This is a genomic window from Synechococcus sp. W4D4 (assembly GCF_047716805.1).
GTDB lineage: Bacteria > Cyanobacteriota > Cyanobacteriia > PCC-6307 > Cyanobiaceae > Vulcanococcus.
On sequence record NZ_CP180404.1, the window covers coordinates 540776 to 652054 of the forward strand.

Below are 111279 nucleotides of genomic sequence, written 5' to 3' on the forward strand. Positions count from 1 at the left end.
TCATCGGCAATTCGGGCTTGACCACAACCGCTGCATCCTCTGCACCCGCTGCGTGCGGGTGTGCGCTGAGGTGGAGGGCGCGAGCGTCTGGGATGTGGGCTGGCGTGGGGAGCGCTGCCAAATCATTGCCGGCTTAGCTGAGCCTTGGGGTTCCGTTGATGCGTGCACGAATTGCGGCAAGTGTGTTGAGGTTTGCCCCACGGGAGCCCTGTTTCGAAAAGGCGAGGGCTGCGAAGAGAAACAGGACGACCCAGCGCGCCTGACTGCACTCATGCAGGCTCGCCTGCGCCGGGAGCAGCCATGACTCGCTTCTCCGGTGCCAAGCCCCGTCTGGCGACCGTTTGGCTGAGTGGCTGTTCCGGCTGCCACATGTCCTTTTTGGATCTCGATGAATGGCTCATTGAGCTGGCCAACCAGGTGGAGATCGTCTACAGCCCGATTGCCTCTGACCAGAAAATCTTCCCCGAGGCCGTGGACATCACGCTGGTGGAGGGGGCTGTGGCCACGACCGACAACCTGGACTTGCTGAAGATTGTCCGCGCGCGCAGTCGCACCCTGATCAGCTTTGGCGACTGCGCCATCAGCGGCAATGTGACCGCCCTGCGCAATGCCTCTGGCGGCCCTCAGGCGGTGCTTCAACGCGCCTATCTCGAGTTGGCTGAGAACACCGCCCAGCTGCCCCATGCACCCGGCTTGATCCCGGACCTTCTGGAGACGGTGCGCCCCGTCCATGAGCTGGTGCCGGTGGAGGTTTACCTACCGGGATGCCCCCCATCCGCGCAGCGGATTCGTCTCGTTCTTGAGGCGTTGTTGCAGGGGAAGTCGCCGCGCTTGGAGGGCCGCGATCAGATCCGATTGGGGTGACGTGTTTTCGATGCGAACGATCCGTATTGATCCGGTGACCCGCATCGAGGGCCACGCCAAAATTTCAATCCAGCTGGACGACCAGGGAGCCGTCGAGAGCGCCCAGCTGCACGTCGGAGAGTTCCGGGGCTTTGAGGCGTTTTGCCGCGGACGTCCCTTTACGGAAATGGCGGGAATCACCGCCCGTATCTGTGGAATCTGTCCAGTGAGTCATCTACTGGCAGCGGCGCGGACCGGTGACAAGCTCTTGGCGGTCTCGATTCCACCGGCGGCTGAGAAGTTGCGTCGCTTGATGAATCTTGCCCAGATCATTCAGTCGCACGCGCTCTCTTTCTTTCACCTGAGCAGCCCTGACTTGGTCTTGGGTTGGGATAGCGATCCTGCGCAGCGCAACTTGTTCGGCCTGATTGCCGCCAACCCGGATCTGGCTCGCAATGGCATCCGCCTGCGGCAGTTTGGCCAGGGCGTGATCGATCAGCTGGGGGGTAGGAAGATTCACCCGGCCTGGGCCGTGCCAGGTGGGGTTCGCAGTCCCTTGAGCCGCTCCGGCCGAGATCAGATCTGCAGCGGTTTGCCCGAAGCCTTCGTCGTGGTGGATCACGCCTTGGCGTTGTTGAAGCAGTTGCTCGATCAGCAACTGCGCGAGGAACTGGAGGTCTTCGGGGCTTTCCCTTCTCTGTTTCTTGGCCTGGTGGCCCACGGGGATCGCTGGGAGCATTGCGATGGCCCTAGCTGTCTCGGCATTCGCGTGATCGATAGCGAGGGGCGGCGGTTGGCCGATGGCCTGCAGCCTGAGCACTACTCCAGTTGGATTGCCGAGTCCGTCGATGCCTCGAGCTACCTCAAAGCGCCCTACTACCGGCCCTTGGGACCGGAGGCTGGCGCCTATCGCGTCGGTCCACTGGCCCGCCTGAATTTGTGTGAGCGGATTGGCACCGACAGGGCTGATCGGGAGCTGATGGAGTTCCGTCAGCGTGGTGGCCGGGTGGTGACGGCCTCCTTGCTGTATCACCTAGCGCGCTTGGTGGAAATCCTGGCCTGTCTCGAGCAGATGCAGCAGTTGCTCGATGATCCTGAGATCACCGCAACCCATGTGCGTGCCTACGCGGAGCTGAATGGCCGTGAGGCTGTGGGGGTTGGCGAAGCGCCTCGCGGCACCCTGTTGCATCACTACTGCGTCGATGACAACGGTCTGATCGCGCAGGTGAATTTGATCATCGCTACGGGGCAAAACGTGCGGGCGATGAATCGCACCATCACCCAGATCGCTCAGCACTACCTCCATGGATCACGTCTCCAGGAGGCGCTGCTGAATCGGGTGGAGGCTGGCATTCGCTGCTACGACCCCTGCCTTTCCTGCAGCACCCACGCCGCCGGTCAAATGCCTCTGCAGCTGCAGCTTTGGAGTCGTGATGGCCAGCTGCTCCAAGAGCTCATGCGGGGATGAGGAGCTGCACATGAGTCAGGCACTCCCCCTGATCGTCGGCATCGGACAGGTTCTCCGTGGCGATGACAGTGCTGGCCATCGCATCGCCATGGCCCTGCAAGAGGAGGATCCGGCTGGCTTTCGCGCCCTCGCCGTGCACCAGCTCCTGCCCGAGCTCGTGGCTCAGGTGCATCAGGCCAGTCGGGTCTTGTTTATCGATGCCACGGTTGATCCCCGGCGTTGCCTGCAGTGGGCGGCTCTCGCCGTTGAACCTGTTCAGGCGGCACTGCTGAGCCAGCCGTTCAGTCATCAGCTCAATCCCGAGGGGGTGCTGGCCTTGACCCTGGCGCTCTATGGCCATCACCCACCGGCTTGGCAGTTGCTGATCCCCGCTCTCCAATGGCGCCACGGTGATCGGCTCTCTCCCTTAACGGCGACGAGCTGTTCCGCCGCCTTGGCCTTGGCTCGTGCTTGGGGAGTGGGCCATGCATGAATTGGCGCTGATGGAGGAGCTCTATCGCTTGGCCTCTGAAGCCGCTCAGCGGGAGGGGGCCAGTCGCATGGAGCGGGTGCACCTGCGGATTGGAGATCTCTCCGGAGTCGATCCTTCTGCGCTTCAGCAGGCCTTTTCCGTGGTGGTCTCCCAAGGCTCCTGGGGTGAGCCAACGCTTCAGCTCGAGCGCGTCCCCACGCGTTGTTTCTGCAGGTCGTGTCAGTCCCCCTTCGCTCCCAGGGATTTGATCTATGCCTGCCCGCTTTGCGGGCTGTTGTGCGCTGAGGTGCTCCAGGGACGAGAGCTGGAGTTGGTGGCTTTGGAGGTGACCTGAATGTGCGGAACCTGTGGCTGCGAACCCGATCCGGCCCCCCGACGTCTGGTGCTCCAGCAACGACTGCTCAGTCGCAACAGCCTTCAGGCAGAGCTGAATCGCGCGCAGTTTCGTGCCAATCGCGTGCTGGCGGTCAATGTCCTGTCGGCACCGGGTTCGGGCAAGACGGCACTCCTTGAGCAGATGGCACGGTTGTGGCCGATGGGTCCACTGGCCGTGATCGTGGGGGACCTGGCGACCGAGCGCGATGCCCAGCGCCTTCAGGCCGCTGGTGCTCGTGCGCTTCAGATCTGCACGGGTGACCTCTGTCATCTCGATGCCGCCCTGGTCAGTGCGGCCTGGGGTGAGCTCGGGTCGGATGATCTACGGCTGTTGATGATCGAGAACGTGGGGAATCTGGTTTGCCCGGCGGCTTTCGATCTCGGCGAACAGCTCAGGATTGCGATCCTCTCCGTCACCGAAGGGGAGGACAAACCCCTGAAATACCCGGCCCTTTTTAAGGGGGCGGATGCCGTCGTGCTCAACAAGATCGACTTGGCTAAAGCGGCTGATTTCGATCGACAACTGGCCATCGCCAATCTGGCGGCGGTTGCGCCTCAAGCCCGCTTGTTTGAAACCTCCGCTCGCCTGCAGCAGGGGCTCGATGGCTTGATCAGCTGGTTGATCGATGAGCTTGAGCACTGATCAGGCCCTGTCTTTGGAGCTGCAGGGGTTGGTGCAGGGCATTGGTTTTCGCCCCGCCGTTGTCCTCCGCGCCAGACGGTTGGGCTTGAGGGGGTGGGTGGCCAATAGTCCCAAGGGTGTTGTCCTCGAGGCCCAAGGTCCCAGGGCTCTGCTGCAGCAATTTTTGGATCAGTTGCTGGAGCATCCGCCGGATCTTTCCAAGATCACGGCCGTCCAGAAGCGTTGGCAACCCATCGTCGAGCTGGCCGACGAGTTCCAGATTGTTCCGTCCTCCCGCGGCGGATCCGTCTCTGCCTTGCTCAGTCCGGATCTGGCGATTTGCCTGGCCTGCCAGGCGGAGTTGATGGATCCAGCCAGCCGCCGTTTCCGTTACCCCTTCATCAGCTGTACCCACTGCGGCCCCCGTTACAGCGTGGCCCGGGCCTTGCCCTTCGAGCGAGAGCACACCAGTTTTTCGGCCTTCCCCCTCTGCGATGCCTGCTCCAGGGAGTACGCCAACCCCGTCGATCGACGCTTCCACGCCCAGACGATCAGCTGCCCGAACTGCGGCCCGCAATTGTTTTGGAATGGAGCTCGCCTTGGGCTGGATGACGCCCTTGAAGCTGCTGTTGCCCTCCTGCGAGAGGGTCAAGTTGTGGCCCTTCAAGGCATCGGTGGTTTTCAGCTCCTGGCTGATCCCCGTTCCCGGGAGGCGATCGCCTCACTCCGGCTTCGAAAAGGGCGGCCTGAAAAACCGTTCGCCTTGCTCAGTCAGCCGCAGTGGCTCGATGACCTGTGCCATGGGGTGGAATCTGAGCTGGGTCTGTGGCACTCCCATGCCGCCCCGATCGTGTTGATGAGGCGGCGCGAGAACGCCGCCGTTGTTGATGGGGTCATGGGGGCTAGCCCTTGGCTTGGGCTCATGCGTCCTGCGGGAGCCCTGCAGCACTTGTTGCTGGATCACTTTGGCGCTCCCCTGGTCGCCACCAGTGCCAACCGATCCGGAGAACCCATTGCGGCCAACGCCGAGAAAGAGCACGGACTGCTGGCACAGCTGGCCGACGCGGTCTTGAGTCACGAGCTCGCGATCCTGAATCGCATTGACGACAGTGTCATCCGCCTGGCGGCCAATGGACCGTTGGTGCTCCGTTTCGGACGAGGCTTGGCGCCACGGGCGATCACGCGGAGCACTGCAGCCCGCCAAACCCTGGCCCTGGGCGCCGAATCCAAGGGGGCACTGGCGCTCTCCCAAGCGGATCAACTGATCCTCAGTCCTGACCTGGGTGAGACCAGCAGTTGCACCGGTGCTGACCATTTGGAGGCGACCACCAGGCAATGGCTCCAGCTCCATCGGCTAACGCCAATCCAACTGCGCTGTGACCAGCATCTTGGCTATCGCTCGAGCCAATGGGCTCAGCACTGGAGTCATCAAGATGGCTTGCCCTTGCAGACCGTGCAGCACCATCAGGCCCATCTCCTCGCGGTTATGGCTGAACACGGCATCAGGGAGCCAGCGCTTGGGGTGGTGTGGGATGGCAGTGGCCTGGGGGCCGATGGAACGCTCTGGGGCGGTGAGGCTTTGCTGGTGTCTGGGCATGGCTACCGCCGCTTGGGTCATCTGCGGCCCTTTGGCCTGGTCGGGCTCGAGCGTGCCCAGCGGGAACCCCGTCGAGCGGCCCTTGGACTATTGGTTGAGGCCTATGGCGTCGACTGGCGCGAACGGCTCAGCAGACTGCCGCATCTGCCCTGGTTGTCGGCCTTTGAGTCCGATGAAGGCGCCCTGCTCGAGGCGTTGCTCCAGGGCGGCACCCAAAGCGGGGCAGTGGTTGTGCGCTGCTCGAGTGTGGGCAGGTTGTTTGATGCGGTTGCAGCTCTGCTTGGTGGCCCCCAGTGCTGCAGCTATGAAGCGCAAGCTGCCCTTGCCCTGGAGGCGTTGGCGATGAGCGCTCAGGAGCAACAGGTTGATCAGGTCAAAACAGCCTCAGCCCGTCGCTATGGGTTGCGACTCCACCATCAGCAAGCTGAAACGCCCTGGCACTGGGATTGGCGGCCATTACTGGAGGCCATTCTGAGCGATTTGGAAGCAGGACTTCAGCGACCCTGGATTGCCTTGTACTTTCACCAGGCCTTAGCGGATGCGATCGCTGAGTTCGCACGGCTGGAGGGTGCTCCGCAACTTCTGTTGGCGGGTGGTTGTTTCCAAAATCGAGTGCTGTTGGAGTTGACCCTGGAGGCCCTTCAGGCGCGAGGCATTTGCGGGGTGTGGAGTCAGGCCTTGCCCTGCAATGACGCGGCGATCCCGCTGGGGCAACTCATCGCTCTGCCCTAGATCCACTGCAGCAGCGGCTGGAGGAGCCGGACTCTCCCTAGACCCAGATCAATGCGGCTGGGTTGTGCCATGTGCCTCGCCATTGCTGGCGCGTTGGTCAGCACCAACAACCACCCAGACCCCCTTTGGCGCATGGGGGAGGTGTGCTTTTCGGGGGTGATGCGGCAGGTGAGCTTGGCCTGCGTGCCTGAGGCCCAGGTGGGTGATCAGTTGCTGGTGCACGTGGGACTGGCGTTGAAGGTGATGGAGCCAGAGCCATGAGTGCGGCTCAAGCCTGGATGGATGGCAACGAGGCGGTCGCCCATGTGGCCTATCGCCTCAATGAAGTAATCGGCATCTATCCGATTACCCCTGCCTCTGCCATGGGGGAGTTGGCAGATGCCTGGGCCGCTGAAGGTCGGCCAAATCTCTGGGGGCAGGTGCCCGAGGTGGTGGAGATGCAAAGCGAAGGGGGTGTCGCCGGCCTGGTGCATGGGGCCCTGCAGGCCGGGGCCTTGAGCACCACCTTCACCGCATCACAGGGACTGCTCTTGATGCTGCCCAACCTCTACAAAATTGCTGGTGAGCTCAACGCAGCCGTTATCCACGTCGCCTCCAGGGCCTTGGCGACCTCGGCGCTCTCGATCTTTGGAGATCACAGTGATGTGATGGCAACCCGCGGAAGTGGATGCGGTTTGCTCTGCTCGGCCTCTCCGCAGGAGGCGGGGGATTTTGCCGCCATCGCCACGGCCGCCAGCTTGCGGGGCCGGGTGCCCCTGATCCATTGGTTCGATGGCTTTCGGACATCCCACGAGATGCAGCGGGTCGATCGGATCGATGACTCGGTCTTGCAGGTCCTGATGGATGCCTCAGCGATCGCTTCCCACCGGGCTCGCGCCCTGACGCCGGATCACCCCGTCCTGCGTGGCACCAGCATGAATCCGGATGTGTGTTTTCAGGCCCGGGAGGCGGCCAACCCCTACTACGAGCGGATGCCGCTCGTGGTGCAGGACGTGATGGATCAGTGGGCTGATCTCACGGGCCGCCGCTACCGCTTAGTCGACTACGAGGGCGACCCTCAGGCCGAGCGCGTCCTGGTGCTAATGGGAAGTGCTTGCGAGACCGCTGGATCCACCGCCCAGGCTCTGGTTCAGGCCGGTGAGCGGGTTGGAGTGCTGAAGGTGCGTTTGTACCGCCCCTTTGCTCCGCAGGCTTTCTTAGGGGCTTTACCCACCAGCACTCGGCGCATTGCCGTCCTGGATCGCTGCAAGGAACCCGGTAGCCAAGGGGAACCTCTTTATCTCGATGTTCTGGCGGCCATCAGTGAGCACTGGCGCGGTTCGGAGCGGCCTGAGGTTCTGGCCGGTCGTTATGGCTTGGCGTCAAAGGAGTTCACCCCGGCGATGGTCAAGGCGATCTTCGACAACCTGGCGGCCCCTCAGAGCCGGAACCACTTCACGGTGGGCATTGTTGATGACCTCACCCACCACTCTCTGCCTGTTGACGCCGACTACGAGTTGGAAGATCCCGATGGGTTGCGAGCGGTGTTTGTGGGCCTTGGCTCCGACGGCACCGTTGGAGCCAATAAGAACACCCTGAAGATCATCGGGGAAGCCACAGGTCTCTGCGGCCAGGCCTACTTCGTTTACGACTCCAAGAAGGCCGGCTCTGTCACGGTCTCTCACCTGCGCTTCAGTCCAAGGCCGATTCGCTCGAGCAGCTTGATTCGTCGGGCCCAGGTGGTGGCTTGCCATCACTGGGATCTGTTGTCGCAGTTCGATCTGCTCGATTTGGCCTCCGAGGGGGGCACTCTGCTGCTGAACGCCCCCTACCCAGTTGAGCGCTGTTGGGGAGAGCTTCCTCAACGCATTCAGCAACAGATCCAGCGCAAGGGGCTACGGGTGTTTGTGGTAGATGCCACGGCGATCGCTGAACGGCATGGCCTCGGGCCAGCGATCAACACCGCTCTTCAGGCCTGTTTCTTTGCCGTTTCGAAGCTGGTCCCGCTGACGGCTGCGACTGCAGCGATGCGCGACGCGATTCAGGCCAGCTACGGCCGCAAGGGAGAACGGATTGTCACGGCCAACCTCGCGGTGATCGAAGACGCCCTCGCTCAGGTCCAGCAGCTGAGGTACCCCGAGCATGAGGACGGCGCTGAGCCATTGCCCGCCATACCCCTCTCGGCGGCGATGCTCGAGGCCCCGGCAGAGGTGCGGGAACTCCTGCTGCCGCAGATCCAGCGTGCCGGTGATGCGATGCCTGTGAGTGCCCTGCCCTGTGATGGCACGTTCCCAACGGCTACCAGTCAGTGGGAGAAGCGCAATATCGCGGAGCAGGTACCTGTGTGGGAACCGGATCTCTGCGTGCAATGCGGCAAGTGCGTCTTGGTCTGTCCCCATGCGGTCATTCGGGCCAAGGTGGCTGGGGCTGAGGCCTTTGCGGGGGCCCCGTATGGTTTTCTGCAGACTCCAGCCCGCCACCAGCATTGGCAGGGTCAAACCTTCACCATTCAGGTTTCGGCAGAGGACTGCACCGGCTGCAGCATCTGCGTTGAGGTGTGTCCCGCCCGAGACCGCGAGTGGCCTCGCCGCAAAGCCATCAACATGGCGCCCCAGCGACCACTGCGGGAGTCCAGTCGAGCCAACTGGAGCTTCTTCCTCGGCCTGCCGGATGTCGAGCGCAGCACGCTGAACCCGTGCCAGATCAAAGAACAGCAACTGCAGCAGCCGCTGTTTGAGTTTTCTGGGGCCTGCGCCGGCTGCGGTGAAACCCCTTACCTCAAGCTCGCCAGTCAGCTCTTTGGTGATCGCATGGTGGTGGCCAATGCCACCGGTTGCTCGTCGATCTACGGCGGGAACCTCCCCACGACTCCCTGGGCGGTGAACGGCGAAGGGCGAGGGCCGGCCTGGAGCAATTCGCTCTTTGAAGACAACGCCGAATTTGGAATGGGCTTTCGGGTGGCGTTTGATCAACGCCACAGTCGCGCCTGCTCACTCCTGCAGCTCTGCCGAGATCAGCTCCCGGATGCCTTGATTCGGGAACTGCTTCAGGCCGATCAACGTGATGAGGCCGGAATTCACGAGCAGCGCGCCCGTGTGGCAGAGCTCAAGACGCATCTAACGCACCCCTGCGGAGCGGCCAAGGAGCTTTTGGACCTGGCGGATGACCTGGTCAAACGCAGCGTTTGGGTTGTTGGTGGTGATGGCTGGGCCTACGACATCGGCTTCGGCGGCCTCGATCACGTCTTGGCTAGCCAGCGGGATCTGACGGTGCTTGTTCTCGACACCGAGGTGTACTCCAACACCGGGGGGCAGATGTCAAAGGCGACCCCCAAGGGCGCCGTGGCCAAATTTGCCAGTGCGGGCAAGACCACAGCCAAAAAGGATCTGGGCCTGATGGCGATGTCCTACGGCCATGTCTATGTGGCCAGCGTGGCGATGGGGGCCCGCGATGAACACACCCTTCGGGTGTTCCTGGAGGCGGAGGCCTACCCAGGTCCCTCACTGATCCTGGCCTATTCCCATTGCATCGCTCACGGCATTGACATGGCCCGGGGCATGGCTCACCAGAAGCAGGCGGTGGAGTCCGGACGTTGGCTGCTTTACCGCTACGACCCCCGTAGGGACTACCCCCTGCAGCTCGATTCTCCAGAGCCAAGCATGCCGCTCGATCAATCCCTAGAGGCCGAAAATCGCTTCCGCATGCTCCGCTATAGCCATCCCGAGCAGGCGAAACGACTCATCCAGGAGGCGGACTCTGACCGTCGTCGTCGCTGGGAGCTGTATCAAACGCTGGCTCAGAGGAAGGGGCCATGACCAATCCTTTGGCCACGCGCTATCTGGGATTGGAGTTGCCCTCCCCGCTGGTGGTGGGTTCGGCGGCGCCCCTCAGCCTTGATCTCGACCGGCTTGAGCAACTGCAAGAGGAGGGGGCCGGGGCTGTGGTGCTCCGCTCCTTATGTCTTGATCAGGGCGAACGGGATTGGCAGGAGTGGTTGCACCATCAACGGAATGCTCGTCAGAGCCATCCAGAAGCGGAGAGCTACTTGCCCTGCACCGAACCGCTTCATTTGGGCTTGGATGGCTACCTGGAGGAGATTCGCTCCGCGCAGTCCCGGCTGTTGATCCCCGTGATTGCCAGTCTCAATGGTTGCCATGGCGGCCCCTGGGTTGAGGCCAGTCAGGCCGTCCAGCGAGCAGGAGCCCATGCGATCGAGCTGAACCTGTACACCGTTCCAAGCCAGACCCAGCGGAGCAGCGCAGAGCTAGAGGACGAGCAAATCCAGATCGTCCAGCAGGTGACGGCTGCGGTAAGCCTGCCCGTTGCGGTGAAGCTCAGCCCCTGGTACACGGCGTTGGCCTCGATGGCTCAGCAGTTCTCCCAGGTGGGAGCGCAATCCCTGGTGTTGTTCAACCGCTTTTACCAACCAAACGTGAATATCGAGACCCTCGAAACGGTGTCTCAGCTTGATCTCAGCAGCCCCGTGGATCAGCGTCTTGCCCTGCGCTGGATCGGATTGCTGTATCAGCGGGTGCCCCTCGCTTTTGCGGCGAGTGGCGGGGTGGCCACGGGTGACGATGTCGTGCGGATGGTGATGGTTGGCGCGCAGGTCACCCATGTGGTCAGCGCCCTACTGCGCCATGGCCCTGGGCATTTGCAGAGGATGCGCGATCAGTTGCTGCAGTGGCTGGAGCAGCATCGAGTCGAGCGCCTCTCCAGTTTGCGGGGAAGTCTCTCTCTGCTGCGCTGCCCTGATCCAGAGGCGTTTGAACGCGCCCAGTACTGGCGAGCGATCAGCAGTTACAGCCTGCCGCGGGAGCAGTTGATCTGATGCCTACTACCCAGGCCCTGCTGGAGCAGATCCATCAGCGCTGCACCCGTCCCTGGACGCTGATGGAGGTCTGTGGTGGTCAAACCCATGCCCTATTGCGTCATGGCATTGATCGCTTGTTGCCAAGGTCGATCGAGCTCATCCACGGCCCGGGCTGCCCCGTCTGCGTCACCCATACCCAGCTGGTGGATCAGGCCTTGGACTTGGCTACCCGAGCGGATGTGGTGCTCTGCTCCTACGGCGACATGTTGCGGGTGCCCGGCAGTGATGGTCGCGATCTACTCGGTCAACGGGCCCTGGGAGCAGATATACGAGTGATTTATTCGCCACTCGATGTGCTCGAGATCGCTCGATCAGAGCCCGATCAGCAGGTGGTGTTCTTTGCCGTTGGATTCGAAACCACCGCCCCAGCGACCGCTCTCCTGGCTCAACGCACCCTGGCTGCGGGCGTTTCAAATCTGCGCCTACTGCTGGCCCATGTGCGGGTGGCCCCGGTGTTGGACCAATTGCTATCGGATCCGGTGTGTGCCGTGCAAGGGGTTCTCGCCGCCGGCCACGTCTGCACGGTGATGGGGATGCCGGAGTACGCGGAGCTGTCCCTGCGTCATCGGTTGCCGATTGTGGTGACCGGCTTCAGCCCGGAAGCGCTGTTGCGGGGCATCCAGCGCTGTATCGATCAGCTGGAGCGGGGGGCCTACGGAGTGGAGAACGCCTACGCCGATGCGGTGGAACACCGAGGCAATCACGAGGCCCGTCGCCTACTGGAGGAGGTGTTTGAACCGATTGATACGTCATGGCGCGGCCTGGGCTCAATCACGGCGGGGGGATACCGGCTTCGGCCCCCCTTTGATGCCCTCTCCTTGGTGCCCTCCAGCTTGGAGGTGAAGGAGCCTTCGCCGGACCTCTGCCCGAGCGGTTTGGTTTTACGCGGTCTTCTGAATCCCTGTGACTGTCCCCGCTTTGGCTGTGAGTGCACCCCTGAGAAGCCCCTTGGAGCACCGATGGTCTCGTCAGAAGGTGCCTGTGCGGCCTACTACCGCTACGCACGCTGAGCCATGGTTCTGGGGGAGACGATCCAATTGGCCCATGGCGGAGGAGGTTCCCTCAGTCACCAACTGATCGAAGAGTTGTTGGTGCCTGCCTTCGGCCCGGCCGACGGGGTGCTGCACGATGCAGCTGTCTTGACGAGTCCTGGGAGACGGCTGGCCTTCACCACCGATTCCTACGTGGTGCGCCCTCTGTTCTTTCCAGGTGGTGACATCGGTCGTCTGTCGGTTTTGGGCAGCGTGAACGATCTGGCCATGGCCGCTGCTCGCCCCGTTGCCATGAGCTTGGGTTTGATTCTTGAGGAGGGCCTGGCCATGGCCACCCTTGAGAGGGTGGTCGACTCCATCCGCCTGGCGGCACAGGAGTGCGGCGTGCCGCTGCTCACCGGGGACACGAAGGTGGTGGAGCACGGCAAAGCGGATGGGTTGTTCATCAACACCAGCGCCATTGGGGTGCTGGAACACCCCTGCTCCAGTCATCCATCGCTTGTACGTCCAGGGGACGCGGTTCTCGTCAGCGGCGATCTCGGTCGCCATGGATTGGCGATCCTGGTCTCACGTGGTGAGTTGGGATTGCGTTCTGGGTTGGAGAGCGATTTGGCTTCCCTTCAGCCATCGGTGCAGGCCTTGCTGCTGGCGGGGGTGGAGCTGCACTGCTTGAGGGATCTCACCCGTGGCGGCTTGGCCAGTGCCATCGATGAAGTGGCACGCGCTGCTGGCTGTGAAGTGGAATTAGACGAGGAGGCAATCCCCATTCACCCTTCGGTCGCTGCAGCTTGCGACCTCTTGGGTCTTGATTCTCTGGCGATGGCGAATGAGGGCCGGATGCTGCTGATTTGTCCCCCATCGGCGGTTGACCAGGTGCTGAATGTGCTCAGGCAATACAGACCAGAAGCGGCCTGTGTTGGTGAGGTGATGCAGCCTCTCGATCACGCTTCCTCGCTGCGACAACGGCATCCGGTTTCCCTTCGCAACAGCTTGGGCGTTCTACAACCCTTGGAGGTGGGTCGTGGTGAGCATTTACCTCGGATTTGTTAGGGCTCTTGTTTTTGATCGCTCTCGACGGTGGCTAACAGCCTGCGCCCTCATCCGGCTTTAGCGCAGAGCGGATTGAGTACAGCTGCATTCAGCTGCAAATTCGCTATCAATCTGACTCAGATTATCAGTGGATTGGCATGGACTGGGCGAAACCACCATTCCTAGTCGATAGTTTTTGCCAAAAGGGCTATTGGGTGCGATGAGCGAACTGATTACTGTTGAGCTGACGGAACAAGAGGCTCGTCTTTTGCTCAATACCATTCGGGCAAGAGCGATTTATAAACCAGTCAAGCTGCCCCTCGGTGGTGCTGTTTGGTATCCCTGGATGGATGGGTTGCTACAGAAACTCAAAGAAGCTTTGCCGCTCGATGAATTCAAATACTAAGGGCAGTCTTTTCTGACCGCCCTTGAGCCAGTGACAGGGCTTAAACTACACCGTCCTAGTCTGGGCTCCTACTTCGTTTATAACTCAATCAGGACCTTCTTGGGATTCGGTTTGCCGCACAGGAGTGAGCACTTTGCTGCAGGGTCCGAAGGCGAGATTCCTCCATCATGACGCAATACCGTCATTGTTAAGTGGCTGGCGATGCCTCACTCCTGAGCCCAGCTCTTTAGAGCAGCCCATGACCATGGACAGAGGAGTGATCGATGCTTGAACGTCAACTGTTGTGGAAGAACCGTGCACAGGCAGGACAAGAGCTCATCGCTCGCCTGGGGTCCTGGCACGCCGATCCCAAAGGCTTGGTGGTGGGATTGCCCCGTGGTGGGGTTGTTGTTGCGGCTGAGTTGGCTCGTGCCTTGACCTTGCCGATGTGCAGTTGGGCGGTTCGCAAGTTGGCGCACCCCCATGCTCCTGAGGTTGCTGTGGGTGCCATTGCCCCCGGTGGGGTCTTGGTGTGGGATGAGCCTTACTTGCGCCAGTTACACCTGGATCCACAACTGCGGCGAAGCCTCGTTCTCCAGGCTGACTCTGAGTTGCAACGGCGGCAACGTATCTATGGCGATCCGCCCCTGGCTTCATTGCGTGACCGCCACCTGCTCGTCGTGGATGACGGTGTGGCAACAGGGATGACGGTGACGGCTGCTCTGCAGTCCTTACGCCAGGGGCATCCGAGCCGGATCAGCTTGGCTGTGCCTGTGATCGATCGAACGATCGCGGTTCGCCTGCGACCCCTTCTTGATGACTTGATCGCCTTGGCGGAAGTGGATGATCTGGTGGCTGTTGGATCTTGGTATGAGTCCTTTGACGCTGTTGATGACCGTCAGGTGCAAGCGCTTATGTCTGCTTGTAGTGCGGAGTTAGCCAGCAGCGCGGCAAAGGTTCACCCGACGGGAAGATCAGATCGGATTTGAGCAGGTCCCCAGGTTCTTGAAGTTCCTCCCCCGCGTGAAGTCGGCCCAAGATTTGTGGTGCAAAGGGATCGAAGAGTTGCTTGAGCTCCATCACCTCCACCAGTGAGTTGTCATCACGTGTTTTCAGGAACACAGCATCAATTCAATGGTGCTCCACTGGTCTAGGGCTGTTAGCAGATCCTGCAGGATCCTTCTCTGCTGCATCGGCGCAGCAGAGCGCTTTGAGCTGAATGTCTCTTCCTTTTCTCTGGATTTGTTCAGCAGATCAGCTGCATCAAGACATATTGCCTGCAGGAGATCCATAGCTTCGTGATAGGTCTCCACTTGGTTGCGGCGATGAAGCACCAGCACATTGCAACGCTGCAAGCTCTTTATGCCCATCCAGTGCCCCACAATCTGCAACTGCCCTCGGTGGAGGCACTGTTCGTGGACCTTGGTGCCAAAGTCAAGCACCTTCCAGAGCACCGTCTGAGGGTGCACCTGAGCAACGGAAACACGATGGTCTTGCATGCTCCGCTGGACGAGGATGCCATCTCGCGGATCCGTTGGTTTTTACAACTGGCTGGAGTGACTCCAGAGCATCCATTTCCAACCCCTTCACAGGTCAAGGGTGAGCATGCCAATCGGTTGGTGATTCACCTTGATCATCGCGGGGCTCGCCTGTGGTGGCTTCGTGGTGACAACGTGCAGGCCGCAGATTTGCGGCCCCATGGTCTTTGGCGTAGCCACCAGCGGTTAAGTCATCGGCACGACCGCGATGTGGCTGGGCAACGGGCACCGCTGGACTACGAGTATTTGCGGGCTCTGAGTGAGGCAATCGATCAAGCCGATCGGGTTTTGTTGCTGGGCCATGGCCATGGACAGAGTGATCTTCGAGAGCTTTTGAAGCACTACATCGGTGTACACCATCCAGCGCTCTTGGATCGTGTGGAGACGATCTCGGTGGATGACACCGCTTGTACGGATGCTGAGCTACTGGCGATCGCACACAAGCATTTTGGCAACCAACGGCATTGTCATGCTTCTGGCGCGCAGGGACAGGAGAGCTATGAGGCGACGACCTGGTGACGGCACTGGCATGAATCTCTTGATCGAAGTACAGGTGCATAACAGAACGGACGATGCGGCGTTGTGATGAGTCCTGCTCCTACCCGTTCGATTTCATCGAGGCCGTCCTGGAACGCAGACTCTGAATCCATCAGGGGACTCGGAGGCTGTGTGGCAGTGGGGGGCTAGGCCAGCTTGCATCGAGCACCGAAAACCGCGTGAATCCAGCGGTTGACTCCTGCAGGGCCACCAAGGCGGAATGAGGCAGTGGTGGGTTGATTCCAGGGGCCTACCCGAACCCCCACTACCCCAGGCCATTGCTGGAATACATCTTCATCGGTGTCATCGTCTCCGAAATACAGCTTCAGGGGTAGGCGATGGTTTGCGGTTGACCACACCCCTCGTCGACGAGCATCACGCTCGAGGCGTTGGGCTGCTTCCGCTTTGCCATGGGCAAAAGCCGGTCTGATCTCCAAAACCCGTCGTCCCCTTCGTAATTGCAGTAAAGAGGTCCTTTTCAGTTCCCCAAGCAAAGGTGCAAGTCGCTGTTCCATCTCAGCTTGTTTCGCCGGACTCAGTTGGCGCCCGTGCAGGCTCAGGCTTAAGCCCTTGTGCTCCACCCATGCGCCCGCAAGTCCTTTCAGGCGTTCTCTGGCCTCTGCTTCAAACTGATCGAGATGTCCCTGTAAAGCAACCGCGCGAGGGTCTTGCCAAAGATCTCCGCGCAACTTCAGTTCTAGACCATGGTTTCCTGCGAGATTGATGCAACTTTGATCCATAGGCAATCGACGGGAAAGATCCGCGAGCGAGCGCCCACTAATCACTGCAAGATCGACACCGCTCAATCGGCTGAAATCCTCTAGAACCTTGGCCAACCTGGGCTGAATTGTGCAGTGCTCAGGGTTGGCCCGAAGATTGACCAAGGTGCCATCAAAATCGAGGTAGAGCAGGATTGTTGGAGCCTTGATTGCTAAATCAGTTAGCAATTCAATTCCCATCATGCTTGTTCTAGTAAAAACCAGAGTGATTCGTAAGGGGCTAGATTTAAAAAATAGGGCTGATCCGTTATCACAGGGAAGCCATGGACTCCATTGCAGTGCATGGGCCGAAAACTGATATGACTGGAAAGGTCAATCTCCACAGGCTGCACAGCATTTGAGAGGTTGTGTAATAACAAAGCGGTCGTTCCTTGATGGCTACGGGTGAAACTCAGTACGCTGCGGTTGTTTGAACGCAGAAACTGAATGTCTCCACGGCTAAAAAGAGGTTGACTTCGCCTCATCCTGATTTGGTGGCGTAGCCAATGCAAGAGAGAAGCAGGTGAACGTAACTGAGCATCGACATTGACGGCTTGATAGTTGTAAATGGGATCGGTGATGACTGGTTGGTAGAGCATTGAGGGGTCAGCACTCGAGAAGCCAGCATTTCGATCGTCACTCCATTGCATTGGTGTGCGCACACCGTTGCGATCACCCAGAAATATATTGTCCCCCATTCCAATTTCGTCGCCGTAGTAGATCACGGGTGCACCGGGAAGGCTCAATAGCAAGCTGTACATCAATTCAATTCTTCGTCGATCGTGATCTACCAGGGGAGAAAGCCTTCTCCTTATCCCTTCATTGAGCTTCATGCGGGGATCATTTGCGTATTCGCTATAGAGGTAATCGCGATCAGCATCGGTTACCATCTCAAGTGTTAGTTCATCATGGTTGCGCAGAAAAGTAGCCCATTGGCAGTTATCTGGTATTTCGGGGAGCTGGGAGATGCAGTCAACGATCGGTTGACTGTCTTCTTTCCTTAGAGCTAGAAATAGTCGTGGCATCAACGGGAAGTTGAAGGCCATATGAAATTCGTCTCCATTTCCAAAGTATTGAACAAGGTCATCTGGCCATTGATTGGCTTCTGCCAGTAGCATCCTGCCGGGATATTCGCTGTCAATTAGTTGTCTCATTCGGCGGCAAAAAGCGTGAGTTTCTGGCAGGTTTTCGCAATCTGTTCCTTCCCTTTCAAAAAGATAAGGAACAGCATCCACTCGAAAGCCATCAATGCCTAGATCAAGCCAGAATCGCATTGTATTGAGTAGGGCTTCTTGAACTTCCGGATTGTCATAGTTAAGGTCGGGTTGGTGTGAGAAAAACCGATGCCAGTAGTACTGCTTAAGTTGATGATCCCAAGCCCAATTTGAGTCCTCCGTGTCAGGAAAGATAACCCTTGCTTGGGAGTAACCCTGATCATGATCACTCCAGACATAGTATGAGTGGTATTTCGAATCACGTACTAGTCTTGCCTGTTGAAACCAAGAATGCTGATCAGAGGTATGGCTGATGACCAGGTCGGTAATGACATGGAGATCTCGTTCATGGGCTGCCTCTGTTAATTCTTTAAGATCACGAAGGCTTCCAATCGACGGATCTATACTAAAGAAATCTGATACATCATATCCATCATCACGAAGTGGTGATGGAAAAATCGGCATCAGCCATAGGCAACTTACGCCCAGATTCTGGATATAGTCTAGTTTTTCAATTAAACCCTGCAAGTCCCCCTTTCCATCCTTGCCACTGTCTTTAAAGCCACGTACATAGACCTGATAGAAGATTGCATCGATGAACCAGCTTGGTTTGTTATCTGATGCGTGGAACTCAGGCATTTGATTGTCTATGGATTGGACTATGGATGTTTGCTAGGGCTAAACTGTTAATGTGCTTACGTCTGACTTCAGAGCCTTGCGCTGCCTGACTCGCTGGATGTCAGAAACAATCGAGCTGCCCCATTGATAGATATTCTGATCGGCCACTTGTTTTCTCATCTGAGTCATGCGCATGCGCCTTTCTCGCTCTGGCATCAAAAGCGCCCGCTGCATGCTCTGAGCCAGGGCCTCTACGGAATAGGGATTGACCAGTAGCGCACCCGTCAGTTCCTGCGCGCTGCCAGTGAATCTGCTGAGTACCAGAGTTCCATCACCATCAGAGCGAGAAGCAACGAACTCTTTTGCCACCAGATTCATCCCGTCGTGTAGAGAGCTGACGACACAACAGCGTCCCAAACGCAGTAGAGCAACGCGATCGATCAAACTTCGGTCTTCAATCTTTAGCTGAATCGGCCTCCATCCGCCGTCTGCCCAGCGTCGATTAATCTGCCTAGTCAATGCTTCAATCTCTTGACGAAGGATCCGATATTCACTAATTGTCCCACGTGAACTAACTAGTAGTTGGACAACTTGAAGTCGCCCTTTTAGAGATGGATCAAGTTGCAAAAGGCGATCAATGGCATGCAGTCTTTGCATTAAGCCTTTTGTGTAATCCAGTCGCTCCATGCCAACAATCAACAGCTGATCAGTTTCTAGGTTCAGTTCACTGATCCATTGCTTCATGCTTAAGTCAACCTCATCGCTTGCTCCAATCTCATTCCAATAGTCAAAGTCGATACTGATTGGGTAGCTGCCAACAAGTGTTCGATGGCCGTTTTGTGAGACTTGTTCTTGTTCTAGATCAACCCGCGCTTCGACTAGCCGGTCAGCTGCATCAAGAAAGTTGTGCGCGTGGGATTTGCTCTGGAATCCCAGTAGATCATTCCCAAGTAATCCATGTATGAGTTCATCGGCGTAGGGAAATGTTCTTAACACCTCTCGGTTTGGCCAAGGTACGTGCCAAAACTGAACGGTAATTAGATTTGGATTTGCTTCACGCAGTATCCGTGAGACAAGGCTTAGGTGATAGTCCTGTATAAAGACCAAGGCTGGCTTTCCTGCGGCCTCTTCAAGAATCACCTCAGCAAAACGCTGATTAACTTCTCGGTAGACTTGCCAGTGGTGATGCTCAAACAAGGGTGCTACAAATGCAACATGGCAAAGAGGCCATAATCCGCGGTTAGACAAATTTGAGTAGTAGTCTTCGACTTGAGCTTTGCTAAGCCATACGCGCCGCAGGCGATACTGAGGCATATCTGGTGGAACATTTACGGCATCTTTTTCATCGACTGTGCAACGATCGGCATTTCCGCTTCCATGGGCAATCCACGTCCCACCCGTTGCTTCAGCGAATGGCTCTAATGCGGTAACCAAGCCGCTGGTCGGGCGATTGGCTTCAATCCATCCATTGTCGCAATGAGAATGGACCCAAGGTTCTCGATTGGAGACCAACAACATCGGGAGCTCTCCGAAGCTGTTCTGTAGTAACTCCTGAAGTTGTTGTCGTGTGCAGTGATTGGTATTATTTGATTCACCGATACTCATCGGCACATTCGTGGACTGCATGAATATCAGGTGGATGCCTTCTTCATGATGGTCTTGTTTTCAAGACGAGGTCTGTCGCTCCTCACTTAAGCCGCAGTTCCTCAGCGTTATCTGTGCAGACCAGTACTTCCAGTGATGCTTTTTGACCGTGACCTACCGCACCTCCGCCTCCCTTCACAAGATCTCGAATGATTCACTGGTCCTTCGTCTGCCTACGACCGATGGACTTGCACTTGTTCTTTACCTTGGAGTGATGCTTGACGGACTGATCGAGTGAAACCTTGTTAATTGCACAAGTTAAGGCACCGCGCTAATACGGCTACACGAACCAGCTCAGATCCGCTAATCCTTAGCTTCTGAGCAATGATCTTGCGATAAGTCGCTACGGTATTCTGTGAAAGTTCGAGTGATTGTGCGATCTCCTTGTTGACGCGTCCTTTACCTAGCTCACATAACAGGCGCAGTTCTCTTGGAGCCAGTCGACTTAGTTCTTCTAGATTAACCTTTGCCTTTATTTGTTTGTCTAGGTGTTGAGCTGCATTCCATCGTCGAAGTTCTTCGTTCAGCTCATTCCATCCCTTTGATTTGTCAACGACCCCTATTGTAAAAGGGAGAAGCTTGACGGGAATGTCTCGTTGTTCTCGAGTTGTGCTGATAAAAATGATCCGCCCCGATGGATTCGTCTTAATGAGTGCTTCTGCTACGTGTTTCGAATCGATGCCTCTCGATATCCACTCGCTGATCAGCAGGTCTGGCTTTTCATGTTCGATCCAAGTGATGGCGGATTCTGTATCCGTGAACAGTTCCAGCACATGGAAGTCCCATGCTTCAGCAAGAAGACTCCCTAGCGCAAGGCACATGGTGTTCTCGTGGAGAAACAGTGCCTTCAATGGGTTCTACAGCCTTCTATATCCTTTCTACATCATGGCCGGCTGACGTTTTCCTGGGCGCGATGCTTCACTTCATCGCCCTGTCTGCGTTCTTGGCATTCTATGTCTGCGGTGACACACTCATGGGGTCCTGATTTTGGGACGTGTCCCTTGTGCGGGACTTGAGATTTAGGCCGAGATTCGCCGAGGGTTGGATCAACGACCCCTGGGGCATGAGCCAACGTGTTGAAACCATCCGTCATGCGCTCTAGCCAGCGACTATCGATCACCCTTCCTCATTTCTTATTTGAAGCGCTTGTCCGCCGAAGTGATGCCGAAGGTCGTTCGTTGAGCAATCTTGCGGCCTATCTCCTTGAGAGCAGCCTGAGTGGCGTTAAAGGACCTTCCGCCTTACCAATGTCTTCTGGATCTCGACCGCAACCAAAGGGAACAAGCTCAGTCCGCTGATCACAAGCCATAGATCGACTGGTAGTGGCCCAGTTCCGAGGGCTGCTGACCCCACACCCCAGTTCATCATCCAAACGTGGAGTGCGAAGCCACCGGCTGTACCCGCTACGACCACCGGTGAGTGCCAGGGCGGATCCTGGAAGACGGACTTTCTTTCCAGTCTGCTGTTACCGGCTTGCACCGTCTCAAACATGACCATCTGAAGCAGTAATGCGTTCCGCGCCTGTTCGACACCCCAGCCGTGTTTCAGTAACTCAGAAAATAAAATAAATCCGACTCCACCCATAACGACAGCCGCAAGCGCAGTGCGTTTGATTAGCAGCCCATTAAACACCGCTTCCTGCGGCGGCCTGGGCCTTCGTTTAAGCACATCTCCCTCTTCCGGTTCGAATGCAAGAGCAACATCTTGGATCCCATTGGTGACGAGGTTCAGCCATAGCAATTGAACTGGAAGAAGTGGTAGTGGGAGCGAGAATCCAACGGCTAGTGCGAGTACTGTGATTTCTGCTGCGCCACAAGACACAAGAAGGACGATGACCTTTCGAACATTGTCGTAAGCAATTCGCCCTTGTTGGATTCCATCTACGATTGATGGAAAACCATCATCAAGCAGGATCAAATCAGCCGCATCACGCGCAACGTCTGTTCCTGCACGTCCCATTGCGATGCCGATTTGAGCTGCACGGAGGGCCGGAGCATCATTCACACCATCCCCCGTTACCGCAACGAATTCACCAGCTTTCTGTGCTTGCTCAACCAATAAGAGCTTTTGATGTGGGGATACCCTTGCATAAACATTAGCTCGAGAGACGATTCTTTTTAGGCTTTCTGGACTGGCTGTCTCGATTTCAGCCCCAGTGACGACATCAAGGGTATTTTTGATGATCCCTAATTCCTTCCCAACGATTCCTGCAGTCGTAGGGTGATCTCCCGTGACGATCCAGACTCTGATACCGGCCTGGTGGCATTGATCAATGGCTTCCTTTGCCCCTCTGCGTAGGGGGTCTCTTAATCCGATCACACCCAATAGCTGTAAGTTCCCTGGTTCAGAAGGTGTTGTCTCTTCTAGGGCACTCTTACTGGTGGTTCCTGAAGCTAGGGCGAGTACTCGTAGTCCTCGATTCGCTAGTTCTTCAGCTGCCTCAATTCCCCACTGTGCCTCTGGCTGACACATTGGGATGATTCTCTCAGGCGCTCCTTTGACCGCCACCATGACTTCCCCATCATTTCTTTGGTGAAAACTTGCTGCATAACGCTGCTCCGGTTCGAAGGGAATTGTGTTGCACTGCGGCTGCTCAAGCAACTCCTTCTGCTTTGATACACCGAGTTCAATTCCCATGATCAACAATGCTTGATCAGTCGGATCTCCACGCCCTTCCCACCAGTCGTCCTTTTTATAAACCTCGCCCTCATTACAGAGTACAGCGCAGCGAGCTATCGGAAGTAATCTCTCCAGCTGTCTGGGATTTTCTCTTTTTTCTTTCTGGTGAAGATCTAGTCTAATTGGAGGCTCTCCCCTTAATACTACCTCTTGAACTGAGAGTTGATTGTAGGTCAGTGTTCCTGTTTTATCACTTGCAATTAGGGTGCAACTTCCAAGACCTTCTACGGCGGGAAGTCGACGGACAATCACCTTCTGTTTTGCCATTCGATGGCTTGCTACCGATAAGGCGACCGTTAATGCCACCGGTAATCCTTCAGGGATAGCGGAGACCGCTAGAGCTACTGCCAGTTTTAATGCCGTTAAAAGGTCTGTTCCCCCTTGAGCAATCGATAGCCAGCCAACAGCAGCGGCAGAGATGATCACGAATACACCAACTCTCTTACTGAAGAGATCCATGCGAACCACAAGAGGTGGTTTTCCTGGTGGCACGGTTTGAAGATCTGATGCGAGGTCTCCAACCTCGGTTGTTTTACCGGTTGCTACAACGACTCCAAGTCCTCTCCCCCGACTGACTGTTGTCCCTGCATAGGCCATGGTGCCCCGCTCAGCCAGGGGGGTTTTCGCTGCTATGAACCCTTTCGCCCTTTTTTGTACCGCTCCTGATTCACCAGTTAGTAGCGATTCGTCGATTTCAAGATTGTGGCTATCGACCAACCTCACATCGGCGGGAACGACTTGACCGCTTTCGAGCCATATTGCATCACCAATCACAAGACTTTCTGAATTGAGTTCAACCTTCTTTCGATCACGTAAGACGATTGCTTGCACTTTGATCAATTGGCGTAGTGCAAAGCAGCGAGCATGTGCTTTCCATTCCTGCAAGCCACCTATGACTGCATTGACGGCTACCACTGCACTGATCAATAGTGCATCTTTCTCGTCTCCTACGATGGCAGAGAGTATGGCTGCCACGCCAAGGACAGCAATGAGCGGACTCTTCAGCTGTCGTAAGAGTGTGTGTATAAGGTTCGGTGATGCAGGTTGAGGTAAGACATTGGCTCCTGTCTCCTGCAACCGTCTTGTTGCTTCTTGAGTACTCAGTCCCTCAATGCTTGATCCAACTAACTCCCAGACCTTATTGGCATCGATGGCATGCCAGGGACTTTCTGCGTCGCTAATCTTCATTCTTGTTGTGTCTGTCTGACTTCTCCATACATTGCAATAATTGCTCCGTAAATGGGCTTTACCCTTTGAGTCAGACTTTCGACCTCATCCTCAGTATGTTTTGTTTTCCTTGAGTGTTCGAATATATCTTCTAATTCACGCTTGAGTTCGGAGATTCTGACCGTATAACATCCTGTTGTTATGCGGATGGGTTCTTCTTTGCTCACAAACATCTATTGATTATCGTCTTGCATTCTCAGTGATTGCCTTTGACTGAAGTCTCCAGCTGTTTTCACCTGTGACTTCAAACAGCATTTGCCTTACCCCTGCATGCATCTCACTGCCATCCGACATTCCTTTTAAATAACCAGCGAGAAACCACAGGGTTTGAGCCGCATCGTCCCCATTTAGGAGTTCCTCAAGGCTCTGTCCTTTGAACCCCACTTCCCAGTCACCAGCAGTCATGGCAATCTCATTGCGTGTGGAACCACTACTTTCTTACCCCCTAGGATCTGTTTGTGACCTTTGCAGCATTGATGCGGCAAATGTGCTTAGGCGAAGGGAAATACGCTTTTGATTTGTTGGAACACGCCTTGATTGGTCATCAGCTCGGTTGCTAATCCAATAACAAAGCCCAGCATCGCCAAGCGCCCGTTCCATCGTTCAGCTTGTTCGGTCCAACCCCAGTTGATTTTCTTGTTCATGTCCATCATGTATTGACCTACTCATGCAAGCTGCTTCTCGCGTCTGTGAGAATTCATTTCCCCAAATTGCTGCTGAATGGGTGCTAAGTGCTGCAGCTGTTATCGCGCTCCGATCCGCCCCTCGAGTGCTTGCTCCAATAGGTGAGCACACAGGTTGCTCAGGCTCCGCCCCTCCTCTGCAGCGATCGCACGCAGTTTTTCGTGTGTATTACTGCTGACGCTGACGCAAACCCGTGCTGTCCGGGCTCCGCTCATCGAAGCTTCCACAGCGTCCGAGCGCGCACGATCCATTGACCTGAGACCCAGTCTACATAGCCTATAGATTCAAGCGTCTCTTCTGGGTGGTTCAAGGGCCTTTAGCCGGTTTTCCAGCTCCTCCAGGCGCGATTCAACGTCCCCCATGACCTCCAACCCCAAATCACGCCGTACCAAGCGGGTGATGTAGGCCGTAGTGCTGATGCCCAAGCTGTTCGCTCGTGCCTTGATCTGCTCCAGCAGCTCTGGTGGCAAAACCATTGACAGTTGCTTGCGTGTCATCAGCTTTGCCTAGAGCGTCTCTGGGTTGAACTCGCTGCGTTCTGCATCACTTTGCCACACCATGCGGCTCGATGGGGCCTTGCTGCTCTGGGGCCGGCTTCATCGGATCCTTCGATTCGGTTCGAGTTGCACGCCTATCTGATTGATTGCATCCCTACTTAACCCAGTTACTCCAAGCGGCTTGAGCAATTCTCCGATCTGCCTCATAACTGATGCTCTTTGATCTTTATCTCTATTTCTTTTCTGGTAGGTCTTATTGATGTCCCTAAAGTGTTTTTCGCTTGCTACCTATTGCCACATTGAATATTTCCTCAGTGTATTTTATCTTTTGCGCTATTTGATGCGCGCTCGGTGCATTTCCTTATCTTGATCCTTTCGCGATAACTCATCTCTTTGTTCGCCAGTTCATTCTTAGCTGCTTTCTTGTTGCGGTAATTCTGTGCTTTATCGGCTGCACTTTCTTCCCTCCGCTGACTGTCATTTCTTAAATCGGATTGGTCATAATCCTACGATGAACCATCAGCACTGCCAGACATGTTCCTATTGGGATCAAGCCAATGGGCTGCAAAACTCTAATCTTGGTAATCTTGCACCATGTACTCGTCATGCACCAGCTCACTATCGTATGGAGTCAATAGAAATTAGTAATGGAGCGCGCAACTTCTCCTCCATTTCCTCTGATCTTTTTTCTGCAGACTTTCAATTGCCGATAGCCTTTTGGCCGCATACCTCTGGCAACCAATGCTGCGGTGATTACACGCCCTGCGATCTTGATGAGTCTCTCAGACGAACTCGCACTCAATCAGCACCACTGATCTGATCCTAGCCTTGAAGGCAAAACAGTGGTTTTAGCCGAGCGATTGGCCGTGCAAGTCCTACTTGCTCGGCCAATTCATCCGCCCCTGCTCCATATGGTGCACTGGAGAGTGCGAGCTCTTCTGATTGATCGACTCCACACAGAATGGTTGTATGTGAGCCCATTGCTCCCCCGAGAATCAGTGGTCGTCCCATTGACTCGTATTCCCCATTTTCTGTGTAGTGCGATGGACCATTGGCATGTACAGCACCCCTACGCCAAATCCATAGATCTACGCTGTCATGACCAATGACATGCTGCTCTCGCTTGTAGCTATTCGAGGACATATCAACAATATTTGTGATTTGACTATCAGGCCATATACTCCCAATGGCTTCTCGTACGAGATGAGTTAATAGCTGTCGATAAGCTGCAGCAGCATTGAGACAGGCATGCATTGACCCAAGTAGTTCTTTGCCGTGTTGAGACTCAATGGGCTGCCATAGGTCTTTTCCGAGAATCACTGTTTCTTCGCGACATATCTTTTGACTCAGACCTGCCGATCCGGCCTCAATCAAAACGAGTACATCTGCTTCCCCTAAACCTAATGCGTTTAACCGTTCTAGATCAAAGGTCTGATCTATCACTTGTATCTCTAGATGATGATTTCCATTGCCAATATGACTGAGTCGATCCTTAAATGCCATTTTTGCCTGTGCCGAGATTGCCCCCGGATCGGCGTATTGCATTCTTCCCAGATCTTCGCATCTTACTAGATCTTCAAGGTATCCAATTCCCTGTTCTGTTATCCAGTGAGCCCCATTTCTCAATAGACGTTCGATCGAGTCCATTCCATAGTTCTCAAATCCTCGATTCTTCAGGCCTTCTACGATTCTAGTCTCTAGTACATGAGCTAATTTCTCCCTCTCTTCTTCCACTACATCACGTTTGAGATTTGTTTTTAGAAGGCGACTCCCCCAGGCATTATCAATTTCGATAGCACCAGGTCGAATGAGTGATTCCCTTCCCTTTCTAAATGCTGCGACATATCCATAGAGCGAACCAAACCTCCTATGCGTGTTGGGCATTAACACCACAGGTGTCATTAGCCCTGGCAAACCTGCAATCTCGCATGCTTCTTCAATTAGGGACTCATCAAATGTCCTTAATCGTTTTTCAGAACCCAGAAATCTAATAGCTACATTCATCCTATCCCTTGGTTCCAAGACCCATTGCCAGTTCTGATATTGTTGCCACTCTCCTTTTGGTCCCTTCACAAATCTCTGCCTCTGTTCTTCATTCATCTCGTCTTTACCTGTCTATCCATCTTGTTCTTATTAGCTCTAGCTTCCTACCTTCTTCACCAATAATGCCGTACATCTGATCCAGTTTTGCTTCTCACTCTGTTATCTGCTTTTCTTGATTCTACCTTTCGTTGGCACTTAGCAACATACAAGCTTTCTCATGGACCTCGCAAAATGGGAGCCCCTTACCGACATTCAGTCCATCCTTGATCGAACCCTGAGTTGGCCTGGTGTCAGGATTGCTTCACCGAGTTCACTTGATATCGGCCCACGGGTTGATATCTTTGAAAGCGATTCTCAGTATCAAATCAAGGCTGATGTCCCCGGGCTTCAAAAGCAAGATATTACTGTCAGTCTTTCAGGTAATCGACTAACGATTCAGGGTGAGCGTACGCTCGAAGATCGTGAGCTTCGACCCCGCTTCCATCGTCTTGAGAGAGCCTATGGCAGTTTTTGCCGCAGCTTCTCTTTGCCAGACGATGTCAACACCGCTGAGATCTCGGCCACTTGTGAGCATGGCGAGCTAACGGTCACCATCGCTAAGCATGATGTCTCTCAAATCGAGGAGGACCGTCCGGTTCCAGTCAACTAGATCCTTCAGCTAATCCTAACCGCCTACATTACGTAGGCGGTTCTTATTGGCTTAGCATTCTTACAACCTGATTACGTCCATTGCCTTTCGCTAAGTCAAGTGCATCCTGACATCGCTTTAATATCTCAAAAAACGAGTTATCGGTTGTCGACATATTGGTCAAACCGCCACTCATTAATGGTTGATAGTCCGAATGATCAAAGACACCTTTCTGCTCTTCTAAGACTACTCTTATCCTCTCTGATAACTCGAGGCATGACTCCATCTCTCTGTCTAGCATTAAGACAGCAAACTCGTTATCACCAACTCGGCCAAATAAATCACTTTCCTCGAGTAAGGACTTTACCGCACTACAGATTTCCTTTAATACCCGATTCCCCGCCTCATGTCCCCATCGATTGTTGATTTGACCAAAGTTATCGATGTCAAATAACAGTAGGCTTAGCCCTTTCCCTTTGTCTTTCGCTTCTTGCGTCTCGATCTTTGCAAGTTGCAAAAAGCTCTCTCTGTTGAATACTTCAGTCAGTGGGCAGATCAAGGCCTTGCGCCTTAACTCCAGTTCACGTATTACCAATTGAGCTAATAATTCTAAGATCCTGACTTCTTTCTCGTTCAGTTCTCGTTCCTTGTTATCGACAATGCACAGCGTCCCCAAATTGTGACCTCTAGTTGACTTCAGTGGTGTTCCTGCATAGAAGCGTATATACGGTGAGCCTGTTACAAGTGGATTTTGTCTGAAGCGATAGTCGACTTTTGCGTCTGGAACGATCAGAGACTTGTCCTGATTGATTGTGTAAGCGCAGAATGCTACTTCTCTCGGCGTTTCTGTCACATTCAATCCGTTACTAGCCAAAAACCACTGACGTTGCTGATCCACCAAAGATATCATTGTTATTGGAGCATCAAAAACTTCTGCGGTCAGACTCACAATCCGCTCGAAATTCTCATCATGGTTTGTGTCTAGTACCCCATGTCTTCTTAGGTCTCGGAGTCTTTGTTCCTCGTCTTTTGGTACTGGATAGCTCGCTGCCCTCATGGTCATTCTTCCTCTGCCGCAGCTCTTCTTTCTTCCATCCTTATCTTGGCGTTTACCACACCCAGCTTCTTCTTTTCTTCTTTCTGTTCTCTGCCTTTCAATGACTGTTCTTCTTTTTTGCCTGTTCTAATCTCTTTGCTCAATCCTGCCTGAAATCTTGTTTTACTATCTATCCCCTTCCTCCTCTCTTTATCCCCTCTTGCTTCTCTGTGGCACATATGGTCTATCTCTCTACTATTCTCTTCTAAAATCTGTAGTCTTTCGTTCCTGGCACTTTTCTCTTCCCTTCCCCTGGACCTCGTCCCACATCCCGAGTGCCTCGGCATCCCCTTGGTGAATCTGGACTCTGCCTTGAGTGCAGTTTTTGCCTGAATCATATTTGTTTCTCCGTTACTCTATAGATAGCTGACTCTTGCGGTTATGAACCGCTTTTCGGTAGATCTGCTCAGTATCTGCTGCATATCCTCCTCTCATCTAGTTCTTACGACCTTCCATTCTTTTCTTCTCCCTTTTTCTCGGCTTCTTAATCACATGAGATTCCTTCATCCTCCTTTGACCTCCCCCTTTTTCTCTCTTGGTTCACAACTCCATGTCACCTGATTCATCCTTCCCCTATGCCTCACTTCGCTTCATTGTTCCCTCTACCTTCTGCAGCATGCTGCGGATCCGTCCTGCTTTTGACTCTGTTCTCTGTATTTTGACCTCTCTAAAGCTTCTATTCTCATGATTGGTAGGGGAGACCTTCCAGTTCACCAATCCTCTCATTCTCCATTTTCCTATGAATGACCGCGTTCGTGTGCTCCAGCGTCAACCACGCCGTATTTCTATTACCTTGAGCTATCACGTTCATGAGGAACTCTTAAATCGATCCGAGGAGGAAGGACGTTCTGTATCCAATCTCTGTGCTTTTCTTCTCGAAGACGCTCTGCGTGACAGCCACAAGCAATCACTGCCTGCTCAACCGCTTGCCCAAGCTACGAGTAATAAGTTTGAGCGTGGTGCTCCTAACGCCTACCGTCGTCTCTGACCCTTTCCTTTTAGCCTGTGGCCCCAAGGAGTTAGACATTCTTTGGGGCTTTGGCCTGTTCACTCCAGGTTGTCAACTCTGGATTCAGCATGGGCATAATCTTCTTCCTCAATTTGATGAGCGCGTAACGTTCGAGGCGCTGCACTTGGTCTTTTGAGCGACCCATCAGCTTTGCGACATCAGCGTAGGACCGTTGTTTTTCTTCCCCATAACGCAGCCTTATCACATCAAACTCTGGTGCTGACAGAATCTCCATCTGATCGTGCATCCAGGTGTAGTCTTCTTCGATTTCTGGCCCAATCCCATCTGACACTGTATCGAGTAAGGTCATCGACCCATCTGAACTTGAAAGCTGTTGATCGAGTGACACAGTGTTGCCACGATAGTTTACTGTCAGCGCGTGCAAGATTCTCTTGGACGATTCACCTAATGCTCCCGCCAGCTCCTCCAATGTCGTCCCATCCTCACTTACGCTCTGAGCCATGTGAACCTTTTGCGCCAGGTTAGTCAGCGTTGGAGGTATCCGCATATTTCCACTATGTTCTTGCAAGTGTCTATTAATTGACTGCCTTATCCACCAGTACGCATATGTAGAAAACTTATATCCCCGACTGGGATCATATTTCTCTGATGCTCTCAGCAATCCTAGGTTTCCTGCCTGAACAAGATCCATCGGGTCATGACCGTATTGACTTAGCCGTCTTTTGTATTTCAGGCAGACAGTCACCACCAAACGCAAATTTGCTGTGACAATCCTATTCATTGCTCTCTTCCCTCTCTTCTCTAACGAGCGCGAGGGTCCGTCTGTCTCCTTCCACTCCTTCACAATTAAGCCGAGATGAATCTCCTCCTGCGCCGTCAATAACGGTACCCTTCCAATCGTACGTAGATAGTCCCCGAAGGTATCGCCCATGATCTGGTTAAAGGCTGGCTCTTAGCTTGCCTTCAATCTTCCGTTCTTTTCCATCGCTGCAGCTCAGTTGACCTTTGAATGCCTCAACTTGCAGCGCAGGACATTCCTCATCTCTAGTTCTTGCAGGTCTCCATGACCGATAAGTATCAGTTCTCTCTGGCCTGCTCAGTACCACTTGCCACAGCTGACCTTGTCGCGATCTAAAAAAACCTGCACAACTCAGTAGGTAGAACTTCCAGAATCGGTAGCCTCGATCGTCAAGAACCAAATCTTGGTTTTGTTTTGATTGAAGTAGGTTTTCATGCCAACAGCGCAAGGTCCTTTCGTAGTCGGTGCCGAAGCTTTCCCAGTCTTCAATGATGAACTTCTTCTCTAGTCCTTTGCAGAGATCCACCGCTGATGGAAGTCGGCCCCCAGGAAAGACATAGCGATCAATCCACTCATCCGTCCGGTGCGTTGTCTCGATTGAACCAATTGTGTGGATGAGTGCCAATCCCTCCGGTCTTAAGGCCTTGCTGACCACGTTACAGAACCTTTTATCGTTCAGCCTTCCTACATGCTCATACATGCCAACCGAAGCAATCTTGTCAAATGGCTCCTCACCTAAGTCATTGAGATGCCGATAGTCACATACCTTGACCCTGATGTCTTGCCATGTCGTTCGCTCCTTGAGATATGCAGCCTGCTCTCTCGACACTGTTATTCCAGTGACTCTTGCTCCGTAGTTCTCGGCTGCATGTTTCGCCAGTGAGCCCCATCCGCATCCCAGGTCTAATAGCCTTTCACCTTCTTTCAACTCTAGTTTCTTGCATATCAACTCTAGTTTTGCTTCTTGTGCTTGGTCTAGGCTCTTTGCATTACGCCAATAGCCACAGCTGTAGGCCATCGTTTTCCCTAGCATCGCTCTATATAGCTCTGGATTGATGTCGTAGTGCTGGCTCGTTCTTTGACGTGTTCTTTCTTCTGACTGCTGATTGACAAGTCTCTCTTGCACCCATCTCCAGCCTTCAGTTGTTCTCGTCCACCAGCTCAAAGGTCGATTCGCCTTAGCCCTTAATAGACGGTTAATCAGTTCGCAGAGATCATCACAGTCCCAGTCTCCATCCACATATCCATCGCCAAACCCCAAGGACCCTCGACGTAGGATCTCCCCATAGAGTCTTGGGTTGTTGACCTGAACATCCCACGGCCGTCTTCCATTGAAATGGACATCTGCAGCCTCAGTAGCTGATGTCAGTGCCAAGGGAATCTTCATGGCCATTTCCGATTGATATTAACTAACCTCTATTTTCGGAACTGCGTTCGCCTTGTTTCAGATCTGCTGCAGTTTCAGCGCAGCATTAGGTCTTCGACGGTCTTCCCTGCAGCTCAGTCGTTCAGCTTTTAGCTCTCTTTGTTTCTTGGATCGTTTTGCATTCACTCCTCTGTTCACTTATCGGCATCACTAGTTGATGTTCCTGTCCTTCTGTTCCTTCTATTCGGTGCACCCTTCTTGGTGCTTATCTGCTGCACCGTGATTGACTGTCATTTCCTTCATTAGATTGATTTGCTTCTGTTCTCTTTATGGCGGCTTTCTCTTCCGTCCCTTCAGTGGTGAAGGCCCTTCGTCATGAATTGAATTCTTTAAGTGGAGCTCCCACCCGTTTTGGTTATCTCCGCCTTCTGATCCTTTTACTTACCCTGGCTTTAGGCACATTCCTTTATTGGGTCCCTCATTTCTTATTGCTTCGTGCCATTGGCTTATTTCTAATTGCAGCTGCAGTAACTTTTTTGTTGATTGCAAGCCATGAGGCATGTCATGGAACACTGCTCGGGTTGCCTGCTCTTGAGTTTGTTTTCTCATTGCTGATTGGGTGGCCCATGGCTTGGCCTTCCTCCAGTTATCGCCTCCTTCATCTTCGCCACCATTCTTGGAATTCCATCGATCCCCGTGACCCTGAACGTGTCCAGCCCCTCCCAGGCACGTTGGGCTCGCTTGGTTGGAAGGCTCGTCATCCTCTGTGGTGGCATGTGTTCGTCCTTGGCGGTATCGGTCTGATTGTTCATACATTTCATGCTTCCTTCGTCTTGCGCTCAACTGATTTTCGTTTAAGCCGATGTCTGTTCGTTGACCTCGCCGGTATTGCCGTCACACAGGCTCTATTCCTTGCTCTCGCAACCTACCTTCACTGCCTTCCCCAATATCTCTTTTCATGGATTGTTGTTGAACGTCTGGCTGGCGGTTTCCTTCAGCTACGTGCTCTTATCGAGCATTGGGGTTTAGCCGCCAATTGCCCTCATCCCATTCTGACGCAGCTCTACGCTTCAAGCACCATTCATGTCCCTAATTGGGTCAACTTTTTCATGGGTGGCCTTCCTTATCACAGTGTCCACCACGCTTTCCCTGCGATTCCTGCCTCTGCTCTCCCTGCTGCGACCCGTCGAGTGGAAGCTCTAATTGCTTCTTACCAGCTCCGGCCTCTGCCGACTTATCCAAGTTATTGGGCTGCCATCCGCACTTTGGCTTGATGTATTTCGACTTCGTGATTGCTTCATCGCTTAATGCTCCCTAGCGTTGAAGATCTAATACCTCATCCTGGCTACTTCTATTCTTCTTCTATGATCTGTCTTGCATCGTCCAGTTTGGTTCATTAATTCTTAGGCGAATCAACTCCTGGCCCCTTCACATCTTTCTGGGGGGCGTACGCCCTTTGACCCCAGATGGCGATGTCTCAGTTCGTGCCCTTGTAGTTGGCGAAAGGTATCGGCCTTTCCACCCTTCCTATAAAGCGCCCTGGCTCCGTGGACGACAGCAAGCTCTCTCTGCTGCATCTCCCACCCCTGAGTTGGCTGCTCAGGCTCTACCACGGGTTCATTCGGCAGTCCCTCGCCATCCAAATTCTTCAGGGCCTTGTCGCGGGACTCCTGGCGGGACGCCTGCTCCCGCCTCCACTGCTAGGGCCCCTTAGCCCCGTTGGAGATGGCTTTCTGCGTCTTTTTCAGATGCCGGTCTTGCCTTTTCTGAGCGTTTCTTTGATCGCTGGTGTCGGTCGTTTGCACCTGGCTCAGGCCAGCCGCCTGCTCGGCCGTTCGGCCCTGGTCCTGATCAGTTTTTGGGCTGTCGTACTTCTTGCGGTCCTCCTCGTGCCCGTTGGGTTCCCGAGTTGGCATGACGCTTCGTTTTTTAAGCCAAACCTGCTCCAGGCCCCGAAACCTCTCGATCTCACTGAACTCTTCATTCCTGTCAATCCCTTTGCAGCCTTTGCTGATACCCAGATCCCGGCTGTTGTTTTGTTTTCACTCGCCCTTGGGATCGCACTGATTGCCGTACCCAAACGGCAACCATTGATTGATGTCTTTGATCGGATTGCCGACGCCCTGCTTGGGATCTCTGCGTTTGTGGCTCGTTTTACCCCGGTTGGTGTCTTCGCCATCCTTGCGACGGCCACTGCATCCATGGAGAGTTCACAGCTACCACGCCTGGCTGTTTATGTCGTTTTGCAGGGCGGCATCGCTCTTCTCATGGCTGGTCTTGTCTTGCCCTTGGTGATTGCGGGTGTGACGCCGATTCCCGCGCGTCAGCTTTTGCGCCGGTTCCGAACTCCACTCACCATTGCATTCGCCACAGCGAACATGCTCGTGGTCTTGCCGATGCTGGTCGAGCTCTCTAAACAACTCCTGTTTGAAGCCCGTGCTGCCCTGGCGAGTCCAGGGGTCAGTGATCAGGAGATCAAAGATCAGGTCGACCTTCCTGTTGAGGTCCTCGCCCCCCTTGCTCTGGTGTTTCCAGATATGGGTCGCCTGCTCTCTCTCGCTTTTGTTCCCTTCGCGGGCTGGCTCACCGGTAACGCCATCAGCTTCCAGGAGATGCCCGGCTTTCTGCTCACTGGCTTGGCCAGTGCCTTTCTTGAGGGGATCTTGGCCATGACCTTTCTCCTGGACCGTATGGGCTTGCCCAGTGATTTGGTCCAGCTCTACATCGCGATTGACCAAGTTGCAGTGGCTCGCCTCGGCACCTTGCTGGCCTGCATGAGTGTCATCGCCTTGGTGATCATCGGCACCTGGGTTTCCCTGGAGGGCTTCCCGAAGCATTTCAACCGTCTTCTGCCGGCCGCAACGGCCCTGGCGGTTCTCCCTGGTTTTGTCCTGTTGAGCCGTGCCAGTTTTCAATGGCTACCCAAGCCTGGCAATAGCGACCGTGATCAGTTGATGCACCAGGGTTTTGCCCTGGCCAAGGGCCGCGCTTCGGTCGTGGATGGATGGTCCCCTGTTGAGCGGCCCGGCAATTGGCAAGCCATTCGACGTGCCAGGGCGATTCGCTACTGCGTCCACGAGCAGGACTACCCGATGTCGTATCGCAACGCTGCTGGCGATCTAGTCGGAGCCGATGTGGAGATGGGCATGCTCTTTGCCAAGCAGATGGGCCTGAAATCCAGCTACGTGCTGATTAATCGCGTCGGTCAGCAGAACCAACCCCGTCCTGACACCCTCGAGGCCCTCGAGCGCGGCTACTGCGACATGAAGCTTTCGAGTGATGTCATGGCTCCGATGGATGCGGCCCGTACCCGCTACACCGATTCCCACCTGACCTATGGCGTTGCCCTTTTAATCAAGGGATCAGCCCTCAGTAGCAAACGTGCCTGGAGTGATCTGACCGAGCTCAAGGGTCTGCAGGTGGGCCTCGCTTTTGACGATCCGTTTCTGTTGCGCTTGGTGAGTGGTTGGTTGCCGCAGGCGAAGTTCATCAGTTCCCAAGGAACTCCTGAGCTGCTTGAAGCCCTGCAGGCGGGGCGGCTGGATGCGGTGTTGGTGACTGCACAGCAGGGGGCGTCCTGGAATGTTCTGCAGCCGAACCTCACTCTTCTCGTACCGCAGCCGTTGAGAAGCCTGCCGGCAGCTCGCCAGTTGCCGTTGGGAAGCGAGCCCTTGGCGGGAGTCTGGAATTCCTGGCTGCGCTTCCAAGACATGGACGGGACCCGCAAGGTCGTCTATGCCCATTGGGTTGAAGGTGTCGAGCTGCCGAAGCGTTAGGGGTGCCGCTTGCAAAGCACGGGAAACCGTCTTCTTGGACACGCCCAAGGGGCGTAACAAGGCTTTACACTTGCTACACGTTTCGTAACGACGTCTCCAATGGCTGACTCCAATTCCCGTTTCGGCTTCGTCAACTTCGCTGAGACCTGGAATGGCCGCCTGGCCATGATGGGCTTTGTGATCGGCCTGGCCACCGAACTGCTGACCGGCCAGGGCATCCTGACCCAGATCGGCCTCGGCTGATTGCCGTCCTCATCGGCATGACGAAGCCCCCGGCGCTCAGCGCCGGGGGCTTTTTGCTGTCTGGAGCGCCCGCTCAGGGCTGCCAGTCGGCAGCCGGGGGCTCCTTGTCGCTGTCCTTGAGGGACGGGAAGAGCTCGCGGATAGCCGTCGTCAGGGTCGAGCGGGCTTCCTGGCGGAAGGCTTCGGCGGCATCGGACGGCAGGACTGGGTAGCTGGTCTCGTTGTTGCCGTCACCGCGCAAGGGTTTCCAGCTGGTCTTCTCGTTGCGCTTGAGCTCCTCGAGAACATCGACGAAGCCGAATTGGCTGACGCGGCCTGCGGCAGCTGCCTTGCTGGCGAGCTGCTCGCGAATGGCGATCAATTCCTTGGCCTTCAAGGTGTCGGGTAAGCCCAGGACCGGCTGGTAGTAATCGATGGCCCGCAGCTCTTCCTGCAGCAGGATCGGCCAGGCGGCCAGTTCCGCTTCACCCAGGCCCGCGGCGTTGTCGCTTGTGGCCATGGCATCGCGGTAGAAGGCAAGCCAGCGGTAGTAGGACTTGTCCTGAAGCTTCTTCTTCTCGGCTTTGCCGGTGACGATCTTCGGCAGGGCGGCTTCGGCCTTGCGCAGGAAGATGCGGTCCTCCCGCTCGAGGTTGATGGCGCCCCAGCGATGGCGGTATTCCCAGAGCTCTTCGTACTTACGGCAGTCTTCGGGGCTCCAGCCCAGTTCCTTTAGCTCGCCGGACCGGTGGTTCTCGCTCGTCTGCACGCTTTGATGCTTGGCTTTGGGTCACCCTAGGCCGATAGGGTCAGGTCAGGCAGGCCTTCCCATGACAGACCCCTCTCAGCAACTGGATCTTCAGGCGGTCGATGGTGGTCCGATCGGGGTCATGATCTGCGGCCACGGCAGCCGCAACAAACAGGCCGTGACCGAATTTGCCCAGCTGGCCGAGGGGCTGAGACGCCACCTTCCGGATGTTCCGGTCGAATACGGCTACCTGGAATTTGCCCGCCCGATCCTGCGCGACGGGCTCGACAGCCTGCGGGCCCAGGGGGTCAAGCGTGTCCTGGCGGTGCCCGGAATGCTCTTTGCCGCCGGCCACGCCAAGAACGACATCCCTTCTGTTCTCAATAGCTACGCGGCTGAGACCGGGCTGCGCATCGATTACGGCCGGGAGCTGGGGGTGGATCTCAAGATGATCCAGGCCGCTGGCGCCCGGATCCGGGAAGCCCTCGATGGGGCCAACACCCAAGCCGAGGTGCCCCTGGCGGAGACCCTGCTGGTGGTTGTGGGCCGCGGTTCTTCGGACCCCGATGCCAACTCCAACGTCTCCAAGGTGACGCGGATGCTGGTGGAGGGCTTTGGCTTTGGCTGGGGCGAGACCGTCTACTCGGGCGTCACCTTCCCCCTGGTGGAGCCCGGTCTGCGCCACGTGGTGCGCCTGGGTTTCAAACGGGTGATCGTCTTCCCCTATTTCCTCTTCTCGGGGGTTCTGGTCAGCCGCATCCGCCAGCACACGCAGCTGGTGGCGGCCGACCACCCCGAGGTGGACTTCGTGGATGCCTCCTACTTAGGGGATCACCCCTTGGTGATCGACACCTTTAAGGAGCGGGTCGAGGAGGTCGTCCGCGGCGAGACCCAGATGAACTGTTCGCTTTGCAAGTACCGCGCCCAGGTGCTGGGCTTTGAGACCGAGGTGGGCGCCCCGCAGCAGAGTCACCACCACCACGTCGAGGGCCTGATCGAGGGTTGCACCCTCTGTGAGCTCGAGTGCACCGGTGCCTGTCAGCCCGATGGCATCCCCATTCCTCTGGGGCATCACCACCATCACGACCACGACCACGACCACAGTCACGATCACAGTCACGATCACGATCACGGGCATACCCACAGCCCCTATCCCCACGCTGAGCACCCCCTGGGTCCGCGCACCCTCTACAAGCCGCGCGCGAAATCGGAAGAAAACCCCTCGATATGACCCTGCTCAGCCGTCTCGGATCCATGCGGGTCCCACGAGACTGGCCCGAATAAGCCCTGCTTATCATTTCCGTGTTTCCCCAGGGCTTTCGCCTTTTCCCCAGGGAAAAGCGATGTTTTCCACAGCTTGCGCGACCTGCATGCTTGCGTTAGTGCTGTTCCTGGGGATTGCGTGGTTTCGTTCGCTGGCCGCTTGACAGCCCGCCGAGACTGATTAGTCGACGCTTTGAGCGGTCCGAGAATCAATCTGAGACCCCCGTCTGGGGCTGCTGTCTCAGTCTGTCTCTCCCGACGTTGTCGCCTTTGACACGCGCTTTGACGGGGGCTGTCGCTTTGTGGCTTGCTGGTGGGCGTCAGAGGAGTGAATTGTTGGAGCGCAGCCGCTTGGATCACCAGGGTGTTGATGGCCTGCAGGCCGTTGGTGCACAGCACAAGCCCGAGCGGAAGGCCTCCGGTCACCCCTTGTTCGGTGAAGACCAGAACAGGGCCCACCTCAGCCGCTGCCTCAAGCAGCCTGAGTCCGTTGCGGCTGAGCCCGAGCCAGGGCCCGACCCAGAGCAGCCCCAGGGTGCCCCGCGGATCAGCCTGGAGGCAGAGGTTCCTGAGGCCCTCTTCGATGGGATGAAGGCTTTCTTGAGCAACCGTCCTGACTGGGATCAGTACCGGGTGATCACCTCGGCCCTGGCCGGGTTCCTGTTCCAGAACGGCTGCAGCGATCAATCCGTCACCCAGCACTATCTGAACGGTCTCTTCGTCAGCGCCGCCGATTCCTGAGGTCCGCCTCAAAGATCCCCGCGTTTCAGTGCCGCTGCGGCGTGGTCACAGGCCCTCCAGGTGAGGGCCATTTCTGTGAGCGTTGGGCTCTGCCAGCCCGCACTGGGCCAGCAGCTGCCGTCGGTCACCAGCAGGTTCGGGGTGCGCCAGAGCTGGTTCCAGGGGTTCAGCACGCCCTGCTCTTCCCGCTCGGCCATTGGCGCGCCCCCGAGTTCATGGATGTAGTACCCCGGAGGCGCAGCCCCCGGTGAGAGGGCCAGGCTGCCCTGCACCAGCGGTTCAATCAGTGGCATCACAAAGAGATCCGAGAGCGGCTTGATCTGCCCCCCCGCAGAGCGGACCACCGCCTGCATCCGCTCTCCCATGTGCGTGACCATCGCCTGCTCGTTTTCGCCCCAGCGGCAGTCGATGTGGGCAATCGGGATCCCCCAGGCGTCCCGGCGCTCCGGGTGAAGGCTCACTTGGTTATGGGCTTGGCTCAGGACCTCGCCATGGCCGATCAAGAAACCCACCGCACTGCCCCGCTCGCGCAGCAGCAGTTGGGGTGGATCAAAGCGCTGGATGCCGCACCAGAGCCCATAGCCCCGCTTGAATTGTCTCGACTCCAGGGTGTTGGGGATGAAGCAGCTCCCCGCACCGGAGAGTTCGCTGCTCCCAGGGGCCGGCTGATCGGGGATCGAGAAGAAGCAGCTGCGGGAGATGTGATCCATCAGGCCCAGCCCGAGCTTGCCACTGACGTCCTCCAGTCCGCTCTGCTGTTGGGAGTGGAGCAGCAGCCTGAGGCTCTCGATCGTGCTGGCGCAGAGCACCACCAGGGGCGCCTCGGCGCTGAAGTGCACCCCGCTGTTTCGATCGATGGCCTCGACACCTTTGGCGCGGCCGCTGGCGCGATCGATCAGCACGTGGCTGACCACGCTGTTGCTGCGGAGCTCCACCCGGCCGCTGGCCAGGGCGATCGCTAGGGCGCCCCCTTGGGAGCAGGAGCGCGGCCAGGGTGCCCCGTTGTTGCGGTGCAGCTCAAAGCCGCGGGACTGGATCAAGGGAAGGTCCAGGTCCCGCTGGATGGAGCGTCCCAGGTGTTCCTCGGCAGGCGTCAGGGGCAGCGGGGCTTGGAACTCCCCATCGGGAAGCTGAGCCAGGCCGTCCCGATGCCCCTTGACCGCCAATAGGGTCTCCAGCTGGGCGTACCAGGGGGCAAGGTCGCTGTGGCCGATCGGCCAGTCCATCCCATGGCCATCCCGGCTGCTCCCCTTGAACTCGTAGTCGGAGAGCCGCAGGGTGATGCCTCCCCAGGTGAGGCTTTTGCCCCCCACTTGTCTCCCCCGGGTCCAGAGGAAGGGCCGATCGCCGGGGGTGGAGTAGGGGTTGCGCTGCTCATCGACGAACAGTTCCGGGTTGGCTTTCCAGTAGCCCGGGTGATTCGCGGCGATGCGCTGCCGGCCACTGCTGATGTTGCTGAGGCGTTTAAGGCTGTTCAGCGGCTCGCTGCCAAAGGCCCGCTTCGCGCTCAGCTCCGGGCCGGCCTCCAGCACCAGAACCCGCATGCCCGCTTGGGCTAAGGCCATGGCTGCCACCCCTCCGGTGGCCCCGGAGCCGACGACGATCGCGTCAGGGTTGCTTGAAGCCATCATGGTTTCAGCCATTAAAAAAGCCCCGGCGCTTCAGAGAAGGCCGGGGCTTTTGGAGTTGGTGGCGGGGGGCGGATTTGAACCACCGACCTTCGGGTTATGAGCCCGACGAGCTACCAGACTGCTCTACCCCGCGGCGTCCCAGAAACCTTACAGCACAGCGGATCCCTCCGGCAATGGAGCCAGGATGGATGGAGCCGTTTTCTCCCATGGCGCTGCACCTCCTGCTGGATTCGGCCGACCCCAGCGCCTGGGATCACTGGTTGCCGACCTCCCTGTTTGCCGGGGTGACATGCAACCCCACGCTGCTCAAGCGCGCGGGGCAGCCCTGCAGCCTGGAGAATCTCCGGACCTTGGCTGAGCGGGCCCTGGCCCATGGTGTGCAGGAATTGCACCTGCAGGCCTGGGGGACCGACCTGGTGGGCTGCGGTCGCGCCCTGGCCCAGATCGCCCCGGATCGGATCTGGGTGAAGCTGCCCATCACTCGGCCTGGCCTGGAGGCAGCTCGAACCCTTCAGCAGGAGGGCTGCCGGATTACCTTCACCGCTTGCTACGAACCCCAGCAGGTTCTCTTGGCGGTTGCCCTGGGGGTGGACTACGTCGCCCCCTACCTCGGGCGTATTAGCGATTTGGGCCGTGACAGTCACGCTGAGCTGATTCAGATGCAGCGCTGCATCGATGCGCTCGGTTCGACTCTGCGCCTCCTGGTGGCCAGCCTGCGCAGCCCTTCAGACCTGCCGCGTCTGGCGGCCGAGGGACTGAACACCTTCACCATCAGTCCAGCCATCGCCGAGGCGCTCTTCAGCGTTGAGGCCACCGAAGCTGCAGCGGCCCAGTTCGAGCTGGACGCGCTCTAGTTGCCGTTATCGAAGCGCAGCTCGCCGCTGACCTCGAGCTTGACCGCGGGGTTGGGGACCAGGAACTGAGCGCTGAGCTCCTCCAGGGTGAGAGGCGTGAGCCACTCCAGTTGTTGCATTAGGTGCAGGGCTACCGCCTGCTTGGCCCGCCGGGCTCCGTCTTCCACCTTGATTGCTAGTCCCAGGCCTTCGCCAACGCGACTAAGGCACTGGATTCCTTCGGCTCCACCCTTGCTCAGCACCTGGCCATGGCTGCTGCGCATCACGGCGGTGTCAAAACGCCCCTCACCGGCGATCAGATCGGGGTGGGCCAACATTGAGCGCGACAGGCGCTCCAGTTCAGGGTGCTGACCGGATCCGAGATGGGCAAAGAGCAGCGCCATTTGGGCTAGCTGCAGTTGCAGGGTTGGTGCCCCGCAGTCATCGCGGGCGGTGATCAGCTCCGCGGCGGGCATCCCCAGGAGTTCTCCGACGCGCTTGAGCACCTGTTGCTGCAGGGGGTGCTCGATCTGGAGGTAGGTCTCCAGTGGCCATTGCATCTTGCGGCAGGTTGCCAGAAAAGCGGCGTGCTTGCCGGAGCAGTTGTGCTCGAGCGGACTCTGCCTGCCCGCGGGGGTGGGGCACTGCAGCTGCTCGCTCTCGAGGTCGGCCTTCCAGAGGATCTTGAAGGCTTCGCGGGCCTGGCCGGCTTCACCGCCATGGGAGGCACAGGCAATCGCAAGGGCGCGGTCGTCGTGCTGGCCGAGATCGGCTGCTCCACTGCTGACAAAGACCTGAGCCTGGAATGGCTTGAGGGCTGAACGGATAAAGCTCAGTTGCTGCGGATCTCCAGCCCGCATCAGGACGCGGCCGCGCTGGTCGCAGACCACGGCGTGGACGCGGTGCAGCGATTCGCCAATCCCATTGCGTTTTAGGCGCACCTCGAGGGGTGGCACCCCAGGACGGCTGCCGAAGCTGCTGGAGAAGGTCATGTCAGAGAGCCTGACAGAGTCCGGTCGAGAGCAACAGCAGTCCTGCGGTCGTGGCCAGGGCCAGCTGGATCTTGCGCAGCACCGGTTTGACCTCGTGGGTGGCGACCAGAAGATCCTGTTGCCGCCAGGCCAGCGGTTTTTCCCACACCTGACCGTCGTACCAACCCGATTCCTCGTACTCCACCTGGGTGGAGGTCAGGCGTCGCAGCACGGTTCTCCATCCCAGCCATTGGCGGGTGAGCATGAGCAACGGCACCACGCAGGCCCCAGCGGCACCCGCGGCGGTCAGCGCTGCTGGATCGTGGCGTAGCTGAAAACTGCCGGTGGCGAGATAAAGCGTGAGCGGCATCGCAATCAGCCAGCTTTGAATCAGCGGCTGGGCGATGTTCTGCTGGGCCCAGGCGAAGAACAGGGAGTTCTGCAGCTCCTTGTACTGCTCCAGCGGGCGCTGCTCTGGGGGGACCGGACAGGGAGTGCTGTTACTCAGCCCTTGGGAAGGATCGCTGCCAGCCATTGAGTGTCCGGCTCAGGCCGGTGGAGCGTCAGGCGAGCCTACGAAGCTCTCCTTCTCACCGTGGCCCCAGAAAGACTCCAGGTCGTAGTAACTGCGCTCATCGGGGGTGAGGCAATGAACGATGACCTCGCCGTAGTCGAGCAGGACCCAGCGTCCTTCGTTTTGACCTTCCTTCCGCAGGGGTAGACGTGCGGTGTGCTCCTCGAGCTTGTCTTCGACAGATCGGGCCATGGCGCGCACCTGGACATCAGTGAAGCCACTGGCAATCACGAACCAGTCAGCGATCGAAGAGATCTCCTCGACCCGGATCAGAACAATGTCGGTTGCCTTGCGGTCATCGCAGGCGTCAGCTGCCAGCAGGGCCAGCGCTTTGCTGTCGTCGAGGTCGAGCCGGGGCCGGTTGGGTTCGGGACTGGGCTTGGTGGCTTGGGCCTCAGCCATAAACGTTCTCGCTGCTCACGGATTGTCGGGAGCCCTGTTGCTGGGCCATCTCGGCCCGGGCTTTCCCTGCACTCTTGCGCAGCGCCTCCAGCCGATCCTCGTAGAACCCCCGCTTTTTCTTCTTGCGGGTCTGCTCCACCAGTTCCTTGAGGGCACCGCCGAGGCTCTTGTAGGCGTTGGGCAGGGTGTAGCCAAAGCGGCAGGCCAGATCGATCGCCCGTTCATCGGCGGCGATGGCGTCCTGCAGACGCTTTTCGGAGTTGTTTTTCAAATAGAGGCGATAGCCCGCAAAGCCGGAGAGGCCGAGGGCCATCAGCAGCAGCAGGCCGTCCTGCACCCAGAGTTCACCGATGGCCCCACCCAGGCCAATGGCCAGTGCGGCCATCTCCCAGCCATCACGGGGAACGGAGTCGTTCTGGATTCGTCCCACCTCATGCCAGAAGAGGAGGTTGCGGTGGTCGATCGCCAGGGCATCCCACTTTTGAAGGTCGAGCTGAACCTCCACCTCATCCCGGCCGATCTCTTCGATGGTGATCAGCGGCGGGTCTGCCGAGGCCGCGGCTTCTACAAACACCCAGCTCTGCATCTCGGGAGGCAGCAACCCCTTCAGGCGCTGGAGTTCGCTCATGGGGACGCATTCAGGCGTGTTGCCGACAACACTAGCCACGGCTGGATCGTTGGCTGGGTCTGCCTTAACAGCAAGGGGTTTCGACCGCGTGAGAGGCTGGATGGGTTTGGCTGCCGGCCCCCTCCTATGCCCCGTCGCACGGATCTGCGTCGCATCCTGCTGCTGGGGTCAGGCCCGATCGTGATCGGTCAAGCCTGTGAATTTGATTACTCGGGGACGCAGGCGTGTAAAGCCTTGCGGGCCGAGGGTTTTGAGGTGGTGCTGGTGAACAGCAACCCCGCCTCGATCATGACCGATCCGGACATGGCGGATCGCACTTATATCGAGCCCCTCACCCCTGATGTGGTCCGGCGGGTGATTGAGCAGGAGCGCCCCGATGCTCTCCTGCCGACCATGGGCGGTCAGACGGCCCTGAACCTGGCGGTGGCCCTTTCCAAGGACGGCACCCTGGAGAAGTACGGCGTTGAGCTGATCGGCGCCAACCTCGAGGCGATCGAGAAGGCGGAAGACCGGGACCTGTTTAAGCGGGCCATGGGACGCATTGGGGTGGGTGTTTGCCCCTCAGGAATCGCCACGACCTTGGAGGAGGCCGAGGCCGTCGGTGATCAGATCGGCAGCTATCCCCGGATTATTCGACCCGCCTTCACCCTGGGCGGCAGCGGTGGGGGCATCGCTTACAACCCCGAAGAGTTCAGGGCCATCTGTCTGAGCGGCCTGGATGCCAGCCCCGTGAATCAGATCCTGATCGAGCAGTCCCTGCTCGGTTGGAAGGAGTTCGAGCTGGAGGTGATGCGCGACACCGCCGACAACGTGGTGATCGTCTGCTCCATTGAAAACCTCGATCCGATGGGGGTGCACACCGGTGATTCGATCACCGTGGCTCCAGCCCAGACCCTGACGGACCGCGAATACCAGCGTCTGCGTGACCAGTCGATCGCGATCATCCGGGAAATCGGAGTGGACACCGGCGGCAGCAACATCCAGTTCGCGATCAATCCCGCCAATGGGGACGTGATCGTGATTGAGATGAATCCGAGGGTGTCTCGCTCCTCGGCCCTGGCTTCGAAGGCCACGGGGTTCCCGATCGCCAAGATCGCTGCTCGCTTGGCCGTTGGTTACACCCTCGACGAGATCCTCAACGACATCACCGGCAAGACCCCGGCCTGTTTTGAGCCCACGATTGACTACGTCGTCACGAAGGTCCCCCGCTTTGCCTTCGAGAAGTTTCGCGGCAGCCCGGCGGTACTGACCACGGCGATGAAGTCTGTGGGCGAGGCCATGGCCATCGGTCGCAACTTCGAAGAGTCCTTCCAGAAGGCCCTGCGCTCCCTGGAGACCGGCCATGCTGGCTGGGGTTGCGATCGCCCGGATCCCAGCCCCGAGCGCTCCGATCTTGATCGGGAGCTCCGCACCCCTGCGCCCGATCGGATCTTTGCGGTGCGCACCGCCATGGTGAATGGCTACAGCGATGCCGACATCCATCGCATCTCGGCCATCGATCCCTGGTTCCTGGCGAAGTTGCGCCGGATCATTGAGGCCGAACAACGGTTGCTGAAGGGCCAGAGCCTGGCTGCGCTGGATACCGCCGCACTATTGGAGCTCAAACAGCTGGGCTTCTCCGACCGTCAGATCGCCTGGGCCACTGGCAGCAAGGAATTGGAGGTGCGCTCGCACCGCCAGGGCCTTGGGGTGAATGCGGTGTTCAAAACCGTGGACACCTGCGCCGCGGAGTTTGCCTCCAGCACCCCGTATCACTACGCGACCTATGAGCGGCCGATGGAGCGCTTGCTGGCGGACGGAAGCCTGGAATTAATGGCTCCGGAGTCGGAGGTCCAGCCGGAATCGCGCCGCAAGGTGATGATCCTTGGGGGCGGCCCCAACCGCATCGGCCAGGGCATCGAGTTCGACTACTGCTGCGTCCACGCCTCCTTTGCTCTGCAGGAGGAAGGGTTCGCCACCGTGATGGTGAACTCCAACCCGGAGACGGTCTCCACCGATTACGACACCTCCGATCGTCTCTACTTCGAGCCCCTCACTTTTGAGGATGTGCTCAACGTCATCGAGGCCGAGAAGCCGGAAGGGGTCATCGTTCAGTTCGGCGGCCAGACCCCACTAAAGCTGGCGATTCCGCTGCTGCGCTGGCTGGATTCCCCCGCCGGTCAGGCCACGGGCACCCGCATCTGGGGCACCTCCCCTGAATCGATTGACAACGCGGAAGACCGCGAGCAGTTCGAAGCAATCCTGCGTCGCCTCGACATCCGTCAGCCTCGCAATGGCCTGGCCCGCAGCGAAGCGGAGGCCCGGGTGGTGGCCGAGCGCGTCGGCTATCCCGTGGTGGTCCGCCCCAGTTACGTCCTCGGTGGCCGCGCCATGGAGGTGGTCTACGGAGAGGACGAACTGAACCGCTACATGATTGAAGCGGTGAACGTCGAGCCCGATCATCCGGTCTTGATTGACCAGTACCTCGAGAACGCCACCGAGGTGGATGTCGATGCCCTCTGTGATGGCACTGGCAAGGTCGTCATCGGTGGCCTGATGGAGCACATCGAGCCGGCTGGTGTTCACTCCGGTGACTCAGCCTGCGCCCTGCCTTCGGTGAGCCTGGAGCAGGACGCCCTGGCCACGATCCGCCAGTGGAGTGAGGCCCTGGCCCTGGCTCTTCAGGTCAATGGACTGATCAACCTGCAGTTCGCCATCAAGGACGGTCTCGTCTACATCATTGAGGCCAACCCCCGTGCGTCCCGCACGGTGCCGTTTGTGGCCAAGGCCACCGGCGTTCCTCTGGCCAAGGTGGCCAGCCGGATCATGTCTGGCAAAACCCTCGAGCAGATCGGTCTGACCAGCGAGCCCAAGCCGCCCCTTCAGGCGGTCAAGGAGGCGGTGCTGCCCTTCAAGCGCTTCCCCGGTGCCGACTCAATCCTGGGTCCCGAGATGCGCAGCACCGGTGAGGTGATGGGCACGGCCACCAGCTTTGGCCTGGCCTACGCCAAGGCGGAACTGGGGGCCAACGAAGCCCTACCCACCACTGGCACGGTGTTTCTCTCCACCCACGACCGCGACAAGTCAGCGCTGCTGCCCGTCGCCCAGCGCTTGGACCAGATGGGCTTCCGCCTGGTGGCCACCGAAGGCACCGCCCGTGCTCTCTCAGCAGCGGGGCTCAAGGTGGAGACCGTGCTCAAGGTGCATGAGGGCCGCCCGAACATTGAAGACGCGATCCGCTCCGGTGAGATCCAGCTGGTGATCAACACCCCCGTCGGCCGTCAGGCTGCCCACGACGACAAGTACCTGCGCCGCGCCGCGATTGACTACGCCGTGACGACCGTGACGACCCTGGCTGGTGCCCGGGCGGCGGTGGAGGGCATCGCTGCACTCCAGGCCCAGGAGCTGCAGGTGCGCGCCCTGCAGGACATCCACGGCTAGGGGGGGATTGCCCCGTAGGGTGAATCTTCTGTCGCATGTCTCGCCGTGACCGTCGCCCCAAGCTCTGCTCCGGTTAGCTCTGGTTCCGACTGCACGGCTGCCTTCCGGGCGGCCTACGAAAACCGCTACACCTGGGCCCCTGGCTTTGGCGGCTACAGCGGCAGCTGCATCTGGGAGCAGGGCGACCAGCGCGTGGAAGGCACCTTCAAGGTCGGCGCTGACCTCAAGGCCCAGGTGGAGGGCATTGAGAACGAGGAGATCCACAAGGCGATCGCGTCCCAGCTCTGGGAGGTCTGCATTCACCGGGTGCGCCGCAGCTTTGAGCAGACCCACGGCGAGAACACCTTCACCGCCGGTGAGACCGATGCGGTGGGCACTGAGGTGATCGTCGGCGGCAAGAACGATGGCGATCGCTACCGGATCAAGGATGACGTGGTGACGATGGTGCACCGCCACATCCACGGCACCGTGGTGACGATCTTCACCGAGAGCACCACCGACACCGGTAGTGGCTACCTCAGTCACACCTACACGAGTCAGTACGCCGATCCCGCCAGTGGCGAGGCCCGCGGCGGCAAGAGCAGCTTCACCGACACCTTTGTTCCCTTGGCCGGCGAAGGCCCCTGGGTGCTGAGTGAGCGGGTGGTGGAAACTGAGGCCTTCGGTGATAGTCCTGCAGGTCGTCAGGTCTTTCGTTTCGAAGCCCTGAGCCCCGCCTGAATCGTGCCACCATCGCCGGATCCTCTGGTGATGGATGGAACAACTCATCAAGGCCATCAACGACCCGATTAACGGGGTCGTCTGGGGCTGGCCCATGGTCACGCTCATCGCAGTCACCGGCATCGTGTTGATGCTGGGGTTGCGCTTGATGCCGCTGCAGCGCATTGGCTATGGCGTGCGGATGCTCGCCAAGCCCGCTGCGGCTGGAGAGGCTGGAGATATCAGCGCCTTCGGTGCCTTGATGACGTCCCTCTCGGCGACGATCGGTACGGGCAACATCGCCGGGGTCGCCGGAGCGATCGCCATCGGTGGTCCCGGGGCGGTCTTTTGGATGTGGGTGATCGCCGTCTTCGGCATCGCCACCAAGTACGCCGAGGCGGTCCTCGCCGTTCGCTACCGGGAAGTCGACGGCCTGGGCAACCACGTTGGCGGCCCGATGTACTACATCCGCAATGGCCTGGGTCCCAACTGGCAGTGGTTGGCGGTGCTCTTCGCCATCTTCGGGATGTTGGCGGGCTTCGGCATCGGTAATGGCGTCCAGTGTTTTGAGGTCTCCAGTGCCCTGGCGGCGGCTGGGATTCCCCGGGTGGCCACCGGTTTAGTGCTGGGCGGTTTGGTCTTTGCCGTGATTGTTGGCGGCATCAACCGGATCTCCCAGGCCGCTTCGGCTTTGGTGCCGGCGATGTCGATCCTCTATGTCCTGGCCTGCCTGGTGGTGCTGGGCCTCAACATCAGCGATGTGCCGGCTGCCTTCGGCACGATCTTCAGCAATGCCTTCAATGGACAGGCTGCCGCCGGTGGCGCCTTCGGCCAGGTGGTGCTGATGGGCTTCAAGCGCGGCATCTTCTCCAATGAAGCCGGTCTGGGCAGTGCTCCGATTGCCCACGCGGCAGCCCGCACCAATGACCCGGTTCGTCAGGGGACGGTGGCCATGCTCGGCACCGTGATCGACACCCTGATCATTTGCACCATGACCGCCCTGGTGATCATCACCACGGGTGTCTATGGCAGTGGTGAGTCGGGCTCCAACCTCTCGATCCTGGCCTTCAACACCGGCCTGAGCGGCTCGGGTTGGGTCGTCACCGCCGGCCTGGTGATCTTTGCCTTCACCACCGTTCTGGGCTGGAGCTTCTACGGCGAGCGTTGCACCGAATTTCTGTTCGGTGAGCGGGCGATCAAGCCCTTCCGCTTCGTCTGGGTTGCAGTGGTTGTGATTGGTTCGGTGGCCGGTGATCGCGGTGTGGTCTGGGGGGTGGCTGACACCCTCAATGGCCTGATGGCTCTGCCCAACCTGATCGCCCTGCTGCTGCTCAGCGGCACGGTCTTCCAGCTGACCCGTGAGTACAAGTTCGAGCGTTAGGCCTCCAGGTTGCAGTTCACCGCTAGCTCAAAGGGCACACAGCTGTTGGGTTGCTCCAGCAGCTGGCTGGTGAGGGAGGCGAGGTCCTCGCTTTGGGTCATCTGCTCAGGCGGCAAGGCCTTCACTGCGGCGGCCATGTCGGTGTTGACCCAACTCGGGCAGATCGCCGTGACCCGGATGCCGCTCTCCCAGCCTTCATTGCGCATCGTCTGACAGAGCCCCATCAAGGCGAACTTGCTGGTGCTGTAGGCCGCCAGGCGTCCCTTGGTGCGTTTGCCGCTCATCGACACCAGCACGACGATTCGCCCGGAGCCATGGGCGGCCAGCTGCGGCCAGGCGGCGCGGGTCAGCCACCAGGGGCCCATGACATTGACCTCGAAGAGGCGCTGAATCTCCTCCTCTTGGCCGCTTTCAAACACCAGCGGCACCCGCGAGAAGATCCCCGCGCAGTGGATCACGCTGTCCAGCTGGCCAAAGCGCTCCAGCGTCGCCTGCACCCAGGCTTCGGCATCGCTTGGCACAGCGGCGTCATAGGGATGCAGCAGCACGCGATCAGCTCCGGCCCTATCCGGATCGAGGGGGCTGGCCTTGAGATCGTCTGGGTTGCGCAGGCCCAGGCTGAGGCGATGGCCATCCCTCAACAAACGCTCAGCCATGCCCCGGCCGATGCCGCGGCTGGCGCCGCTGATCAAGAGTGTGCGCATCGCCTTAGTTGGGCAGCGTGACGAACTCCTCGGAGATCGTCGGATGGAGCGCCATCGTGCGGTCGAAATCGGCCTTGGTGGCCCCCATGCCGACGGCGATCGCGGCCATCTGAATGATCTCGGCGGCGTGCTCCCCCACCATGTGGCAGCCGACCACCTTGCCCGTGGCCGCCTCGAGGACGAGTTTCAGCAGCACCTTGGGATCGCGGGCCGGTAGGGCCTGACTCATGGGCCGGAAGCGGGCCCGGTGCACCTTGACGCCGTCTGATCCAAATCGCTTGATCGCAGCCTCCTCGCTGAGGCCGACGCTGGAGAGCTCCGGCTGGGAGAAGACCGCAGCGGCCACCAGGTCATGGTCCACCTGGCGGGGCTTGTTACCCCAAATCGTGTCCGCCAGGGCCCGGCCCTCATCGATGGCAACCGGGGTCAAGTTGATCCGATCGGTGACGTCTCCCACGGCGTAGATGTGGGGCACGTTGGTGCGCTGATCCGCGTCAACGGGAATGCGATGGCCTTCCACGGCCACCCCAGCGGCCTCGAGGTTGAGGCCCGCTAGGAAGGGCCGGCGTCCGGTGGCCAGCAGCACGCCGTTGCAAGCGATCCGCTCGCCGCTTTGGGTCACCACTGTCAGGTCCTCCGGTTGTCCTTCGATGGCGGCGGGGCTGTGGGCCAGGCGGACTTCGATGCCTTCGGCCTCCATCGCTTCCTGGACCGCCAGGCCGCATTCCCGGTCGAAGCCCCGCAGCAGGTGGTCGCCGCGCACCAGTTGGGTGACCTTGACCCCCAGGCCGTTGAGGATGCAGGCGAACTCACAGGCGATGAAGCCGGCGCCGACGACCACCACCTCTTTGGGGAATTGCTGGAGTTCGAACATGTCGTCACTGACCCAGCCCAGCTCGGCTCCAGGGATCTCGGGGCGATGGGGGCGCCCCCCCACGGCGATCAAGATCCGCTCCGCCGTCAGCCGATGGGTTTCTACCCCGCTGCTGTCCTGCACGCTGATCGTCCGGTCATCGGCCAAGCGACCCCAACCGCTCAGCAACTGCACACCCGCCTTCTCCAGGAAGCCGATGTGCAGTTGGTTGAGTCGATCGACCTCAGCCCGCACTTTGCTGAGCAGCACGCTGCTGTCATGGCAGCTCTCGCCGAGGCTCCAGCCGTAGCTCGCGGCATCGCTGAGTTGATGGCGGACGGCTGAGCCATAGACCATCAGTTTTTTTGGGACGCAACCGCGGATGACGCAGGTGCCGCCGACTCGGTCCCCTTCGACGATGGCGACCCGGGCGCCGTAGGAGGCCGCTCGCTTGGCGGCGGCCAGTCCGCCAGATCCGGCCCCGATCACGATCAGATCGAAGTGGTCGCTCATGCCATCGCCCTTGCCTGCCCCAAGTGTTGCCTAGAGGGGCCCGAGCTGCTGCCTTGATTCCCTAAAACAGGGGACCGTCCCGCCCTCCCGTTGATGTTCAGCTCCCCGGGTCCGCAAGCACTGAGCTGGGACGACCTCGCTGAACTGCTGCCCCTCCAGAGCGAAGAGCAATTGCTGCAGCTCCGCCAGGAGGGGCCCACCAATGCCCAAGCACGGCTGCGGCTCTTTGGCCGGCCGGAGTCGGAGGTGCGCGTCACCCTTTACCGCGATCACCACGCCTGGTGCCCCTACTGCCAGAAGGTCTGGCTCTGGCTCGAGGAGAAGCGGATTCCCTATCGGATCCGCAAGGTCACGATGTTCTGCTACGGCGAGAAGGAGCGCTGGTACAAGCAGGTCGTCCCCTCAGGGATGCTCCCGGCCCTGGAGCTCGATGGCCGGCTCTACACCGAAAGCGACGTGATCCTGCAGGCCCTTGAGGATGGCTTCGGTCCCCTTGAGGCCGGGCTGAGCGATCCCGATGTCTTCCCCCTGCGGCAGCTCGAGCGCCGCCTCTTTCGCGCCTGGTGTCAGTGGCTTTGCTACTGCGACGGTGAGGGGGCCCACAGCGCACCAGCGGAGCAGCACTTCGCCCGGATCGCCCGCTTGGTGGAGGAGGCCCTTGAGGCCACTCCCGGTCCGTTCTTCCTCGAGCGCTTCAGCAGCGCCGATGTGATCTTCATCCCCTACCTCGAGCGGATGAACGCCTCCCTCGCTTACTACAAGGGCTACGGGATTCGTCAGCAGCACCCGGCCATTGACCGTTGGTTCACGGCGCTTGAGCAGCGCCGCACCTACCTGGGAACCCAAAGCGATTTCCACACCCATGCCCATGACCTGCCGCCGCAGATGGGCTGTTGTTTGGCCAGTGGTGGTGCCCAGCAACGGCGGGTCGCCCAGTTGATCGACCAGGGGCCCTGGCCCCTGGAGGATCCGGCGGTGATCGAGACCCGCCAGACGCAGCCGGAAGGGGCTCACATTGAGGCGGTGTCGCGGGTGCTGCGGCATCGGGAGAGGTTGATTGCGCTCAATCCCGCCGCCTCACCGGCCTTTGATCAAGCCCTGCGCTCGGCCCTCACCCTGCTGCTGAAGCCGAAGAACGGTCCCATCGCTCCCCCCGCCGGGACAGCCGTGGGTCTGCGCTATTTGCGGGATCGCATCTCCGTCCCGCGGGATATGTCCTTGCATGCCGGCCGTCTGCTGCGCAGTGCCCTGGAGACCACTGCGGCGCTCGACAGCCAGGAGCAACCAGCCCCGCTGCCGGTGCAGCACCGGCGTGATCAGAACCCGATTCCCTTTCTCGCCGAGGCCTGAGAGGATTTAACGGCCGCTGACCTCGGCCTTCTTGGCCATCAGGTACTCGACCAGTTCCTGCTGCAGGGTGACCAACTCGCGGGTGCAGCCGCGGAAGGCAGCCCGGTGGCGGATCTCTTCGTGGCGGGTGTTCAGATCACGCAGCATCAGTTCGATGGCATCGAGTTCAGCCCGGTTCATCGAGGTGCGCTGCAGTGCTTTGAAGATATCAACTGCTCCCCAAAACGCTGGCTAGCGTTCAACCATCCACACCAACGCTGCTATGGCTGCTTGGAGAGCGTCATCGGCTGCCGCCTGCACGGCGCTGGGTTTGCTTCTCTCCGGCGTGCCGGATGCCATCTCTCCTGAACCCGCGGCGGCACTGGAGCTCAGGGGGCAGACCTACTTCACGAATCCGCCCTGGAAGGTGGATTTCACCAACTACTACTGGTACGTCAACCAGGCCCAGGGGGAGTACTACTTCACCGTCACCCTGGCGGAAAAGGCCGGGGCTGGTTTAGGTGGGCTGGTGATCACCCAGATCCGCGGGGTGGATCGCCAATTCTCCTTGGCGCCCAAGCGGGCACGGGCGTTCATCGGCCGTCCCCGGCGGGAAGGGGCTGCCGTTCCCGTTGAGGCCACCTTTGATCAGGCGACCCGCACCCTGCGGGCAGTCTTCCCTGAGCCTCCCCAACCAGGGCAAGTGGTCACCCTGGCCCTGCGGCCGCCGCTGAATCCCACCTGGGCCGACACCTATGTCTTTGCGGTGCAGGCCCTGCCCGCCGGTCCCAACCCGGTGCCGGCTCCGTTGGGGGTGGCGCGGCTTGAGATCATGAGTCGCTTCTGGTGATCTGGCGCCTGAGGCTGGCCACTGCGAAGACCACGGCCATCGCCAGATAGCCCTGGGCCCAGGCCGCCCCCGTTCCCCAGCCGAGCTGCAGGGTGGTGTCGCTGGCACTGAACTGCCAGGCGTGGATCACGCCAAACCAGGAGCAAACGGCGGCCACCAAGGCCGTCAGGCAGGCGGCCTTGAAGCGCTGCTCGATCGCGTAGACCACCATCGCGGCCAGGAGCATGGCCGTGATGATCTGCCCCTGCTCCAGGGCAAAAGCGCCGGCGGCCCAGACATCTGCTTGCTGAAGCCCCTCCAGCAGCCCGGGACCAAAGGGGGTCTCTGGACCTCCGGCACCACCGGCCCGCAAGCCCGCCTTGATCAGTAAGGCCCCCCATCCAGCGAGGCCCGGCATCAGCCCTAGGGCGACCGCGGCGGCATGGGAGCGGGGGGTGGCTTCAAAGGCCTGGGCGGTGATGACCAGGCCGATGTAGAGGACGATGGCCATCCCGGCTTCGATCGGCACGATCTGGCCCACGACGCCAAAGAGGCCCAGTAGGCAGGCCGCCCCCATCAACAGGCCGTTCAACCAGGAGTAGCCAATGCGGGCCCCCATCCCTTTCCAGCCGGGATGTCCGATGTAGATCGTGGTGGGGAAGCAGGACCCCAACCCTGCCGCGACCACGGTGCCCAGGCCATTGATCAAGAGGGAACTGCGCACTGGATAGCGATCACCAGCTGCCTCGGCGCTCTCAATGTTCTGCAGCGAGCCGAGCACGTTGAACAAGCCCATCGGCACGATCACCCCCAGCCAGGGCAGCAGTTGCCCTCGCGCTGCCCAGAGACTGCCCAGTTCCAGCTGGGGCATGCGCCAGCCGATCTGGGCTGCCTCCTGGGCCCAGCGCTCGGGGTTGGCCTCGATCAGTCCGCTGCTCCAGGCCAGGACACAGCCGACCAGGACCGCCAGCAAGCCGCCGGGGATCGGAAAGCGGACTTTCCCGTAGTAGGTGGCCAGGATCACTGCCAAGACCGCCAGACCCACCAGGGGGTGGGCATAGGTGCGCAGCAGGAAGCCCAACGCGATGTAGCCCAGGGCAATTCCGGCCAAGGTTGAGAGCAGGGCGGCCCGCGGCAGCCAACGCCGCAGCCAATCGGCGCAGAAGGCTCCGCTGGCCTCGATCAAGCCAGAACCCAGGCAGGCCATCAGGCCCGCCTGCCAGGAGAGCCGAACTGCGGTGGCCTCATCGACGCCCTGGCTCAAGGCGGTGAGTTTCACCGGCAGCATCACCAGGAAGATGTAGGCAAACAGGCTGACGGTGTTGATGCCGTAGGGCAGGGCCGTTCGGTCGCTACGCCTCTCCCGTTGCGCCAGCCGGTAGGCCTGCAGGGCATAGGCGCCATTGCCGATCAACAGGCTGATGCCGGTGGCGGGAAGAATCGTTCCAAAGACCAGGGCATCGGGGTAGCCCAGGACTCCTCGGCAGAGCCCCAGGATCAGCAGGATTTGGATCAGGTTGTCCAGGCTTAAGCCCAGAAAGCCATCCAGATCGCCGCTAACGAACCAGCGGGGTCCCGTCTTGCTCGGGTCAGGCGAGATCATGGCTGCAGTGGCATCCCCTCAAGCATGCAAGCCAGCTGGAACGGAACCGTGATTGCCGAGAGCGACGACATCGTCATGGTCGATGGCAATCCCTATTTCCCCCGCGCTGCCCTCAAGCAGGAGTTCTTTCGAGACAGCAGCCACACCACCAGCTGCGGTTGGAAAGGCACCGCCCGTTACTGGGATGTCGTGGTGAATGGTGAGGTCAATGCCAACTGCGCCTGGAGCTACGAGACCCCCAAGCCCGCCGCCGCAGAAATCACCGAGCGGGTGGCCTTCTGGAAAGGGGTGAAGGTGAGCTAATCCTTGGCACAAATGCCGATTGACGCGGTTGGAGTCACGGCTTGCATGAAGGGGTTTCGCAACGACCCTGGCCATGGCGAGCTTCAAAGAGGTCGCAAGCTTGCTGTTGCTTGGCCTCTATGGCTTCATCGCTCTGCGGGTTCTACTGACCTGGTGGCAGCAGCGCCGTCAGCGCCGTTGGCGAAATGCTGCCCACTCCCCATTGGCATCGACGACCTTCGCTGCAAAACGGACGGCCTCAGGTCGGATGCGTTGAGCACTATGCAGATACTGCATAGTGCCCCGAATTCCATGACATAACTCCATTCGGTTCAGGATCTTCCCGTAATTTTTGGGACCCAGGATTGTTCTCTTGCCGGGTCTCCCAGCTCATCAACGGGTTGTGAACCCTGCAGATGCTGAGGTGATGCGGGCGCTGGCCGTTTATGTCGCCGAGCATTTCGCAAGCGATCTGCGGATGCCTGACCTCGCGGCCCACGTCCATGTCAGTGTCCGCTCCCTGCAGAACCTGTTCAATAGCCATTGCGGTGAGCCACCGCTCAAGGCCCTCAGGCGTTTCCGCCTGCATCAGCTCTACAGCCTCGTCATGGACCGTCCCTGGACGCCCCTGCGTGAGCTCTATCGCCAATGTGGCCTGACGGGATCGGTGGCTGATCGCGATTTCTTCCTCGAGATCTACGGCCTCACCATCCGCGAGCACCAGGAGGGATCACGGGTGAAGTCGTCCTCCCCTCCGGTCCCCTCGGTGTTATCGGAGCTGCCCAGAGGCGAGCTGAGGCACATGCTCAAGCCGGCGGCCTAGGGCAGCAGCGAGGAGTGGTGGTGCTCAATGCTCCACGTCCCATCCCTGTAGACGTAGACAAAGGTGTAACGGGCCTGCACCCAGCCTTGGTCATCGAGTTCAAAGCTGTAGTTGCCGGCATCGATGGCGACGTTGCAGTCGCTTTGGATCACCCGTTGATCGATGCGACCGGTGGGGTGTTTGCTCAAAAAGCCCTTGAAATAGTCCTCGATCCCGGCCGTACTGGTGCGCGCCTGATCCGAGAGGGTGGGTAGCAGCAGGGCATCGGGGCGATAAAGGGCGCTGACTTGGGTGGGATCCCCGGTGGCCAAGGCCGTATTCCAGCGGTCGAACAGTCCTGCGACTTGCCTCTCCGAGAGGGTGTGGCAACTGGCGGAATCAACGGCCTCGGCACTGTTCACCCCAATACACAAAACGGCGAACAGAGACAGCAGCAGTTGAAAAACCCGGTTTAGGTTCGAGCGATGCCTTTGCGTCTGCCACCGTTTCATCCCCTGCCGCCCCCCACGGGGGGCAAGAAAGCGCTGTTGGAGGTCCCAATTCAGGATTTGCATCCGACTCAGCTCTGCGTGGGCATGGCGGAGATCGTCAGCCGCCAAAGGGATTTTGCTGAGGATGACCCCAAAGAGCAGCGTCAGTACTTAAAGCGCAAGCCCACGCCGCTGGTGCGCAGTGCCTCCGGAGAGCTCTGGATGCTGGATCGCCACCATCGCCTGCGGGCTCTGCTGGAGCTCGATCCCAGTGCCACGGCCTTTGGATATGTGGCGCTGGAGGTGCAGAGCGATGACCCCACCGTGGTGTTGGGCGAATTGCACCGCCGAGGTTGGCTTTACCTCTATGACGGCCGCGGCCTGGGGCCACTGGACCCCTCGATCTTGCCCCCCACGCTGCTGGGGACTCAGGACGATCCCTACCGCAGCTTGGTTTGGAAGTTGAAGCGCGAGAAGGTCATCGCCTCGGCGCCCTTGATTCCCTTCCATGAGTTCCGCTGGGGTGCATGGTTGCGCAGTCGCCAACTCCCCCCCTTCAGCTCGTCGAAGTTGGAGCCGGCCCTGCCCGCCGCTCGCGCCCTGGCTCGCTCCCAGGCCGCGTCCCAGCTCGCCGGTTGGATTGGTCCGTCCTGACTAGCTTGCGGGTAGAGCGAAGGACTGCGGCTGATGTTTCGTCATCTCCTGGTGCCAACTGACGGTTCAGAACTCTCCCAGTTGGCAGTGGATCAGGCGGTCCAGATGGCCAGTGAAATCGGTGCCATGGTCACCTTTTTCCATGTTCAACCCAGTTTTTATGGCCGCCCTGACGTGGCCCTCTATGGCGAGGGCTTAGTCCTCGATCCTCTTTTGAGCGAGCAGTTCAACAAGGCCAATGCGGACTACGCCGAATCGGTCTTGGAGCAGGCCAAGGCCAAGGCCAGCAGCAAAGGTGTGCTCGCGAATGGGGCGACCTCGGTCAATGCCGTCATCTACGAGGCGATCCTTGAGGCAGCCAGCGAGAACAATTGCGATCTGATCTTCATGGCCTCCCATGGCCGGCGCGGCTTGGCTGGTCTTGTGCTCGGTAGTGAAACCCAACGGGTCCTCACCCACGCTGACCTCCCGGTGCTGGTCTATCCCGGCCGCGGCCAGGATTAGGGCCCGCTCTTGACGTTGGTGGCCTGCTGGATGAGCTGACCGGTGGTGGCCGTGTAGACCTGCTTGGCTTCTGCGGCGCTGCGGCCCACGCAGGTCATCCCCAACTTGCCGTACTCCGAAAGGCAGCCCAGTAGATGAAAGACGCTGCCCCGCAGGCGGGCGGGGTCGTAGTGCAGATCCGCTTCGGCCACGATGTCAATCAAGTCCGCTGGCAGGAGTCCTCGCAGGTTGGGGTGGGTGAGGTTGTCGGTGGCCATGTAGTGCAAGGCCTGTCCGGTGGGGGAGAGAAATTCACCCGATTCCCCATCGAGCGTCCCTGTAGTGATGGCCCGAAGGGCCATATAGGGGTGGGTGGTTCCTCCTTGCCTCAAGTTGACCTCGATCGCTTGCAGGTCCCATTGCCCATCGATCAGGCGGGCGATGAAATCGACGGCGTAGCGCTCGAGCGCCCCTTCAGCGGCGAGGGCTTCGCCAACGGCATGGCCATGGCGCATCAGTGCGAGGCGATAGGCCTTGTCCGCGGGGAACCGGCAGCCTTGATAGGTCTGTCCATTGGTCCCCCCCAGGATCTGCTCATGGGTGGAGAGGACCTCAACGGAGCCCCCCGGATGAATGGTCCCTTGCACGCTGGGGGAGCTGAGCTGGTCGCCTCCTTCAAGCCAGGCTTCCACCAGGGCACCCTGCTCGGCCAGCAGGCTCAGCCAGCCCTTGGCGGGCATCGGTAAATGATCGAGTTCTTGCCGCAGCCGCTGGCGACGGCCTGCGGCAGAGAGCTCCTGCAGTTGCAACAGCTCAAGATCTAGGGATGCATTGCCTTCTCCACTGATCCCTTCGTTGAGCTTGACCACGCAGCGCTTGAGTTCTGGGTGGGCCTCCCAGAGCTCTGCAGTGACTTCGGCCAGGTCCTCGAGGTTGTGGACCAGATCACTCCCCGGTGGATGGGGAACTGTGCAGCGGGCAAAGAGCTCTCGACTGCCGGCTTTGCTGCCCCAATGGCCCAGGGCTGGGTCTGTGCCCAGGAGCGGAATCTGCAGTGCCTCGGAGAGCTGTTTTTCCAACTCGGTCACCACGAAGCAACTGATGAAGCTGCGGCCGGGTCGTAATTGCTCCTTGATCCGTGCGAGCAGGGCTGGGCGCTCCAGCAGTTTTTCAGTCAGCGGACGGTTCGAGGCGTCGTCGGCATCAAAGAGCTGCAGACGCCGGCGGGCATGGGAGGTGGGCACACCGGGTAAGAGCTCCAAGACCGCATCGACCACCAGCTCTGGCAGCAACTTGCTCGTGACGTAGATGGCCCTGACGCCGGGATCCCGGAGCCGAATCAGGGAAAACAACTGGCGCTCTTCGTAGTGGTGCGCTCCGGTCACCAAGGCCATCAGGGCCTGGTCCATGCTGAGTGAGGGCACGACCAGAACGTCAAACTGGCCGCTCTGACCGCTGTGTTCACAGCCCCAGCCAGGCTGCAGTTGCGCTTGGAGTTCCCGAAAGGAGAGGGCCATAGGGCGAGGCGCGCATCTCCATCTTTGCCAGGTTCTTCCGTTTTGCCCGTTGGCCAGCTAAGTCGTAAATAGGTGCACTGCCCTGGCCCGGTGAGTTCGAGCGATTCCAACTTGGCTGGATGGGAGGACCTGGCGCTTTGGCAACCGGTGATCGATCGGATGGATCCGATTGCTCGGATTGAAGAGCAGAACCACACGCGCTTGCCTTGGCTGATCCCTGAGCGCCATCGCCGCATGGCCGAAAGTCCCTTCGCTTGGTTCAGGGGTACGGCAGCCCAGATGGCGGCGGATCTGGCTCCGTTGCCCCGCAGTACCCATCAGGTCCAGCTTTGCGGCGATGCCCACCTGCTGAACTTCGGTTTTTATGCCTCGCCAGAGCGCAGTCTTGTTTTTGATATCAACGACTTTGATGAGACGGCTCCTGGGCCGTTTGAGTGGGATGTCAAACGGCTCCTGGTCAGTGCCGTCCTAGTGGCACGGCAATGGCAGCTGGATAGGGAGGAGCAATTCCGCTTGGCTCGCAAGGTGGCGGGGGCCTATCGCAAGGCCATGGCGGAGTACGCCAGCCTTCCCACCCTGAAGCTTTGGAATTGCCTGCTCCACGTTGAGCGGTTTGTTGAGGCCCTGCCGGCCACGGCCTTTCGATCCCATCTGGAGGCTGCGATGGGCCAAGCTCTGCGGCGTTCGGGCCGTCATGCCATCCAGAAGCACTGTGAGTTCCTGCCCGATGGGACGGCCCAGATTCGCCATGAACCGCCGTTGATCTGGCGGCACGCTCTGCTGGATCCTGCCCAGTTGTGGATCTCACCGGAGCCTGTCGATCCTGCCTCTCTCCCCAGCCATGCCGAGGCGCTGGCCTTCCTGTTGGCGGGCTATCGCGACAGCCTGCCGTCCCACCGGCGTTATCAGCTGCAGGACTTCGCCATGATCGACACCGCTCTGAAGGCCGTCGGTGTCGGTTCCGTGGGGACCCGCTGTGCGATTGGTTTGATGAAGGGGCCGCACCCCGAGGATTGGCTGCTGCTGCAAAGCAAACAGGCTCTGCCGTCCTGCATCAGCCAGCAACTCGGAGAGCAGGTTGGGCATGAGGGACAACGGGTTGTCGAAGGTCAGCGCTTGATTCAGTGCGTGTGCGATCGCTTCTTGGGCTGGACCACTACGCCGAAGGGGTTGCCGTTGTATTGGCGGCAGTTCAGGGATTGGAAGGCCTCGGTCCCCCTGGACGCGATGAAGCCGGCTTCCTTGAAGGCCTACGCCAAGCTTTGCGCCTCGGTCCTGGCCCGGGCCCACGCCAGAAGCGGACAGCGCCAAGCGCTCCATGGCGCCCTGGGGGATGACAAAGCGTTTGATCGGGCCATGGCCAGCTTTGCTGTGGCCTACAGCGATCAGGTGGAAGAGGACCACCGCGCCCTGCTCCAGGCGATGGCCTCGGGCCGTCTCACAAGCTCAGACTGATCTGGACGCTGGTGGCTAATGGAACGGCGTTCAGCCAGGTTGAGCATGTTTTTCGTTATCGATATATAGAGCAGGCTTGAGTTTCCGTGTTTATCGCTCCAGGGCTAGTGAAAACCTGGATTTATCGGCTGCCAATACTGTGCTTCGGAATTTCAGAAAGAGGTTGCTATTTTCAGTGTCCTTGGCAGGATAAAAGAGTCCATTTAAGGGTTGTTCAAGGGTGATTTAATCCGTGCTTTAGTCGCCCAATTCGACTCCCTTGGTTTCCTTCGGTCTTCTCGTTAACGCAATCTCAATCCCAATGGCATCGTTAAACTCTAATCAAGACAAGGCGTCTTCTGTGCCTTTGAAGGCAAAAATAGCCAATGTTTTTCAGGCAAGAAAAGCCTTTCATGGTAAAAGTCTGGTCGGCAGGCTGAATAACAAAGTTGCAACAAGCATTACTGACAGCGTTGGAACGATGTGGTGTGCTTATATATTCGCAGCTCTTGCACTTGTCTCACTCCCTGATGCTTTGAGCTCAGGTAATCTAATAACAATTGTCGCGTGGACGGCGCAAACCTTTTTGCAGTTAGTCCTGTTGCCCATCATTATCGTTGGGCAAAATATACAGGCAAAGCAAACTGACCTCAGGGCCGAAGAGGATCATAAGAATATCATTACGGTTCACGAGCTTGCTAGTGATAATCATAAGTTTATCCAGGAAGCGAGAGACATGAAACATCGCACAGGCGAACGACTCGCCGCCATTGAGAAAAAGCTCGACCTTCTCTTGTCTTCTTAAGTTTTATTCTGGTGCTACCTTGAGCGCCGCCCATGCTTAAGCAGCGAAGCCCACGCCTTCGTAGTCACGTGTTTGACAAAAGAACCTTGATAACGAGTTGCTCCTCATAGAACTCGAAAAGCACAGGAGAGGACCCTGATGGCTTGGGCTAGGACACCTTTAGCTCTCATAGGTTTTGGGTCGGTTTGCATAAAGTTATAGAAGCTTTGTGCGCTACGCATAGGGTACCTCTGTCAAAAATAGATGTAGATATCCTTGCTCTTGTAGTCCTTGTGACGGGAGTATTCTCTTTGATATCAGCTGTTTGCAGTCACAGTAACGAGCTGGATCGATTGCGTGATCCAGGCTTTGTGTATGAAGGCTCCGCCGGATCTGCTTCCACTGTAAGCCTAATGATTGCTTTGATCGGAGTGGTGGCATCTGTGCTGGTGATAACTAGTTGGTTCAGGTAATGCTCAAAGGTTTTTGAGATGTATATTCCCGCAAATCTCGAGCTTCAATGTGCAATCGATCTGAATAGGTTCGATCGATTTCCTTCTTGGTGCCCTGGGCGAGGGCAAAACATTTGATTGGGCCATGGCCAGCTTTGCTATGGCCTACAGCGATCAGGTGGAAGAGGACCACCGCGCCCTGCTCCAGGCGATGGCCTCAGGTCGTCTCACAAGCTCAGACTGATCTGGACGCTGGTGGTCAGGATCCCTGGGGTGGGTTGTTCGCGCCCGCTTGGATCGAAGATCCACTGCAGGGTGGGTTGCAGATTCAGGTTGGGATTGAGCTGCAGCCGGTAGCCCAATTCCAGGACGCCCTCATAGGGCCGGTTGGGATAGGCCGGTGGTGCACTGGAGCTCAGGCCGGCGTGGCTGCCCCCCAGGATCAGCAGGTCCTGGGGGCGGTTGGGGACGACGCCTTGGACCACCACGCCACCGCCGATGAAGCTGGGGGCCTGGTTCAGGCTGAAGTTCGGCGAGTAGGCCGCGCCAATCCAGACCCGATCATCGAGTCCCAGGCGTAATCCGCTCTTCCAGGTCGCGCTTCCATAGACGCCTTCGCCCTGGAAGTCCGTGGTGAAGCCCCCCACCGACAACAGCTCAGCGGGCAAGGTGGGGGTGGCGGCAACGGCACCCTTTGGCGTGTAGTTCAGCTGCAGGATGTGGGCATCGCCGACCTTGGTGGGTGTGAGGTTCACCGGCGCCCCCAGGGAGGTGATCACGGGGATCGCTGTTTTCAGGTCAAACCAGCCGTAGTAGACGGCGAGGCTCTCGTGGGGATGCAGATCCAGCCGTGCCGCGAGGGCAGAGAAGGGCGTAACCGGAATGTTCCCCGCATAGATGTTGTAGGTGTTGTTCAGGGCCGAGTGCACATAGCTATCGAGGATCGGGGCCGTCATTAAGGTCCCGTCGAAATCGCTATTGATCGGGATGACACCAGCGCGTAGCCCGATCCAACTGGTTCCGGCGTCACGCTCCAGCGAGAGTTCCGTGGGGTAGAACCCGGTGGGGTAGGCCAGGGTTTGTGGGGCGAGGAAGGCGCCAATCCGGCCGGCATAGCTGACGTCGCCGGCGACGTGGTTGACGTTGAGATTCAGGCTCCAGTGGTCCAGCTCGACCCAGTCCGTGGAGGCCTTGCCCAGGCCAGCTCCGACCTGGAGATCGAGGTCGGTGTCTTGGATCCAGGCCGATGTCTGCGCCGCGCCGCCGATCGGGTTGGCCATGGGCTCGGCGGTGTAACTGATCGAGACGCGCAGCCAATCCGGCAGCTTCAGTGCCTGCTGCAGGCTGAAGGGCTGATCAGCCGAGGCTTCCGCGGTGGGCGTGTCGACTTCGCCTGCCCACGCGCCCGCCCCAAGCAGCAGTCCCAGCAGGCAGCCCAGGGATCCAGTGGCGAGGCCGCGCGCGATCACCGTGGCGTCCGAAAAGGTGGCCCCATCTTGGCGGCAATCGCCATGAAAAACCCCCGGCCGCTGGGCCGGGGGGCTGGCATTCACTGAGCTGGACAGCTCAGCCCTTGGAGCGGCCGCGGCCCTTGGCTTTGGGCTTCTCCTCTTGATCCGGTGCTTCGGCGGCGGGTGCCGGTGCGGCGGTGTTGCCATCACCACTGACGACGACGCTGACGACGCGGCCGCCTTGGCGCAGGATGCGCTGCAGCGCCTCGTTCATCCGGCTGTAGGGCACCCGGGTGGTGTAGGCGCCGTGGCGGATGAAGCGGTTGTTGGCGATGCCGGTCGCGGTGATCGTGACCACGCGGCTGCCGTCCGCTGCACCGGCATTCGGAGCGGAGACCAGCAAATCATTGCTGCGGAAGCCGTAGGCGGGTGTGCCATCGATGCGGCGGGTGCTGGGCAGGTCGCCGCTCGGCAGATCACTGCCGGACGAGACGGCTGCGCTGAAGGGACCGTCGGTGGAGATGTGGGCGTACTGAGCCGCGCTGGGGGTCCGGATCGGGGTGGAGGGCACCGCTGACGGGGATCGGACGGTTCTGGTGCAGGGCTTGGCCCAGCTTGAACTGGGTGCCGTTGCGGTCGCCCTTCACCGAGGCGGCGGCGCCGCGGGCCAGTTACATCAGATAGGAGAACTGCCGGCCTTCATGGCCAATCGAATAGCCCCAGCCATGCATGTGGGGAACGCGGTGGTTGCCGAAATTGCGGTTGTATTCGGCGCTATCGATGTAGGAGTCGATCTCCGCGTCGTAGCCCTGCTCCTGCAGGATCGTGAAGTGGTGGAGCATCTCCTCTTTGTTGTGAGGAGCGCGGCCCAACAGGTGCTTGTGGTTGAGCTCGATGAAGCGATAGGGGTTGCAGTTCTCGAAGAACCGGGCGCGGTACTGGGCGCTCTTGGCCACGAGGCGCACGAATTCCCGCACGTTCAGGTAGCCGTTCCGGAAGAGCGACTCGCTGCCTTCGAGTCGATCGCTCTTCATCACATGCTGTCCGCCCAGAACCTGCTGGTAAACGGCGCGCATGATGGTGCTGTTATCGCTATCGGATGCCTGTTTCCAGTGTTCTTTGTTCTGGCCGTTTGCAAACCTCTAGATGCCCAGGGCGGGCGCCTTTACAAGAGACAGGTGGTTCGGGCGGACTGTGGGAGAAGCGCGTGATTCACGCAGCCGCGTCGAAAGTAGGCAGGTTTGTCTTGGCTGTCTTTGAAAGATTGCGAGCTCTTTACGCCGCTTTTGTGTGCCATTGGGCCTGATTGAGGCGCCAATTCAGTGCTTCACCGGCGTGAAATGGCACCAGGGTTGTGGGAGTCGTGCTGCCGTTCTCGAGCTCCATCAGGCCTGGAATCGAGTCGTTGCTGCCGCTGCGTTCCAGTGCAATCGTGCCCGTGTTGAGCGGGAGCCCGTAGAAAGTCGGGCCATGCACGCTGGCGAAGGCCTCGAGGCGATCGAGCACCCCCTCTTCTTCGAAGACTTGGGCGTAGCTCTCGATGGCAAACGGTGCGTTGTAGATCCCGGCGCAGCCGCAGGCCGATTCCTTCGATCCCCTCGGGTGGGGCGCTGAATCGGTGCCCAGGAAGAACTTGCTGCTGCCGCCGGTGGCCGCCGCCCGCAGGGCGAGGCGATGCCGTTCCCGTTTGGCGATCGGCAGGCAGTAGAAGTCCGGCCGCAGGCCCCCTTGGAAGAGGGCGTTGCGGTTGATGTGCAGGTGGTGCGGCGTGATCGTCGCCGCCAGGTTGTCGGGTCCGGTGGCCACGAAGTCCGCCGCGTCGGCGGTGGTGATGTGCTCGAGCACCACCTTCAAGCCCGGATGGCGCTGGAGCAGGGGGATGAGCTGCTGCTCGATGAAGACCGCCTCGCGATCAAAGATGTCAACGGCTGGATCGGTGACCTCGCCGTGGATCAGCAACGGCATGCCAATCCGCTCCATCGTCTCCAGCACGGATTGGATGTTGCCGAGATCGCGCACCCCGGCATCGGAGTTGGTGGTCGCGCCGGCGGGATAGAGCTTGGCGGCGCTGAAGACCCCTTCGCCGTAGCCCAGCTCGAGCTCGGCGGGGTTGATGGTTTCCGTCAGGTAGGCGGTCATCAGCGGCGTGAAACCTGCTGCGGCGTCAGCCCCTTGGCTGGCCCTCAGGGCGGCCGTGATCCGATCGCGGTAGGCCTTGGCCTGCTCCACCGTGGTGATGGGTGGCTTGAGGTTGGGCATCACGATGGCCCGGGCGAATTGCCGCGCCGTGTGGCCGACCACCGCCTGCAGCATCTCCCCATCGCGCAGGTGGAGATGCCAGTCGTCTGGCGTGCGGATCGAGAGGGTGCTGGTCATCCCTTCGTTTTACACAACAGTGCTCTACTCAAAGGGGGTCTCCCTGGGCTGGTTCCAGGTGGATCGGTTTGGACCACCGGAGACCAGGTAGGCCGAGAGGGCCAGCAGTAGCACCGAGCCGGAGAAGACCAACAGATTGGTGGTGTTGTCGATCGGGAAGATCAACATCGACTTAAAGGCGGCCACGATCAAGGCCACCAGGATCACCTTCACCAACTTTTCCTTCAGGACATCCAGGCTGCGGATGTCCAGCAGTCCGTTGCCGCCGGCGCCAGGGCTGCGGGCCGCCTCGATGTCAGAGATCAGCAGCTCGTAGACGCCATAGCCAAAGATCATCAGGGCGATCCCGATCAGATACAGATCGACGCCGCCCACCAGCTCCCCAAGCAGCAGAGCCACCGTGCGGCTGTCGTCCGGGGAGGCATCAAGCAGTAGGCCCATGGAGTGCCAGATCTCTGAAGTGCCGCTGATGAAGGTGGCGCCGCTGCCCAGCAGGCTCATCACCACGGGCACGATCGCGATTAATCGGAATTTCCAGAGCCAGCGTTCAAAGACGTTCTCAATGGCCCAGCTCAGGCGCTTGATCGAACTCATCGAAGCGTTGGGTGCAGCGATAGATGGGGTGACCCTAGGCCGCTGTTTCGGCGACGTTGTGGGGCACTCGTTCGCGTTCAGAGCAGCCGAATGAAAAAACCAGTGGCAGGCTCAGGCCTCATTGGAGGACCGGTGGCACAATTCGCGAAATGAGCCCTGGTTGATGCCCTTTTCCCCTTCGCTCAGCGGCAAGGTCATCCGATCGCTGCCCCTGCTCGCTGGCCTGGCCCTCACGGGTTGTGCCGTTGAAGGTTCGGGGGTGCAAAGCCAAAAGCTCGCTGCGCTGAAGGCCCGCGGTGAATTGGTCTGCGGCGTCGACGGCAAGTTGCCGGGCTTCAGCTTTGTCGCCCCTGATGGCCGCTACCAGGGCTTTGAGGTGGACCTCTGCCGGGCGGTCGCCGCTGGAGTGCTCGGCGATCCCGCCAAGGTGGAATTCCGCGATCTCAGCGCCAGTGAGCGCTTTGCGGCGGTCAATAGCGGCGAAGTGGATCTGCTCTCCCGCAGCACCACCATGACCCTCAGCCGCGATGCGGCAGGGGGCAACGCCCTGAGTTTTGCGCCGGTCCATTTCTATGGCGGTCAGGCCGTGATGGTGAACGCGGGCAGCGGCATCACCTCCTTGAAGCAGCTGGCCGGCAAGCCGATCTGCGTGACCACCGGGACCACCACGGAATTAAACCTGGCGGATCGGATGCGGGAGCTCAACGCCGCCTATATGCCGCTGAAGTTTCAAAACGACGGCCAGACCTACGGGGCCTATCTCCAGGGCCGATGTGTGGCGGTCACCAGTGATCGAGCTCTGCTGGCCGCCAAACGCAGCAGCTTTCCCGACCCCAAGGCCCACGTCCTGCTTGCCGGCGACCTGAGCAAAGAACCCTTGGCCATGGCCACAGTGAACGGTGATCCGGCCTGGGCCGATGCGGTGCGTTGGATCGCCTTTGCCCTGATGCAGGCGGAAGAATCCGGCATCACCCAGGCCAACGTCGAGGCCAAGCTCGCTGAGGCCCAGGCCGACAGCAACCAGGCCGATCTGCGGCGTTTTCTCGGGGTGGATGGCCAGTTGGGCCAGCAGCTTGGCTTGCCGGCTGATTTCGTCGTTCAGGTGATCAAGGCCGTGGGCAATTACGGCGAGATCTTTGATCGCAACTTGGGCGTGAACACCAGCATCGATCTGGAGCGGGGCACCAATCGCCAGTGGACCGATGGCGGCCTGATCTATTCGCCGCCCTTCCGCTGATGGCTGAGTCGGTCACGCCTTGGTGGCGCAACCGCCGCCTGATCCCCTGGTTGGTTCAGGCCGCGGTCGGTCTGCTGGTGCTGGTCCTGGTGGCTTTCCTGCTGGGGAACTTGGTGCAGAACCTGGCCTCGGCCGGTTTGCTGCTGACCTGGCGCTGGATCGGCAACCCCGCCGGTTTTGACATCTCCGGCAGTTGGTTGCCCTTCAGTGCAGAGCAGCCCTACTGGTGGGCGCTGCTGGCGGGACTGGTCAACACCTTGCGTGTTGTCGTTCTTGGTTTGATCGGCGCTTCGATCGTCGGTACTGCCGTTGGGGTGGCCTCCTTTAGTGGCAACGCCTTGCTGAGGGGCCTGGCGCGGGTCTACGTCGAGCTGATCCGCAATATTCCCCTGCTGCTGCAGTTGGTGTTCTGGTATTTCGTGGTCTTTCTCTCCCTGCCGGGTGGGGCCCAGGCGATTCAGTGGCCGGGGCTGGTGTTGGCGCAGTCGGGCCTCTACCTGGGGATGCCCGAGTTGGTGAATGGGGTTTGGCAGGCACCGATTCGTCTGAGCGTTGAGTTCGCCGCCCTCCTGACTGGCTTGATCGTCTACATCTCGGCCTTTATCTCGGAGGTGGTGCGGGGAGGGATTGCCTCGGTGCCCAAGGGGCAGTGGGAGGCCGCCCGATCGCTGGGCTTCAGCCCTCTGCAAACCCTGCGCCGGGTGGTCCTGCCCCAGGCCCTGCCGGTGATCGTTCCAGGTCTGAATAATCAGTACATCTCCCTGGCTAAGAGCTCTTCGCTGGCCATCGCCTGCGGCTACGCCGATCTCTATTCCGTGGCGGAGACGACCTTGAACCAGACCGGGCGAGCTGTGGAGGTCATGGTGATCCTGCTGGGGGCCTACTTGGCGATTGATCTGGTGATCTCCGCTCTGATGAACGGGCTGAACCGGGCTGTCCAGATGAGGAGTCGCTGATGGAGCGCTCCTCCCAACTGCAGCGCCTGCGGGCCGCCTTCTTCGCGTCTCCCCTCGATGGCCTGATCACGGCCCTGCTGCTGGCCGCCCTGTTGGCCGGTGGCCATGCCTTGATCCAGTGGCTGGTCTTCAAAGCCCAGTGGGCGGTGATTCAGGTCAACAGCACCCTGTTCGCCATTGGCCGCTATCCGCTTGATCAGCAGTGGCGCCTGTGGTTGCTCACGACCCTCCTGGCGGGTGCCACGGGCTTGAGTTGGGGACTGCTGCGTGCTTTGCCTCGCCCCGATCGTCGGGCCGTGCTCTGGCCGGGCAATGATCGTTTGGCCGTTGCGCTGCTGGCGGGTCTGGCGGGGCTCTTGCCGCTGTTCCTTCAGCTGAGCTCCGCCATCGCCCTGCGCTGGTGGCTGGTCACGACTCTGTTGCTCTCTTGCCGTTGGTTGGCCGGGCGCTTTGGGGCAGCCCTACCTGCTTTGCTGCGTCGGGGCTGGCCCTTGATCTGGCCGTTCCTCTACGTGGTGGGCATGACCTTGATCGCGGGGGGCTTCGGTCTGCCCGCGGTTTCCCCTTCCCGTTGGGGTGGGCTGCTGTTGACCTTGATCGAGGCCAGCTTCGCGATCCTGCTTTGCTTCCCTTTGGGCGTGCTGCTCGCCCTCGGCCGGCGCAGCCGCTTGCCGCTGCTGCGTTGGCTCTCGGTGATCTACATCGAGTTCATCCGCGGGGCGCCGCTGATCACCCTGCTGTTTCTCGGCCAGAACATCCTGGGGCTCTTGCTGCCAGGTGGCTTCACTCCGGATCGGGTCTGGCGCGCGGCTTGGGTGCTGACCTTCTTTGCGGCGGCCTATGTCGCCGAAGCCGTGCGGTCGGGGTTGGTGGCCTTGCCCCCGGGGCAGATGGAGGCAGCCCGCGCCCTGGGCTTGCCGGTTCATCAGGCCATGCTCAAGGTGGTCTTGCCCCAGGCCCTGCGGGTGGCCTTGCCGGCCATGGTCGGGCAGTTCATCAACCTGCTGCAGGACACCACCTTGCTCTCGCTGATCGGTTTGTTTGAGCTGCTGGGCACGGCCCGGGCGGTGATGGCCAACCCTGCTTTCCTCGGGAAGGACGCCGAGGTGTATCTCGTGCTGGCGGTGCTGTTTTGGTGCTGCTGCGCGGCCTTGGGTTTGGGGAGCCGCGCCCTGGAAACCCGCCTGAATCCCAACCCTCAACCCGCCTGAGTCTCCCCATGACGGATCGCGACCTGATCATCGAGGCCCGCGGGGTCGAGAAGTGGTACCCCAACGGCTACCACGCCCTTCGCGGTGTGGACCTGAGCGTCTATCGCGGTGAGGTGGTGGTGATCATGGGGCCCTCCGGCTCCGGTAAGAGCACGTTCATTCGCACCTTCAACGCCCTCGAGGATTTCCAGGCGGGATCGATCGTCGTCGATGGGATGGCGCTCTCCGATGACGTCCGCAACATCGATGCGATCCGCCGTGAGGTGGGGATGGTCTTTCAACAGTTCAATCTGTTCCCCCATCTGACGGTTCTCGAGAACCTCTGCCTCGCACCGGTGCTGGTGCGCAAGCGGGACAAGGCCGAAGTGGAGCAGGAGGCCTTGGACCTGCTGGAGCGCGTGAATATCCGTGAGCAGGCCGACAAGTATCCCGGCCAGCTCTCTGGCGGTCAGCAGCAGCGGGTCGCGATCGCCCGATCGTTGTGTATGGAGCCGCGGGTGATGCTCTTCGATGAACCCACCAGCGCCCTCGATCCCGAGATGGTGCAGGAGGTGCTGGAGGTGATGCAGGAGCTGGCCCGCGATGGGATGACCATGGTGGTGGTCACCCATGAGGTGCGTTTCGCTCGTCAGGTGGCCAGCCGGGTGGTGTTGATGGCCGAGGGGGAAGTGGTTGAGATTGCTCCGCCCGAGCAGTTCTTCAGCGCACCGCAACACCAGCGCACGCGGCAATTCCTGAGCCAGATTGCCTAGATGGAACGGCGCCAGGTTCAGGCCTATATCGACGAAGTTCCCCGCTGGTCCAGTGGCGAAGGCCTGGCGGGGCCGCCCCTCTCCTCGATGCAGTGGCTGGTCTGGGTCTTGGCCTCGGCGGGCAAGTTCTTCGAGGGGTTCGTGGTCTTCATCGGCGGCATCGCCCTGCCGCTGGTCCATGAGGAATTTGCCCTGAGCGCCGCCGAGGGCGGTCTGCTGACGGCGGCTCCTCTGTTGGGGATCTTGATCGGTGCCTTGGTGCTGGGCGGCCTGGCGGATCGCTGGGGGCGCAAACCGGTCTTCATTACCGAGATGCTGCTGCTGCTGCTCGGCTTGGTCGGCGCGGCCTTCAGTCCCAGCTTTGGCCTACTCCTTAGCTGTCTGTTGCTGGTGGGTGTGGCCCTGGGGGCGGACTATCCCACGGCCCATCTGGTGATCTCCGAATCGATCCCCTCCGCCATTCGTGGTCGTTTGGTTTTGGGGGCCTTCAGCTTTCAGGCCCTGGGGGCCCTGGCGGCCACAGCCCTGGGGATTGGGGTGTTGCTGCTGCGCCCCGAACTGCAGGCCTGGCGCAGTTTTTACCTCTATCCCGTGATTCCGGTAGCCCTGGTGGCTTGGGGCCGCTTGCTCCTACCGGAGAGCAGCCATTGGTTGGCCTCCCGCGGTGATCTACAGGGCGCCGAGCAGCAACTGGGATTGCTGTTGAACCGCTCCGATGTGGAGCTCAGGCCCGCTGAGGTCTCCTCCCCGGGCAACGGCTCCTGGAGGGAGCTGTTCCAAGGGCGACTGCTCCGGGCCACGGTGCTCTCTTCGGTGCCCTGGTTCCTCCAGGACATCTCCACCTATGGCATCGGGATTTTTACCCCTGTGATCATCGGTGCCTTCTTCGGCACGGCGATGGGCGGGCATACGGTCAGTGCCGTGATTCACGACGACCTGCTGGGCGCCAAAGGGGCGGCGCTGGTGGATCTGGCCTTTGTGGCGGGCATCGCTGTGGCCATTGCCCTGGCGGATCGCTGGGGACGAATCCCCCAGCAGGTGATCGGTTTTATCGGCTGCGCCTTGGGGCTGGCTTTAGCGGCTCTGGGCTCCGGTGATGGGCCCTGGGGGCAGAGCCTTCCCCTGATCCTCTGCGGCTTTGTCCTGTTCCAATTCATGACCAACGTCGGGCCCAATGCCCAGACCTATCTGTTAGCGGGGGAGCTCTTCCCCACGCATCTACGGGGATTAGGGGCTGGTGTGGCGGCCGCCGCCGGCAAGGTGGGCGCGGTTCTCACGGCCTTTCTTTTCCCGGTCTTGTTGGCGCAATGGGGCACCCAACGGCTGCTGCCGCTGCTGGTGCTCTCGTCCCTGGTGGGGGCTGCTGTGACCTGGATCTATCGCATCGAAACCAAGGGTCTAGATCTGGGTGCGGCGGCCCAGAACCGGCCTTGAGCCATCCACGTCAGCTGCTGCTGTTAGCCGGGGGTGGCCACAGCCATGTCCTGCTGCTGCGGCGCTGGTTGATGCGCCCTCAGCTCAAGCCCAAGGACACAGCGGTGGTGCTGGTCAATCGCGGCAGCACCGCCCTCTATTCCGGGATGGTGCCAGGCCTGGTGGCGCGCCTCTACGGTCCAGGCGAGTGCGCCATTGATCTTCGCGATCTCTGCAATCGAGCAGCTGTGGCCTTCGTGCGGGCTGAAATCACGGGCATTGATCTGCCGCGTTCGCAGCTGTTGCTCAAGGGCAGGCCGCCGCTTGCGTTCGATCGCCTCAGCCTCGATGTGGGTTGTCAGACCAGGGATGCCGAGGGCCAGCTCGGCGTCAAGCCGTTGGAGCCGTTTCTGCGTTGGCTCGAGCAGGCCCCGGCTTCGCTGCTGATTCGTGGGGGCGGGGCCGCGGCGGTGGAGTTGGCCTTGGCGCTCCGGGCCCGGGGCCACCAGCCCAAGCTGCTCTTGCGGGGTGAGCAGTTGCACCTGGGATCACCGGCTGCCAACCGCGCTGGGGAGCTCCTGCTGGCCGAGGCGGGGGTTCCTCTGAGCCGTGGTGTGGGCCCCGAGATGCCTGCTGATTTGGCCTGCACCGGCTCTCAGGCACCGCCCTGGTTGGTGGCCAGTGGTCTGCCCTGCGACCCCGTGACGGGCAGGATCTGGACTGAGCCAAGCCTGGCGGTGGAGGGCCATCCCCGCGTGTTCGCCTCCGGGGATTGCGGCCTGCTCCGTCGCGATCCTCGGCCTGCCTCGGGGGTCTGGGCCGTGCGCGCAGCGCCGCTGCTGGCGGTCAATCTCAAACGCAGCCTGGAGCAGCCCGGGCGAGGGCTCAGGCCTTGGCACCCCCAGGCTCGCGCGCTGCAGTTGCTGGGGGATGGAGGCACCCGGGCGGTGGCGTTCTATGGGTCCTGGTCACTGGGGCCCTCCCGCTGGCTTTGGCGCTGGAAGCAGCGGATCGACCGACGCTTCATGGAGGGGTTTGCCCGGGGCGCTGCCATGGGTGATGGGGAGGAGATGGCCTGCCGGGGCTGTGCCGCCAAGGTGGCCGCCGATCCGCTGCAGGGGGCCCTTGCCCGCCTACAGCCTGAGGGGCATTGCCCACCGCCGGAGGATGCCGCGGTCCTGGCGCCCACTCGAAGCGGAGATCTGCTGTTGCAGAGCCTCGATGGCTTCCCTGCCCTGGTGGATGACCCGTGGCTGAATGCCCGGCTGACCACCCTGCATGCCAGCAGCGATCTTTGGGCTTGCGGCGCTCAGCTGCAGAGCGTTCAAGCCCTGGTCACCTTGCCTGAGTCCGCCGCCTCGGTGCAGCAGGAACTGTTGTTCCAGACCTTGGCCGGTGTGCGCTCCGTTCTGGATCCCCTGGGGGTGCCCTTGCTCGGTGGTCACACCCTTGAGGGACGCGATGGCGCTGGTTTGGGCTTGAGCCTGAGCGTTAATGGATTAGTGGCCCCAGATCAGCACTGGCCCAAAGGGCCCCTGCAGGGCGATCAGGTTTTGATCTTGACGCGGCCGATTGGTACGGGGGTGCTGTTTGCTGCGGCGATGGCTGGGGTCGCCAAGCCCCAGTGGATTGACGCCGCTTTGGAGACGATGCAGCAAAACCAAGCTCCCCTGGTGGAGCTGTTGCGGGCTTACGGCTGCAGCGCCTGCACCGATGTCACGGGCTTTGGGTTGCTTGGCCACCTCATTGAAATGCTTGGAGCCGGCCAAGTGGTGGAGTTGAATCCCGGCGCCATTGCTGCCCTCCCCGGTGCGCGAGCCCTATTGGAGCAGGGGCAGGCCAGCACCCTGGCCCCCTCCAATGCCCGGGCTCTGGCCCAGTTGGATCGCGGCGGCTGCGTGCAGTTGAGCGCTCCGGCTACCGCTGTTGATCAGCAGTTGTGGATCGATCCACAAACCTGTGGACCCCTGCTGGCCGCCCTCCCGGCCTTCCGCGCAGAGGCCGCACTCGGGCGCATGCGGGAGTTGGGCTTTGATCAGGCTGCTGTGATTGCCAAGGTGCTGGCGGCCTAGTCGCGCACCAGCCAGCCCACCGTCAGGTCTCCGGGATCCCGTTGCAGATAGAGGTAGCCGCGGGCACCGTTGCTGCGGCGGCCATTGACGATTAGCGCGCTGTAGTTGTAACTCCGTCCGGTCTGATCGGTTTCCTGGATCGTTCCCCAGCAGCTCCTGGGATTCAGGGTCAGCTGGCCGCTGTAGCTCGCGGTTTCGCTGTTGCCGCCGTAGCTCGAGAGGGCGATCCCCTCCACGCTGCCGTTCTTCCACTGCTCCCGCTGCACAACGGCGTTGGGGCTCCAGCCTCCGCTGACTTGGCTGAGGCCCATCTGACGGCTAACCACTAGCCCATTGAGGTTGGCGTTGTTGCAGCGGCCCGTGGCCATCGGCAGCCAGCTGCTGCTGATCACCCGCCCTGTGCTGCGGATCAAGCCATAGACGGGGCGACCGCGGCCATCGAGGACCACCTCGCTGCGGTCCAGGCCCCAAGGCAGCTGACGCTCAATCACCGCGACGCAGTTGCTGCCGATGCTGCGCTGGCCCCGGTAGGCGCTGCGGCGCTCCTGGGAACCGAGTCGCTCCACCAGCAGACCCTCGACGCGTCCATTTGGGAGCCAGCGCTCCTCCATCAGCCGCGCCGTCGGGGTCTTGCTGCCCTCGATCACTCCGGCTCCCCACACGGCGAAGCGTCCAGTGCTGATTGGGCAGGTTGCGGGCGCAGCTGGGCTTGGACCCGCTGGAAGTGCCGCGATCAGCAGGGCAGCAGGCAGAACAACACGAGTCACGCCCATCGCAGCGGATCCAGCAGTGGTGCTCGCATCATGGGTTCAATTCAGTTCGGCGGCCACGTCCGTTCGCAGCAGACAGTCGCTGCGTGGATAGCTCACGCAGAGCAAGGCGTAGCCCTGCTCGATTTGCTCTTCATCGAGGAAGCTCTGGTCGGCTTGATCCACCGTTCCTTCCAACACTTTTGCTGCGCAGGTGCTGCAGGCCCCAGCCCGGCAGGAGAAGGGAAGCTCATGGCCGGCGGCCTCGGCTGCATCAAGGATGTACTCCTCGCTGTCGCATGGGAAGGAGCCACCCGCTTCAAGCTTGATGGTGTGGCTGGCCATGGCAGCAGACTTCAGCTATCTGGTTTCTAGCCACGCTTTGGCTCAGATCTTGACCATCCCGCAACGCATTCCTTTGAGCACCGCCTGAACCCTGTTGTTGACCTCCAGGGTTTTCAACAGTCGCTTGGTGTAGGTCCGCGCTGTTTCCTCGCTGACGACCAGCTGCTCGGAGATCTCCCGGTCCGTCAGGCCGCTGGCGAGGAGGTCGAGCACTTCATATTCCCTGGGAGTCAGGCGCGGGCAGCTCAGGTAGGGCAGCTGCCCTGAGCGCAGGGAGGGACTCCGGTAGGAGTGATTCCCCATCACCGCCAGGACGGCGGCCTCGAGCGGTTTCTGGTCTTCGATGAAGTCTGCTTCTGCCACCACCGCTTCCAGCCAGGGCGCCTCGGCGTGCTCCACCGGGATGGCATCACCGAGGGCCAACATCACGACCTTCAGCTGGGGCTGCAGTGCTTTGGCTTTCTTGGCGAGGTCAAAGCCGCTGCCGCTCTCCAGAAAATCGGTGCAGATCAGCAGCTCATAGGGTTCTTGGCCGAGGTAGCTCAGGCAGCTCTTCTCATCGGTGACGGCGCAGCCGATCAGTTCAGTCTCTCGGAAGCTCTCGCACAGGCAACGCAGAAAAAAGCGCCCCTTCATCGCGAGCGCCACCTTGCCGCTAACCGCAACCGATAGGAGCACCTCATCAAGGTTGCTTCCTTGCAGCGTCTCGAGATAGGGGGTGAGATCCATTGCTCACTCCTCAGCGGAGGAAAGCTCCAGTGGAGCTGCATCCATCATCGATGAGCGCCTGCCTGACCGGTTTGATCGTGTCGAACTGACTTATTTCGTTCGTAAAACAATCAATCTTTCATCAAAAAAACTACACAGGCTAGGTGCCTCGTGCAGGCTTGAATGATCGCTTAGCGCTAGGTCTATCAGCGAAGGCGTGGCTTCACTGTTGTTGTGCGGACTGGGCTTTGACCAGTTGGGCGTAGAGATAGTCAGGAGCTTTGTACTGCCTGGGGAGGCAGTGGTGGAGCGTCTCCAGCTTTCCCCAACACACCGTTTTCTGGATCTTGTTGAGGGTGCGCTTTTCTGCAATCAGCATCTTGAGTGCTTTGCAGTACAGCTGGTAGTTCGCCTCCAGCTCGCCGATGGTGATGCTGGGTGCCTGGGGAACGGTCATTGTCATTTGACTAGTCGTCATAGACGAGGCAGCCGGGAGCCTCGGGGTTTAGATCGCAGTAGACCTCCATTGGGGTGGGGTCTTTGCTCTCTTCAGGGTGGTGAGCCTTGTAGGTCTCCAGGTCCTTGAGCTCGGCTTCCAGGTGAGCGGCCTTGGATTTGTCGCCTTTGATGCGGGCTTGTTCCAGCTCGCTGCGGTCTTGGGCGATGTGGGCGTCGATGCTTTCCAAGAGCTCATCTGTGCTGCGAAGTACAGCTAGATCTGGCCCCTGTTCCCTCGATACCCCCAAATGGGGTCGTTGTGGTCGTGTCCTGCGAGCATGGGCGCACTCTCCCGGATGGATGGGATGGCTCTCCCTCGGCTAGGGGCCGTGGCGCTGGTGCTGGTGTTGATGTCGGGTTGTTCTGGGCGTAATCAGAAGGACACGCCAAAGAAGGACAGTGAGGCTCAGCGCCAGGCCTTGGTCCAGTGCCGCCGTTACCGCGAGAGCCTGCCGCCCTTGGTCGAGCGCTACCGCGAGACGGAATCCCGTCTGAAGGCGATTGAGGCGGAGTCATTCACCCAAGCCATGGCTCCATTGCCCTTGGACCCTGAGGAGCAGCGCCTGCTGACGATCTACGACCAGCAGACCGAGCAGGAGCAATACGAGCAGGCCGTTGCGGAGTGGCAGCGCAGCGAAACCAAGCGTCGCCTGGTCTGGCAGGACGCCCAACAACAGCGCCAGGAGGCGGCGGTGACCGAGCGTGATCAGCTGGCGGATCAATTGCGCACGATTCATCCAGCCCTGTTGACCCAGGCCAAGCCCCCCAGCCTTGATTCAGCGGAGTTGGAGCGCTTTTTGGCCTGCTCACCGGAGCGCCTGCGTTAATGCGGCTCGGTCTGTACACAGCCTTTTGTGCGTTGGTGATAGCGGCACCCATGGCGAGCTGGGCCCAGCCGCAGCCCCCACAAGCGGTGCCGGATTGCGTCCGTCGTTTTGGTCACACGGGCTGTGCGGCTCGCCTCTATGCCCAGCTGCTCTGCGACTCCTTTGATCAGCCTGCACTGTTGCTCAGCCAACAGCAGCGGCTCGTTGAGGCGTTTGAGCGGGAGGGGGTGTCCTTTTCAGGAATCACACCAGATGAGGTGGAAACCGCTGCTGTTCGCTACTACACGCCGATGCTCTGCCGGGAGCGCAGCCCCAGAATTCGTGTTCTGTTTCAGCGTTGAGCCGCTCGCACTGGCGGTAAGCGCAGGCTGAAGAGCCAGGCCAAGGCGACCATCAACGAAGAGCACCAAAGACAGGCCTGAAGACCGCCGATCAGGAAGATGGCGCCCGAGAGCAAGGTGCCCAGCAGCCGACCAGCGGCGTTGGCCATGTAATAGAAGCCCACATCCAGGCTCACCGACTCGCTGTCGCTGTAGGCCAGAACCATGTAGCTGTGAATCGATGAATTCATGGCAAAGACCGCGCCAAAGGCGGCCAGTCCAGCAACGATCGCCAGCCCTGGATCCGCCACCTGCCGCCAGAGGGCGATGGCGATCAAAGCGGGAATAGCGGTGAGCAGGGCACTCCAAAACTGAACGGCGCTCACGCCCGGGCTGCGGGTCTGCCCCCAACTGCGCCGCAGTGCCGGGGCGGACCCCTGGACGATCCCGTAGCCGATCACCCAGAGGCCCATGAAGCTGCCCACTTCCCAGAAGCGCCAGCCCAAGGCCGTCTCCAGGAAGACCGGCAGGGCGACCACAAACCAGACATCGCGGGCGCCAAACAGGAACATCCGCGCCAGGGAGAGGACGTTGATCCCTTCGCGTTTGGAGAAGAGGGTTTGGACCTTGGGTTTGCGTTTCATCTGCCCCATGTCCGCGGGCAGCCCCAGGGTGACGAGAAACGCCAGCATCAATCCCGCCGCCATCACGCCCACCGAGGCGTTGAAGCCCAGGGCCGTCAGCAGTACGCCACCAAGGAAAAAGCCGACCCCCTTGAGGGCGTTCTTCGAGCCGGTCAGGATCGCGACCCAGCGGAAGAGTTGCTGATCACCGTCGTTGCTGTTGACAACGGTCTTGATCGCACTTTTGGCGCTCATCTTGTTGAGATCCTTGGCGATTCCGCTGAGGGCCTGGGCGGCCATCACATAGGCGACGCTCCACCACTTCGGCCAGGAATCCGCCACTGGAATCAGCATCAGCAGGGCGCCGATCTGCAGCCAGGTGCCCAGCCAGAGGGTCAGGCGCAGGCCAAAACGTGCCCCGAGCCAGCCGCCATAGAGGTTCGTGAGAATCCCGAAGAATTCGTAGAAGAGAAAGAGAAAGGCGATCTCCAAGCTGGTGTAACCCAGCTGGTGGAAGTGGAAGACCACCAGCATCCGTAGGGCCCCATCGGTCAGGGTGAAGGCCCAGTAGTTCGCGGTGACCCGCTGGTATTGCTCGAGGGCGCTGAGGCTGCTCATCCCTGCTCGATCACATGGCAGACCAGATCGGCCATGCGGGAGCTGTAGCCCCACTCGTTGTCGTACCAGCCGTAGACCTTTAGCTGGGTGCCATCGACCACCATCGTCGAGGGGGCATCAACCACCACGCTGCGGTTGTCGTTGACGTAATCCACCGAGACCAGGGGCCTGGTTTCGTAGCCGAGGATGCCTTGGAGTGCCCCTTGGGACGCCTGCTGGAAGGCTTGGTTGACCGCCTCGGTGCTGGTGGGCCGCTCCAGCTCAAAGACCGCGTCGGTCAAGGAGGCATTCAGCAGGGGAATGCGCACGGCATGGCCGTTGAGCTTGCCCTCGAGTTCCGGGAAGATCATTGCGATCGCCTTGGCTGAACCGGTGGTTGTTGGGATCAGCGATTGAAGGCAGGAGCGTGAACGCCGTAGGTCGCTCTTGAAGGCATCAACGACGACCTGGGTGTTGGTGACGTCGTGCAGGGTCGTGATCGAGCCGTGACGAATCCCGAACTGCTCGTGCACGACCTTCACGATCGGAGCCAGGCAGTTGGTGGTGCAGGACGCCGCCGTCAGCAGCCGGTGCTCGCTTCGGTCATAGAGATCGTGGTTGATCCCGTAGACGATGTTCAGTGCCCCCTTGACCGGGCAGCCCACCACCACACGCTTGATCCCGGTCTGGCTGAAGTAGGGCTCCAGGGTCTCCGTGGTCTTGAAGCGCCCGCTGCATTCGAGCACCAGTTCCACCCCGGCGGCCGCCCAGGGCACCTCAGCGGGGGTGGCGCAGCGGCTGAAACCCAGGCGTTGCCCGCCGATCAGCAGTGCGGTTTCGCTGGTCGCTTCCGCCTGGCGATCCCAGCGCCCATGGACGGAATCGAAGCAGAGCAGGTGGGCGGCGGACTCGGCCGTGGCCTGGTTGTCGTTGATCAGAACGATTTCAATGCCCGGCCTTCCCCAGAGGGCGCGGCAGACCAGCCGTCCGATCCGCCCGAAGCCGTTGATGCCAATCCGCATGCGCTGCACACGATCAATCAACCAATCTTGATGCATCAAGGTTTCTTGATTGGTTAAGGTTCGGTTAGGCGCGGCCTGAGCCATGACCCCAGCCACCAGTGCTCAGCAGCTCTGTGCCCTGTTCAAAGCCTTGGCGGACCCGCGCCGCCTAGAGGTGGTGCGGGCCTTGGCGGCCGGAGAGCGCTGCGTCTGTGAGCTCACCGAGCAGATGGGAGTGGCCCAGTCCAAGCTCTCTTTTCACCTCAAGGTGATGCGGGAGGCGGGCCTGCTGGAGTCCCGCGTCCAGGGACGTTGGATCTACTACCGCCTGCGCCCGGAAGCGTTCGCGGAGTTGGGCGATTGGCTTGAGCGTTTGCAGACCTGTGAGCCGCTCAAAGCCCAGTCCTGCTGTTGATTGATGCAATGTTCACGCAGCCTTAACCCGCCCCTAACGCGGGGTGGAGCTTCGGTTGCGTTGATGGAGAAGAACCCCAAAGGTTTTATCCATGACCTTCGCGAAGAAGGCCCTTCTGATCGGCTCCTTGCTGGCGGTCGGCACCGGCATGTCCGCCTCGGCCGCAGACCGCCTCAGTGCTGCTGGCGCAACCTTCCCCGCCAAGATCTATCAGCGCTGGTTCGCTGACCTGGCGAAGGCTGGTGGCCCCCAGGTCAACTACCAAGCCGTTGGCTCCGGCTCCGGCCGGAAGGCCTTCATCGACCAGACCGTGAACTTCGCGGCCTCTGATGATCCGATGAAGGCCAAGGACATTGCCAAGGTGACCCGCGGTCTGGTCCAGATCCCCATGGTGGGCGGCACCATCGCCTTTGGTTACAACAAGCCCGGCTGCGAGCTCAAGCTCACCCAGAAGCAAGCTGTCCAAGTGGCGATCGGCAAGATCACCAACTGGAAGGACCTCGGTTGCTCCGCTGGTGCCATCACCTGGGTGCACCGCTCCGATGGCTCCGGAACCACCAAGGCTTTCACGCAATCCCTTGCTTCTTTCTCCCCGGAGTGGAAGTTGGGTGTTGGTAAGTCCGTGCGTTGGCCTGGTGCGAACGCCGTGGGTGCCAAGGGCAACTCCGGTGTCGCCGGCGTGATCGCCAATAAACAGGGTGCGATTGGGTACGTCAACCAGTCCTACATCCGTGGTGCCGTCAAGGCTGCTGCTCTGCAGAACAAGTCGGGTGAGTTCATCAAGCCCAGCTACACCTCCGGTGCGAAGGCTCTGAACGGCATCAAGCTCGATCAGAACCTGGCTGGCTCGAACCCCAACCCCACCGCAAAGGGCGCGTATCCCATCGCGACCCTCACCTGGGCCCTGGCCTATGCCAAGGGCAATGGTGCCAACGCCGACACCATCAAGAAGACCTTCAACTACATGCTGAGCGACCAGGCTCAGGCCAAGGCTGACGACCTCGGTTTCGTACCCCTTAAGGGCGCGATCCTCTCGAAAGCCCGCGCTGCTGTGAACAAGATCGGCAAGTGATCCTTCGGGATGACTGATGGATGAAGGGCAGGTTTGATCCCCTGCCCTTTTTTTCTTGTGAGCTGAGTCGAGTTGCCAAAAAAAACCACCCCTTCGAGGGTGGTTTTTTTTTGGCAATAGATCTATCTCTTGTCCACTGCTGGGGACTGCTCCCCTTTTTCTGATTTTTGCTTCTTGCGCTTCCCAGGCTGATCGCGCTGGTTGACACTGTTCACCCATCCGCACCCGGGGACGAAGCTGATGGATCCGAACGGGGTGTTTACCAGCAATGTTGATTAACATAGTTTGTTAAAGATATCGGCTTTTTTTCTTGTGTGGAGTATTCCTTGCTACCAAGAAAGTGCTTTGTCAGCCTTTTGCTTGTCGACGATGGTCGCTCTTGTTAAGCGCCTCTTAAGGAGACTTTGCCTGGGTTGTGACAACTTATAGGAAGTGACTTTCTGGTTGTGGATCAGACCGTGCCTCCTCCCTGTGCGCAGGGGGCTCCTCCGGTTTACACGCTTCGACGACGGCCCATTTCCGAGAAGTTGGTTGATGAGGGATTCAGGCGACTTGTTGTCGGTTTGGCCTCGATCGTGGGCTTGGTTCTGGCTGGGATCTTGATCACCGTTCTGTGGGGATCAAGGGAGGCGATGGCCGAATTCGGTCTGTCCTTTTTGGTTGTCTCCGATTGGGATCCTGGCCTGAATAGCTATGGCGCACTTACGGCGATCTACGGCACGTTGGTGTCGTCCGTGTTGGCCATCTTGATTGCGGTGCCGTTGGGTGTGGGAACGGCCATCTTTATTACCGAGAACTTGATTCCTTCCGGCTACCGGCAAGTGATCGGCTTGATGGTCGAGCTGCTCGCGGCGATTCCATCGGTTGTGCTCGGCCTCTGGGCGATCTTTGTGATGGAGCCGTTCCTTCGGCCCATTCTTCAGGTCTTGCACGACCGATTGGGCTGGATGCCCTTCTTCGCGACGGAGCCCTTGGGACCTGGGATGGCTCCTGCTGTCTTGATCCTTGTGGTGATGATCTTGCCCATCATCACCGCGATTGCCAGGGATTCACTGCAGCAAGTGCCAAATGAACTCCGCCAAGCGGCCTACGGCGTCGGCACGACCCGTTGGCAGGCGATTGTTCAGGTGATTTTGCCCGCGGCTGTCTCGGGGATCACCGGTGGTGTGATGTTGGCCTTGGGCCGGGCGATGGGGGAAACCATGGCGGTCACCATGATCATCGGTAATTCCAACAACTTCAGCTTGAGCCTCTTGGCTCCTGCGAACACCATCTCGGCCATGCTGGCCAACCAGTTCGGCGAAGCCGACGGTATTCAGATCTCCGCTCTGATGTATGCCGCGTTTGTCTTGATGATCATGACGCTGGTCGTCAACGTGTTGGCGCAGTGGATTGTGCGTCGGCTCAGTTTGAAGTACGCCTAGGAGGAAGACCAATGTCGATTTCTAGGTCGAATCGCTCGCTTTATTTCAACCCGAACCTGCCCCGCAATCGCTGGAATTTTGCGTTGACAGCGGTTGCTGTTGCGTTTTCCTGCTTCGCAGTCCTGCCACTCGTGCTGGTGCTGGGCTACGTGCTGCTGAAGGGCGGATCCTTTCTTTCCGTCTCGCTGTTGACCGAATTGCCCCCACCTCCAGGTCTTGAGGAGGGCGGCATCGGCAATGCCATCGTCGGCACCATCATCGTCACCTTGATTGCCAGCGTCATTGCCGTTCCCGTTGGCATTGGCGGTGGCATCTATCTCGCGGAATTCTCCCGTTCCGGTTCCTTTGCCTCCTTTGTTCGCTTTGGAACCAATGTCTTGGCTGGTGTGCCCTCGATCATCTGCGGCGTCTTTGTCTATGGCTTGATCGTGAGTACCCGGTTGCTCTTCGGCCAGAGCTACAGCGCCCTTGCTGGAGGAATTGCGCTGGCCGTCTTGATGCTGCCAACCGTGATCAAGACCACCGATGAAGCGTTGAAATTGGTGCCCAATGAATTGCGCTGGGGGTCCTTGGGGTTGGGCGCCTCGCAGTTTGTCACGGTCACGCAGGTCACGCTGCCTGCGTCTTTAACCTCGATCGCGACAGGGGTTGTGTTGGGTATTGCCCGAGCAGCGGGTGAAACAGCTCCCTTGATCTTTACCGCGCTCTTTTCTCCCTTCTGGCCCGAAGGCATTCTCGGCCCGATCGCCTCGATGTCGGTGCTGATCTACAACTTTGCGATCATGCCGCTGGAATTCCAGAACAACTTGGCTTGGGCCTCTTCTTTTGTGTTGGTGGTGATGATCTTGCTCTCCAATCTTCTGGCGCGCTGGATCTCGCGGGTCACATCCAACTAGTCCTTCCGTTTACACCCTCTTGTCCTGATCTCCTGAGTTGCCATGAACCAAGCCGTTCCCTCCTCCCCTTGCCTGGAACTGGAGAATGTCAGCATTAGTTACTTCTCCAACGTGGCCGTTCGCGGGGTACATATGCAGATCCCACGCCACCAGGTCACGGCCTTTATCGGTCCATCTGGTTGCGGCAAGAGTACGGTGCTGCGTGCGCTGAACCGCATGAATGATCTGATTGACGGTTGTTCATTGCAGGGGCGGGTGATCTTCGATGGCCACGACATGTATTCGTCTGCCGTTGACCCGGTCGAGGTGCGACGGCGCATCGGCATGGTGTTTCAAAAGCCCAATCCCTTCCCCAAGAGCATCTACGAGAACATTGCTTTTGGTGCACGCATTAATGGCTATTCCGGCGACATGGATGAGCTGGTGGAGCGATCTCTGCGCAAGGCCGCACTTTGGGATGAGACCAAGGACAAGCTGGCCGAAAGTGGCTATGCCCTCTCCGGTGGTCAACAACAGCGCCTCTGCATTGCCCGCACCATTGCTGTGGAACCGGAGGTGATCCTGATGGATGAACCCTGCTCCGCCTTGGACCCTATCTCTACCTTGAAGATCGAAGAGATGATCCATGAGCTGAAGAACAGCTACACGATCGTCATCGTCACCCACAACATGCAACAGGCCGTGCGTGTGAGCGACATGACGGGCTTCTTCAATGTCAACAGCTTTGAGGACACCGACGCCAAAGTGGGCTGTCTGGAGGAATTTGCGGATACCGAAACCATCTTCAATGCACCGCGCCAACAGGCCACCCAGGACTATGTCTCTGGGCGCTTTGGTTGATTGCGAGTTACCGCTATGCACTCCTTTCAGCCCAATGAGCCTGACCGCTCGGACGTAGGCCCCACCCCGCTCGAGGCCTTCAGCCACTACAGAGGACCGGACTGGTCACCGGAGCGGTTGCTCTTCCATCAAAACCTTGAACGCTTTGCTGACCGCGTTGGCCTGATCGTTGGCTTACAGGGCAATGGAAAGATCACCCAGGATGCGGCCTACGACGAGATCAAGAAGCTCTGGAGTGAGTTGGGCTTGAGCCGCTCCCACTTGTTTGAGGACTGAGTCTTAGCGAGCCACCAGCAGTCCAAGGCCCGCTGCCCCCAGCAGCAGTGCCGCCGGTGAGATCTTCCACTGCAGTTGCAGCACGAAGGTGACGAGCAGGACGGACCATTGGCCGAGCCCATGCAGACTGTCCAGGCTCAGGCGAAGGGCTGCTGCGGCGACCACGGCTGGAACAGCCGCGATGACGCCGTCTCGAAACGCCTGAACGATGGGGCGGGTTCGGATTCTCTCGATCAGGGGTGCGGCCGCAAGGATGAAGGCAAAACTCGGCAGGAAGATGGCTGTTGTCGCGACCAACGCTGCCGCGATCGCGAACCAACCCCCTGCCAGGTTGGCCCCGGCTTGAAATCCCACGAAGGCGCTGCTGAGCACCACCGGTCCTGGGGAGAGTTGACCAATGGCGATGCCATCGAGAAAGCCACCGCTGCTCATCCAGCCGTGATCGAGAACCGGCCCCTCCAGCAGCGGGATGATCACAAAGCCGCCTCCAAAAATGAGCAAACCTGCCCGCAGGAAGACGTCGAAGAGTTCAGCGATGAGGTGCAGCTTGGGCTGGGCCGCCATGAGCAGTTCCAACCCCAGCCATGGAGCCAGGGATAGAGAACGCGTCCTCTGCTGCCACGCCATGCGCAACAGCCCGCTCGCCAGCAACACGAGGCCAAGCGGCGCATTGACTCCCCACAGCTGACAGGCGGCCAACATCACAAAGACCAAGCCTGCACTCCAGCGCTCCCAGGTTGGGCGTTTGCGCTGGAGGAGTTGCGCGGCAAAGGCCCAGATCACAGCGGCAACCACCGGTTGGATCGCCGAGGAGATCGCCCGGAGTGCCTTGAGGTCGCTGCTGGACCGCCAAAGGACACTCAAGGCGAGGACCACGAGCAATCCAGGCAGAAGAAATCCAAGGCCGCTCACTAATCCCCCGGCCATACCGCGGCAGCGCCAGCCCAGAAAGATCGCCATTTGGCTTGAGGCCGGTCCCGGCAGTGCTTCGCAGAGGGCGAGCCCTTCTTCAAAGTCTTCTGCTTTGACCCAGAGGCGTTGTTCAACAAACGTCTCCCGCAGCAGCGCCATATGGGCCTTGGGACCCCCAAAAGCTACAGCCCCCAAGCGCAGGCAGATCAGACCCAGCTCCCCGAGGCTGATCATCTCTTGCTCTGCATCAGCTGCTCTTGGGCGCTGTTATCTGGCGTTTCTTGCCCGGGCGGCCTGTAGCGGCCGTTGGCCTGAAGCAGCCAGCCCGCTGAGCTGTCCTTGATGTAGAGCTCCAGTAGTTCCCCTAGCCGTTCCACCAGGCCGGGTTGCTCAATCGGTACGACGGCCTCCACCCTGCGGTCCAGGTTGCGAGGCATCCAATCGGCGCTTCCCAGCCAGACCTGGGGCGCGTTGTCGTTCTCGAACCAGAAGACTCGTGAGTGTTCAAGGAAGCGGCCCACAACACTGCGAATCCTGATCCGCTCACTCAGGCCAGCGACTCCGCTGGTGCAGCTGCAGGCCCCCCTCACAATCAGCTCGACCGGAACCCCTGCCTTTGAGGCGTCATAGAGCTTGTCGATCAGGCGTTGATCCACCAACGCATTCATCTTGGCTTTGATCCCGCAGCGGCGCCCGGCATGGGCGTGCTGGATTTCTCGCTCGATCAGCTCCAGCATCCGTTCCCTCAGGGTCGTCGGTGCCACGAGCAATTTCCGGTAAGCACTCTGTTTGGAGAAGCCGGTCAGGTAGTTGAACAGGCTGATCAGGTCTTGCCCCAAGTCGGCATCCGCCGAGAGCAGGCCCAGATCGGTGTAGAGCGCGGCTGTTTTGGAGTTGTAGTTCCCGGTGCCGACGTGGCTGTAGGTCCGAAGCACTCCTTTCTCACGCCGGATCACCAGCGCAATTTTGGTGTGGGTTTTGAGGCCGATCACCCCATACACCACATGCACCCCTGAGCGCTCCAGTTGCCGTGCCCAGCGGATGTTGTTGTCTTCGTCGAAGCGTGCCTTGAGTTCGACGAGTGCCAAGACCTGTTTGCCGCGTTCCGCCGCAGCAATCAGGCTGGCGATGATCGGGGAATCCTTGGAGACGCGATAGAGCGTGATCTTGATCGCTTGAACGTCCGGGTCGCAGGCGGCTTGGTGGATGAACTCCTCCACCGTGGACTCAAAGCGATCAAAGGGATGGTGCAGGAGCACATCACCCCGTCGAATCGCCGTAAAGATGCTTTCGCGAGCTTGTCGTCCCTCCTCTGGAGACTGGCAGCCCCGTAGGGGTGCGGGGGTTGAGCCATGGAAGGGGCGGTCCTTGAGGGCTGGTGCATTGACCCCGTGCAGCGCCATCAGGTCCTCGAGCCCGAGGAATCTGTCCACCCGTTGCACCCAATTGGCGTCCACCCCCATGCCAGCGATCAGTTGCTGTTGAACCCTGCGGGGGGTGTCGCCGCTGAGTTCTAGGCGCACGACCTCGCCACCGGCTTTTCTGCGCCGGAGACTGGTTTGCATCGCCTCCATCAGATCCTCGGCCTCCTCCTCTTGGAGAGCGAGATCGGCGTCGCGGGTGACGCGGAACAGACTGATGCTGCTGATCCGGCGTCCTGGAAGGAGGGCCCTCAGGTTGTTGCGGATGACCTGCTCGAGCGGGACGCAGAGGTGAAGGGCGCCAGCGCGTTCTCCGTGCAAGGCCACCGGAAGGGTGATCCAGCGTGGGATGTTTTTGTTGGGAAGCTTCAGGCGAATCAGTTCGTTCGTACCTAAGCCCGAACCTTGAATCTCGACTGCGAGGTTGATGCTCAGGCTGCTGATGAAGGGAAATGGTTTTCCTGGGATGTTCAGTCGTGTCGCCGTGAGGACCGGCTGAATCTGGGCCTGGAAGTAACTCGCCAGCCAATCCTTTTGGCGTCTGGAGAGTTGTGGGTAGTCCAGGATGCCAACGCCTCGCTGCTCCAGTTGGGGCAGAAGCCGGTGCTTGAGATGGTGGTGCTGCTGCTTGAGGAGCGGCCCTAGCTGATGGTGGATCGCTTGTAATTGTTCAGCCGCCGAGCTTCCGTCAATACTGAGTCGGCTGGAATTGGACTCTAGTTGTGCGATCAGGGAGGCCACCCTGACCATAAAGAATTCATCGAGATTATTGCTAAAAATCGCGCTGAACTTGGCCTGCTCAAGCAGAGGTGACTTGCTCTGCAAAGCAAGATCGAGAACCCGTTGATTGAAGGCAATCCAGCTCAATTCACGATTGATATATCGCTTCGCCCTGACGTCGTCTACGTCCATCGTTCTGGATGCCAAGCTCCCGTCTACCTGGTCAAGGTTATGGGCCGGTTAAGGCGGCCTGGCCTTGTTTTGTGGCTCACTATTCTCTTGCCTGTAGCCCTGATCACGCCTGCGGGAGCGACTCTTCTGTTGCAATACAGCAGTTGCTTTCGGATGGGCGTGAGCTGGCTCCGGTCTTCACTCTCCTGCCTGCTGATTCAGGGTCTTTGCCTTGTCGCTGTGACCCAAATCCAGCGCATGGCCGGATCGTCTTCTATTGATTCAACTCCAGTGTTACGCGCTCTTTAATCTTTCTTCTTGACTGTTAACGGTCCGCGCGTTGATGCTGAGGTTAGAACCGGGTTTTGGACCACTCGCGTGAGCCAATCCCACGACCTTTCCTCCGGCTCTCAGTCGCACGATCCTGGCGTCTCTGAACCGCTTCGCGTGGACTCTTCTGAGCAATCAGTCCCTGGCGCTGCAGAGCCGCAGGATTGCGATGCCCGCTGGCGTGAGCAACTCCTGGAGAGTGGCTCAACACCCGCACGTCTCTTTTTTTGATTGCTCGGTATTAATTCGCCGTTAATCCATCTGGCTGTCAGCGGCGTTAGCTCTGGAGCATGCCGCTGCTCAGGCTGTGGTGAAATTCACACCTCAAACTGATGTCACCTGCTTGGTGTACGTGCAGGGGGCCATGCACGAGAACCTCAGGCGGATCATTTCCCTGCAGTCCGATGTTCTCGCGGATCAGGATCCGGAACCTCTGCATCAGCTCAGGGTCAACCTTCGCCAACTGAAAACCCTTCGGCTGCAGTTCTCGGCCCTCGGGGTCTGGCCTGAGGAGTTCAGTGCGCCGCGCATTGCCAAACTCTGTAGTCGGCTGGGACTCACGCGCGATCTGGATGTATTGCGTCAGCGGATCGATGCATCCTTGTTGCCGCTGCTTCCCGAGGCCGAAGTGGTGGCGATTAAACCGTTTCGGAAGCAACTCAAGCGGGAGCGTCGACTGGCTTTTGCTGAGCTCAGTGAGACCCTGCGCAGTCAGCGCTACCTGAAGATGCTCTCTCGGCTGCAGGCCTGGATCAAAGCTCCTATCGGTACCGCTCTTGCCGCGGAGCCCCTGCACGATTGGCTGCCGGAGCTCCAGGGTCAGCTGATCGGCGATCTCTTTCTGTTACCGGGCTGGATGGTTCCTGATGCCAGCGAACCCAGCTCGGCTGCCGTTCTGCATCAGTTGCGCAAGCGACTGAAAACGCTCCGCTACGGCCTGGCACATTTTCATCAGGCCGCCGTTGTGGAGCATGGCTCCCTGCTGGCTCAGCTCAAGGCTCTGCAGGATTGTCTGGGTGACCTCAACGACCTAGTGGTGCTGCGAGGAGCCCTGCGTACCAGCCTTGATCTCAATCCCAAGAAAGCGCTGCCGCGGTTCTCTGATCAGTTGGACGCTGCCCGTGATCAGGCCTGGCTGCGTTGGTTGGAGCTCTCCCGGGCCTGGCTCACCAAGGGCGATCGATTGCGCCTTTATCAACGGTTGCTGGTGCTAACCGATGCTTAACCAATTGGCTACCCAGTCTTTGTTGCTGGTCTGGTCGGGCTTCATACATTGCTCTGGACGCCTGAGCACACCGCTCCATGGTTTTCACGCCTAGCCATTCCTCGAGCTTCCGAGGAATGCTCGAAGATACTTTCCGTCGCCGCGATCTCGTCACCCTGACCGCCGGTAGCCGCGTGCCCATGCTTCGCAACCACGTTTGGTTGGTGGCGCGTGGCATGGTCAAGCTGAGCTCGATGAATGAGCAGGGGGAAGATGTTCTTCTGGCACTCGCCGGTCCGAACGAACCTTTCGGCGAGCCTCTCAGCAACCTGGATCTCTACGAGGCCACGACGTTGAGTGATTGCGATCTGCTCTGCCTTCCTATGGAGGAGATTCAGCAGGCCCCGCATCTTGCACAGACACTGATGTTGGCGCTGATCAGTCGTACCCGTCAGTCCGAGGCTTTGATTGCGCTTCTGGGACGTCGCCGTGTTGAAGACCGGGTGCGCGGCTTTCTGGAATTGCTTGCTGAGGAGTACGGCCAGCCCTGTGAGGACGGTCTACGATTGAATCTGCGATTAACCCACCAGGACATTGCCGGTGCGCTGTGCACCACTCGCGTCACCGTGACCCGGATCTTGGGTTTGCTGCGGGAGGAGGGTTGGCTGAAGCATGACAGTCAGCGCCAGCTGGTGATTAGCAACCTGCCGATCTAATCCTCAAGCCCTGGGCAGGAAGAGTTCCAGCACGGCTCCTCCCTCGGGGTGGTTTCGCGCCCGCACTAGACCCCCTTGGCTCAGGGCAATCTGTCGAACGATCGCCAGCCCCAAGCCGCTCCCGTTTCTTGGCCCCCGAGCTCGGGAGGGATCGCCCCGGTAGAAACGCTCGAACATGCGATCCAGATCGGTTTCGCTTAGGCCGGGGCCGTGGTCGCGCACGGCGATCAGACACCAGCGATTCCGCTCTTTGATGGTGAGTTCGATACTGCTGCCATCGGGGCTGAATCGCAGCGCGTTCTCGATCAGGTTGAAGAGTGCTTGGTGCAGCCGAGCTGGCTCGACGCAGACCTGTCTGGCTTGATCGTTCTTGGGCTCGACCCTGAGTTGGATGCCCCTTGGCAAGGCGAGCTCTTGCAGGGTGGACCAGGTCTGATCAATGACGTCTCTGGGATCGAGGGTTGCTGGTCGCCGGCTTGGGCTTGCCAGGGTGTTGTCCAGCCTGGAGAGATCCAGCAGGTCCCCCACCAACTTCTGCAGTCGCGCGAGCTCTTTCTCCAGGCGCTCTACGAGAACCGCCTGGCGACCTTCGGCCTTGAGGGAGAGGCTTTCACTGACCAACCGCAGCGCTGTGATCGGGGTCTTGAGTTCATGGGCCACATCACTGACCCACTGTTCTTGTTGCTGGAGTTGCAGTTTGAGCGGGTTGCTTCCTTCAATCTGCAGTGCCAGCCAGCCCCGTTCTCCGGGCATGACGCGTACGGAGAGATCGGCGCGGCCAATGCTCCATTCACCCCGTTGGGCGAGTCCCGTGTTGCGGCAAAGCTCCAGCAGGTGCAAGAGCTCGGCGCTGGGTTCAAGGTCATTGAGGTGGTGGAGCTGGGGGGCCAGAGAGCTTTCTCGAACCAGGAGTGATTCAGCGCGGTGATTGATGATCTCGATCCGGTTCGCACCATCGAGCACGAGCCAGCCTTGCGGGGCGGAGCTGATCCATTCGCGCAACTGCAACTCAGGGATCGGTTGCCGGCGCCGCAGTCGCGTCAGCACCACGGCTTGCTTGCGCTTCCCGCTGTGCCAGAGCCCAACGGTGAGGCCGCCGAGGGCAAAGCCGAGGGCCAGTTGCAGGGCGGTTTGGGCTGTCATCGCCTATCCGAAGCGATAGCCAAAGCCGCGCACCGTGATCAGCTTGGTGGGTTTGGAGGGGTCCACTTCGATTTTTTCGCGCAACCAGCGGATGTGGACATCAACGGTTTTGTTGTCACCGATGTAGTCGAAGCCCCAGACCTGCTCAATCAATTGCTCGCGGCTCCAGACCCGTTTGGGGTGCTGCATGAAGAGCTCCAGCAACTTGAACTCCTTGGGGGAGAGCTTGAGCTCGAGCCCGTCGAGGCAGACGCGGCATTCGGCGGGGAACAGGCTCAAGTTCTCCGTCTTGAGTTCGCTTGCCTGTTGGTCACTGGGTTGATGGCGCCGCAGCAGAGCGCGGCAACGGGCAACCAGCTCACGGATGCCAAAGGGCTTGACCAGGTAGTCATCGGCCCCCAGTTCCAGGCCCAGCACGCGATCGGTTTCGGTGTCCCGGGCGCTCACCATCAGCACCAGGGGGCGTTGCGGCAGCTCGATCAGTTGGCGGCAGAGATCGAGACCGTTGATGCCCGGGAGCATCACATCGAGGACGATCAGTTCAAACGGTTCACGTTTGAGGCGATCCCAGGCGCTCTGGCCGTTGGTCGCTGCCGTGACGCTGAAGCCTTCGATTTCGAGCGCTTCGCAGACCGTCTCCCGGATCGTGTCATCGTCTTCGACCACCAGCAGCCGTGTTCCGTTGCTGCCTGGGTAGAGCACCGTCATCCATCCATTCTCGTGGTCAGGGCCTGTAGCCCAGAACACATCACGAGGGTTCTTAGCCCTTGTTCTCCCCGTTGAGATTGCACTGGGTGAGATCGGGATTGGTCAGGCGTTCGAGGACCCGTTGCAAATCCACTGGGGAGAGTTCGCCGTCGTTGCCCCACTTAAGGCTGGTGCTGGAGGCAGAGCGCTGCTTGCCGTCCTGGCTTGGCTGTTGGCTGATGCTGTCGGGCCCCATGCCGTTGATTTGTCCTGAAATCCACACTAAAGGCCTGAGTCGCTCTTTGTCCTCGTTAATAGCTGTGTTTTCGGGTCAAGGGTTGCAAGGCTTTGCCTAGTCATTGGTTGCGGCTGCAGCAACGAAAGCCTCCAGGAGCTCTTGAGCGATCTCTTCAATCGTTTGTTCAGAGGCTTGGCTGAGCGCCATCAGCTGACGGTGGGTCTCTTCACTCAGCTCGAGGTCAAGCCGCGCGCTGAGTTCTGGCTCGCCTCGGAAGGGATATGTCTCCATCGGTGGATTAATCAATGCTGGTCAGCGCTTCTGTTGCCCATGGCGTTGCTGACCCCGTTGTATCAAGGGCATGCATGAGCGCTTGGTTTTCTCCAAACCCTCTGCGCCTCGGTGATCCTCGTCTGAATAGATCTGAGGCGTTAGCGGCCCACGCAGGTGCCATCCGTCCAAAGCTAAAGAAAGCCTTAAGAACTCTAGGTCTGGTTTGAGCTCTTTTTCTGATCGCGCAATCTCATGTCACAGCCCGCAAGCGCCATGGTTGCGCTCGCCTCAAAACCAAAGCAATAATTAAAAAAAATCAGTGTGCGGAGGTGGCATGGAATGTGTGCCTACCAGCAACGCCCCTGGTCCTCCCGGGGCTCAGCTCAGGAGTTCCAAGAGAATTTCGATCACTCTCAATTACGAGACGTTCAAGGCTCTCGAGGAGATCAGCGCTGTCGAAGGGCGTTCCCTGAGCAACCTGGCCTCCTACCTCCTTGAGCGCTCGTTGGTCGACGCTGCTGAACGGCAGCTTTCCAGCGCGGCCCCCCATTGAGTTCATGGATGAGCCCCTCCAGGGCTTGTCTTGTTCTCTTCACTGTGGCTTGTCCCGAATAAAAAGCCCCCCTGCTGAGGCAGGAGGGCGAAGGGATTTGCGGGTGATCCAAGCGCGTGAGGCTTGGTTCTCGATCAGAACTTGAAGCGGGTGGTCAGAGCGCCACCGAAGACGCCGAGGTTGGAGCCTTGGTTGGAGGTCTGTGCATAACCAGCACCGGCGGAGCTGGGGTTACTCATGTAGAAGAGCACGGGTGTCACAGCGATGTTGTCGCTGACCTGGAACTTGTAGAAGCCTTCCATCACATAGCCAGCGTCGAACGGGGTGGTGCCGTTGCGGGTGCTGGTCACGAAGGTGGGCTGACCGATGGCGAAGCCGCCGGTGTTGCCCTTGACGAAGGCGTCATCCCATTGCAGACCCACAGTCCAAGACTGGGTGGATTGAATGTTCAGGACGTCCAGGTTGCCAGCAACGTTGGGCTGCCCGCTGCTCTTGAGAGCACCACCGGTTTGAGCAGGCTTGCTGCCGGTGTAAGGGGTGCTGTAGGAGTAAGCGTTGTACCCCCAGCCGGTGCTGATCGACGGGATCAGGCCGGTCTTCTTGGGACGCCAGGCAAGAGTTGCGGCGAAGCCGTTGCGGTTGCCCTTGGTACGTGCGTCAACGATGTTGCCGTCGATGCCGTTGCAAGGGATGTCAACCATTGCGGCTTGGGTGCCAGAGCGGGTGGTGTCGTCACCGCACTGGGTGTAGTTCCAGCCGAAGCTGGCCTTCCACTGGTTGGCGTTGTAGGCCAGCTGAGTCAGGGTCGAGGCCTCACTCTTGCTGGTCATGATGCCGCGGCTGCCATCAGAACCATTGGGCTTTGCGGCGACATAGCTGCTGGAGGCGGTGAAGTAGGGCTGGCCCTTCTTCACTTTCTGCTTCCAGATGGCACCAACCAGGGAGCCGGTGGCCTTGTTGTAGGTGCCAGGAGCGCCGAAGAGCTGGAAGAAGTCCAGGCCAGACCAACCCTTGTAATAGAAGGGCTTGGTGCCCAGGAACTCGGTGTTACGAGCAACGGGGCCAACGGCGAACTTGAACTCTTTACCGACGGGGAAGCGGTAGTAAAGCCGGCTGATGATGACAGCGTTATCGGTGGCTTCGGCCTTGTCAAACTTGGTGAGCTTGAAGCCTTTGCCGTCGAAGGGGCTGTTGTCGAAGTTGCCAGCGCGCAGACGGGTGTAGAGCAAGTCCTTGCCGGTGAAGCTCGTCTTGAGGTTCAAGCGAGCGTCATACACCATGTGCATGGCGCCGTAGTTCTTGTTGTACCAGTCCTTGCTGCCGGTACCAGCGCTGTTGCTGTTGCCGCCGGTGGCGGTGACGCCGCCCAGGGCCCAGTAGTAGTCCCCTTCGAGTTTGGTGGTGGTGGAGAACTGGGTGGCTTCCAGTTCGCCCACGCGGGCCTCGAGGCCGTCCACGCGGCCCTTGAGGATGGCGAGCTCACGCTCGAATTCCTTCATCAGGCGTTTCAGCTCGTCGGTCACTTCAGTGATCCGGTCGAGGCAAGCGTTCAGCAGTGCGGCCGCTTCATAGCGGGTCATCGCACGTTGGCCGCGGAAGATGCCGTTGGGGTAACCGGCGACGCAGCCATAGCGTTCGATCAGGTTGCTCAGTGCCTGATAAGCCCAGTCGGTGGGCTGCACGTCAGAGAACTGGGTGATCGAGGTCACCTGCTCTTCGGTGCCATAAGCACTGAGGCCGGAGAGGTTGACGTCAGCGGCGTTTGCAGCGACAGGAGCCAGAAGGCCCAGAGCTGCAGGCGCCAGAACAAGCTTCTGGAACAGTTTCATGGTCCTCACACCAAAACGAGGAATTGAGATGACTCAAAAAATGAGTCAGCTAAAAATTAGCTAGAGAAAAATTACCATTCGGTAATGACGACTGCATGCAGATTGTGTGCCTGCATACAAGCTGGGCCCCGATATTGCGAGGCTTAAGTGTTTGTTTATGCACTCTTAACCGCTCCTTAACTGTTGGTAGAGGCCCTTCTGAATTCCTGGGGCGTCCTTCTTGTTGTTGAGGTGATTGACTCTCTTCTCCAGTCAGTTGATCGGCTGTCCAGGATTGAGATGGGGCTCCGCTCGATAAAGTTTGGCCATGCGTAAAAGATCCACCCAGTTGATCAAACGACTGCTGCCACTCTCCGCGTTTTGCTTGGCGCTTGCAGCTCCCTTGTCAGCACCAGTCGCTTACGCGCAGGCAGGCTCGAGCTCGGGCTTTGAGTTTCGCTGGGACAATTCTCGCGACTTCCGAAAGCTCTACTACTTCTTGACCCTGGCGGATGCGGAAGCTCGCTCGGATTACTACTTGGTGCTGGGTCCGAAAGACCGCAAAACCGCCCTGCTCAAGCTCGCGATTTCAGTCCCGTCCTATTTCGACGCCAAGATCAATGCTTCTGACGTGAGTCTTTGCACGATCAAGCAGGGCGGCATTGCCTCAAAGACCCGTTGTCTGGAGACCATCCCGGCGACTGTGGAGGTCGCCCCCGATGGCACCGCGATTGAGATTTTCCCCGATCGGCCTGTGCCGACCGGGACCACCATCGGCGTCTACATGCAGATCTTCAACCCGAGCGCGGGCATGTATCAGTTCAACGCCCTCGGCCAGGCTCCGGGTGCTGTTCCCATCTCGGGCTACCTCGGCAGCTGGGTGATCGAAATCAATGGTGCTGGCGAGTAGCCGGCATCACCACGTTCAGCGCCGATAGGGCCACGGGTAGTCGCCTGGGCCCGCTTCAAAGCTGGCGACTTCAAGCTCAAGCGCATCCTGGCCGGCGCGTTGCACGGTGATCGTGCCGAGGGATTTCACAGCTCCGATGGGTGCGGGAAATTCCCGTTTGGAGAGTGGTGAACCCACTTCAGCCGGTGCAATCAAAACCCCTTGGCTTGGACCACTTGGGTTGAGGGAGGGCCAGTAGGCAAAGCCGCGCGGGTCGTTGCTCAAGGTCGTGAAGCGCCCTGGTCCCTCCTTCCCAAGTGCCAGGGCCAGAAAGCCCGGGATCTCATAGCGGTGCGAGGCGATGACATCCGCCGCCTGTACGGCGGCCCAGACCTCGGGATTGGAGTGCAAGGCCTTTCGCACTTCGGCGGGCTGCATCAGCTGGGCGGATGGATCCTCTCGAGTTGGAAGCCAGCGTTGAAGGATTCCCCATCGCATTTGCAGCCCTGCCACCAACAAAAGAGGCGGCAGGGTGCAGCCCGTGAAAAGAGCGCCGCCGCGCACCCTGCGGGACGCCCATCCCTTGGATGCGATCCAGGCAGAGGCCATCGGCAGAGCGACCCACCAGGCGGGCACCAGCCAGCTGGCCATCACCTGCATGCGTCCAGCCAGAAAGGCAAAGACCAACAGCTGCGGTATCGCGAGCATCCGCAGGAGAGGGGTGGCCGGTTTGTCGTTCCAGTCGCCGCGATGCCTCGGCCACAGCGCCGAAAGCAGTGTGATCCCGGCGGTGGGGAACAGCAGCCCGAGCTGTGTCAGCAGAAAGAGGACTGAATGGCCAAGCACGAAGCTGTTGCTTGCTCCCGTTCTGCTCGATTGGAAGGCGAATGAAATCCAGTCGTTCTGGCTATTCCAAAGCCAGAGGGGCGCAGCCAGAGCGGCCCAGATCAGAAGACTGAGATAAGGCCATGGTTGCCGCCAATGCTGCCTTGACCTTTGGTCGCTGAATGAGGCCAGAAGCAGCGAGCCAAGGACGATGAAGGCGTGATATTTGGAGAGTGTGATTGCTGCGGCAATTGCGCCAAGCTCAAGCGCTTCACGGACCGTCGTCGGTGTCAGCTGCGGGTGCCGGGACAGCCACCAGAGCAGCAGGGCCAGGCCGAGTAGCAGGGGGCTGTCTGGCAGCAGGAAAACGCCTCCGCAGAGAAAGAGCAGCGGGCAACTGCTTCCAAGCAGCACCAGCCAGAAGTGAGCCGACTTGCCGTACCAGCGCTTCGTTGCATCGGCGAGAAGGACCAAGGCCGCGGTGTAGCTCAGTAGCGAGGGCAGCCGCAGGGCCAAGGTGTTGCCGCCGATCCGTTGTCCAGCCCAGGACCAGATCCCAACGGCAACGGGGTGGTCGAAGTAGCTGAGATCAATCTGTCTGCCGTAGAAGACGTAGTAGGCCTCGTCGTATCCCGGCGGGAGCAGTGCAGCCAGCAGAAGGCGAAGACAGAACCCCAGTCCCAGGACAAACCAAACCATCTGCTCTCTTCTGTGCCAGGCGACTTACTTGAATTCCGAGATCACCAGTCCTGTTTGACCGGACAAGGCCGGGCCAACCGGGACTCCCAAGCGCGTGAGGCCCTGTGCCGCCAGGATTGCGATGGCGAATGACAGGACAACCAACTTGCGATCAGACATCGGTCAAGTCTTGATCCCGTCATTCTTTGGAGTGCTGCGTCCTCAAGCAAGAACAGCTCTTTGTCATCTCCAGCACGGTTGTTGCTCGAGACCTCGTCCACCTACTTTTTGCTTTTGTGTTTTCGAAAACCCCTCAATGTGATGCTTGTTGCATCACTGCTCTGGAGATCTAGCAAGGATCAGGTCACCGCTGGTTTGCAGAGAGGACTGCGGTGGCAAGGTCAGCTGCCCATGGCGCGAATGGGTGGCTACTTGTCATCACTGCTTTGCTGCCAGGGATTAACAGCCGATTAAGGCGATGGCCTCTGGTTTGGTGCCAGCTTAATTCCAGGCTGGAGCGTGCTTTTGCCTGTCTATCGCGTTGATTGTGAGGGGCGCCGGTCCTGATGGAGCTCGCCTTTGACGATCTAGAGATGGCAGCCCGAGAAGCCTGTCTTTGGGCAACGGAGACAGGCAGTGAGCTGCAACGGTTAGAGAACATGGCCACAGGGCAATCCGCGTTGATTGGTTGTGATCAGCCGGGTTCCCCGCTGCTCCCTCATCTCTAGCGGAGACCGGCGGCAGTTGTGTTATTCGATACGCGCTGCCTGATTAGCCTTGGTCGGGTTGGAGAAAGACCATGTCACGTACGACTCGCTTGATCAAGCGTCTCGATAAAGCACTCGCTGACTACAAAACCTTTGGGTCCCACCCCGATGCATTCGTGGACGAGCTGTTTGCAAAGATTGAGGATGATCTCCAGGTCTTGCTTGGCAAGTCAAAGCCTTCCCACTGGGAAGAAATGTATGTGGAGCGGGATCGCGCGATCATCAAAACCTTGGTTTTGAACCGCGCGATGTCCATGGGTGCATCGGACTGACGATTAGCCCGTGTAGGGGATGAAGTTGGCCTTGCGAGTGCCGCAGATCGGGCAGCTCCAGTCCTCAGGAATGGCTTCAAAGGCTGTCCCCGCGGCGATGCCGGAATCGGGATCTCCCTGGGCGGGGTCGTAGATCACGCCGCAGACCTTGCAGATCCAGCGGCCACTTGGTGCGGCTTCCTTCTTGGCGTCATCGCGCACGCCGGTGAGAACTTGCAGGGCCTGGTCGTAGCGCCCGGCATGGTGCTGCTCCACGGGGGCGAGTAGGCCGAAATTGCGGGCGGCCGTTTTGAAGATCCCTGCGTGCTCCTTGGATTCATCGATCTGCTCGTTGAATTCCGCTACGGCGTTCTCGTCGCGATCCCGCTGGGCCTGGGCAGCGAATTCCGGGTACATCACCTCGAACTCGTAGGTCTCCCCTTCGATGGCCAGCTCCAGGCAGCGCGCCAAGAGGGCATCCTTGGCGTCCTGGTCCAGGGCTTCCGGGTTCTCGACCACCAGCTCGGGGTGGAGCAAGCGGAAGTGCGCAAAGGCGTGTTCGGTTTCCTGCTGAGCGGTCTCGCGGAACAGCCGTGACAAATCGCCATGGCCCAGCTGTTTGGCCAGATCGGCAAAGAACAGATATTTGCGGTTAGCCATGCTCTCGCCGCCAAAGGCCGCTTCCAGGTTCTGCAGGGTGCCGTTGTCCATCGGTCTTGCTTCGACTGCGCCCATCCTAGGACCTAAGTCGAAGTCGTTATGAGTACGAGGAAGCGAATGAGTCTTTCTGCCTAGGGCTCGGGTGCTTGGAGTCCTTTCTTGTTTATCTATTGCGGCTTTGAATCCCGAAGCAGGGCTGCCGAGTTCGCCCCCCTCTGGTTAGATCTGGGATAAGCGCGTCTTCTTTCAGGGGCCATGGGCCATCACCAGGTATTGATCGTGGGCGGCGGGGCCGCCGGAATCACCGTGGCGGCTCGCCTGAAGAAAGCCCGTCCGGCCTTGGATATCGCCATCCTTGAGCCTTCGAGCGATCACTATTACCAACCGGGTTGGACCCTGGTGGGTGGAGGGGTCTTCAGCCTCGAGCAGACTCGCCGCAATGAAGCCAGCCTGATTCCCGCTGGCGTCACCTGGATCCGCGAGTCCGTGGCCGGCTTCGCCCCGGAGAACAACAGCGTCAGCACCAGCGGCGGCCAAGCCATCAGCTACGACGCGCTCGTGGTGGCCACCGGCATGAAGCTCAATTGGGATGCCATCAAGGGCCTTCCGGACGCGTTGGGCAAAGGCGGGGTCTGCAGCAACTACTCCAAAGATTTCGCCACTTACACCTGGGAGTGCATCCAGAATTTCAAGGGCGGTAACGCGGTCTTCACCTGCGCCCCCATGCCGATCAAGTGCCCTGGGGCGCCCCAAAAGATCGCCTACTTGGCCGATGACGCCATCAAGCGCGATCCCGCTGTGGCCGCCAAGAGCAAGGTGATCTACGCCACGGCCACCCCTGGAATCTTTGGGGTCCCGACCTACGCCGCACCGCTGCGGGAGGTCGTGGCCCGCAAGGGGATTGATGCGCGCTACTCCCACACCCTGATCGAAGTTCGCCCGGCCAGCAAAGAGGCGGTCTTCAAGGTCAGCAAAGAGGGAGAAGAGCCCCGCGAGGAGGTCATCAACTACGAACTTCTGCACGTCACCCCGCCGATGGCGGCTCCTGACGTGGTGGCCCAAAGCCCCTTGGCTGCTTCCAGCGGCTTTGTCGAGGTGGGCAAGCACAACCTCCAGCACGTGCGCTTCCCCAATGTCTTTGCCATCGGCGATGTCAGCGGCATGCCCAACTCCAAAACCGCCGCCGCCGTTCGTGGTCAGGCCCCGGTGCTAGTGACCAACCTGCTGGCCCAGCTTGAGGGCGGCCAAGGTCAGGGCTCCTACGACGGCTACAGCTGCTGCCCGCTGATCACCGGCTATGGCAAGACGATCATGGCCGAGTTCAACTACGAACAGCAGCCCGTTCCCTCCTTCCCCCTGGATCCCACCAAAGAGCGCTGGAGCATGTGGGTCATGAAGACCGCGGTTCTGCCCTGGGTTTATTGGAACAGGATGCTCAAGGGCGGTGACCACGAGCGGCGCTTCATCCCCGGGGTGAAGTAATGGCTGACGTTCTCGTCCTGGCCGCAAGCAATGGGGAAAACCTCAAGCTTGCGGAACGCTTTGCAGCGGCGGCCCGCAGCCAAGGCAACAGTGCTGAAGTCCTAGACCTCACCGCTATTGATCTGCCGCTCTTCACACCGCGGGCCCAGGAGCAGGGCACCCCGGCGGCTCTTGCCGGGCTGCAGCAGCAGCTGATGGACACTCCCCGCTGGGTGATCTGCGCTCCGGAATACAACGGCTCGATCCCGCCGGTGCTGACCAGCGCCATCGCCTGGCTTTCGGTTCAGGGCAGCGACTTCCGGACGCTCTTCAATGGCCGGCCCGTTGTGATCGCGACCCACTCGGGCGGCGGTGGCTACACGGTGATGACCGCTCTGCGGCTGCAATTGGCGCACTTGGGCGCCCATGTCGTGGGTCGTCAGCTGGTGAGCAACGGCAGCCATCCGGCCAAGGACGACAGCATCGCGGACCTGCTCGCCAGACTGCAAAGGCTTCAAGCCCCTGAGTAATGCCCCCGCTGTTGCGTCCCGCAGCTGAGCGTTTTCACAGCCAGCTCGATTGGCTCGACAGCCGGCACAGCTTCTCTTTCTCCAGTCACTACGACCCGGCCTGGATGGGCTTTGGTCCCCTGCGGGTCATCAACGACGACGTGATTGCCGCGGGGAAGGGCTTTGGCATGCACCCGCACCGGGATATGGAGATCATCACGGTGATGATCGAGGGGGAGTTGCATCACCGCGACTCCATGGGCCATGCCGAGGTGCTGCGCGCCGGGGAGGTGCAGCGCATGAGTGCGGGCACTGGCGTGGTCCATAGCGAGGTCAACGGCGGGGCGGCCCCTTGCCGTCTGCTGCAGATCTGGATCGAACCGGCCACAGCCGGCATCGCCCCGGCCTACGAACAGAAACCCTTCGCCCTGCAGCAGGGCTGGACCGCCTTGATCGATCCCGAAGCCGCTGGTGAGGCGATGGCGATCCATCGGCCCGTGCGGCTCTGGCGGGCCCAGGTGGAAGCCGGAACCCAACTGCCTTGGCCGGCTTCCGGCAGCTGCGCCAGTTGGATTCAGATCATCAACGGCGGCTTGGCGGCCCCTCAGCCCCTGTGCCGCGGCGATGGCCTGGGCCTCTCGGCCGGTGAGGCCCCGCCATCCCTTGAGGCTGGAGCAGAGGGGGTGGATCTGCTGCTCTTTGAACTGCGTTAGCGGGACACGCGTGGCTGTGTTCTGCGTTGCTGCACGGATCTGCCGTTGCGGCCACGCTTGGCGAAATGACCCTCTTCAGTCCCTTTCCCGTGGAATTCCGGCTGACGGATCGAGGCGGCGAGCCCCATCCGGTGCTTGATGACCTGTTTGAGAGCGTTGAGCTGGCCCAGAGCACTGCACTGGCTTGGCTGGTCCATCAGGGCCTGATTGATCCGGCCTTCCCTGCGGAGCTCCAGGAGCAATTGATGACGCAGTTCGTGGGCCTTGAGCGCCGAACCCCTAGCGGTGACTGGCGCACCCTGCGCTAGGTGAACGGCCGTCCCCGATGATGGTTTCACTCTGATACCAAAGTGGCCATGCCAAGCGCTGAGCGTTTTGCTGCCCTGCAGACCATTCAGCGGCGCAAGCCCGCTGCGGTGACCAAGCCATCAGCCCTGCATGAGATCTGGGCTGATGACGTCTTCACCCTGGCTCGGATGAAGGAGGCCCTGCCTCGCCAGGTGTTCAAGTCGGTTCAGAAAACCATCCGTGAAGGTGGTGCGATCGACCCGTCCGTCGCCGACTCCGTGGCGAACGCGATGAAGGACTGGGCGACCAGCCGCGGCGCTCTCTACTACTCCCACGTCTTCTATCCACTCACCAACCTGACCGCGGAGAAGCACGACGGCTTCATCACCCCGAAGAGTGATGGCCGCGCCATTACCGCGTTCACAGGCAAGCTTCTGGTGCAGGGTGAGCCCGACGGTTCCTCCTTCCCCAACGGTGGCCTGCGCTCCACCTTCGAGGCCCGCGGCTACACCGCTTGGGACGCCACCAGCCCCGCCTGGCTGATGCGCACCCCCAATGGGGTGACCCTCTGCATCCCCACGGTCTTCGTCTCCTGGACCGGGGAAGCCCTCGACAAGAAGACCCCGCTGCTGCGCTCCAACGCAGCCGTGAACCGCCAGGCCCGCCGGGTGCTGCAGCTGCTCGGTGAGACCGAGATCGCTCCGATCAACTCCAGCTGCGGCGCGGAGCAGGAGTACTTCCTGGTGGACAACGCCCTGATGGCGCTCCGCCCTGACCTGCAGCTCTCCGGCCGCAGCCTTTTTGGCGCGCCTCCGGCCAAGGGCCAGCAGTTTGATGACCACTACTTCGGCGCCATCCCGGAGCGGGTGCAGGTGTTCATGCAGGACGTGGAGGACCAGCTCTACCGCCTGGGCGTCCCCGCCAAGACCCGCCACAACGAGGTGGCCCCGGGCCAGTTCGAGATCGCTCCGGTGCACGAGGCCGCCAACGTCGCGACCGATCACCAGCAGCTGATCATGACCGTGCTCAAGAGCACGGCCAAAAAGCACGGCTTCACCTGCCTGCTGCACGAGAAGCCCTTTGCCGGTGTGAACGGCAGCGGCAAGCACGTGAACTGGTCGATCGGCAACAGCACCCAGGGCAACCTGCTGGATCCCGGCCACACCCCCCACGAGAACATGCAGTTCCTGCTGTTCTGCGGGGCTGTGATCCGCGGCGTTCACCAGTACGGCCCGCTGATGCGCGCCGCGATTGCCACCGCCAGCAATGACCACCGCCTCGGGGCCAACGAGGCTCCCCCGGCAATCATTTCGGTCTACCTCGGCAGCCAACTCGAGGATGTCTTCAATCAGATCAAGGCCGGCCAGCTCAAGAGCTCGGCCACTGGCGGAATGATGCGTCTGGGCATCGACAGCCTGCCGGAGTTCCCCAAGGATGCCGGCGACCGTAACCGCACCTCCCCCTTCGCCTTTACCGGCAACCGCTTCGAGTTCCGCGCTGTGGGCTCCGGTCAATCCGTGGCCGGTCCCCTGGTGGTGCTCAACACCGTCCTGGCCGACTCCCTGGCCTGGATCGCCGATCAGCTGGAGGCCTGCACGGCCAAGGGCGAGAGCATCGAGCAGGCGAGCTTGGCTGTGCTCCAACAGATCACCAAGGAGCACAGCAACGTGATCTTTGGCGGCGACGGCTACTCCAGCGAGTGGCATGAAATGGCCGTCAAGGAGCGCGGTCTCGAGAACCTGCGCACCACCGCCGACGCCCTGCCGGTGCTGCAACGTCCGGCCATCCGCGACCTGTTCTCCCGCCACAACGTGCTCAGCCCCGTTGAGCTGGAGAGTCGCTACGAGGTGTACTCCGAGCAGTACTGCCTAGCGATTGAGGTGGAGGCCCGCCTGGCCGTGCGGATCGCCCGCACCCAGCTCTACCCCGCCGTTAGCGCCTACCTCGGTGAGCTGGCCGGATCCCTGCAGGAGCAGGAGGCCATTGGCTTGAATCCCTCGAAGGCGATCGCTCAGCAGATCGCTGGTCTGAACCAACAACTGCTGGACCGCGCTGCGGCCCTGGAGACGGCCCTAGGCAACGCGCCCCACGGCGCCGAGGCCCACATGCGGCACTGCGCCGATCAGCTGATGCTTCGTATGGGCGAGCTTCGCGAAGCCGCCGATGCCCTGGAGGTGCTGGTGGATGACACCGCCTGGCCCCTGCCCACCTACCAGGAGATGCTGTTCGTCCGTTAGGGCGTGGCTAGGGCAAGATCGCTGTTTTTAACAGCTCTCTTGCCCGCTCTTTGATGGGCCTGCAGTGGCACCCCTTGTTCACTGCGCTCGATCAAGCGTGACGTTTGCCATCCCTCGGGCTTCGAGCAGTGGGAGCTGAATTCATTCGGCCGTTGCCAAGCTGGGCTTGGCGATGGATGAATGCATCATTGGTCTTGAAGATGTGTACGCGTTGCTGAGTGCCGTTTCGATCAGCAGTCACTCCTTTGAAGAGGTCAGCTAGAAGGACCCTGGAGACCAAGCCCAACCCGCGCGATGGCCGCACATTGAACCAGGCTCATGCCGCGCAGCATGCCTCTTAATAACCTCCAGGTGCGGAGTGAAGGAACATTCACTTGGGCGACGTCTCTGCGCTGCTGAACTTTGCGCTTGATAGCTTGAGTCTTGAATAGGCAAATCTGCTTCTTGTTTCCCTTTTGGGATGCGTCAACGGTGGCAGTTGTATCCATGCGACCATTGAGTTGGAGTTTTAAATGGTCTGCAGGCCCAACATGCAGGTCTGAATCAGTGACTCAGGCCATTGAGGAATTGCGTCATTCTCGGACTTATCACAGTTGTCGCCAGAGCTGGTGAACTTGGGATCACTTCCTGGTTTTGCGTCTAACTACTGACAAACGACTTGGGGAAACCTTGGGGGCGCTCAAGCTGAGGCCTTTCTGTAGTTTCGCAGCAACGAGGAGTTTACGATCACCGACAATGAACTGAGGGCCATCGCTGCGCCAGCGATCATGGGGTTGAGCCAACCCATCGCTGCGATCGGTATCCCCAGGCTGTTATAAGCAAAAGCCCAGAAAAGGTTCTGGCGGATCTTCCTCATCGTGGCCTTGGAGAGCCCGATCGCGGTCACCACGTCGCGTAGGTCATTTCCGAGAAGCAGAAGATCACCAGCTTCTTTGGCTACATCGGATCCCGAGCCAATAGCGATGCCGATGTCAGCAGTGGCCAAAGCAGGGGCATCGTTCACACCATCACCGACCATCGCCACGATTTGGCCCGTGCTCTGCAGGCTTTTGATCGTGGCGGCCTTGTCTGCTGGGCGCACCTCAGCGATCACCTCGCTGATCCCTAGCTCTGCAGCAATGGCCCTGGCGGTCGTGCTGTTGTCGCCGCTCAGCATCACAACACGAATCCGCCGCTGTTTGAGGAGCTCGACCGTCTGGCGTGATTCCGGACGAACCGTGTCGGCTACTGCGAGCAGCCCCAGCACCTCCGGACCGTGTCCAAGCACCATCACCGTATTCCCTGCAGCCTCGAGCTGCTGCAATTGATGCTCTACCCCTTCACTGAGCTCATCGATAAACCGCTCGGCCAGGGTGCGATTCCCTAGCCAGAGGTTTCGTCCGCTCACTACGGCCTGCACTCCCTCCCCGACCTGAGCCTCAAAATCGACAGTTGGCAGAAGCGGTAGCCCCTCGGCGGCAGCGGCTTCCAGCAGGGCCGACGCAAGGGGATGCTCAGAGCCGTGCTCTAGCGCGGCCGCCAGCTGCAGGATCACCTGCCTTGTTCGCTCCCCCAGCGGGACAACCTGCGTGAGAGAGGGCTTTCCTTGGGTCAGGGTGCCGGTTTTGTCGAACACCACGGTGGTGAGCTGCTCTACACGCTCCAGGACTTCACCGCTACGGATCAGGATGCCTAGCTCAGCACCCTTCCCTACTCCCACCATCAAGGCTGCGGGCGTGGCGATACCCAGTGCACAGGGGCAGGAAATCACCAGCACGGCAATGAAGGCCAGCAGGCCACTACTGAAACTGCCGGCCAGGGTCCAGAGGGCAAAGGCCCCGAACGCCAAGGTCACCACTGCTGGTACGAACCAGGCCGCGACCCGATCGGCCAGCACTTGTACTGGCGCGGAGCTGACCTGGGCCTCCTCCACGATGCGGATGATCTGTGCCAGGGCTGTGTCTGCCCCCACTCGAGTGGCCTCAAAGCGCAGTAGGCCATGGCCGTTGAGCGTGCCACCGATGAGTTCTGAGCCGGTCTGCTTGCTCACGGGGAGCGATTCGCCGGTAACAAGCGCCTCATCCACGGACGAGGTCCCACCAACGACAACTCCGTCGGTCGGTACCTTTTCTCCGGGCCGCACCAGCACCAGATCACCGAGCCGCACCGTCTCGGCCGGCACCGTCATTTCTTGGCCTGATCGAATGACGGTTGCATTGGCCGGCTGGAGATCCAGCAGTCGCCGCACGGCTGCGGAGGAGCGCTGCTTAATGATCTCCTCCATATATTGACCGAGCAGCACAAAGGTGATGACGACGGCCGACACCTCGAAGTAAACACTCCCCTCGTCTATGCCGACCGGAAGCCACTGCGGAGCAAAGACCACGACCACGCTGTAGGCGTAAGCCACAGAGGTGCCTAGCGCGATCAGGACGTCCATATTCAGGGCCCGACGCCTTAGGGCCGACCATGCCCCCACATAAAAACTCCACCCCCCGAACACCTGTACGGGCGTAGCCAGCAGGAATAGCCATACCCCCCATGTGAGCCAGGGAAGCTGGGCTACCGGAGTCATGTTGATGATGCTCACCCCGGCGGCCAGGGCGAGGAACGCACTCGCGCGCAGAATCGCTAGAGCCAGCACTCCACTCAGCGCAATCCCAATACGGCGGCGCATACGCCGCAGCTGCTGTTGAGGGGCTAGGAAAGTCTGTTGGCAGCCCTCGCTGCAGAAGTAGTAGGTGCGTCCTGCTCGTGTGGCGGACAGGGCAGTGGCTGTGGGCACGACCATGCCGCAGATGGGATCCTTGGCCATCAGGCTCAAGGTCTGTGCGGGTGTTCTGCTGTCCATGACGTCAGGTCGGGGACCTGGCTTGAGTGGTCGTCATCAGTCATCCCGGACTCGCTTATGAACAATCTTCCGGGGCTGCTGTTGGCAGTGGGGGTGTTAGCGATTGCATCTCTTGGAGCAGCTGAATAGAACGAACACCGCGGTGTTTATAGCGACTATTCCCCAGTGACGATAGGCGGACGTGTTTGCTTGATTCATTCCTGTCTGCCTGTATTCGGTTGATTGTCTTTTGCTCCTTGGTCACTATGTCCGCGACAGCGCAATACTCGCCATGCATGAATCGGTGTATCAGCGGTCAAATGGGAAAAGTCGATAGGGAAGCGAACCCAGGATATGGTCTGTGCGCTCCAGCAATAGGTATCTATTGCTGACAAATAGAAAGCCTGAGGACGAGGTGGTTTCGTTATGAAAAGTGATTGTTGCGTATCGATATTGTGGCTTTCATGTCGCTTTCATGTGGCTTTGCAGCAATAAGAAACTTCTGATCACCAATGTTGAGATGAGATCATCACTGCGTCTCAGCGTCAGAGCGTGATTCGACCCAGTTGGCCCTGAATCTTTTTTCTTCGTGTGTCTGGAGTCCAGCTTTTATGACTGCGGAGCCTGGCGTTTGTGATGCTCAAGATGTTGTTGGTGTTTGCAGGGTGGTTCTCTTGTATCACAGCAACCTCCATGCATTGGGCCGTGATGTGGATTGTTGATGGGCGTATTTGGAGGTGGATGTTGGCGTTGGTGTTGTTGCGCATTCGCCGTTGATAACGCGCCTGCTGACAGCAGGCCAACTATGGCAGGGATTGCCAGGATTGATTTTTCGTAGGAAGTTTTCCTCATTGAAATCGATATTGCTTGTGGGGTTCATTCCCAGTGAAGACAACCCCATTGCAGTGTTTATTCATTTCAGCGATAATGCCCAAAATCTGCATACCTCGAGACTGCATCGGCTTTGTCAAGCCTCTGAGCAAATAATTGGAGCGCCAGCACACCAATCCGCGAGGCAGCTCTTGGAATGCCGCAGCGCTACCCCGAGCTGATGCGCTGCAGCTCTGCGAGGGGCTATGGGTCTCTAACGGCGGAGGCCATTCCTTGGCGCTTGGCTCAAGAGTGCCGTGCCGAACTGGGCGTAGAGCGCAGGGAGCACCACGAGAGTCAGCAGCGTTGAAGTGGGCAATCCACCAAGCACAACGATGGCTAGCGGCTGCAGGATCTCGTTCCCTGCCCCGAATGCCAGGGCAAGGGGCAGCATGCCGAGTGCGGAGGTGAGGGCTGTCATCAAGATTGCGTTGAGCCGTTCCAGACTTCCTTCACGCAGAACTTCCGTCAGCGTCTGACTGGAGGCATGGCGGCGGCTGTAGTTATCGACCAGTAGTAGTCCGTTGCGAACGGCTACACCGAACAGGGTGATGAAGCCCACGAGGGAGGCAATGGAGAGCACGCCACCACTGATGACAACTGCTACCAGGCCACCCACAAGGGCCAGGGGAAGATTGATCACGATCGCCAGCGTGGCTGGCCAGGAGCGCACGGCCATCCACATCAAAAGCGTGATCACCGCGGCAGCAAGCAAGCTGTAGGTCAGCAAATTGAAAGTCGCGCGTTCTTCTGCCTCGAACTGCCCGCCGTAGCGAATCACATAGCCTCTTGGGAGCTTGATCCTCTTGGTGAGGGTGCGCTGGATGTCATGCACCACTGAGCCGAGAGGCCGATCGCTGACATTGGCCGAGACGACGATCAACCGTGAGACATCCTCACGATTGACGATATTTGCACCAAGGTCGTAGTCGACTGAGGCCACCTCCCCTAGGTAGATCAATGTGCCCGATGCAGTCAAGAGCGGAAGGGCTCGAATCGCATCCAGGTCGTTGCGATCATGCTCTGGGACGCCAACAAACACGTCCAGGGATTGCTGTCCATCATGGATACGGCCGACTACTTTTCCGTTCAATGCGATCTCGGCCTGAGTCGCCAGCTCCTGAATCGTGCTGCCGCTGGCCATCACTGCGTTGCGGTTGAACTGCACGCGCACCTGCTGGATGGGTAATTGCGGATCAAGTTGTAGATCGACAACTCCTTCGATTGGATGGATGGCCTCGCGGACTTCCTCTCCGATCCTGCGTAGTTCCTCGAGGTCTGGCCCGTAGATCTTGACCGCAATGGCACTTCTCACTCCTGAGAGCACCTCATCCATTCGGTGGGAGATGAAGCCTCCGACATTTGGTGCGACGCCCGGCAGCCGCAAAAAAGCCTCTCGCAGAGCACGAATGGCCCCGGAGCGATCAGCCATAGCCTGATCGCTTAACTCCACATCGACATGGGCCATGTTTACCCCGGCCCCATCGGCATCACCGGGTGCGCGTCCCGCTCGAACCTGCACCCACTGGAATCGAGGATCCCCACTCAGTGAGTGGCTTAGCGCTGCCCCCGCTCGGCTGGTCATCTCCAATGACACCCCGGGGTAGAGAACCATTGAGTTCACCAGGGATTGCTCTCTGAACTCAGGAAGGAAGACCCGTCCCAGACTGGGCAGAATCAGAGCGGTCGCTACAACACAGGCCAAAGCAGTTGTTAGGACACGACGGGGTGATCTGAGGGTTGCCTCGAGGATGGGCCGATAGAGACGCTCCGCCCGATCCACGATCCATGTGTTTTGGATCGGCAGTGCTCTTGGAGCGAGCAGCAATGCACAAAGGGCTGGCGACAAGGTGACGGCGACCAGGGTTGATGCTCCAATCGAGAGCAGGTAGGCCAGTCCCATCGGTTCAAAGATTCGTCCCTCGACACCGGAGAGAGAAAAGATGGGTGTGAAAACCACCAAGATGATCAGAGTGGAGAGCATCACTGGCTGGCGCACTTCTAGAGAGGTCTCATAGACCACGTCCAAGGGATTCTTGGGGTCGGTTGCTCTTTGATTGCGCCGCAATCCTCGATAGCAGTTCTCCATGTCGACGATCGAGTCATCAACGACCGATCCGATCGCGACAACGAGACCGCCCAACGTCATGGTGTTGATTCCTAACCCCAAGGCCTTCATCAGCAAGAGACCAATCAGCAGCGAGAGGGGAATCGCACTCAGGCTAATCAGCGCTGCCCGCCAGTTCATCAGAAACAGCGTGATGATCAGGGCGACGATCACCACTCCGGAGATCAATGATGAACTGACATTCCTGATGGCCGTGTCGATGAAGTTGGCCTGTCGGAACGTGATTTGAAACTCGACGTCTTTAGGTAGTGTCCGGCTGATGGCGTTGATGCGTTCTTCCACCGCCTGCGTCACTGTTGGTGTATCGACATCCGGTTGTTTATTGACCATCAGCACGACGGCTGGCGCACCGTTGAAGCTGGCTTCCCCACGCCGCAAGGCTCCTCCTCTGCGGACTTCTGCGACATCCCTTAGGGAGATCGACGTTCCGTTGCGTCCTTTCACGGCGGATTGCGCCAAGGCCTCACTCGAGCGTGCGCTGCCATCAATGCGCACTAGGGCTTCTCGCCCGCCTTGGATTAGAAAACCGCCAGGACCGCTGTGGCTTGCGGCAGCGGCCGCTTCCCCAACTTGAGTGAGGGAGAGTTGATTCCGGTGGAGTTTGGCTGGGTCAACCCACACCTGTTGCTGGATCTCATCTCCCCCGTAAATCGTCACCTGCGCCACGCCGGGAATCTCCAGCAGCGGATGAGTGAAGCTCGACGCCACTAGTTGGCGGAGTTCGAGTTCCGGTGTGCCTCCCCCGGGCTTGAGGCTGAAGGCGACCTGCAGGACCGTACCTAGCGGAGAGACCAGGGGTGAAATTTCCGGCTCATCAGCCGTTGGGGGCAGTTGCGACCGCACCGGCTGGAGGCGTTCGGAGACGGCCTGCCGGGCCTGGTTGATGTCCACATCAGCCGCGAAGACCACCTGCACCATCGACAGCCCGACCTTGGACGATGACCGCACTGTTTCCACCCCGGGGACTCCCTGTAGGGCTGACTCGATTGGGAGGGTGATGTCCTTTTCGACCTCCGCCGGTGCGAGTCCCGTTGCATTGGTCTGGACGTCCACCTGCGGCGGTGCAAAGGGAGGGAAAACATCCAGCGGCATCTGCTGGATGGCGAAGAGCCCCCAGGTACTGACCAAGATGGCTGCGGCGACGATGAGCCAGCGGCGGGCGATCGAAAACCGAAGCGTGGCGTTGAGGAGACGCTCAAGCATTACTTGCTGCTAGGGCGTCCCCGGACAATGCCGATGCCAATGGCGCTCACGACGGCAAGGGCCCCCACGACACCCAGAACATTGAGCGGCTTTTCGGTCGCTTCATTGGCTCCCGTCTTGCTCTGGTCCTGAGGTTGCTGGGTTTTCTTGGACTCGGCGTAAAGGCTTAAGGCACCTTGAACCACCACGTTCTCACCTGGGGTGACGCCCGTGAGCACCACAACACGCCCATCCCGTGCATCGCCGGTGGTCACGATTACCGGGTCATAGGTGCCTTCGCTTTTGACGAAGACCAACGTCTTCCCATCGGCTTGGATGACAGCGCTCATCGGGAGGGTGACTCCCGCTGGATCGTTCTGAGCTGGTTCGGTGCTGATCCCTAGAAGGACATCCTGTTCACTGTTGCTTTTGACTTGCCTGATATCACCCTGCTGTTGAAATTCATCACCGTGCCCCACGTGGGCGATCACCGGAACAA

Annotated in this window: 112 protein-coding genes, 1 tRNA gene and 1 pseudogene (2 of these 114 only partly in view); 61 read left to right on the top strand and 53 right to left on the bottom strand. The window is 59.6% G+C overall.

What is annotated here, in order from left to right:
* The 14 genes from hoxU to ACLM42_RS03115 form a co-directional block, all read left to right on the top strand.
* A protein-coding gene (gene hoxU, locus ACLM42_RS03050; protein WP_415399681.1) for a bidirectional hydrogenase complex protein HoxU crosses the window boundary here: on the top strand, positions 1-304 show its 3' end. The gene continues 410 nt to the left of window position 1, outside the view; the window shows 304 of its 714 coding nt (coding positions 411-714); its start codon lies off the left edge, out of view; its stop codon occupies positions 302-304.
* Complete coding sequence (locus ACLM42_RS03055; protein ID WP_415399682.1) at positions 301-864, top strand: oxidoreductase; 564 nt, start codon at positions 301-303, stop codon at positions 862-864. The genes hoxU and ACLM42_RS03055 overlap by 4 nt, the downstream gene beginning before the upstream one ends.
* Before the next feature lie 10 nt (positions 865-874).
* Entirely contained in the window at positions 875-2311 is a 1437-nt protein-coding gene (locus ACLM42_RS03060; protein WP_415399683.1) for a Ni/Fe hydrogenase subunit alpha, read from the top strand.
* Between the two features lie 10 nt (positions 2312-2321).
* Positions 2322-2783, top strand: a complete 462-nt coding sequence (locus tag ACLM42_RS03065; RefSeq protein ID WP_415399684.1) for a hydrogenase maturation protease — start codon at positions 2322-2324, stop codon at positions 2781-2783.
* Positions 2776-3117, top strand: coding sequence for a hydrogenase maturation nickel metallochaperone HypA (locus ACLM42_RS03070; protein WP_247911386.1), 342 nt, complete (start codon positions 2776-2778; stop codon positions 3115-3117). Before ACLM42_RS03065 ends, ACLM42_RS03070 begins: the two co-directional genes overlap by 8 nt.
* Positions 3118-3165: 48 nt before the next feature.
* Positions 3166-3801 carry a hydrogenase nickel incorporation protein HypB gene (gene hypB, locus ACLM42_RS03075; protein ID WP_415399685.1) on the top strand — a complete coding sequence of 212 codons (636 nt, stop codon included), beginning with the start codon at positions 3166-3168 and terminating at the stop codon, positions 3799-3801.
* Positions 3785-6109 carry a carbamoyltransferase HypF gene (hypF, locus tag ACLM42_RS03080; RefSeq protein ID WP_415399686.1) on the top strand — a complete coding sequence of 775 codons (2325 nt, stop codon included), beginning with the start codon at positions 3785-3787 and terminating at the stop codon, positions 6107-6109. The genes hypB and hypF overlap by 17 nt, the downstream gene beginning before the upstream one ends.
* A gap of 69 nt (positions 6110-6178) precedes the next feature.
* A complete protein-coding gene (locus ACLM42_RS03085) occupies positions 6179-6370 on the top strand; it encodes a HypC/HybG/HupF family hydrogenase formation chaperone (protein ID WP_247911383.1) in 192 nt (63 codons plus the stop codon).
* The gene (gene nifJ / locus ACLM42_RS03090; RefSeq protein ID WP_247911382.1) at positions 6367-9903 is read left to right on the top strand and encodes a pyruvate:ferredoxin (flavodoxin) oxidoreductase; all 3537 of its coding nucleotides are present in this window, start codon (positions 6367-6369) and stop codon (positions 9901-9903) included. Before ACLM42_RS03085 ends, nifJ begins: the two co-directional genes overlap by 4 nt.
* Positions 9900-10919 (top strand): dihydroorotate dehydrogenase-like protein, encoded by a 1020-nt coding sequence (locus ACLM42_RS03095; protein WP_247911381.1) that lies wholly within the window; start codon positions 9900-9902, stop codon positions 10917-10919. Before nifJ ends, ACLM42_RS03095 begins: the two co-directional genes overlap by 4 nt.
* The gene (gene hypD / locus ACLM42_RS03100; RefSeq protein WP_247911380.1) at positions 10919-11971 is read left to right on the top strand and encodes a hydrogenase formation protein HypD; all 1053 of its coding nucleotides are present in this window, start codon (positions 10919-10921) and stop codon (positions 11969-11971) included. Before ACLM42_RS03095 ends, hypD begins: the two co-directional genes overlap by 1 nt.
* Positions 11972-11974: 3 nt before the next feature.
* Entirely contained in the window at positions 11975-13003 is a 1029-nt protein-coding gene (gene hypE, locus ACLM42_RS03105) for a hydrogenase expression/formation protein HypE (RefSeq protein WP_415399687.1), read from the top strand.
* Positions 13004-13202: 199 nt separating this feature from the next.
* A complete protein-coding gene (locus tag ACLM42_RS03110) occupies positions 13203-13388 on the top strand; it encodes a hypothetical protein (protein WP_247911378.1) in 186 nt (61 codons plus the stop codon).
* A gap of 263 nt (positions 13389-13651) precedes the next feature.
* Complete coding sequence (locus ACLM42_RS03115; protein WP_415399688.1) at positions 13652-14356, top strand: phosphoribosyltransferase; 705 nt, start codon at positions 13652-13654, stop codon at positions 14354-14356.
* A 123-nt stretch (positions 14357-14479) separates the two neighbouring features.
* Here ACLM42_RS03115 and ACLM42_RS03120 read toward each other — a convergent pair whose 3' ends face one another.
* The gene (locus tag ACLM42_RS03120) at positions 14480-14701 is read right to left on the bottom strand and encodes a hypothetical protein (protein WP_415399689.1); all 222 of its coding nucleotides are present in this window, start codon (positions 14699-14701) and stop codon (positions 14480-14482) included.
* On the opposite strand from ACLM42_RS03120, the gene ACLM42_RS03125 reads away from it, so the two are divergent.
* On the top strand, positions 14693-15424 hold the full coding sequence (locus tag ACLM42_RS03125) for a hypothetical protein (protein WP_247911374.1): 732 nt from the start codon (positions 14693-14695) through the stop codon (positions 15422-15424). The genes ACLM42_RS03120 and ACLM42_RS03125 overlap by 9 nt on opposite strands.
* A 164-nt stretch (positions 15425-15588) precedes the next feature.
* On the opposite strand, the gene otsB is transcribed toward ACLM42_RS03125, so the two are convergent.
* From otsB to ACLM42_RS03145, 4 genes are all read right to left on the bottom strand, one after another.
* Positions 15589-16401 (bottom strand): trehalose-phosphatase, encoded by an 813-nt coding sequence (gene otsB / locus ACLM42_RS03130; RefSeq protein WP_415399690.1) that lies wholly within the window; start codon positions 16399-16401, stop codon positions 15589-15591.
* The gene (treS, locus tag ACLM42_RS03135; RefSeq protein ID WP_415399691.1) at positions 16401-18053 is read right to left on the bottom strand and encodes a maltose alpha-D-glucosyltransferase; all 1653 of its coding nucleotides are present in this window, start codon (positions 18051-18053) and stop codon (positions 16401-16403) included. The genes otsB and treS overlap by 1 nt, the downstream gene beginning before the upstream one ends.
* Positions 18054-18092: 39 nt before the next feature.
* The gene (locus tag ACLM42_RS03140) at positions 18093-19658 is read right to left on the bottom strand and encodes an alpha,alpha-trehalose-phosphate synthase (UDP-forming) (protein WP_415399692.1); all 1566 of its coding nucleotides are present in this window, start codon (positions 19656-19658) and stop codon (positions 18093-18095) included.
* Between the two features lie 263 nt (positions 19659-19921).
* A complete protein-coding gene (locus tag ACLM42_RS03145; RefSeq protein ID WP_415399694.1) occupies positions 19922-20527 on the bottom strand; it encodes a LuxR C-terminal-related transcriptional regulator in 606 nt (201 codons plus the stop codon).
* Between the two features lie 240 nt (positions 20528-20767).
* Here ACLM42_RS03145 and ACLM42_RS03150 point away from each other — a divergent pair, with 240 nt between their 5' ends.
* The gene (locus ACLM42_RS03150) at positions 20768-20974 is read left to right on the top strand and encodes a ribbon-helix-helix domain-containing protein (RefSeq protein ID WP_256463435.1); all 207 of its coding nucleotides are present in this window, start codon (positions 20768-20770) and stop codon (positions 20972-20974) included.
* Here the strand turns inward: ACLM42_RS03150 and ACLM42_RS03155 are convergent.
* From ACLM42_RS03155 to ACLM42_RS03180, 6 genes are all read right to left on the bottom strand, one after another.
* On the bottom strand, positions 20901-23543 hold the full coding sequence (locus ACLM42_RS03155; protein WP_415399695.1) for a cation-translocating P-type ATPase: 2643 nt from the start codon (positions 23541-23543) through the stop codon (positions 20901-20903). The genes ACLM42_RS03150 and ACLM42_RS03155 overlap by 74 nt on opposite strands.
* A 219-nt stretch (positions 23544-23762) precedes the next feature.
* The gene (locus ACLM42_RS03160; protein WP_247911368.1) at positions 23763-23987 is read right to left on the bottom strand and encodes a hypothetical protein; all 225 of its coding nucleotides are present in this window, start codon (positions 23985-23987) and stop codon (positions 23763-23765) included.
* An 86-nt stretch (positions 23988-24073) separates the two neighbouring features.
* The gene (locus ACLM42_RS03165; RefSeq protein WP_415399696.1) at positions 24074-24226 is read right to left on the bottom strand and encodes a chlorophyll a/b-binding protein; all 153 of its coding nucleotides are present in this window, start codon (positions 24224-24226) and stop codon (positions 24074-24076) included.
* Positions 24227-24325: 99 nt separating this feature from the next.
* Positions 24326-24517: a ribbon-helix-helix domain-containing protein gene (locus ACLM42_RS03170; protein WP_415399697.1), complete on the bottom strand. Its 192-nt coding sequence runs from the start codon at positions 24515-24517 to the stop codon at positions 24326-24328.
* A 33-nt stretch (positions 24518-24550) separates the two neighbouring features.
* A complete protein-coding gene (locus tag ACLM42_RS03175) occupies positions 24551-24763 on the bottom strand; it encodes a hypothetical protein (RefSeq protein WP_415399698.1) in 213 nt (70 codons plus the stop codon).
* An 822-nt stretch (positions 24764-25585) separates the two neighbouring features.
* Positions 25586-26863 carry an RtcB family protein gene (locus tag ACLM42_RS03180; protein WP_247911365.1) on the bottom strand — a complete coding sequence of 426 codons (1278 nt, stop codon included), beginning with the start codon at positions 26861-26863 and terminating at the stop codon, positions 25586-25588.
* 160 nt (positions 26864-27023) lie between these two features.
* Between ACLM42_RS03180 and ACLM42_RS03185 the strand changes: the two genes are divergently transcribed.
* Complete coding sequence (locus ACLM42_RS03185) at positions 27024-27455, top strand: Hsp20/alpha crystallin family protein (RefSeq protein ID WP_247911364.1); 432 nt, start codon at positions 27024-27026, stop codon at positions 27453-27455.
* A 43-nt stretch (positions 27456-27498) separates the two neighbouring features.
* On the opposite strand, the gene ACLM42_RS03190 is transcribed toward ACLM42_RS03185, so the two are convergent.
* Together ACLM42_RS03190 and ACLM42_RS03195 are read right to left on the bottom strand one after the other, a co-directional pair.
* Complete coding sequence (locus tag ACLM42_RS03190) at positions 27499-28383, bottom strand: diguanylate cyclase (protein ID WP_415399699.1); 885 nt, start codon at positions 28381-28383, stop codon at positions 27499-27501.
* A gap of 110 nt (positions 28384-28493) precedes the next feature.
* Entirely contained in the window at positions 28494-28868 is a 375-nt protein-coding gene (locus tag ACLM42_RS03195) for a hypothetical protein (RefSeq protein WP_415399700.1), read from the bottom strand.
* Positions 28869-29269: 401 nt separating this feature from the next.
* Here ACLM42_RS03195 and ACLM42_RS03200 point away from each other — a divergent pair, with 401 nt between their 5' ends.
* Positions 29270-29518 (top strand): ribbon-helix-helix domain-containing protein, encoded by a 249-nt coding sequence (locus tag ACLM42_RS03200; RefSeq protein WP_247911361.1) that lies wholly within the window; start codon positions 29270-29272, stop codon positions 29516-29518.
* A 31-nt stretch (positions 29519-29549) separates the two neighbouring features.
* Here the strand turns inward: ACLM42_RS03200 and ACLM42_RS03205 are convergent, their stop codons facing one another.
* On the bottom strand, positions 29550-30431 hold the full coding sequence (locus tag ACLM42_RS03205; protein WP_415399701.1) for an RNA polymerase sigma factor RpoD/SigA: 882 nt from the start codon (positions 30429-30431) through the stop codon (positions 29550-29552).
* A gap of 7 nt (positions 30432-30438) precedes the next feature.
* A complete protein-coding gene (gene cfa / locus ACLM42_RS03210; protein WP_415399702.1) occupies positions 30439-31686 on the bottom strand; it encodes a cyclopropane fatty acyl phospholipid synthase in 1248 nt (415 codons plus the stop codon).
* A 308-nt stretch (positions 31687-31994) separates the two neighbouring features.
* On the opposite strand from cfa, the gene ACLM42_RS03215 reads away from it, so the two are divergent.
* The 3 genes from ACLM42_RS03215 to ACLM42_RS03225 all read left to right on the top strand — a co-directional run bounded on the left by ACLM42_RS03215 (position 31995) and on the right by ACLM42_RS03225 (position 35684).
* Positions 31995-32939, top strand: a complete 945-nt coding sequence (locus ACLM42_RS03215; RefSeq protein ID WP_415399703.1) for a fatty acid desaturase family protein — start codon at positions 31995-31997, stop codon at positions 32937-32939.
* Positions 32940-33212: 273 nt separating this feature from the next.
* Entirely contained in the window at positions 33213-35441 is a 2229-nt protein-coding gene (locus ACLM42_RS03220) for a cation:dicarboxylate symporter family transporter (RefSeq protein WP_415399704.1), read from the top strand.
* A gap of 99 nt (positions 35442-35540) precedes the next feature.
* The gene (locus tag ACLM42_RS03225) at positions 35541-35684 is read left to right on the top strand and encodes a chlorophyll a/b-binding protein (RefSeq protein WP_247911356.1); all 144 of its coding nucleotides are present in this window, start codon (positions 35541-35543) and stop codon (positions 35682-35684) included.
* A gap of 73 nt (positions 35685-35757) precedes the next feature.
* Here the strand turns inward: ACLM42_RS03225 and ACLM42_RS03230 are convergent, their stop codons facing one another.
* The gene (locus ACLM42_RS03230) at positions 35758-36432 is read right to left on the bottom strand and encodes a hypothetical protein (RefSeq protein ID WP_415399705.1); all 675 of its coding nucleotides are present in this window, start codon (positions 36430-36432) and stop codon (positions 35758-35760) included.
* Between the two features lie 61 nt (positions 36433-36493).
* Here ACLM42_RS03230 and ACLM42_RS03235 point away from each other — a divergent pair, with 61 nt between their 5' ends.
* Positions 36494-37642, top strand: a complete 1149-nt coding sequence (locus tag ACLM42_RS03235) for a sirohydrochlorin chelatase (RefSeq protein WP_415399706.1) — start codon at positions 36494-36496, stop codon at positions 37640-37642.
* A gap of 368 nt (positions 37643-38010) precedes the next feature.
* Positions 38011-38415, top strand: a complete 405-nt coding sequence (locus ACLM42_RS03240) for a DUF2811 domain-containing protein (RefSeq protein ID WP_371820668.1) — start codon at positions 38011-38013, stop codon at positions 38413-38415.
* An 8-nt stretch (positions 38416-38423) separates the two neighbouring features.
* On the opposite strand, the gene ACLM42_RS03245 is transcribed toward ACLM42_RS03240, so the two are convergent.
* Together ACLM42_RS03245 and ACLM42_RS03250 are read right to left on the bottom strand one after the other, a co-directional pair.
* Positions 38424-40043: a GMC oxidoreductase gene (locus ACLM42_RS03245; RefSeq protein ID WP_247911353.1), complete on the bottom strand. Its 1620-nt coding sequence runs from the start codon at positions 40041-40043 to the stop codon at positions 38424-38426.
* A gap of 59 nt (positions 40044-40102) precedes the next feature.
* Positions 40103-40179, bottom strand: a tRNA-Met gene (locus ACLM42_RS03250).
* A 73-nt stretch (positions 40180-40252) separates the two neighbouring features.
* Between ACLM42_RS03250 and ACLM42_RS03255 the strand changes: the two genes are divergently transcribed.
* Positions 40253-40900 (top strand): transaldolase family protein, encoded by a 648-nt coding sequence (locus ACLM42_RS03255; protein ID WP_415399707.1) that lies wholly within the window; start codon positions 40253-40255, stop codon positions 40898-40900.
* Here the strand turns inward: ACLM42_RS03255 and ACLM42_RS03260 are convergent.
* From ACLM42_RS03260 to ACLM42_RS03275, 4 genes are read right to left on the bottom strand one after another with little or no spacing between them, the layout of a single operon-like run.
* Positions 40897-41871, bottom strand: a complete 975-nt coding sequence (locus tag ACLM42_RS03260) for an asparaginase (protein ID WP_247911351.1) — start codon at positions 41869-41871, stop codon at positions 40897-40899. The genes ACLM42_RS03255 and ACLM42_RS03260 overlap by 4 nt on opposite strands.
* A 1-nt stretch (position 41872) precedes the next feature.
* The gene (locus tag ACLM42_RS03265; RefSeq protein ID WP_247911350.1) at positions 41873-42385 is read right to left on the bottom strand and encodes a CGLD27 family protein; all 513 of its coding nucleotides are present in this window, start codon (positions 42383-42385) and stop codon (positions 41873-41875) included.
* 12 nt (positions 42386-42397) lie between these two features.
* Positions 42398-42826 carry a ribosome silencing factor gene (rsfS, locus tag ACLM42_RS03270; protein WP_415399708.1) on the bottom strand — a complete coding sequence of 143 codons (429 nt, stop codon included), beginning with the start codon at positions 42824-42826 and terminating at the stop codon, positions 42398-42400.
* Positions 42819-43454 carry a DUF3318 domain-containing protein gene (locus tag ACLM42_RS03275; protein ID WP_247911938.1) on the bottom strand — a complete coding sequence of 212 codons (636 nt, stop codon included), beginning with the start codon at positions 43452-43454 and terminating at the stop codon, positions 42819-42821. Before ACLM42_RS03275 ends, rsfS begins: the two co-directional genes overlap by 8 nt.
* Positions 43455-43580: 126 nt before the next feature.
* Here ACLM42_RS03275 and carB point away from each other — a divergent pair, with 126 nt between their 5' ends.
* Genes carB through ACLM42_RS03290 form a run of 3 tightly spaced genes read left to right on the top strand, consistent with a single transcriptional unit; the run spans position 43581 to position 48954 of the window.
* Positions 43581-46874: a carbamoyl-phosphate synthase large subunit gene (gene carB / locus ACLM42_RS03280; protein ID WP_247911348.1), complete on the top strand. Its 3294-nt coding sequence runs from the start codon at positions 43581-43583 to the stop codon at positions 46872-46874.
* Positions 46875-46919: 45 nt separating this feature from the next.
* On the top strand, positions 46920-47594 hold the full coding sequence (locus tag ACLM42_RS03285; protein ID WP_247911347.1) for a DUF3386 domain-containing protein: 675 nt from the start codon (positions 46920-46922) through the stop codon (positions 47592-47594).
* A gap of 34 nt (positions 47595-47628) precedes the next feature.
* A complete protein-coding gene (locus ACLM42_RS03290; RefSeq protein WP_247911346.1) occupies positions 47629-48954 on the top strand; it encodes an alanine/glycine:cation symporter family protein in 1326 nt (441 codons plus the stop codon).
* On the opposite strand, the gene ACLM42_RS03295 is transcribed toward ACLM42_RS03290, so the two are convergent.
* On the bottom strand, positions 48951-49658 hold the full coding sequence (locus ACLM42_RS03295; RefSeq protein ID WP_415399709.1) for an SDR family NAD(P)-dependent oxidoreductase: 708 nt from the start codon (positions 49656-49658) through the stop codon (positions 48951-48953). The genes ACLM42_RS03290 and ACLM42_RS03295 overlap by 4 nt on opposite strands.
* Before the next feature lie 4 nt (positions 49659-49662).
* Positions 49663-51024 carry a glutathione-disulfide reductase gene (gene gorA, locus ACLM42_RS03300; RefSeq protein WP_415399710.1) on the bottom strand — a complete coding sequence of 454 codons (1362 nt, stop codon included), beginning with the start codon at positions 51022-51024 and terminating at the stop codon, positions 49663-49665.
* Between the two features lie 93 nt (positions 51025-51117).
* Here gorA and ACLM42_RS03305 point away from each other — a divergent pair, with 93 nt between their 5' ends.
* A complete protein-coding gene (locus ACLM42_RS03305; protein WP_415399711.1) occupies positions 51118-52374 on the top strand; it encodes a glutathione S-transferase family protein in 1257 nt (418 codons plus the stop codon).
* 6 nt (positions 52375-52380) lie between these two features.
* Here the strand turns inward: ACLM42_RS03305 and ACLM42_RS03310 are convergent, their stop codons facing one another.
* Positions 52381-52554 (bottom strand): hypothetical protein, encoded by a 174-nt coding sequence (locus ACLM42_RS03310; RefSeq protein WP_247911342.1) that lies wholly within the window; start codon positions 52552-52554, stop codon positions 52381-52383.
* Positions 52555-52636: 82 nt separating this feature from the next.
* Here ACLM42_RS03310 and ACLM42_RS03315 point away from each other — a divergent pair, with 82 nt between their 5' ends.
* Positions 52637-53203 carry a DUF2808 domain-containing protein gene (locus ACLM42_RS03315; RefSeq protein ID WP_247911341.1) on the top strand — a complete coding sequence of 189 codons (567 nt, stop codon included), beginning with the start codon at positions 52637-52639 and terminating at the stop codon, positions 53201-53203.
* On the opposite strand, the gene ACLM42_RS03320 is transcribed toward ACLM42_RS03315, so the two are convergent.
* A complete protein-coding gene (locus ACLM42_RS03320) occupies positions 53184-54785 on the bottom strand; it encodes an NCS2 family permease (RefSeq protein ID WP_415399712.1) in 1602 nt (533 codons plus the stop codon). The genes ACLM42_RS03315 and ACLM42_RS03320 overlap by 20 nt on opposite strands.
* Positions 54786-54809: 24 nt before the next feature.
* Between ACLM42_RS03320 and ACLM42_RS03325 the strand changes: the two genes are divergently transcribed.
* The 3 genes from ACLM42_RS03325 to ACLM42_RS03335 all read left to right on the top strand — a co-directional run bounded on the left by ACLM42_RS03325 (position 54810) and on the right by ACLM42_RS03335 (position 55890).
* The gene (locus tag ACLM42_RS03325) at positions 54810-55088 is read left to right on the top strand and encodes a DUF427 domain-containing protein (RefSeq protein ID WP_247911339.1); all 279 of its coding nucleotides are present in this window, start codon (positions 54810-54812) and stop codon (positions 55086-55088) included.
* Between the two features lie 73 nt (positions 55089-55161).
* Entirely contained in the window at positions 55162-55344 is a 183-nt protein-coding gene (locus ACLM42_RS03330; RefSeq protein WP_247911338.1) for a hypothetical protein, read from the top strand.
* 126 nt (positions 55345-55470) lie between these two features.
* Positions 55471-55890 (top strand): helix-turn-helix domain-containing protein, encoded by a 420-nt coding sequence (locus tag ACLM42_RS03335; protein WP_415399713.1) that lies wholly within the window; start codon positions 55471-55473, stop codon positions 55888-55890.
* Here the strand turns inward: ACLM42_RS03335 and ACLM42_RS03340 are convergent.
* Positions 55887-56291: an SgcJ/EcaC family oxidoreductase gene (locus ACLM42_RS03340; RefSeq protein WP_415399714.1), complete on the bottom strand. Its 405-nt coding sequence runs from the start codon at positions 56289-56291 to the stop codon at positions 55887-55889. The two genes, ACLM42_RS03335 and ACLM42_RS03340, sit on opposite strands and share 4 nt — an antisense overlap.
* A gap of 63 nt (positions 56292-56354) precedes the next feature.
* Between ACLM42_RS03340 and ACLM42_RS03345 the strand changes: the two genes are divergently transcribed.
* Together ACLM42_RS03345 and ACLM42_RS03350 are read left to right on the top strand one after the other, a co-directional pair.
* On the top strand, positions 56355-57014 hold the full coding sequence (locus ACLM42_RS03345; RefSeq protein WP_415399715.1) for a ParB-like protein: 660 nt from the start codon (positions 56355-56357) through the stop codon (positions 57012-57014).
* A gap of 33 nt (positions 57015-57047) precedes the next feature.
* Positions 57048-57518: a universal stress protein gene (locus ACLM42_RS03350; RefSeq protein ID WP_415399716.1), complete on the top strand. Its 471-nt coding sequence runs from the start codon at positions 57048-57050 to the stop codon at positions 57516-57518.
* On the opposite strand, the gene ACLM42_RS03355 is transcribed toward ACLM42_RS03350, so the two are convergent.
* Positions 57515-59014 (bottom strand): peptide ligase PGM1-related protein, encoded by a 1500-nt coding sequence (locus tag ACLM42_RS03355; protein ID WP_247911333.1) that lies wholly within the window; start codon positions 59012-59014, stop codon positions 57515-57517. The two genes, ACLM42_RS03350 and ACLM42_RS03355, sit on opposite strands and share 4 nt — an antisense overlap.
* 90 nt (positions 59015-59104) lie before the next feature.
* Between ACLM42_RS03355 and ACLM42_RS03360 the strand changes: the two genes are divergently transcribed.
* The 3 genes and pseudogenes from ACLM42_RS03360 to ACLM42_RS03370 all read left to right on the top strand — a co-directional run.
* Positions 59105-60469, top strand: a complete 1365-nt coding sequence (locus tag ACLM42_RS03360) for a DUF2252 domain-containing protein (protein ID WP_415399717.1) — start codon at positions 59105-59107, stop codon at positions 60467-60469.
* 259 nt (positions 60470-60728) lie between these two features.
* Positions 60729-61253 (top strand): hypothetical protein, encoded by a 525-nt coding sequence (locus ACLM42_RS03365; protein ID WP_415399718.1) that lies wholly within the window; start codon positions 60729-60731, stop codon positions 61251-61253.
* 120 nt (positions 61254-61373) lie between these two features.
* Positions 61374-61454, top strand: a pseudogene (locus ACLM42_RS03370) (DUF202 domain-containing protein); the annotation flags it as partial.
* Between the two features lie 457 nt (positions 61455-61911).
* Here ACLM42_RS03370 and ACLM42_RS03375 read toward each other — a convergent pair.
* The 5 genes from ACLM42_RS03375 to ACLM42_RS03395 all read right to left on the bottom strand — a co-directional run bounded on the left by ACLM42_RS03375 (position 61912) and on the right by ACLM42_RS03395 (position 66105).
* Positions 61912-63237: a carbohydrate porin gene (locus ACLM42_RS03375; protein WP_415399719.1), complete on the bottom strand. Its 1326-nt coding sequence runs from the start codon at positions 63235-63237 to the stop codon at positions 61912-61914.
* Between the two features lie 13 nt (positions 63238-63250).
* Positions 63251-63706 carry a phycobilisome linker polypeptide gene (locus tag ACLM42_RS03380; RefSeq protein WP_415399720.1) on the bottom strand — a complete coding sequence of 152 codons (456 nt, stop codon included), beginning with the start codon at positions 63704-63706 and terminating at the stop codon, positions 63251-63253.
* A gap of 100 nt (positions 63707-63806) precedes the next feature.
* The gene (locus ACLM42_RS03385) at positions 63807-64211 is read right to left on the bottom strand and encodes a phycobilisome rod-core linker polypeptide (protein ID WP_415399721.1); all 405 of its coding nucleotides are present in this window, start codon (positions 64209-64211) and stop codon (positions 63807-63809) included.
* A gap of 199 nt (positions 64212-64410) precedes the next feature.
* Complete coding sequence (gene pyrC, locus ACLM42_RS03390) at positions 64411-65511, bottom strand: dihydroorotase (RefSeq protein ID WP_415399722.1); 1101 nt, start codon at positions 65509-65511, stop codon at positions 64411-64413.
* A 24-nt stretch (positions 65512-65535) separates the two neighbouring features.
* Positions 65536-66105: a YqhA family protein gene (locus ACLM42_RS03395; protein ID WP_010317753.1), complete on the bottom strand. Its 570-nt coding sequence runs from the start codon at positions 66103-66105 to the stop codon at positions 65536-65538.
* Positions 66106-66268: 163 nt separating this feature from the next.
* Here ACLM42_RS03395 and ACLM42_RS03400 point away from each other — a divergent pair, with 163 nt between their 5' ends.
* From ACLM42_RS03400 to selD, 6 genes are read left to right on the top strand one after another with little or no spacing between them, the layout of a single operon-like run.
* Complete coding sequence (locus ACLM42_RS03400) at positions 66269-67342, top strand: amino acid ABC transporter substrate-binding protein (RefSeq protein ID WP_415399724.1); 1074 nt, start codon at positions 66269-66271, stop codon at positions 67340-67342.
* Positions 67342-68298 (top strand): ABC transporter permease subunit, encoded by a 957-nt coding sequence (locus tag ACLM42_RS03405; protein WP_415399726.1) that lies wholly within the window; start codon positions 67342-67344, stop codon positions 68296-68298. The genes ACLM42_RS03400 and ACLM42_RS03405 overlap by 1 nt, the downstream gene beginning before the upstream one ends.
* Positions 68298-69509: an amino acid ABC transporter permease gene (locus ACLM42_RS03410; RefSeq protein ID WP_247911326.1), complete on the top strand. Its 1212-nt coding sequence runs from the start codon at positions 68298-68300 to the stop codon at positions 69507-69509. The genes ACLM42_RS03405 and ACLM42_RS03410 overlap by 1 nt, the downstream gene beginning before the upstream one ends.
* A gap of 8 nt (positions 69510-69517) precedes the next feature.
* The gene (locus ACLM42_RS03415; protein WP_305852211.1) at positions 69518-70261 is read left to right on the top strand and encodes an amino acid ABC transporter ATP-binding protein; all 744 of its coding nucleotides are present in this window, start codon (positions 69518-69520) and stop codon (positions 70259-70261) included.
* A complete protein-coding gene (locus ACLM42_RS03420; protein ID WP_247911325.1) occupies positions 70262-71695 on the top strand; it encodes an MFS transporter in 1434 nt (477 codons plus the stop codon).
* Positions 71692-73746 (top strand): selenide, water dikinase SelD, encoded by a 2055-nt coding sequence (gene selD, locus ACLM42_RS03425; RefSeq protein WP_415399730.1) that lies wholly within the window; start codon positions 71692-71694, stop codon positions 73744-73746. Before ACLM42_RS03420 ends, selD begins: the two co-directional genes overlap by 4 nt.
* On the opposite strand, the gene ACLM42_RS03430 is transcribed toward selD, so the two are convergent.
* The 5 genes from ACLM42_RS03430 to ACLM42_RS03450 all read right to left on the bottom strand — a co-directional run bounded on the left by ACLM42_RS03430 (position 73743) and on the right by ACLM42_RS03450 (position 76234).
* On the bottom strand, positions 73743-74519 hold the full coding sequence (locus ACLM42_RS03430) for a hypothetical protein (protein WP_415399732.1): 777 nt from the start codon (positions 74517-74519) through the stop codon (positions 73743-73745). The two genes, selD and ACLM42_RS03430, sit on opposite strands and share 4 nt — an antisense overlap.
* A 36-nt stretch (positions 74520-74555) precedes the next feature.
* On the bottom strand, positions 74556-74840 hold the full coding sequence (locus ACLM42_RS03435; RefSeq protein WP_247911322.1) for a 2Fe-2S iron-sulfur cluster-binding protein: 285 nt from the start codon (positions 74838-74840) through the stop codon (positions 74556-74558).
* A gap of 42 nt (positions 74841-74882) precedes the next feature.
* On the bottom strand, positions 74883-75569 hold the full coding sequence (locus ACLM42_RS03440) for a LuxR C-terminal-related transcriptional regulator (RefSeq protein ID WP_415399734.1): 687 nt from the start codon (positions 75567-75569) through the stop codon (positions 74883-74885).
* Positions 75570-75771: 202 nt separating this feature from the next.
* Positions 75772-76011 (bottom strand): DUF3136 domain-containing protein, encoded by a 240-nt coding sequence (locus tag ACLM42_RS03445; protein ID WP_247911320.1) that lies wholly within the window; start codon positions 76009-76011, stop codon positions 75772-75774.
* A 4-nt stretch (positions 76012-76015) separates the two neighbouring features.
* Positions 76016-76234, bottom strand: coding sequence for a CP12 domain-containing protein (locus ACLM42_RS03450; RefSeq protein ID WP_247911319.1), 219 nt, complete (start codon positions 76232-76234; stop codon positions 76016-76018).
* Positions 76235-76324: 90 nt separating this feature from the next.
* Here ACLM42_RS03450 and ACLM42_RS03455 point away from each other — a divergent pair, with 90 nt between their 5' ends.
* Both ACLM42_RS03455 and ACLM42_RS03460 read left to right on the top strand, forming a co-directional pair.
* Positions 76325-76873, top strand: a complete 549-nt coding sequence (locus ACLM42_RS03455) for a hypothetical protein (protein ID WP_415399737.1) — start codon at positions 76325-76327, stop codon at positions 76871-76873.
* Positions 76873-77214, top strand: a complete 342-nt coding sequence (locus ACLM42_RS03460) for a hypothetical protein (protein ID WP_415399739.1) — start codon at positions 76873-76875, stop codon at positions 77212-77214. The genes ACLM42_RS03455 and ACLM42_RS03460 overlap by 1 nt, the downstream gene beginning before the upstream one ends.
* Here the strand turns inward: ACLM42_RS03460 and arsJ are convergent.
* Complete coding sequence (gene arsJ / locus ACLM42_RS03465; protein WP_415399741.1) at positions 77205-78434, bottom strand: organoarsenical effux MFS transporter ArsJ; 1230 nt, start codon at positions 78432-78434, stop codon at positions 77205-77207. The genes ACLM42_RS03460 and arsJ overlap by 10 nt on opposite strands.
* Complete coding sequence (locus ACLM42_RS03470; protein ID WP_415400120.1) at positions 78431-79435, bottom strand: ArsJ-associated glyceraldehyde-3-phosphate dehydrogenase; 1005 nt, start codon at positions 79433-79435, stop codon at positions 78431-78433. Before ACLM42_RS03470 ends, arsJ begins: the two co-directional genes overlap by 4 nt.
* A gap of 82 nt (positions 79436-79517) precedes the next feature.
* On the opposite strand from ACLM42_RS03470, the gene ACLM42_RS03475 reads away from it, so the two are divergent.
* From ACLM42_RS03475 to ACLM42_RS03500, 6 genes are all read left to right on the top strand, one after another.
* Positions 79518-79829 (top strand): ArsR/SmtB family transcription factor, encoded by a 312-nt coding sequence (locus tag ACLM42_RS03475; protein WP_415399743.1) that lies wholly within the window; start codon positions 79518-79520, stop codon positions 79827-79829.
* Between the two features lie 91 nt (positions 79830-79920).
* On the top strand, positions 79921-80901 hold the full coding sequence (gene pstS, locus ACLM42_RS03480; RefSeq protein ID WP_415399745.1) for a phosphate ABC transporter substrate-binding protein PstS: 981 nt from the start codon (positions 79921-79923) through the stop codon (positions 80899-80901).
* Positions 80902-81359: 458 nt separating this feature from the next.
* Positions 81360-82325, top strand: a complete 966-nt coding sequence (gene pstC, locus ACLM42_RS03485) for a phosphate ABC transporter permease subunit PstC (protein ID WP_415399747.1) — start codon at positions 81360-81362, stop codon at positions 82323-82325.
* Positions 82326-82336: 11 nt separating this feature from the next.
* Positions 82337-83221: a phosphate ABC transporter permease PstA gene (gene pstA, locus ACLM42_RS03490; protein ID WP_247911936.1), complete on the top strand. Its 885-nt coding sequence runs from the start codon at positions 82337-82339 to the stop codon at positions 83219-83221.
* Positions 83222-83263: 42 nt separating this feature from the next.
* Positions 83264-84061 carry a phosphate ABC transporter ATP-binding protein PstB gene (gene pstB, locus ACLM42_RS03495; RefSeq protein WP_415399749.1) on the top strand — a complete coding sequence of 266 codons (798 nt, stop codon included), beginning with the start codon at positions 83264-83266 and terminating at the stop codon, positions 84059-84061.
* A 15-nt stretch (positions 84062-84076) separates the two neighbouring features.
* Positions 84077-84337 (top strand): hypothetical protein, encoded by a 261-nt coding sequence (locus ACLM42_RS03500; RefSeq protein ID WP_247911310.1) that lies wholly within the window; start codon positions 84077-84079, stop codon positions 84335-84337.
* 3 nt (positions 84338-84340) lie between these two features.
* Here the strand turns inward: ACLM42_RS03500 and chrA are convergent, their stop codons facing one another.
* A complete protein-coding gene (chrA, locus tag ACLM42_RS03505; protein WP_415399751.1) occupies positions 84341-85483 on the bottom strand; it encodes a chromate efflux transporter in 1143 nt (380 codons plus the stop codon).
* A complete protein-coding gene (gene ppk1, locus ACLM42_RS03510; RefSeq protein ID WP_415399752.1) occupies positions 85480-87582 on the bottom strand; it encodes a polyphosphate kinase 1 in 2103 nt (700 codons plus the stop codon). Before ppk1 ends, chrA begins: the two co-directional genes overlap by 4 nt.
* A 619-nt stretch (positions 87583-88201) precedes the next feature.
* Here ppk1 and ACLM42_RS03515 point away from each other — a divergent pair.
* Entirely contained in the window at positions 88202-89116 is a 915-nt protein-coding gene (locus tag ACLM42_RS03515) for a CHAD domain-containing protein (RefSeq protein WP_415399753.1), read from the top strand.
* A gap of 77 nt (positions 89117-89193) precedes the next feature.
* Positions 89194-89811 carry a Crp/Fnr family transcriptional regulator gene (locus ACLM42_RS03520; RefSeq protein WP_415399754.1) on the top strand — a complete coding sequence of 206 codons (618 nt, stop codon included), beginning with the start codon at positions 89194-89196 and terminating at the stop codon, positions 89809-89811.
* Between the two features lie 3 nt (positions 89812-89814).
* Here ACLM42_RS03520 and ACLM42_RS03525 read toward each other — a convergent pair whose 3' ends face one another.
* From ACLM42_RS03525 to ACLM42_RS03540, 4 genes are all read right to left on the bottom strand, one after another.
* Entirely contained in the window at positions 89815-90954 is a 1140-nt protein-coding gene (locus ACLM42_RS03525; RefSeq protein WP_415399755.1) for a sensor histidine kinase, read from the bottom strand.
* Positions 90955-90957: 3 nt separating this feature from the next.
* Positions 90958-91662, bottom strand: coding sequence for a response regulator transcription factor (locus ACLM42_RS03530; protein WP_415399756.1), 705 nt, complete (start codon positions 91660-91662; stop codon positions 90958-90960).
* A gap of 52 nt (positions 91663-91714) precedes the next feature.
* Entirely contained in the window at positions 91715-91897 is a 183-nt protein-coding gene (locus tag ACLM42_RS03535) for a hypothetical protein (protein ID WP_415399757.1), read from the bottom strand.
* A gap of 96 nt (positions 91898-91993) precedes the next feature.
* Positions 91994-92170: a hypothetical protein gene (locus tag ACLM42_RS03540; RefSeq protein ID WP_415399758.1), complete on the bottom strand. Its 177-nt coding sequence runs from the start codon at positions 92168-92170 to the stop codon at positions 91994-91996.
* Positions 92171-92486: 316 nt separating this feature from the next.
* On the opposite strand from ACLM42_RS03540, the gene ACLM42_RS03545 reads away from it, so the two are divergent.
* Entirely contained in the window at positions 92487-92705 is a 219-nt protein-coding gene (locus ACLM42_RS03545) for a ribbon-helix-helix domain-containing protein (protein ID WP_415399759.1), read from the top strand.
* A 134-nt stretch (positions 92706-92839) separates the two neighbouring features.
* On the opposite strand, the gene ACLM42_RS03550 is transcribed toward ACLM42_RS03545, so the two are convergent.
* The gene (locus tag ACLM42_RS03550) at positions 92840-94534 is read right to left on the bottom strand and encodes an iron uptake porin (RefSeq protein ID WP_415399760.1); all 1695 of its coding nucleotides are present in this window, start codon (positions 94532-94534) and stop codon (positions 92840-92842) included.
* Between the two features lie 307 nt (positions 94535-94841).
* On the opposite strand from ACLM42_RS03550, the gene ACLM42_RS03555 reads away from it, so the two are divergent.
* On the top strand, positions 94842-95423 hold the full coding sequence (locus ACLM42_RS03555) for a DUF2808 domain-containing protein (RefSeq protein ID WP_415399761.1): 582 nt from the start codon (positions 94842-94844) through the stop codon (positions 95421-95423).
* 15 nt (positions 95424-95438) lie between these two features.
* On the opposite strand, the gene ACLM42_RS03560 is transcribed toward ACLM42_RS03555, so the two are convergent.
* Together ACLM42_RS03560 and ACLM42_RS03565 are read right to left on the bottom strand one after the other, a co-directional pair.
* Positions 95439-96926, bottom strand: a complete 1488-nt coding sequence (locus ACLM42_RS03560) for an ArnT family glycosyltransferase (protein WP_415399762.1) — start codon at positions 96924-96926, stop codon at positions 95439-95441.
* Positions 96927-96950: 24 nt separating this feature from the next.
* Positions 96951-97085: a hypothetical protein gene (locus ACLM42_RS03565; RefSeq protein WP_415399763.1), complete on the bottom strand. Its 135-nt coding sequence runs from the start codon at positions 97083-97085 to the stop codon at positions 96951-96953.
* Between the two features lie 637 nt (positions 97086-97722).
* Here ACLM42_RS03565 and ACLM42_RS03570 point away from each other — a divergent pair.
* Positions 97723-97944, top strand: coding sequence for a hypothetical protein (locus tag ACLM42_RS03570; RefSeq protein WP_415399764.1), 222 nt, complete (start codon positions 97723-97725; stop codon positions 97942-97944).
* 3 nt (positions 97945-97947) lie between these two features.
* On the opposite strand, the gene ACLM42_RS03575 is transcribed toward ACLM42_RS03570, so the two are convergent.
* The gene (locus ACLM42_RS03575; RefSeq protein ID WP_415399765.1) at positions 97948-98634 is read right to left on the bottom strand and encodes a rubrerythrin family protein; all 687 of its coding nucleotides are present in this window, start codon (positions 98632-98634) and stop codon (positions 97948-97950) included.
* Between the two features lie 204 nt (positions 98635-98838).
* On the opposite strand from ACLM42_RS03575, the gene ACLM42_RS03580 reads away from it, so the two are divergent.
* The 5 genes from ACLM42_RS03580 to ACLM42_RS03600 are packed head-to-tail and all read left to right on the top strand — an operon-like array spanning position 98839 to position 103791.
* Complete coding sequence (locus ACLM42_RS03580) at positions 98839-100065, top strand: FAD/NAD(P)-binding oxidoreductase (RefSeq protein ID WP_415399766.1); 1227 nt, start codon at positions 98839-98841, stop codon at positions 100063-100065.
* Complete coding sequence (locus ACLM42_RS03585) at positions 100065-100574, top strand: NADPH-dependent FMN reductase (RefSeq protein ID WP_415399767.1); 510 nt, start codon at positions 100065-100067, stop codon at positions 100572-100574. Before ACLM42_RS03580 ends, ACLM42_RS03585 begins: the two co-directional genes overlap by 1 nt.
* Positions 100574-101266 (top strand): pirin family protein, encoded by a 693-nt coding sequence (locus ACLM42_RS03590; RefSeq protein ID WP_415399768.1) that lies wholly within the window; start codon positions 100574-100576, stop codon positions 101264-101266. The genes ACLM42_RS03585 and ACLM42_RS03590 overlap by 1 nt, the downstream gene beginning before the upstream one ends.
* 26 nt (positions 101267-101292) lie before the next feature.
* On the top strand, positions 101293-101574 hold the full coding sequence (locus ACLM42_RS03595; RefSeq protein ID WP_415399769.1) for a hypothetical protein: 282 nt from the start codon (positions 101293-101295) through the stop codon (positions 101572-101574).
* A 48-nt stretch (positions 101575-101622) separates the two neighbouring features.
* Complete coding sequence (locus ACLM42_RS03600; protein WP_247911294.1) at positions 101623-103791, top strand: glutamine synthetase III; 2169 nt, start codon at positions 101623-101625, stop codon at positions 103789-103791.
* A 679-nt stretch (positions 103792-104470) separates the two neighbouring features.
* Here the strand turns inward: ACLM42_RS03600 and ACLM42_RS03605 are convergent.
* From ACLM42_RS03605 to ACLM42_RS03615, 3 genes are all read right to left on the bottom strand, one after another.
* Positions 104471-106621 (bottom strand): heavy metal translocating P-type ATPase, encoded by a 2151-nt coding sequence (locus ACLM42_RS03605; RefSeq protein WP_415399770.1) that lies wholly within the window; start codon positions 106619-106621, stop codon positions 104471-104473.
* Between the two features lie 1063 nt (positions 106622-107684).
* Positions 107685-110801 (bottom strand): efflux RND transporter permease subunit, encoded by a 3117-nt coding sequence (locus ACLM42_RS03610; RefSeq protein WP_415399771.1) that lies wholly within the window; start codon positions 110799-110801, stop codon positions 107685-107687.
* Positions 110801-111279: the 3' portion of a hypothetical protein gene (locus tag ACLM42_RS03615; RefSeq protein ID WP_415399772.1), read on the bottom strand. 10 nt of this gene lie beyond the right edge of the window; only the last 479 of its 489 coding nucleotides appear in the window; its start codon lies off the right edge, out of view — the gene reads right to left on this strand; it ends in the stop codon at positions 110801-110803. The genes ACLM42_RS03610 and ACLM42_RS03615 overlap by 1 nt, the downstream gene beginning before the upstream one ends.

Excerpts from the sequence above, each read along its gene's own strand:
- ACLM42_RS03055 (WP_415399682.1), top strand. The coding sequence starts at position 301 with ATGACTCGCTTCTCCGGTGCCAAGCCCCGTCTGGCGACCGTTTGGCTG.
- ACLM42_RS03060 (WP_415399683.1), top strand. The coding sequence starts at position 875 with ATGCGAACGATCCGTATTGATCCGGTGACCCGCATCGAGGGCCACGCC.
- ACLM42_RS03065 (WP_415399684.1), top strand. The coding sequence starts at position 2,322 with ATGAGTCAGGCACTCCCCCTGATCGTCGGCATCGGACAGGTTCTCCGT.
- ACLM42_RS03070 (WP_247911386.1), top strand. The coding sequence starts at position 2,776 with ATGCATGAATTGGCGCTGATGGAGGAGCTCTATCGCTTGGCCTCTGAA.
- hypF (WP_415399686.1), top strand. The coding sequence starts at position 3,785 with ATGAGCTTGAGCACTGATCAGGCCCTGTCTTTGGAGCTGCAGGGGTTG.
- ACLM42_RS03085 (WP_247911383.1), top strand. The coding sequence starts at position 6,179 with ATGTGCCTCGCCATTGCTGGCGCGTTGGTCAGCACCAACAACCACCCA.
- nifJ (WP_247911382.1), top strand. The coding sequence starts at position 6,367 with ATGAGTGCGGCTCAAGCCTGGATGGATGGCAACGAGGCGGTCGCCCAT.
- ACLM42_RS03095 (WP_247911381.1), top strand. The coding sequence starts at position 9,900 with ATGACCAATCCTTTGGCCACGCGCTATCTGGGATTGGAGTTGCCCTCC.
- hypD (WP_247911380.1), top strand. The coding sequence starts at position 10,919 with ATGCCTACTACCCAGGCCCTGCTGGAGCAGATCCATCAGCGCTGCACC.
- hypE (WP_415399687.1), top strand. The coding sequence starts at position 11,975 with ATGGTTCTGGGGGAGACGATCCAATTGGCCCATGGCGGAGGAGGTTCC.
- ACLM42_RS03110 (WP_247911378.1), top strand. The coding sequence starts at position 13,203 with ATGAGCGAACTGATTACTGTTGAGCTGACGGAACAAGAGGCTCGTCTT.
- ACLM42_RS03115 (WP_415399688.1), top strand. The coding sequence starts at position 13,652 with ATGCTTGAACGTCAACTGTTGTGGAAGAACCGTGCACAGGCAGGACAA.
- ACLM42_RS03125 (WP_247911374.1), top strand. The coding sequence starts at position 14,693 with ATGAAGCACCAGCACATTGCAACGCTGCAAGCTCTTTATGCCCATCCA.
- otsB (WP_415399690.1), bottom strand. The coding sequence starts at position 16,401 with ATGGGAATTGAATTGCTAACTGATTTAGCAATCAAGGCTCCAACAATC.
- treS (WP_415399691.1), bottom strand. The coding sequence starts at position 18,053 with ATGCCTGAGTTCCACGCATCAGATAACAAACCAAGCTGGTTCATCGAT.
- ACLM42_RS03140 (WP_415399692.1), bottom strand. The coding sequence starts at position 19,658 with ATGCAGTCCACGAATGTGCCGATGAGTATCGGTGAATCAAATAATACC.
- ACLM42_RS03150 (WP_256463435.1), top strand. The coding sequence starts at position 20,768 with ATGCGCTCTAGCCAGCGACTATCGATCACCCTTCCTCATTTCTTATTT.
- ACLM42_RS03155 (WP_415399695.1), bottom strand. The coding sequence starts at position 23,543 with ATGAAGATTAGCGACGCAGAAAGTCCCTGGCATGCCATCGATGCCAAT.
- ACLM42_RS03160 (WP_247911368.1), bottom strand. The coding sequence starts at position 23,987 with ATGACTGCTGGTGACTGGGAAGTGGGGTTCAAAGGACAGAGCCTTGAG.
- ACLM42_RS03165 (WP_415399696.1), bottom strand. The coding sequence starts at position 24,226 with ATGAACAAGAAAATCAACTGGGGTTGGACCGAACAAGCTGAACGATGG.
- ACLM42_RS03170 (WP_415399697.1), bottom strand. The coding sequence starts at position 24,517 with ATGGATCGTGCGCGCTCGGACGCTGTGGAAGCTTCGATGAGCGGAGCC.
- ACLM42_RS03175 (WP_415399698.1), bottom strand. The coding sequence starts at position 24,763 with ATGACACGCAAGCAACTGTCAATGGTTTTGCCACCAGAGCTGCTGGAG.
- ACLM42_RS03180 (WP_247911365.1), bottom strand. The coding sequence starts at position 26,863 with ATGAATGAAGAACAGAGGCAGAGATTTGTGAAGGGACCAAAAGGAGAG.
- ACLM42_RS03185 (WP_247911364.1), top strand. The coding sequence starts at position 27,024 with ATGGACCTCGCAAAATGGGAGCCCCTTACCGACATTCAGTCCATCCTT.
- ACLM42_RS03195 (WP_415399700.1), bottom strand. The coding sequence starts at position 28,868 with ATGATTCAGGCAAAAACTGCACTCAAGGCAGAGTCCAGATTCACCAAG.
- ACLM42_RS03200 (WP_247911361.1), top strand. The coding sequence starts at position 29,270 with ATGAATGACCGCGTTCGTGTGCTCCAGCGTCAACCACGCCGTATTTCT.
- ACLM42_RS03205 (WP_415399701.1), bottom strand. The coding sequence starts at position 30,431 with ATGGGCGATACCTTCGGGGACTATCTACGTACGATTGGAAGGGTACCG.
- cfa (WP_415399702.1), bottom strand. The coding sequence starts at position 31,686 with ATGAAGATTCCCTTGGCACTGACATCAGCTACTGAGGCTGCAGATGTC.
- ACLM42_RS03215 (WP_415399703.1), top strand. The coding sequence starts at position 31,995 with ATGGCGGCTTTCTCTTCCGTCCCTTCAGTGGTGAAGGCCCTTCGTCAT.
- ACLM42_RS03225 (WP_247911356.1), top strand. The coding sequence starts at position 35,541 with ATGGCTGACTCCAATTCCCGTTTCGGCTTCGTCAACTTCGCTGAGACC.
- ACLM42_RS03235 (WP_415399706.1), top strand. The coding sequence starts at position 36,494 with ATGACAGACCCCTCTCAGCAACTGGATCTTCAGGCGGTCGATGGTGGT.
- ACLM42_RS03245 (WP_247911353.1), bottom strand. The coding sequence starts at position 40,043 with ATGGCTTCAAGCAACCCTGACGCGATCGTCGTCGGCTCCGGGGCCACC.
- ACLM42_RS03255 (WP_415399707.1), top strand. The coding sequence starts at position 40,253 with ATGGCGCTGCACCTCCTGCTGGATTCGGCCGACCCCAGCGCCTGGGAT.
- ACLM42_RS03260 (WP_247911351.1), bottom strand. The coding sequence starts at position 41,871 with ATGACCTTCTCCAGCAGCTTCGGCAGCCGTCCTGGGGTGCCACCCCTC.
- ACLM42_RS03265 (WP_247911350.1), bottom strand. The coding sequence starts at position 42,385 with ATGGCTGGCAGCGATCCTTCCCAAGGGCTGAGTAACAGCACTCCCTGT.
- rsfS (WP_415399708.1), bottom strand. The coding sequence starts at position 42,826 with ATGGCTGAGGCCCAAGCCACCAAGCCCAGTCCCGAACCCAACCGGCCC.
- ACLM42_RS03275 (WP_247911938.1), bottom strand. The coding sequence starts at position 43,454 with ATGAGCGAACTCCAGCGCCTGAAGGGGTTGCTGCCTCCCGAGATGCAG.
- carB (WP_247911348.1), top strand. The coding sequence starts at position 43,581 with ATGCCCCGTCGCACGGATCTGCGTCGCATCCTGCTGCTGGGGTCAGGC.
- ACLM42_RS03290 (WP_247911346.1), top strand. The coding sequence starts at position 47,629 with ATGGAACAACTCATCAAGGCCATCAACGACCCGATTAACGGGGTCGTC.
- ACLM42_RS03295 (WP_415399709.1), bottom strand. The coding sequence starts at position 49,658 with ATGCGCACACTCTTGATCAGCGGCGCCAGCCGCGGCATCGGCCGGGGC.
- gorA (WP_415399710.1), bottom strand. The coding sequence starts at position 51,024 with ATGAGCGACCACTTCGATCTGATCGTGATCGGGGCCGGATCTGGCGGA.
- ACLM42_RS03305 (WP_415399711.1), top strand. The coding sequence starts at position 51,118 with ATGTTCAGCTCCCCGGGTCCGCAAGCACTGAGCTGGGACGACCTCGCT.
- ACLM42_RS03310 (WP_247911342.1), bottom strand. The coding sequence starts at position 52,554 with ATGAACCGGGCTGAACTCGATGCCATCGAACTGATGCTGCGTGATCTG.
- ACLM42_RS03315 (WP_247911341.1), top strand. The coding sequence starts at position 52,637 with ATGGCTGCTTGGAGAGCGTCATCGGCTGCCGCCTGCACGGCGCTGGGT.
- ACLM42_RS03320 (WP_415399712.1), bottom strand. The coding sequence starts at position 54,785 with ATGATCTCGCCTGACCCGAGCAAGACGGGACCCCGCTGGTTCGTTAGC.
- ACLM42_RS03325 (WP_247911339.1), top strand. The coding sequence starts at position 54,810 with ATGCAAGCCAGCTGGAACGGAACCGTGATTGCCGAGAGCGACGACATC.
- ACLM42_RS03330 (WP_247911338.1), top strand. The coding sequence starts at position 55,162 with ATGGCGAGCTTCAAAGAGGTCGCAAGCTTGCTGTTGCTTGGCCTCTAT.
- ACLM42_RS03345 (WP_415399715.1), top strand. The coding sequence starts at position 56,355 with ATGCCTTTGCGTCTGCCACCGTTTCATCCCCTGCCGCCCCCCACGGGG.
- ACLM42_RS03350 (WP_415399716.1), top strand. The coding sequence starts at position 57,048 with ATGTTTCGTCATCTCCTGGTGCCAACTGACGGTTCAGAACTCTCCCAG.
- ACLM42_RS03355 (WP_247911333.1), bottom strand. The coding sequence starts at position 59,014 with ATGGCCCTCTCCTTTCGGGAACTCCAAGCGCAACTGCAGCCTGGCTGG.
- ACLM42_RS03385 (WP_415399721.1), bottom strand. The coding sequence starts at position 64,211 with ATGCGCGCCGTTTACCAGCAGGTTCTGGGCGGACAGCATGTGATGAAG.
- pyrC (WP_415399722.1), bottom strand. The coding sequence starts at position 65,511 with ATGACCAGCACCCTCTCGATCCGCACGCCAGACGACTGGCATCTCCAC.
- ACLM42_RS03395 (WP_010317753.1), bottom strand. The coding sequence starts at position 66,105 with ATGAGTTCGATCAAGCGCCTGAGCTGGGCCATTGAGAACGTCTTTGAA.
- ACLM42_RS03400 (WP_415399724.1), top strand. The coding sequence starts at position 66,269 with ATGCCCTTTTCCCCTTCGCTCAGCGGCAAGGTCATCCGATCGCTGCCC.
- ACLM42_RS03405 (WP_415399726.1), top strand. The coding sequence starts at position 67,342 with ATGGCTGAGTCGGTCACGCCTTGGTGGCGCAACCGCCGCCTGATCCCC.
- ACLM42_RS03410 (WP_247911326.1), top strand. The coding sequence starts at position 68,298 with ATGGAGCGCTCCTCCCAACTGCAGCGCCTGCGGGCCGCCTTCTTCGCG.
- ACLM42_RS03415 (WP_305852211.1), top strand. The coding sequence starts at position 69,518 with ATGACGGATCGCGACCTGATCATCGAGGCCCGCGGGGTCGAGAAGTGG.
- ACLM42_RS03420 (WP_247911325.1), top strand. The coding sequence starts at position 70,262 with ATGGAACGGCGCCAGGTTCAGGCCTATATCGACGAAGTTCCCCGCTGG.
- ACLM42_RS03430 (WP_415399732.1), bottom strand. The coding sequence starts at position 74,519 with ATGGGCGTGACTCGTGTTGTTCTGCCTGCTGCCCTGCTGATCGCGGCA.
- ACLM42_RS03435 (WP_247911322.1), bottom strand. The coding sequence starts at position 74,840 with ATGGCCAGCCACACCATCAAGCTTGAAGCGGGTGGCTCCTTCCCATGC.
- ACLM42_RS03440 (WP_415399734.1), bottom strand. The coding sequence starts at position 75,569 with ATGGATCTCACCCCCTATCTCGAGACGCTGCAAGGAAGCAACCTTGAT.
- ACLM42_RS03445 (WP_247911320.1), bottom strand. The coding sequence starts at position 76,011 with ATGACAATGACCGTTCCCCAGGCACCCAGCATCACCATCGGCGAGCTG.
- ACLM42_RS03455 (WP_415399737.1), top strand. The coding sequence starts at position 76,325 with ATGGGCGCACTCTCCCGGATGGATGGGATGGCTCTCCCTCGGCTAGGG.
- ACLM42_RS03460 (WP_415399739.1), top strand. The coding sequence starts at position 76,873 with ATGCGGCTCGGTCTGTACACAGCCTTTTGTGCGTTGGTGATAGCGGCA.
- arsJ (WP_415399741.1), bottom strand. The coding sequence starts at position 78,434 with ATGAGCAGCCTCAGCGCCCTCGAGCAATACCAGCGGGTCACCGCGAAC.
- ACLM42_RS03470 (WP_415400120.1), bottom strand. The coding sequence starts at position 79,435 with ATGCGGATTGGCATCAACGGCTTCGGGCGGATCGGACGGCTGGTCTGC.
- ACLM42_RS03475 (WP_415399743.1), top strand. The coding sequence starts at position 79,518 with ATGACCCCAGCCACCAGTGCTCAGCAGCTCTGTGCCCTGTTCAAAGCC.
- pstS (WP_415399745.1), top strand. The coding sequence starts at position 79,921 with ATGACCTTCGCGAAGAAGGCCCTTCTGATCGGCTCCTTGCTGGCGGTC.
- pstA (WP_247911936.1), top strand. The coding sequence starts at position 82,337 with ATGTCGATTTCTAGGTCGAATCGCTCGCTTTATTTCAACCCGAACCTG.
- pstB (WP_415399749.1), top strand. The coding sequence starts at position 83,264 with ATGAACCAAGCCGTTCCCTCCTCCCCTTGCCTGGAACTGGAGAATGTC.
- ACLM42_RS03500 (WP_247911310.1), top strand. The coding sequence starts at position 84,077 with ATGCACTCCTTTCAGCCCAATGAGCCTGACCGCTCGGACGTAGGCCCC.
- chrA (WP_415399751.1), bottom strand. The coding sequence starts at position 85,483 with ATGATCAGCCTCGGGGAGCTGGGTCTGATCTGCCTGCGCTTGGGGGCT.
- ppk1 (WP_415399752.1), bottom strand. The coding sequence starts at position 87,582 with ATGGACGTAGACGACGTCAGGGCGAAGCGATATATCAATCGTGAATTG.
- ACLM42_RS03520 (WP_415399754.1), top strand. The coding sequence starts at position 89,194 with ATGGTTTTCACGCCTAGCCATTCCTCGAGCTTCCGAGGAATGCTCGAA.
- ACLM42_RS03525 (WP_415399755.1), bottom strand. The coding sequence starts at position 90,954 with ATGACAGCCCAAACCGCCCTGCAACTGGCCCTCGGCTTTGCCCTCGGC.
- ACLM42_RS03530 (WP_415399756.1), bottom strand. The coding sequence starts at position 91,662 with ATGACGGTGCTCTACCCAGGCAGCAACGGAACACGGCTGCTGGTGGTC.
- ACLM42_RS03535 (WP_415399757.1), bottom strand. The coding sequence starts at position 91,897 with ATGGGGCCCGACAGCATCAGCCAACAGCCAAGCCAGGACGGCAAGCAG.
- ACLM42_RS03540 (WP_415399758.1), bottom strand. The coding sequence starts at position 92,170 with ATGGAGACATATCCCTTCCGAGGCGAGCCAGAACTCAGCGCGCGGCTT.
- ACLM42_RS03545 (WP_415399759.1), top strand. The coding sequence starts at position 92,487 with ATGGAATGTGTGCCTACCAGCAACGCCCCTGGTCCTCCCGGGGCTCAG.
- ACLM42_RS03550 (WP_415399760.1), bottom strand. The coding sequence starts at position 94,534 with ATGAAACTGTTCCAGAAGCTTGTTCTGGCGCCTGCAGCTCTGGGCCTT.
- ACLM42_RS03555 (WP_415399761.1), top strand. The coding sequence starts at position 94,842 with ATGCGTAAAAGATCCACCCAGTTGATCAAACGACTGCTGCCACTCTCC.
- ACLM42_RS03560 (WP_415399762.1), bottom strand. The coding sequence starts at position 96,926 with ATGGTTTGGTTTGTCCTGGGACTGGGGTTCTGTCTTCGCCTTCTGCTG.
- ACLM42_RS03565 (WP_415399763.1), bottom strand. The coding sequence starts at position 97,085 with ATGTCTGATCGCAAGTTGGTTGTCCTGTCATTCGCCATCGCAATCCTG.
- ACLM42_RS03575 (WP_415399765.1), bottom strand. The coding sequence starts at position 98,634 with ATGGACAACGGCACCCTGCAGAACCTGGAAGCGGCCTTTGGCGGCGAG.
- ACLM42_RS03580 (WP_415399766.1), top strand. The coding sequence starts at position 98,839 with ATGGGCCATCACCAGGTATTGATCGTGGGCGGCGGGGCCGCCGGAATC.
- ACLM42_RS03585 (WP_415399767.1), top strand. The coding sequence starts at position 100,065 with ATGGCTGACGTTCTCGTCCTGGCCGCAAGCAATGGGGAAAACCTCAAG.
- ACLM42_RS03590 (WP_415399768.1), top strand. The coding sequence starts at position 100,574 with ATGCCCCCGCTGTTGCGTCCCGCAGCTGAGCGTTTTCACAGCCAGCTC.
- ACLM42_RS03600 (WP_247911294.1), top strand. The coding sequence starts at position 101,623 with ATGCCAAGCGCTGAGCGTTTTGCTGCCCTGCAGACCATTCAGCGGCGC.
- ACLM42_RS03605 (WP_415399770.1), bottom strand. The coding sequence starts at position 106,621 with ATGGACAGCAGAACACCCGCACAGACCTTGAGCCTGATGGCCAAGGAT.
- ACLM42_RS03610 (WP_415399771.1), bottom strand. The coding sequence starts at position 110,801 with ATGCTTGAGCGTCTCCTCAACGCCACGCTTCGGTTTTCGATCGCCCGC.